The organism is Lacisediminimonas profundi, from assembly GCF_008831265.1.
GTDB lineage: Bacteria > Pseudomonadota > Gammaproteobacteria > Burkholderiales > Burkholderiaceae_D > Lacisediminimonas > Lacisediminimonas profundi.
On record NZ_VTTH01000002.1, the window covers coordinates 796,255 to 911,597 of the forward strand.

General features: G+C 62.3%; 103 protein-coding genes and 3 tRNA genes (2 of these 106 only partly in view). 52 read left to right on the top strand and 54 right to left on the bottom strand.

Features of this window, described 5'->3' with window-relative positions; all coding sequences use genetic code 11:
• A protein-coding gene (locus tag FVE66_RS09340; protein ID WP_421829430.1) for an IS3 family transposase occupies positions 1-884 on the top strand; the annotation gives its coding sequence in 2 pieces (ribosomal slippage) (positions 1-4 and positions 4-884; 1,149 coding nt in all); it begins 264 nt to the left of the window's first position.
• Here FVE66_RS09340 and FVE66_RS09345 read toward each other — a convergent pair.
• Positions 847-1,317, bottom strand: coding sequence for a hypothetical protein (locus tag FVE66_RS09345; protein ID WP_151447102.1), 471 nt, complete (start codon positions 1,315-1,317; stop codon positions 847-849). The two genes, FVE66_RS09340 and FVE66_RS09345, sit on opposite strands and share 38 nt — an antisense overlap.
• A gap of 381 nt (positions 1,318-1,698) precedes the next feature.
• On the opposite strand from FVE66_RS09345, the gene FVE66_RS09350 reads away from it, so the two are divergent.
• Positions 1,699-2,298: a hypothetical protein gene (locus FVE66_RS09350; protein WP_151447103.1), complete on the top strand. Its 600-nt coding sequence runs from the start codon at positions 1,699-1,701 to the stop codon at positions 2,296-2,298.
• Positions 2,299-2,350: 52 nt separating this feature from the next.
• Here the strand turns inward: FVE66_RS09350 and FVE66_RS09355 are convergent.
• Positions 2,351-2,441 (bottom strand) — tRNA-Ser (locus FVE66_RS09355).
• A 175-nt stretch (positions 2,442-2,616) separates the two neighbouring features.
• Positions 2,617-4,599, bottom strand: a complete 1,983-nt coding sequence (gene acs / locus FVE66_RS09360; protein ID WP_151447104.1) for an acetate--CoA ligase — start codon at positions 4,597-4,599, stop codon at positions 2,617-2,619.
• A 250-nt stretch (positions 4,600-4,849) separates the two neighbouring features.
• Between acs and FVE66_RS09365 the strand changes: the two genes are divergently transcribed.
• The 19 genes from FVE66_RS09365 (at position 4,850) to FVE66_RS09455 (ending at position 20,498) form a co-directional block, all read left to right on the top strand.
• Positions 4,850-5,470 carry a YqhA family protein gene (locus tag FVE66_RS09365; RefSeq protein ID WP_151447105.1) on the top strand — a complete coding sequence of 207 codons (621 nt, stop codon included), beginning with the start codon at positions 4,850-4,852 and terminating at the stop codon, positions 5,468-5,470.
• Positions 5,471-5,483: 13 nt separating this feature from the next.
• A complete protein-coding gene (locus FVE66_RS09370; RefSeq protein WP_151447106.1) occupies positions 5,484-7,025 on the top strand; it encodes a fumarate hydratase in 1,542 nt (513 codons plus the stop codon).
• Between the two features lie 40 nt (positions 7,026-7,065).
• Positions 7,066-7,935, top strand: coding sequence for a glutamate racemase (gene murI, locus FVE66_RS09375; RefSeq protein ID WP_151447107.1), 870 nt, complete (start codon positions 7,066-7,068; stop codon positions 7,933-7,935).
• Between the two features lie 42 nt (positions 7,936-7,977).
• Positions 7,978-8,053: transfer RNA gene (locus FVE66_RS09380), tRNA-His, on the top strand.
• A 164-nt stretch (positions 8,054-8,217) separates the two neighbouring features.
• Positions 8,218-8,292: transfer RNA gene (locus FVE66_RS09385), tRNA-Thr, on the top strand.
• Between the two features lie 321 nt (positions 8,293-8,613).
• Positions 8,614-9,342 carry a phosphonate metabolism transcriptional regulator PhnF gene (gene phnF, locus FVE66_RS09390; RefSeq protein WP_151447108.1) on the top strand — a complete coding sequence of 243 codons (729 nt, stop codon included), beginning with the start codon at positions 8,614-8,616 and terminating at the stop codon, positions 9,340-9,342.
• A gap of 61 nt (positions 9,343-9,403) precedes the next feature.
• A complete protein-coding gene (locus tag FVE66_RS09395) occupies positions 9,404-10,351 on the top strand; it encodes a phosphate/phosphite/phosphonate ABC transporter substrate-binding protein (RefSeq protein WP_151447109.1) in 948 nt (315 codons plus the stop codon).
• Between the two features lie 103 nt (positions 10,352-10,454).
• Positions 10,455-11,261 carry a phosphonate ABC transporter ATP-binding protein gene (phnC, locus tag FVE66_RS09400; RefSeq protein ID WP_151447110.1) on the top strand — a complete coding sequence of 269 codons (807 nt, stop codon included), beginning with the start codon at positions 10,455-10,457 and terminating at the stop codon, positions 11,259-11,261.
• 12 nt (positions 11,262-11,273) lie between these two features.
• Positions 11,274-12,299 carry a phosphonate ABC transporter, permease protein PhnE gene (gene phnE / locus FVE66_RS09405; protein WP_151447111.1) on the top strand — a complete coding sequence of 342 codons (1,026 nt, stop codon included), beginning with the start codon at positions 11,274-11,276 and terminating at the stop codon, positions 12,297-12,299.
• Between the two features lie 52 nt (positions 12,300-12,351).
• Positions 12,352-12,855 carry a phosphonate C-P lyase system protein PhnG gene (phnG, locus tag FVE66_RS09410; protein WP_151447112.1) on the top strand — a complete coding sequence of 168 codons (504 nt, stop codon included), beginning with the start codon at positions 12,352-12,354 and terminating at the stop codon, positions 12,853-12,855.
• The gene (gene phnH, locus FVE66_RS09415) at positions 12,845-13,447 is read left to right on the top strand and encodes a phosphonate C-P lyase system protein PhnH (protein WP_151447113.1); all 603 of its coding nucleotides are present in this window, start codon (positions 12,845-12,847) and stop codon (positions 13,445-13,447) included. The genes phnG and phnH overlap by 11 nt, the downstream gene beginning before the upstream one ends.
• Positions 13,447-14,601, top strand: coding sequence for a carbon-phosphorus lyase complex subunit PhnI (locus FVE66_RS09420; protein ID WP_151447114.1), 1,155 nt, complete (start codon positions 13,447-13,449; stop codon positions 14,599-14,601). The genes phnH and FVE66_RS09420 overlap by 1 nt, the downstream gene beginning before the upstream one ends.
• Positions 14,598-15,512: an alpha-D-ribose 1-methylphosphonate 5-phosphate C-P-lyase PhnJ gene (locus FVE66_RS09425; RefSeq protein WP_151447115.1), complete on the top strand. Its 915-nt coding sequence runs from the start codon at positions 14,598-14,600 to the stop codon at positions 15,510-15,512. The genes FVE66_RS09420 and FVE66_RS09425 overlap by 4 nt, the downstream gene beginning before the upstream one ends.
• Positions 15,509-16,339 carry an ATP-binding cassette domain-containing protein gene (locus FVE66_RS09430; protein ID WP_151447116.1) on the top strand — a complete coding sequence of 277 codons (831 nt, stop codon included), beginning with the start codon at positions 15,509-15,511 and terminating at the stop codon, positions 16,337-16,339. Before FVE66_RS09425 ends, FVE66_RS09430 begins: the two co-directional genes overlap by 4 nt.
• A 9-nt stretch (positions 16,340-16,348) precedes the next feature.
• Positions 16,349-17,071: a phosphonate C-P lyase system protein PhnL gene (phnL, locus tag FVE66_RS09435; protein WP_151447117.1), complete on the top strand. Its 723-nt coding sequence runs from the start codon at positions 16,349-16,351 to the stop codon at positions 17,069-17,071.
• Positions 17,068-18,222, top strand: coding sequence for an alpha-D-ribose 1-methylphosphonate 5-triphosphate diphosphatase (locus FVE66_RS09440; protein WP_151447118.1), 1,155 nt, complete (start codon positions 17,068-17,070; stop codon positions 18,220-18,222). The genes phnL and FVE66_RS09440 overlap by 4 nt, the downstream gene beginning before the upstream one ends.
• Positions 18,215-18,814, top strand: a complete 600-nt coding sequence (phnN, locus tag FVE66_RS09445) for a phosphonate metabolism protein/1,5-bisphosphokinase (PRPP-forming) PhnN (RefSeq protein ID WP_151447119.1) — start codon at positions 18,215-18,217, stop codon at positions 18,812-18,814. The genes FVE66_RS09440 and phnN overlap by 8 nt, the downstream gene beginning before the upstream one ends.
• Positions 18,805-19,638, top strand: coding sequence for a phosphonate metabolism protein PhnP (gene phnP, locus FVE66_RS09450; RefSeq protein WP_151447120.1), 834 nt, complete (start codon positions 18,805-18,807; stop codon positions 19,636-19,638). Before phnN ends, phnP begins: the two co-directional genes overlap by 10 nt.
• On the top strand, positions 19,635-20,498 hold the full coding sequence (locus tag FVE66_RS09455) for an EamA family transporter (protein ID WP_151447121.1): 864 nt from the start codon (positions 19,635-19,637) through the stop codon (positions 20,496-20,498). Before phnP ends, FVE66_RS09455 begins: the two co-directional genes overlap by 4 nt.
• A gap of 93 nt (positions 20,499-20,591) precedes the next feature.
• Here the strand turns inward: FVE66_RS09455 and FVE66_RS09460 are convergent, their stop codons facing one another.
• From FVE66_RS09460 to FVE66_RS09485, 6 genes are all read right to left on the bottom strand, one after another.
• Entirely contained in the window at positions 20,592-20,975 is a 384-nt protein-coding gene (locus tag FVE66_RS09460; RefSeq protein ID WP_151447122.1) for a response regulator, read from the bottom strand.
• 247 nt (positions 20,976-21,222) lie between these two features.
• Complete coding sequence (locus FVE66_RS09465; protein ID WP_241673111.1) at positions 21,223-23,937, bottom strand: stalk domain-containing protein; 2,715 nt, start codon at positions 23,935-23,937, stop codon at positions 21,223-21,225.
• 31 nt (positions 23,938-23,968) lie between these two features.
• A complete protein-coding gene (locus tag FVE66_RS09470; RefSeq protein ID WP_161993235.1) occupies positions 23,969-24,823 on the bottom strand; it encodes a fimbrial biogenesis chaperone in 855 nt (284 codons plus the stop codon).
• 126 nt (positions 24,824-24,949) lie between these two features.
• Entirely contained in the window at positions 24,950-25,438 is a 489-nt protein-coding gene (locus FVE66_RS09475; RefSeq protein WP_151447124.1) for a DUF4402 domain-containing protein, read from the bottom strand.
• 34 nt (positions 25,439-25,472) lie between these two features.
• Positions 25,473-26,003, bottom strand: coding sequence for a hypothetical protein (locus FVE66_RS09480; RefSeq protein ID WP_151447125.1), 531 nt, complete (start codon positions 26,001-26,003; stop codon positions 25,473-25,475).
• A gap of 27 nt (positions 26,004-26,030) precedes the next feature.
• Positions 26,031-26,525, bottom strand: coding sequence for a DUF4402 domain-containing protein (locus FVE66_RS09485; protein WP_151447126.1), 495 nt, complete (start codon positions 26,523-26,525; stop codon positions 26,031-26,033).
• A gap of 580 nt (positions 26,526-27,105) precedes the next feature.
• Here FVE66_RS09485 and FVE66_RS09490 point away from each other — a divergent pair.
• Entirely contained in the window at positions 27,106-27,504 is a 399-nt protein-coding gene (locus FVE66_RS09490; RefSeq protein ID WP_151447127.1) for a VOC family protein, read from the top strand.
• 98 nt (positions 27,505-27,602) lie between these two features.
• On the opposite strand, the gene FVE66_RS09495 is transcribed toward FVE66_RS09490, so the two are convergent.
• The 3 genes from FVE66_RS09495 to FVE66_RS09505 all read right to left on the bottom strand — a co-directional run bounded on the left by FVE66_RS09495 (position 27,603) and on the right by FVE66_RS09505 (position 30,685).
• Complete coding sequence (locus FVE66_RS09495) at positions 27,603-29,879, bottom strand: putative bifunctional diguanylate cyclase/phosphodiesterase (RefSeq protein ID WP_151447128.1); 2,277 nt, start codon at positions 29,877-29,879, stop codon at positions 27,603-27,605.
• 27 nt (positions 29,880-29,906) lie between these two features.
• Positions 29,907-30,245, bottom strand: coding sequence for a cupredoxin domain-containing protein (locus FVE66_RS09500; RefSeq protein ID WP_161993236.1), 339 nt, complete (start codon positions 30,243-30,245; stop codon positions 29,907-29,909).
• Positions 30,246-30,439: 194 nt separating this feature from the next.
• Positions 30,440-30,685 carry a hypothetical protein gene (locus FVE66_RS09505; RefSeq protein WP_151447130.1) on the bottom strand — a complete coding sequence of 82 codons (246 nt, stop codon included), beginning with the start codon at positions 30,683-30,685 and terminating at the stop codon, positions 30,440-30,442.
• Positions 30,686-30,850: 165 nt separating this feature from the next.
• Here FVE66_RS09505 and FVE66_RS09510 point away from each other — a divergent pair, with 165 nt between their 5' ends.
• Together FVE66_RS09510 and FVE66_RS09515 are read left to right on the top strand one after the other, a co-directional pair.
• Positions 30,851-31,702: a MipA/OmpV family protein gene (locus FVE66_RS09510; protein WP_151447131.1), complete on the top strand. Its 852-nt coding sequence runs from the start codon at positions 30,851-30,853 to the stop codon at positions 31,700-31,702.
• Between the two features lie 66 nt (positions 31,703-31,768).
• Positions 31,769-32,404, top strand: a complete 636-nt coding sequence (locus FVE66_RS09515; RefSeq protein WP_151447132.1) for a class I SAM-dependent methyltransferase — start codon at positions 31,769-31,771, stop codon at positions 32,402-32,404.
• 51 nt (positions 32,405-32,455) lie between these two features.
• Here the strand turns inward: FVE66_RS09515 and FVE66_RS09520 are convergent, their stop codons facing one another.
• The 3 genes from FVE66_RS09520 to FVE66_RS09530 form a co-directional block, all read right to left on the bottom strand.
• Positions 32,456-33,670, bottom strand: coding sequence for a CaiB/BaiF CoA transferase family protein (locus FVE66_RS09520; protein ID WP_151447133.1), 1,215 nt, complete (start codon positions 33,668-33,670; stop codon positions 32,456-32,458).
• 215 nt (positions 33,671-33,885) lie between these two features.
• A complete protein-coding gene (locus tag FVE66_RS09525; RefSeq protein WP_151447134.1) occupies positions 33,886-34,812 on the bottom strand; it encodes a pirin family protein in 927 nt (308 codons plus the stop codon).
• Between the two features lie 100 nt (positions 34,813-34,912).
• Positions 34,913-36,316 (bottom strand): 3'-5' exonuclease family protein, encoded by a 1,404-nt coding sequence (locus FVE66_RS09530; protein WP_151447135.1) that lies wholly within the window; start codon positions 36,314-36,316, stop codon positions 34,913-34,915.
• A 293-nt stretch (positions 36,317-36,609) separates the two neighbouring features.
• Between FVE66_RS09530 and FVE66_RS09535 the strand changes: the two genes are divergently transcribed.
• The 9 genes from FVE66_RS09535 (at position 36,610) to FVE66_RS09575 (ending at position 44,196) form a co-directional block, all read left to right on the top strand.
• A complete protein-coding gene (locus tag FVE66_RS09535; RefSeq protein ID WP_151447136.1) occupies positions 36,610-38,046 on the top strand; it encodes an aldehyde dehydrogenase family protein in 1,437 nt (478 codons plus the stop codon).
• Positions 38,047-38,455: 409 nt separating this feature from the next.
• Positions 38,456-38,848, top strand: coding sequence for an ElaB/YgaM/YqjD family protein (locus tag FVE66_RS09540; RefSeq protein ID WP_151447137.1), 393 nt, complete (start codon positions 38,456-38,458; stop codon positions 38,846-38,848).
• A gap of 34 nt (positions 38,849-38,882) precedes the next feature.
• Positions 38,883-39,251, top strand: a complete 369-nt coding sequence (locus FVE66_RS09545) for a phage holin family protein (protein WP_151447138.1) — start codon at positions 38,883-38,885, stop codon at positions 39,249-39,251.
• Positions 39,248-39,832, top strand: coding sequence for a hypothetical protein (locus FVE66_RS09550; protein WP_151447139.1), 585 nt, complete (start codon positions 39,248-39,250; stop codon positions 39,830-39,832). The genes FVE66_RS09545 and FVE66_RS09550 overlap by 4 nt, the downstream gene beginning before the upstream one ends.
• A 180-nt stretch (positions 39,833-40,012) precedes the next feature.
• On the top strand, positions 40,013-40,156 hold the full coding sequence (locus FVE66_RS09555) for an entericidin A/B family lipoprotein (protein WP_151447140.1): 144 nt from the start codon (positions 40,013-40,015) through the stop codon (positions 40,154-40,156).
• An 89-nt stretch (positions 40,157-40,245) separates the two neighbouring features.
• Positions 40,246-41,025: a cysteine peptidase family C39 domain-containing protein gene (locus FVE66_RS09560; RefSeq protein WP_206668732.1), complete on the top strand. Its 780-nt coding sequence runs from the start codon at positions 40,246-40,248 to the stop codon at positions 41,023-41,025.
• A complete protein-coding gene (locus FVE66_RS09565; protein WP_151447141.1) occupies positions 41,022-42,227 on the top strand; it encodes a RimK-like ATPgrasp N-terminal domain-containing protein in 1,206 nt (401 codons plus the stop codon). Before FVE66_RS09560 ends, FVE66_RS09565 begins: the two co-directional genes overlap by 4 nt.
• Entirely contained in the window at positions 42,224-43,486 is a 1,263-nt protein-coding gene (locus tag FVE66_RS09570; protein WP_151447142.1) for a glutamate-cysteine ligase family protein, read from the top strand. The genes FVE66_RS09565 and FVE66_RS09570 overlap by 4 nt, the downstream gene beginning before the upstream one ends.
• Positions 43,483-44,196 carry an N-formylglutamate amidohydrolase gene (locus tag FVE66_RS09575; RefSeq protein WP_151447143.1) on the top strand — a complete coding sequence of 238 codons (714 nt, stop codon included), beginning with the start codon at positions 43,483-43,485 and terminating at the stop codon, positions 44,194-44,196. The genes FVE66_RS09570 and FVE66_RS09575 overlap by 4 nt, the downstream gene beginning before the upstream one ends.
• Positions 44,197-44,503: 307 nt before the next feature.
• Here the strand turns inward: FVE66_RS09575 and FVE66_RS09580 are convergent, their stop codons facing one another.
• The 3 genes from FVE66_RS09580 to FVE66_RS09590 form a co-directional block, all read right to left on the bottom strand.
• Complete coding sequence (locus FVE66_RS09580) at positions 44,504-45,706, bottom strand: Hsp20 family protein (protein WP_151447144.1); 1,203 nt, start codon at positions 45,704-45,706, stop codon at positions 44,504-44,506.
• A 217-nt stretch (positions 45,707-45,923) separates the two neighbouring features.
• On the bottom strand, positions 45,924-46,223 hold the full coding sequence (locus FVE66_RS09585) for a PRC-barrel domain-containing protein (RefSeq protein ID WP_151447145.1): 300 nt from the start codon (positions 46,221-46,223) through the stop codon (positions 45,924-45,926).
• Between the two features lie 75 nt (positions 46,224-46,298).
• Entirely contained in the window at positions 46,299-47,210 is a 912-nt protein-coding gene (locus FVE66_RS09590; protein ID WP_151447146.1) for a hypothetical protein, read from the bottom strand.
• 390 nt (positions 47,211-47,600) lie between these two features.
• On the opposite strand from FVE66_RS09590, the gene FVE66_RS09595 reads away from it, so the two are divergent.
• Both FVE66_RS09595 and FVE66_RS09600 read left to right on the top strand, forming a co-directional pair.
• Complete coding sequence (locus FVE66_RS09595; RefSeq protein WP_161993237.1) at positions 47,601-48,146, top strand: hemerythrin domain-containing protein; 546 nt, start codon at positions 47,601-47,603, stop codon at positions 48,144-48,146.
• Positions 48,147-48,309: 163 nt separating this feature from the next.
• Positions 48,310-48,687 carry a hypothetical protein gene (locus FVE66_RS09600; RefSeq protein WP_151447148.1) on the top strand — a complete coding sequence of 126 codons (378 nt, stop codon included), beginning with the start codon at positions 48,310-48,312 and terminating at the stop codon, positions 48,685-48,687.
• A gap of 325 nt (positions 48,688-49,012) precedes the next feature.
• Here FVE66_RS09600 and dusA read toward each other — a convergent pair whose 3' ends face one another.
• Positions 49,013-50,041, bottom strand: coding sequence for a tRNA dihydrouridine(20/20a) synthase DusA (dusA, locus tag FVE66_RS09605; protein ID WP_151447149.1), 1,029 nt, complete (start codon positions 50,039-50,041; stop codon positions 49,013-49,015).
• Positions 50,042-50,871: 830 nt separating this feature from the next.
• On the bottom strand, positions 50,872-51,384 hold the full coding sequence (locus FVE66_RS09610) for a hypothetical protein (protein WP_151447150.1): 513 nt from the start codon (positions 51,382-51,384) through the stop codon (positions 50,872-50,874).
• Between the two features lie 921 nt (positions 51,385-52,305).
• Here FVE66_RS09610 and FVE66_RS09620 point away from each other — a divergent pair.
• Positions 52,306-55,146 (top strand): beta-phosphoglucomutase family hydrolase, encoded by a 2,841-nt coding sequence (locus tag FVE66_RS09620; protein ID WP_151447152.1) that lies wholly within the window; start codon positions 52,306-52,308, stop codon positions 55,144-55,146.
• A complete protein-coding gene (locus FVE66_RS09625) occupies positions 55,143-56,051 on the top strand; it encodes a universal stress protein (RefSeq protein WP_161993238.1) in 909 nt (302 codons plus the stop codon). Before FVE66_RS09620 ends, FVE66_RS09625 begins: the two co-directional genes overlap by 4 nt.
• Positions 56,052-56,107: 56 nt before the next feature.
• Here FVE66_RS09625 and FVE66_RS09630 read toward each other — a convergent pair whose 3' ends face one another.
• Positions 56,108-57,007, bottom strand: a complete 900-nt coding sequence (locus FVE66_RS09630; RefSeq protein ID WP_151447154.1) for an IclR family transcriptional regulator — start codon at positions 57,005-57,007, stop codon at positions 56,108-56,110.
• Positions 57,008-57,165: 158 nt separating this feature from the next.
• Between FVE66_RS09630 and FVE66_RS09635 the strand changes: the two genes are divergently transcribed.
• Positions 57,166-59,223, top strand: a complete 2,058-nt coding sequence (locus tag FVE66_RS09635) for a metallophosphoesterase (RefSeq protein WP_161993239.1) — start codon at positions 57,166-57,168, stop codon at positions 59,221-59,223.
• A 115-nt stretch (positions 59,224-59,338) separates the two neighbouring features.
• On the top strand, positions 59,339-60,319 hold the full coding sequence (locus FVE66_RS09640; RefSeq protein ID WP_151447156.1) for a Bug family tripartite tricarboxylate transporter substrate binding protein: 981 nt from the start codon (positions 59,339-59,341) through the stop codon (positions 60,317-60,319).
• 25 nt (positions 60,320-60,344) lie between these two features.
• Here FVE66_RS09640 and FVE66_RS09645 read toward each other — a convergent pair whose 3' ends face one another.
• The 3 genes from FVE66_RS09645 to FVE66_RS09655 all read right to left on the bottom strand — a co-directional run bounded on the left by FVE66_RS09645 (position 60,345) and on the right by FVE66_RS09655 (position 62,789).
• Positions 60,345-60,698: a RidA family protein gene (locus FVE66_RS09645; protein WP_151447157.1), complete on the bottom strand. Its 354-nt coding sequence runs from the start codon at positions 60,696-60,698 to the stop codon at positions 60,345-60,347.
• 95 nt (positions 60,699-60,793) lie between these two features.
• A complete protein-coding gene (locus tag FVE66_RS09650; RefSeq protein WP_151447158.1) occupies positions 60,794-61,564 on the bottom strand; it encodes an enoyl-CoA hydratase/isomerase family protein in 771 nt (256 codons plus the stop codon).
• A gap of 337 nt (positions 61,565-61,901) precedes the next feature.
• A complete protein-coding gene (locus FVE66_RS09655) occupies positions 61,902-62,789 on the bottom strand; it encodes a LysR family transcriptional regulator (protein WP_151447159.1) in 888 nt (295 codons plus the stop codon).
• A gap of 144 nt (positions 62,790-62,933) precedes the next feature.
• Between FVE66_RS09655 and FVE66_RS09660 the strand changes: the two genes are divergently transcribed.
• From FVE66_RS09660 to FVE66_RS09680, 5 genes are all read left to right on the top strand, one after another.
• The gene (locus FVE66_RS09660; RefSeq protein ID WP_151447160.1) at positions 62,934-64,481 is read left to right on the top strand and encodes a UxaA family hydrolase; all 1,548 of its coding nucleotides are present in this window, start codon (positions 62,934-62,936) and stop codon (positions 64,479-64,481) included.
• 116 nt (positions 64,482-64,597) lie between these two features.
• A complete protein-coding gene (locus FVE66_RS09665; RefSeq protein WP_151447161.1) occupies positions 64,598-65,518 on the top strand; it encodes a dihydrodipicolinate synthase family protein in 921 nt (306 codons plus the stop codon).
• A gap of 10 nt (positions 65,519-65,528) precedes the next feature.
• Positions 65,529-66,467 carry a 3-hydroxyacyl-CoA dehydrogenase family protein gene (locus tag FVE66_RS09670; RefSeq protein WP_277753158.1) on the top strand — a complete coding sequence of 313 codons (939 nt, stop codon included), beginning with the start codon at positions 65,529-65,531 and terminating at the stop codon, positions 66,465-66,467.
• A gap of 288 nt (positions 66,468-66,755) precedes the next feature.
• Entirely contained in the window at positions 66,756-67,715 is a 960-nt protein-coding gene (locus FVE66_RS09675) for a TAXI family TRAP transporter solute-binding subunit (RefSeq protein ID WP_151447162.1), read from the top strand.
• A gap of 82 nt (positions 67,716-67,797) precedes the next feature.
• Entirely contained in the window at positions 67,798-69,843 is a 2,046-nt protein-coding gene (locus FVE66_RS09680; protein ID WP_151447163.1) for a TRAP transporter permease, read from the top strand.
• Positions 69,844-69,903: 60 nt separating this feature from the next.
• On the opposite strand, the gene FVE66_RS09685 is transcribed toward FVE66_RS09680, so the two are convergent.
• Positions 69,904-70,404 (bottom strand): VOC family protein, encoded by a 501-nt coding sequence (locus tag FVE66_RS09685; RefSeq protein WP_151447164.1) that lies wholly within the window; start codon positions 70,402-70,404, stop codon positions 69,904-69,906.
• 36 nt (positions 70,405-70,440) lie between these two features.
• On the bottom strand, positions 70,441-70,836 hold the full coding sequence (locus FVE66_RS09690; RefSeq protein ID WP_151447165.1) for a VOC family protein: 396 nt from the start codon (positions 70,834-70,836) through the stop codon (positions 70,441-70,443).
• 220 nt (positions 70,837-71,056) lie between these two features.
• Here FVE66_RS09690 and FVE66_RS09695 point away from each other — a divergent pair, with 220 nt between their 5' ends.
• Both FVE66_RS09695 and FVE66_RS09700 read left to right on the top strand, forming a co-directional pair.
• On the top strand, positions 71,057-71,395 hold the full coding sequence (locus tag FVE66_RS09695) for an ArsR/SmtB family transcription factor (RefSeq protein WP_151447166.1): 339 nt from the start codon (positions 71,057-71,059) through the stop codon (positions 71,393-71,395).
• A complete protein-coding gene (locus FVE66_RS09700; protein WP_151447167.1) occupies positions 71,392-71,889 on the top strand; it encodes an ArsI/CadI family heavy metal resistance metalloenzyme in 498 nt (165 codons plus the stop codon). The genes FVE66_RS09695 and FVE66_RS09700 overlap by 4 nt, the downstream gene beginning before the upstream one ends.
• Before the next feature lie 130 nt (positions 71,890-72,019).
• Here the strand turns inward: FVE66_RS09700 and FVE66_RS09705 are convergent, their stop codons facing one another.
• The 13 genes from FVE66_RS09705 to FVE66_RS09760 form a co-directional block, all read right to left on the bottom strand.
• Positions 72,020-72,610: an NnrU family protein gene (locus tag FVE66_RS09705; RefSeq protein WP_151447168.1), complete on the bottom strand. Its 591-nt coding sequence runs from the start codon at positions 72,608-72,610 to the stop codon at positions 72,020-72,022.
• 168 nt (positions 72,611-72,778) lie between these two features.
• Positions 72,779-75,097, bottom strand: a complete 2,319-nt coding sequence (locus FVE66_RS09710; protein WP_241673112.1) for an ATP-dependent DNA helicase — start codon at positions 75,095-75,097, stop codon at positions 72,779-72,781.
• Between the two features lie 372 nt (positions 75,098-75,469).
• Positions 75,470-75,907 carry a GNAT family N-acetyltransferase gene (locus tag FVE66_RS20340; protein WP_194164370.1) on the bottom strand — a complete coding sequence of 146 codons (438 nt, stop codon included), beginning with the start codon at positions 75,905-75,907 and terminating at the stop codon, positions 75,470-75,472.
• On the bottom strand, positions 75,886-76,323 hold the full coding sequence (locus FVE66_RS20345; RefSeq protein ID WP_194164371.1) for an acyl-CoA thioesterase: 438 nt from the start codon (positions 76,321-76,323) through the stop codon (positions 75,886-75,888). The genes FVE66_RS20340 and FVE66_RS20345 overlap by 22 nt, the downstream gene beginning before the upstream one ends.
• A gap of 67 nt (positions 76,324-76,390) precedes the next feature.
• Positions 76,391-77,704 carry a L,D-transpeptidase family protein gene (locus FVE66_RS09720; protein WP_241673114.1) on the bottom strand — a complete coding sequence of 438 codons (1,314 nt, stop codon included), beginning with the start codon at positions 77,702-77,704 and terminating at the stop codon, positions 76,391-76,393.
• Complete coding sequence (locus FVE66_RS09725) at positions 77,671-78,966, bottom strand: nuclear transport factor 2 family protein (RefSeq protein ID WP_151447169.1); 1,296 nt, start codon at positions 78,964-78,966, stop codon at positions 77,671-77,673. Before FVE66_RS09725 ends, FVE66_RS09720 begins: the two co-directional genes overlap by 34 nt.
• Before the next feature lie 154 nt (positions 78,967-79,120).
• Complete coding sequence (locus FVE66_RS09730; RefSeq protein ID WP_151447170.1) at positions 79,121-80,020, bottom strand: alpha/beta fold hydrolase; 900 nt, start codon at positions 80,018-80,020, stop codon at positions 79,121-79,123.
• A 20-nt stretch (positions 80,021-80,040) separates the two neighbouring features.
• Positions 80,041-80,946 (bottom strand): SDR family oxidoreductase, encoded by a 906-nt coding sequence (locus tag FVE66_RS09735; RefSeq protein ID WP_151447171.1) that lies wholly within the window; start codon positions 80,944-80,946, stop codon positions 80,041-80,043.
• Between the two features lie 156 nt (positions 80,947-81,102).
• Positions 81,103-82,101 carry an NADP-dependent oxidoreductase gene (locus FVE66_RS09740; protein ID WP_151447172.1) on the bottom strand — a complete coding sequence of 333 codons (999 nt, stop codon included), beginning with the start codon at positions 82,099-82,101 and terminating at the stop codon, positions 81,103-81,105.
• Between the two features lie 97 nt (positions 82,102-82,198).
• A complete protein-coding gene (locus FVE66_RS09745) occupies positions 82,199-82,666 on the bottom strand; it encodes a PaaI family thioesterase (RefSeq protein ID WP_241673115.1) in 468 nt (155 codons plus the stop codon).
• Positions 82,667-82,710: 44 nt separating this feature from the next.
• On the bottom strand, positions 82,711-83,496 hold the full coding sequence (locus FVE66_RS09750) for an SDR family oxidoreductase (protein WP_151447173.1): 786 nt from the start codon (positions 83,494-83,496) through the stop codon (positions 82,711-82,713).
• Between the two features lie 28 nt (positions 83,497-83,524).
• Positions 83,525-85,339: an acyl-CoA dehydrogenase gene (locus FVE66_RS09755; protein ID WP_151447174.1), complete on the bottom strand. Its 1,815-nt coding sequence runs from the start codon at positions 85,337-85,339 to the stop codon at positions 83,525-83,527.
• An 18-nt stretch (positions 85,340-85,357) separates the two neighbouring features.
• Positions 85,358-86,536, bottom strand: coding sequence for an acetyl-CoA C-acyltransferase (locus FVE66_RS09760; protein ID WP_151447175.1), 1,179 nt, complete (start codon positions 86,534-86,536; stop codon positions 85,358-85,360).
• 263 nt (positions 86,537-86,799) lie between these two features.
• On the opposite strand from FVE66_RS09760, the gene FVE66_RS09765 reads away from it, so the two are divergent.
• Positions 86,800-88,467 carry an MFS transporter gene (locus FVE66_RS09765; protein ID WP_151447176.1) on the top strand — a complete coding sequence of 556 codons (1,668 nt, stop codon included), beginning with the start codon at positions 86,800-86,802 and terminating at the stop codon, positions 88,465-88,467.
• Between the two features lie 348 nt (positions 88,468-88,815).
• Here the strand turns inward: FVE66_RS09765 and FVE66_RS09770 are convergent, their stop codons facing one another.
• A complete protein-coding gene (locus FVE66_RS09770) occupies positions 88,816-89,139 on the bottom strand; it encodes a hypothetical protein (protein ID WP_151447177.1) in 324 nt (107 codons plus the stop codon).
• Here FVE66_RS09770 and FVE66_RS09775 point away from each other — a divergent pair.
• A complete protein-coding gene (locus FVE66_RS09775) occupies positions 89,123-90,055 on the top strand; it encodes a hypothetical protein (protein WP_151447178.1) in 933 nt (310 codons plus the stop codon). The two genes, FVE66_RS09770 and FVE66_RS09775, sit on opposite strands and share 17 nt — an antisense overlap.
• A gap of 50 nt (positions 90,056-90,105) precedes the next feature.
• On the opposite strand, the gene FVE66_RS09780 is transcribed toward FVE66_RS09775, so the two are convergent.
• Positions 90,106-92,532 (bottom strand): penicillin acylase family protein, encoded by a 2,427-nt coding sequence (locus FVE66_RS09780; protein WP_151447179.1) that lies wholly within the window; start codon positions 92,530-92,532, stop codon positions 90,106-90,108.
• 96 nt (positions 92,533-92,628) lie between these two features.
• On the opposite strand from FVE66_RS09780, the gene nadB reads away from it, so the two are divergent.
• Positions 92,629-94,254 (top strand): L-aspartate oxidase, encoded by a 1,626-nt coding sequence (gene nadB, locus FVE66_RS09785; RefSeq protein ID WP_151447180.1) that lies wholly within the window; start codon positions 92,629-92,631, stop codon positions 94,252-94,254.
• A gap of 950 nt (positions 94,255-95,204) precedes the next feature.
• On the opposite strand, the gene FVE66_RS09790 is transcribed toward nadB, so the two are convergent.
• The 8 genes from FVE66_RS09790 to gcl all read right to left on the bottom strand — a co-directional run bounded on the left by FVE66_RS09790 (position 95,205) and on the right by gcl (position 106,656).
• The gene (locus FVE66_RS09790; RefSeq protein WP_161993240.1) at positions 95,205-96,530 is read right to left on the bottom strand and encodes a CHRD domain-containing protein; all 1,326 of its coding nucleotides are present in this window, start codon (positions 96,528-96,530) and stop codon (positions 95,205-95,207) included.
• 192 nt (positions 96,531-96,722) lie between these two features.
• Positions 96,723-97,034, bottom strand: coding sequence for a hypothetical protein (locus FVE66_RS09795; RefSeq protein ID WP_151447182.1), 312 nt, complete (start codon positions 97,032-97,034; stop codon positions 96,723-96,725).
• A 48-nt stretch (positions 97,035-97,082) separates the two neighbouring features.
• Positions 97,083-98,060: a tripartite tricarboxylate transporter substrate binding protein BugD gene (locus FVE66_RS09800; RefSeq protein WP_151447183.1), complete on the bottom strand. Its 978-nt coding sequence runs from the start codon at positions 98,058-98,060 to the stop codon at positions 97,083-97,085.
• Between the two features lie 175 nt (positions 98,061-98,235).
• A complete protein-coding gene (locus tag FVE66_RS09805; RefSeq protein ID WP_151447184.1) occupies positions 98,236-99,777 on the bottom strand; it encodes an acetolactate synthase large subunit in 1,542 nt (513 codons plus the stop codon).
• Between the two features lie 57 nt (positions 99,778-99,834).
• Positions 99,835-101,523 carry a SulP family inorganic anion transporter gene (locus tag FVE66_RS09810; RefSeq protein WP_151447185.1) on the bottom strand — a complete coding sequence of 563 codons (1,689 nt, stop codon included), beginning with the start codon at positions 101,521-101,523 and terminating at the stop codon, positions 99,835-99,837.
• A gap of 1,601 nt (positions 101,524-103,124) precedes the next feature.
• Positions 103,125-104,012, bottom strand: coding sequence for a 2-hydroxy-3-oxopropionate reductase (locus tag FVE66_RS09815; RefSeq protein WP_151447186.1), 888 nt, complete (start codon positions 104,010-104,012; stop codon positions 103,125-103,127).
• A gap of 36 nt (positions 104,013-104,048) precedes the next feature.
• Positions 104,049-104,828 carry a hydroxypyruvate isomerase gene (hyi, locus tag FVE66_RS09820; protein WP_151447187.1) on the bottom strand — a complete coding sequence of 260 codons (780 nt, stop codon included), beginning with the start codon at positions 104,826-104,828 and terminating at the stop codon, positions 104,049-104,051.
• A gap of 79 nt (positions 104,829-104,907) precedes the next feature.
• Entirely contained in the window at positions 104,908-106,656 is a 1,749-nt protein-coding gene (gcl, locus tag FVE66_RS09825; protein ID WP_151447188.1) for a glyoxylate carboligase, read from the bottom strand.
• 119 nt (positions 106,657-106,775) lie between these two features.
• On the opposite strand from gcl, the gene FVE66_RS09830 reads away from it, so the two are divergent.
• The gene (locus tag FVE66_RS09830; protein WP_151447189.1) at positions 106,776-107,696 is read left to right on the top strand and encodes a LysR family transcriptional regulator; all 921 of its coding nucleotides are present in this window, start codon (positions 106,776-106,778) and stop codon (positions 107,694-107,696) included.
• Between the two features lie 45 nt (positions 107,697-107,741).
• Here FVE66_RS09830 and FVE66_RS09835 read toward each other — a convergent pair whose 3' ends face one another.
• The 3 genes from FVE66_RS09835 to FVE66_RS09845 form a co-directional block, all read right to left on the bottom strand.
• Positions 107,742-108,755, bottom strand: a complete 1,014-nt coding sequence (locus FVE66_RS09835) for a 2-dehydropantoate 2-reductase (protein ID WP_151447190.1) — start codon at positions 108,753-108,755, stop codon at positions 107,742-107,744.
• Between the two features lie 62 nt (positions 108,756-108,817).
• Positions 108,818-109,585 (bottom strand): fumarylacetoacetate hydrolase family protein, encoded by a 768-nt coding sequence (locus tag FVE66_RS09840; RefSeq protein WP_151447191.1) that lies wholly within the window; start codon positions 109,583-109,585, stop codon positions 108,818-108,820.
• A 425-nt stretch (positions 109,586-110,010) separates the two neighbouring features.
• Complete coding sequence (locus FVE66_RS09845; protein WP_151447192.1) at positions 110,011-110,307, bottom strand: HAD family hydrolase; 297 nt, start codon at positions 110,305-110,307, stop codon at positions 110,011-110,013.
• A gap of 426 nt (positions 110,308-110,733) precedes the next feature.
• Between FVE66_RS09845 and FVE66_RS09855 the strand changes: the two genes are divergently transcribed.
• Positions 110,734-112,413, top strand: a complete 1,680-nt coding sequence (locus FVE66_RS09855) for a hypothetical protein (RefSeq protein ID WP_206668733.1) — start codon at positions 110,734-110,736, stop codon at positions 112,411-112,413.
• A 28-nt stretch (positions 112,414-112,441) separates the two neighbouring features.
• Here FVE66_RS09855 and FVE66_RS09860 read toward each other — a convergent pair whose 3' ends face one another.
• Complete coding sequence (locus FVE66_RS09860; RefSeq protein ID WP_151447195.1) at positions 112,442-113,326, bottom strand: GIY-YIG nuclease family protein; 885 nt, start codon at positions 113,324-113,326, stop codon at positions 112,442-112,444.
• Between the two features lie 185 nt (positions 113,327-113,511).
• On the opposite strand from FVE66_RS09860, the gene FVE66_RS09865 reads away from it, so the two are divergent.
• Entirely contained in the window at positions 113,512-114,858 is a 1,347-nt protein-coding gene (locus FVE66_RS09865) for an NAD(P)H-dependent oxidoreductase (RefSeq protein WP_151447196.1), read from the top strand.
• A gap of 94 nt (positions 114,859-114,952) precedes the next feature.
• Here the strand turns inward: FVE66_RS09865 and FVE66_RS09870 are convergent, their stop codons facing one another.
• Positions 114,953-115,343, bottom strand: partial view of a helix-turn-helix transcriptional regulator gene (locus tag FVE66_RS09870; protein ID WP_241673116.1) — the final stretch only. 800 nt of this gene lie beyond the right edge of the window; the window shows 391 of its 1,191 coding nt (coding positions 801-1,191); the start codon falls outside the window, past its right edge; the stop codon is at positions 114,953-114,955.

Here is a 115,343-nt window from a genome sequence, read left to right on the forward strand (position 1 = left end):
GCGGCCTACTTCGCCAGGGAGTCGATGTGAAGTTCGGCTTCATTGCGAAACACCGAGGAGCCTGGCCGTTGGCAATGATGTGCGAGGCGCTCGGTGTCTCGCGAAGCGGCTTCTATGCGTGGCTCAGCAGGCCTCGAAGCCAACGTAGTTTGGACGACGAGGTGCTTGGCAGCCAGGTGCGTCAGAGCTTTCTGGGTAGCGACCGCACCTATGGTGCCCGACGCGTGTGGCATGACGTGCTGGCACTGGGCCAACGATGCGGATTGCATCGCATTGAACGGCTCATGCGTGAACAGGCTCTGCGTGCGAGGCCAAGACGTCGGGGCTTGCCGCAGGACCGAGGCCAGCGTAGCGCTATTGCCGACAACGTATTGGACCGCCAATTCCAGGCAGATGCGCCCAACCAGGAGTGGGTGGCCGACTTCACCTATATTTGGACGGCCGAGGGATGGCTGTATGCGGCTGCGGTGCTCGACCTGTACTCGCGTCGCATCGTCGGCTGGTCGATGCAGGACAGCATGACCTCGCAACTCGTTGCCGACGCGTTGATGATGGCGGTGTGGCGCCGAGGCAGGCCGGTCGCATTGCTGCATCACTCCGACCAAGGCAGGCAATACACCAGCGAGCACTTCCAGGAGTTACTCAAGGAGCAAGGCATCATCTGCAGCATGAGCCGCGCGGGCGAAGTCTGGGACAACTCGGCCATGGAGAGCTTCTTCAGCTCACTGAAGACTGAGCGCACGGCCAGGAAGGTGTATCGGACCAGGGAGCAGGCTCGTGCCGATGTGTTCGACTACATCGAGCGGTTCTATAATCCAACCCGTCGTCATTCGACGCTCGGCTACGTCAGTCCGATACAGTTCGAGAAAGCTCAAAAAGCTTAGGTCGGTGTCCACGATATCGGCAGCAGCCCAATTTGAGGTGCTTAGCCGGCAAGGCCCGGTCAGGATCCTGTTCTAGCAACTCCCCGCCAGCGGCCATGGTGACATAGCCAGTACCTCCATCGAAAGCGATCGCGATCTTGATGACGCCGTACGGAACAGCGATAAGCTGCCGGAATACTGTGTCTTCGTAGTCACCCGACCCATAAATGACTCTTACTCGCAGGCGCCCGACTGGTTCGCAGATTACTTGGATTGGAATCTCGTTTACAAAGTGCTGCAGACACAACGCAGCATCTTTATGAGTGTCCGGAAAAGGCAAAGCCATTTCCGGCACGAAGGTCGCGCCGTCAGCCGGAAATCGGTTCTTGCTCATCTTTATTCGTGCACTCCACCGCAGAATTCCTGAGAGATTGATCTGTGCTTTGGCAAGCATCGCCAACTGTTTATCGACACTGCATTTAAAACCTGGAACCCGCTTCCGCTTCCAGCACTTGGCGCTGCAACCAAGTCGGCGAGCTGCCGATGCGACAGTCATTATTTAGAAATCAACGACGGGCGGACCTCCAATGTATAAGATTTCGTTCTCGCTGGCCAAAGCTGATGGAGGTGGCCAGCCCCTTACGCCGAACTCTCGTTGCAACGCTTACCTGCTTGTCGGCGAGATCGTTGTTTAGTACCATCGCTAAAGGGCCGGATCGAGGCCCGGCAGCCCACCTTGCGCACCCGGACGGGACGATCATTTCAATTTTTGAGATTCCTCTTCTTGCGGAGTCGGTAGTGGGCGCCGGTTTTATCCGCATCAATGGAGATTCTCATGAAGAAGGCCTTTGTATTTTCCTCAGCCACTTTCGGAAAGTGGAAGCAAAAAGCCCGCGCCTTGAAGCGCGCCGGCCCTCTGTCACATCATGAAGCCCTTGAACAGGTCGCGACGGCGAACGGCTTCGATAACTGGCATCAAGTCGTCAATCAAGCGAAACTCAACGAACTTAGCGAAGCGGCCTGTCGCTCAGGGTTGGTCGTTGCTTACGATATCAAAGACGCCCTTGACAACTGGAAGGAACACGAGAGTTTCGTGGCGGACGAGCGCGCATTTGCATTCTGTGATGCCGATCTATTCGCCTGGTACAAGCGAAACGAGGACGAGGAAGAGAACTTGGCGGCCGGGTATCGCCCAGCTGATGAAGCAGAGTATAGGAATGAGTACGAAGAATGGACGATGAATGTCTACTTTTTTCGTTACTGCGGCAGCATTCCGGCTACCCCTAGGGCGGTCCTACCTTTACTTGACGAACGGTGTTTTTTTGCCCCGATGTTCTTTTGGCATGCAGGCAAGTTCATCGAGCCCTTCCGCGATCTGGCTATTGATGGCACGTTAGATATGTCAGGGAACACCAAATTGAATAGCGCAGATTGAATCCATAGCGCAAAGTAAAAAGGCCTCCATTGATGGAGGCCTTATAAAATTTTGGCGGAGAGACGGGGATTCGAACCCCGGATAGGCTATGAACCTATACACGCTTTCCAGGCGTGCGACTTCAACCACTCATCCATCTCTCCGGATTTCCGTGCTGCGAAGTATTGCTGCAGAACGAAGCCGCGAATTATAGCAAAGAATCCTTTGCCTGCGTCCTGTTTTGCCATCCCGCATGATGCTGCGGACCATGAAGCGCAAAAAAAGCCGCCGCTAATACCACAGCGGCGGCTACGTCTCCTCCGTCTTCTGCGGAATTTGTTACTGGGCCTGCTTCAACTGGTCCAGGATGGCCGGATTTTCCAGCGTCGAGACGTCTTGCGTGATGTCTTCGCCCTTGGCCAGTACGCGCAGCAGGCGGCGCATGATCTTGCCGGAGCGGGTCTTGGGAAGGTTGTCGCCGAAGCGGATTTCCTTCGGCTTGGCGATCGGGCCGATCTCCTTGCCTACCCAGTCGCGCAAGTCCCTGGCGATCTGCTTCGCTTCTTCGCCAGTGGGGCGCGAGCGCTTGAGCACGACAAAGGCGCAGATGGCCTCGCCAGTCGTGTCGTCCGGACGTCCGACCACGGCGGCTTCCGCCACCAGCGGATTGGCCACCAGCGCCGATTCGATTTCCATCGTGCCCAAACGGTGTCCGGAGACGTTCAGCACATCGTCGATACGACCGGTGATGGTGAAGTAGCCGGTGTCCTTGTTGCGCACCGAGCCGTCGCCGGCCAGGTAGAGCGTGCCGCCGAGTTCTGGCGGGAAGTAGCTCTTCTTGAAGCGCTCGGGGTCGTTCCAGATGGTGCGGATCATCGAGGGCCACGGACGCTTGACGACCAGGATGCCGCCCTGCCCGTTCGGCAGGTCATGCCCGGTTTCGTCGACGATGGCGGCCATGATGCCGGGCAGCGGCAGCGTGCACGAACCAGGCACCAGCGGCGTGGCGCCGGGCAGCGGCGTGATCATGTGGCCGCCGGTCTCGGTCTGCCAGAAGGTGTCGACGATCGGACAGCGTTCGCCACCCACATTGCGGTAGTACCACATCCAGGCTTCCGGATTGATCGGCTCGCCAACCGAGCCCAGCAGGCGCAGGCTGGACAGGTCGTATTTCGACGGATGCGTGGCGGGGTCGGCGTCGGCTGCCTTGATGAGCGAGCGGATTGCCGTCGGCGCTGTGTAGAAAATGGTCGCCTTGTGCTTCTGGATCATGTCCCAGAAACGGCCGGCATTCGGATAAGTCGGGATGCCTTCGAACACGATCTGCGTGCCACCCACCGCCAGCGGGCCGTAGGCGACATAGCTGTGGCCGGTAACCCAGCCGATGTCGGCAGTGCACCAGAACACGTCGGTGGGCTTGATGTCGAAGGTCCACTTCATGGTCAGCGCGGCCCACAGCAGGTAGCCGCCGGATGCGTGCTGCACGCCTTTGGGCTTGCCGGTCGAACCCGATGTGTAGAGGATGAACAGCGGATGCTCGGCGTCCACCCATTCCGGTTCGCATGTGTCCGGCTGGCCGGCGACGACATCGCTCATGGTGCGGTCGCGGCCCGGCACCATCTTGACCTGTGCGTGGGTGCGCTGGTAGACGACGACGTTCTTCACGCCTTCGCAGCCGCCCATTTCCAGCGCCTCGTCGACGATGGCTTTCAGCGGCAGGTGCTTGCCGCCGCGGCTCTGTTCATCGGCGGTCACCACGGCCACCGCGCCAGCGTCGATGATGCGTTCCTGCAGCGACTTGGCGGAAAAGCCGCCGAACACCACCGAGTGGGTGGCGCCGATGCGGGCGCAGGCCTGCATCGCGACCACGCCTTCGACCGTCATCGGCATGTAGATGACGACCCGGTCGCCGCGCTTGATGCCCATGGATTTCAGGGCATTGGCGAACTGGCATACCTTCTGGTGCAGCTGGCGATAGGTAACGTTGGTGGAGCCGCCATCATCAGCTTCGAAAATTATCGCGACCTTGTCGGCATTGCCATTTTGCAGGTTGCGGTCGAGGCAGTTGTACGACACGTTGAGCTGGCCGTCTTCGAACCAGCGGTAGAACGGCGCGTCGCTCTCGTTGAGAGTCTTGGTGAAAGGCTTGTGCCATTCCAGCGTCTCGCGCGCCAGCTTGGCCCAGAAGCCTTCGTAGTCGCGCTCGGCTTCGGCGCACATCGCCTGGTAGGTTTCCATGCCGGAAATGTTGGCGTTGCGGACAAATTCAGCCGGCGGCTGGAATACCCTGCTTTCCTGTTTGAGTGCTTCGAAATCAGCCATGATGCGCGTCTCCCCTGCTGTATTGAGTTTGCCGGGACAATAAACAGGCCGGCTTACTCTGTCCTTACATTATCAATTCGACAAGCTGCATGAGTCCTGCTGCAGGCTTGCACTTTGTATATCGTTCGCCGCCGTTGGCCGGATTGATATTTCTCATCCGCCATGCAGAGCAGCAAACCCCGATGCCTGAAGCAAAGACAGTGCGCCGGCGTGTAAAATGTGCGCCAGTTCCACTTGGGTCTGCTCATACATGAAAAATCCGCTGTCGCCTCCCGATCCTACCCGTCCGATCCGTCCGCTGCCAAACTTCATCTTCATGTCGCGCTGGCTACAGTTGCCACTGTACCTCGGACTGATACTGGCGCAAGGCGTGTATGTCTTCCACTTCTGGGTCGAACTCGTGGACCTGATTGGCGCCGCGATGGGCAACCAGGCTGCGCTGCAGCATGTGCTGGATGCGGTCTCGATCGCGGGCACGGTCAGGCCCACCAAGCTGACCGAAAGCACGATCATGCTGGTGGTGCTGGGACTGATCGACGTGGTGATGATCTCCAACCTGCTGATCATGGTCATCGTCGGCGGCTACGAAACCTTCGTCTCGCGCATGAACCTGGAAAGCCACCCGGACCAGCCTGAATGGCTGTCGCATGTGAACGCCTCGGTGCTGAAGGTGAAGCTGGCAACCGCAATCATCGGCATCTCGTCGATCCATCTGCTGAAGACCTTCATCAACGCCTCGTCCTACGATGCCAAGACCTTGCTGGCGCAGACCGGCATCCACATCACTTTCCTGATCTCGGCGCTGGCCATCGCTGCCTGCGACCGCCTGATGGCACCCGCGAACCACACCAACACCAACGAATCCCACTGAAGCAAAATTCATCATGACAACCATCATCAAGCAGGAAGACCTGATCGAATCCGTCGCCGCCGCGTTGCAGTACATCAGCTACTACCACCCGGCCGATTACATCCAGCACCTGGCACGCGCCTATGAGAGCGAGCAAAGCCCGGCAGCAAAGGACGCGATCGCGCAGATCCTGACCAACTCCCGCATGTGCGCCGAGGGCCGCCGCCCGATCTGCCAGGACACCGGCATCGTCAACGTGTTCCTGAAGATCGGCATGGATGTGCGCTTCGAAGGCTTTTCCGGTTCGATCACGGATGCCGTGAACGAAGGCGTGCGCCGCGGCTACAACAATCCCGACAACGTGCTGCGCGCATCGGTGGTTGCCGACCCGCAGTTCGATCGCAAGAACACCAAGGACAATACCCCGGCCGTGGTGCATATGGAAGTCGTGCCCGGCAATACCGTCGACGTCCAAGTCGCGGCCAAGGGCGGCGGTTCCGAGAACAAGTCGAAATTCGTGATGCTCAATCCTTCCGATTCGCTGGTGGACTGGGTGCTGAAGACCGTGCCGACCATGGGCGCCGGCTGGTGCCCGCCCGGCATGCTGGGCATCGGCATCGGCGGCACCGCCGAGAAGGCCATGCTGATGGCCAAGCAATCGTTGATGGAAGACATCGACATGTATGAGCTGCTCAAGCGCGGTCCGCAGAACAAGACGGAAGAACTGCGCATCGAGCTGTACCAGAAGGTCAATGCGCTGGGCATCGGCGCGCAGGGCCTGGGCGGCCTGGCCACGGTGCTGGACGTCAAGATCAACATGTACCCGACGCATGCCGCATCCAAGCCGGTCGCGATGATCCCCAATTGCGCCGCCACCCGCCATGGCCACTTCGTGCTGGATGGTTCCGGCCCCGCCTACATGGAGCCGCCGTCGCTGTCCGACTGGCCGGACGTGCAGTGGATGCCGGACACCGAAAAGTCGCGTCGCGTCGACCTCGACCGCCTGACCAGGGAAGAAGTCGCATCGTGGACGCCCGGCCAGACGCTGCTGCTGAACGGCAAGATGCTGACCGGCCGCGATGCCGCCCACAAGCGCATCCAGGAAATGCTGTCGCGCGGCGAAAAATTGCCGGTCGATTTCACCAACCGCGTGATCTACTACGTGGGACCGGTCGACCCGGTGCGCGACGAAGCCGTCGGCCCGGCAGGCCCGACCACGGCGACCCGCATGGACAAGTTCACCGACATGATGCTGGAACAGACCGGCCTGATCTCGATGATCGGCAAGGCCGAGCGCGGCCCGGTGGCGATCGAATCGATCAGGAAGCACAAGTCGGCCTACCTGATGGCAGTCGGCGGCGCCGCTTACCTGGTGTCGAAGGCCATCAAGAATGCCAAGGTAGTGGGCTTTGCCGATCTCGGCATGGAAGCGATCTACGAGTTCGATGTGAAGGACATGCCGGTCACGGTCGCGGTCGACTCCAACGGCATTTCGGTGCACAACACCGGTCCGAAAGAGTGGCAGGAGCGCATCGCCACTGGCAGCATCGGCAAGATTCCGGTCACCGTTGCCTGACATTTCCCGACCTTGGCCGACCTTGTCCGAATCTTTGCACATGACTGAAACGACGCCGACCGGAGCCAACGCGCCGGTCGGCGTTTTCGATTCCGGCGTCGGCGGATTGTCGGTGCTGCGGCCGATCCGCGCGCTGCTGCCGCATGAGGACTTGCTGTATTTCGCCGATTCCGCCCATGCGCCCTACGGCGGCAAGTCGGAAGCCGAGGTCGCGGCGCGGGCGCAGGCAATCGCCGCCTTCCTGCTAGAGCAAGGCGTGAAGGCCATGGTGGTCGCCTGCAACACGGCAACGGCCGTGGCGATCGATGCGATACGAAAGCGCTACCCTTCGCTGCCGGTAGTCGGCGTCGAGCCCGGCCTCAAGCCTGGCGCGGCAGCAACGCGCTGCGGCAAGGTAGGCGTGCTGGCGACGGAGGGCACGCTGGCCAGCCAGCGCTTCCAGGCACTGCGCGACCAGATCGCCGCCGCCACCGGTGCGCAATTCCTGGCCATGCCCTGCCCCGGGCTGGCCGACCAGATAGAAAAAGGTGAATTGCGCTCGGCCGCCACTGCCGCTCTGGTGGCGCGTTTCGTCACGCCGCTGATCCGCGATGGCGCCGATACGCTGGTGCTGGGCTGCACGCACTACCCCTTCATCCTGCCGCTGATCGAAGAATCTGCGCTTGCGGCAGCGGATGGAAAGGACATTACGGTAATCGATACCGGCACGGCCGTGGCACGTCAGCTGCAGCGCCTGCTGGAACAGCGCGCCTTGCTCAATGCGCAGACTGCGCCGAGCGCGCTGGCCGCCTTCACGACAGGCAATTCGGCGTCGCTTTCACGTGCATGCGAGCGGTTGCTGCAACTTTCTCCGCCTGTTATGAAAGTAGACGCTCAAGAGAATTGCCAGCCCGAAGCGAAGTTTGTATAATAATCGTCTTTCCTGCTTCAAAAGAGCGGGCGAAGTTCAACGGTGGCCGTAGCTCAGTTGGTAGAGTCCAGGATTGTGATTCCTGTTGTCGTGGGTTCGAGCCCCATCGGCCACCCCACCGGATTCAAAGCAAAAAGCCCAGTCGTCAGGCTGGGCTTTTTGTTTTTCGCTGTTGTTAATTGACCCTGTTAATTGACCCTGTCATGTGAGCCTGTCGCTCGGCCGCATAAGTAATGTGCAAGCACTGTGCACCCCGTCCTGGGGCATGGTGAGTTTCAGATGGCCCATGTAGCTCAGTGGCAGAGCACTCCCTTGGTAAGGGAGAGGTCGGCAGTTCAATCCTGCCCATGGGCACCAACGCTTTCTCACCGTTGGTGCGTCCCTTCCTGGTGACGGCTGCTGCCGCCAACTCCTTCCCGATCCGATAGCACGAATCTTCATCCAGACTCGCCGTTCGCGCGCGCAGGCTTCGCCTTCCCGCAGTTTTCCCTTCCCGCAGTTTTCCCTTCCCGCAGTTTTCCCTTCCCGCAGTTTTCCCTTCCCGTAGTTTTCCCTTCCCGTAGTTTTCCCTCCCGCAGTTTTTCCCTCCCTGTAACGCTTCCGTAATTTGTCCGTCACGAAAGCGACAACACGGCCCCCTAGACTGCAAGCTCCTTAGATATCTAGACGTCCACATACATGAGCTTGTATGCAGTCTCACGCGAAAGCGGCGAATCTCTCTACGCCCAGATCGCCCGCCAGCTGGAGCAGGAAATTTCCGCACGCCATGCGCCAGGCGAAGGACTTCCGTCGGAAGCCGATCTCGCGATGCGCTTCGGCGTGAATCGCCACACATTGCGGCGGGCTGTCGATCAACTGGTCGATGCGGGGATCCTGGAGCGGCGGCACGGACGCGGCGTTTTCGTCACCGACACCCTCCTTGATTACCCGGTCGGCGCACGCACGCGCTTCACCGAGGCGCTTAGCGCCCAGGGATTTCCGGCCGACAGCCGGATCCTGCGCAACCAGATCGTGCCTGCCAACGAACGTGTGGCGCAACGACTCGCCCTTGACCCGGCCGCCCCGGTGCTCTGGCTGGAGACGCTGAGGACGGTCGACGAACGCCCCTTCTGCATCATTTCCCATTTCATTTCTGCCGTGCGCTTCCCCGAGGTGAGCGACCAGTATCGCGGCGGCTCGCTGCACCAGTTTCTCGCCTCGACCTACGGCTGCGTACTGCGGCGCACCGAAAGCCTGGTCACGGCCGTGATGCCCCAGGGCGACGACGCCTACCTGCTGGGCATGCCGCAGAACAAACCCGTGCTGCGCGTCAAGAGCCTGAACGTGGACGAGCGCGATGCCCGGCCCGTCGAGTACGCGGTCACCCGCTTCCGTGGCGACCGTATCCAGTTGTGCATCAATCCCTGACCAATTCAGGCAATCCGCCTATCCGCCTCTCGATTCCTCATCAACCACAGGAGCCCTCCCGATGAAACCCCTTTCCACTCTCCGCCGTAGCCTGTTGGCGCTTGGCCTGGCCGCGGCCGCACTCGCTCCGGCCGCCGTATTCGCCCAGGCTCAACACGACGGCAGCCGCAGCAAGCCGCTGCGGGTGGTGCTGATCCCGGCAGATGGCGGCACCGAAGATGGCACCCGCAAAGACTTCCAGCCGATCTTTTCTGCCATCAGCCAGGCCACCGGACTGGTGTTTGACCTGAAGGTTGGCCAGAGCTATTCCGCGGTGGTCGAGGCGATGTGCAGCGGCGCTGCCGACATCGCCTGGTATGGTCCGGCTTCCTATCTGCAGGCTCGCGCCCGTGGTTGCGCCGAGTTGCTGGCGCTGGCCGTGCGCAATGGTGAGTCGGTCTACTACTCCGGCATTTTCGCGCGCACCGAGGCGAATGTTTCCAAGCTGAGCGAACTCAAGGGCAAGAAAATTGCCCTGGGCGACGTCAATTCGACATCAAGCTTCAACATACCGGTGGCAATGATGCTGCAGGCCGGATTGAATCCGGCGCGCGACCCTGCGGTCGTCAACATGGCGGGAAGCCACTCCAACGTGCTCAAGGCGCTCGCCGAGGGCCTGGTAGATGCAGGCGGCGCTTCCTTTGACTCCTTCGAAAAGGCCGTGAACGCGAAAGCGATCGATCCGACCAAGGTCCGGGTGATCGCCAAGAGCTCGCCCATCCCTTATCCGCCGCTGGCCATGCATCCCCAATTGAGCGCGCCGATCAAAGCCAAGCTGCGGGATGCCTTCAACAACGTTCACAAGCTGCCCGGCATCAGCAAGGAACAGATTCGCGGATATGGCGGCGGCAAGGTCGACGGCTACACCGCCAAGGTGAGCGAACAGGACATGGCCAACGCCGGAAAGATGTTCGACCTGGTCACCCACCAGGTGCGGGCAGACATCATGAAGAAGGCCAGTGGCCAGTAAGCACGATTAACCCCCGCCCCCCGACGAACCCCGGACCAAGCCGGGCAGGTCAGCGATACGCGCCGGGCCAACAGGTCCGGCGCAGATTCCCCAGGAGATATTGATGATCCACTTCAGTTCATTGTGCAAGACCTGGCCGGATGGAACCAAGGCCCTTTCAGACATAAGCCTGACGATTCCGCGCGGCCAGTTCTGCGTCATCCTTGGCCCGTCCGGCGCCGGAAAGTCGACGCTGCTACGGTCCGTGAACGGGCTCATGCGGCCCAGTTCAGGGACGGTAGCGATAGACGGCATACCGCTTTCGCCCGCAACTGAACGCAGCTTGCGCAAACGCGTAGCCATGATTCATCAGCACTTCAACTTGACTGGACGCATGAGCGTCGCGGCCAATGTGCTGGCCGGGATGCTGCCGGTCGTGCCGACCTTGCCCGCCCTTCTTGGCTGGTACTCGGCCCAGCATCGCAGCAAGGCCTGCGCCCTGCTTGACCAGGTCGGGCTTGCTCCGCTGCACTTGCACCGGCGCGCCCAGGAACTGTCCGGCGGGCAGCAGCAAAGGGTGGGCATCGCCCGCGCATTCATGCTCGATCCAGAAGTCGTACTGGCCGACGAACCGGTGGCGAGCCTCGACCCCAAGATTGCCCGCGACATTCTTTCCCTGATCCGTAACGCCGCCGGCCAGCGCCGCGCCACCGTCCTGTGCAGCCTGCACCAGATTGACCTGGCACGCGAGTTCGCCGATCGCATCATCGGCATGCGCGACGGGAAGATCGTGTTCGACGGCACGCCGGCAGCATTTACCGATGCCCGTATCGATGCCCTGTATCACGGGGCGCAGTGGGAAGACCTGCCGGCAGCCGATGCATCGCCAGCAAAGCATCCCGCCTTCACCCTCCAGCCAGCGCTCGCCTGATACAGATACCCCATGAACGTGAAACCTATCCCCATGCCGGCCGCCGACGTCAAGCTTGAATGGAAACTGGACCCTCCCTACAAGGCACGGCACTTCGTGCTGGCCGCGCTGTTCCTGCTCATGATCATCATCACCGGGCATCGTACCGAGATGGACCGCATGCTGGCGATGAGCGCCCAGGCGGTCGGCAAGCTGGTCGGCCTTCAGGAAGAGTCGCAAGTGGTGCGCGGACTTTCTCGCGTGGCGGATTCGATGTGGCCGCCGGTGCTGGTGGACAGGGAGGAGGTGACCCGGATTCCCGACCTGGACCGCAATGACTTGCCCTGGTTCTCCCATCTGGAAACCGAGCAGCGCGTACAGCAGCACCTCAACACAACGACACTCCAGATGGAGAAAGTGACCGAAACGGTCGAGTATCTGGTCAAGCCGGTCGGCTACTTGTGGACCGTGCTGGTGAAGATGCTGCAGACCTTCGAGATCGCCATCTGGGGCACGCTCATTTCGGTCGTGCTTTCGATCCCGCTCGCCTACTTCGCAGCCCGCAATTACGCACCTAACCGATTGGCGTATTCGACAGCGCGGGGCGTGATCAGCATGCTGCGGTCCGCGCCCGAACTGATCGTGGCGCTGTTCCTGGTGCTTGCCTATGGTTTTGGTCCGATCGCCGGTGTGCTGGCGCTCGGCCTGCATGCCGCCGGATTCCTGGGAAAGTTCTATGCGGAAGATATCGAGAACGCGGACAAGAAACCGCAGGAGGCTCTCGAGGCAATCGGCGCCGGCAAGGTCAAGACGCTCTGGTACGGCGTGATCCCGCAGGTGCTGCCGCAATACATCGCCTACACGCTGTACATCCTCGACCGCAACCTCCGCATGGCGACCGTGATCGGCCTGGTCGGCGCAGGCGGTATCGGACAGGAGTTGAAAGGCCGTTTCGACATGTTCGAGTATGGCCATGTCGCCACCATCCTGATCGTGATCTTCCTTGCAGTGTGCCTGCTGGACCAGTTCTCGGCACGCCTGCGGGCACGACTGATCTGACTTCACCTTGCCTGACCATCTACATGACATTCAATTACCAAACGGGGGCGCCATGAGCTCTTCCGACATCGATATCGCGCACAGGAATCAGTGGCCGCGCCTGCTGATGGCCGTTCCCGCCAGTCAGGTGCATGCCGTGGTGAAGGGCCTCGCCCGGCGCCTCGCCGTTGAAGACATGCAGCTTGCACAGTCCGGCCTGGGCTTGCTTCAGTTACGCGACGGCGCACTCGGCGAAGCCTATTTCCCGGGAGAGATTCCACTGGCGCGTGCCCGCGTTCGCGTCACCGACCAGACTGGCGCCAGGTGCGAAGGGGCAGCCCTGCTGATGGACGACCGCGCCAGCCTGGCGCGCGCTATCGCCATCCTCGACGCAGTACTGGCGGGAGGCCTGGACGGGAACGACGAGGCGGCACCTCTGCTGGCCGAAGGTGCCCGCTTCATCCAGCGACAACAGTCGGAACGCAAGGCAATGATGGCCGCGACCAAAGTGAATTTTTCGCTCATGGGTGCCGAGGAAAATACCGACGAAGAAGCAGAGGAAGAACATGAAGACTGAAACGACGGCGGCGCATCCCGGCATCTTGCACGCCTGGGACGCGTTGGAACAGCAAAAGACCTTCCGCAAGCTGATGCGCGCCTTCAGCTATCCGGGCACGATCGAGGTAATCGCAGAGGGGCCCGAGATCGACCTGATCCAGGACGCGGCGCTGGTCCGCACGCTGGCCACAGTGCTCGACGCGGCGACCACGATCGCCGACCCCGACAGCCTGCTGACGCCCGAGAGGCGATCACTGCTCGAGTCGCCTGTCGTGGCCGTATCAGAGGCGCAGTTCGTGGTGGCAGCCGCTGACCGCGCGCCCCGGTTCGCGCCGGCTCTCGGCACCCTGGAATCCCCGGAAAAAGGGGCGACACTGGTATTGCGCGTGAGCCGGCTGGGCGAGGGGGACGTGCTGTCACTGACCGGTCCCGGCATCGATGGCGCGGCCGAACTGCGGATCAGCGGCCTGGACCCGGACTGGCTCCGGGCGCGGTCCGAATGGAATGCCGGATTTCCTCTTGGCGTCGACTGGATCCTGGTGGACGAAAGCCGCGCCCTTGCTTTGCCCCGCACCACCCGGATTGCGCTGGACGCGAAAGGGGTGCACTGATGGGCTACGTGGCAATCAAGGGCGGCGGGCAGGCGATTCAGAGCGCCAATGCAGCAGTCGAGGCGTTGCGCACGGCGGAAGCCGAGGCCGGCGTTCCGCTGTCGCTGTCGACCATCGAACATCAGCTTCGCCTGCTCACCTCGCGGGTGGTGTCGGAGGGTGGCCTGTACCATCCCCGGCTTGCGTCGCTGGCGATCAAACAGATGCAGGGCGACACGCTCGAAGCGGCTTTCGCCCTGCGCGCATACCGTTCCACCAAGCCGAGGCTGCTCGCAAGCCCCGTGCAGGATACCGGCAAGATGCGCCTCATCCGGCGCATCTCGTCGGCATTCAAGGACATTCCCGGCGGCCAGATGCTGGGTCCGACCAACGACTATGCACTGCGCCTGATGAGGCTGGATCTGGCCGACGAGTCGCCCGAGGCCTTCCGCACCGTGGCGCGCCGGTTCATGGACGATGCACCGGATGTCGAATTGCCGGACACCTTTCCGAAGGTGGTCGACGCTTTGCGCGCGGATGGCTTGCTGCCGCCGTTGGCCCGGACCATGCAGGAAGCCTTCGATGTCACGCGCGACCCACTGACGTTTCCGGTGCCGCGCTCTGCAGCATTGGCGACCATGGCGCGCGGCGAAACCGGTTCACTGCTCGCCATTGCCTATTCGAACATGCGCGGTTACGGCGACGTGCATCCCACCATCGCCGAGTTGCGGGTCGGCTACCTGCCGGTGTTGCTGCCCCACCCCGTTACCGGCGAACCGGTGGAAGCCGGCGAAGTCCTGATGACCGAATGTGAAGTGGTCGCCATGTACGAGAGTACGGACGGCGAGGGGCCGGTCACCTTCACCCTGGGCTATGGCGCCTGTTTCGGACACAACGAGGTCAAGGCGATCTCCATGGCGATCCTGGACCGCGCACTCCAGAAAGGCATGCGCGACGGCCCGGCCAATCCTTCCGAAGATCCCGAGTTCGTCCTGCTCCACGTCGACGGCGTGGATTCCATGGGCTTTGCCAGCCACTACAAGATGCCGCATTACGTGACCTTCCAGTCCGACATGGACCGCCTGCGATCCACCCAGGCGAAGAGCCCGGGCAAGGATGCCACCCAGGCATTGCCCGATGCGGCCGCCGGACAACGACAAGGAGCCTTGCGGTGAACACCCATTACGAACTGCCGCAGGACGAAGCGGCCTACAGCTTCGGATTCCTGGATGAGTTCGCCAAGCGCGAAATCCGGCGAACCATCCTGAAAGCCATCAGCATTCCCGGCTACCAGACTCCTTACGCTTCGCGCGAGATGCCCATGGGCCGGGGCTTTGGCACCGGCGGCTTGCAGCTGACGCTCTCCCTCGTGGGCCAGGACGATGTGCTGAAGGTCATCGACCAGGGCTCGGACGACTCCGTCAATGCGGTCAATCTGCGGCACTTCGTGCAGATGACCTGCCCCGGCGTGCAAACCACCGAGCACACCGCCGATGCCAGCCTGATCCAGTCCCGCCACCGTGTGCCCGAAAAGCGGCTGACAAGGCGGCAGGTGCTGGTGCTGCAGGTGCCCTACCCCGATCCACTGGTAATCGTCGAAGCATCGGAAGCTCGGCGCAAGATCATGCATGGCGAAGGCGACTACGCGCGGCTGTTGACCAAGCTCTACGAGGACATCGTGAAGTTCGACGAGATCACGATTTCGCACCGGTATCCGACCCGCATAGCCGGTCACTACGTGATCGATCCCAGTCCGATTCCCCGCTACGACCTGCCGGCGCTTCATCGATCCGAAGCGCTGGTGCTGCTGGCGGCCGGCCGGGAGAAGAAGATTTACGCCGTGCCGCCTTTCACCACAGCCGATCCGCTCGCCTTCGACGACGTGCCGTTCCGCGTGGAGGATTTCCGCGACGAGCATGGGCAGCGAAGATGTTGTGTGCGCTGCGATTCAACCGCGTCCTTCCTCGATGAAATCCTGGCCGAGGACGGCAGCAAGTCGTATCAATGCTCGGACTCCGATTATTGCAACGAGCAACTGCTGGAGTCAGCCGTGGCCGTGCCCATGGCCGGCAAGGACGCGGCATGAAAAAGATCCTGGAAGTGCGTGGGCTTTCGAAAATCTACGGGCGAGGATGCCCGCTTTGCCTGGATGCCACCGGGCCGGAGCAGGAAACCAATGTCTGTCCCCATTGCGGTTCCGTGGTGGCGGCTCACGGCGTCGGATTCGATCTGCATGCCGGCGAGATCCTTGGAATCATGGGCGAATCCGGCAGCGGCAAGTCGACCGTGGTAAAGACCCTGTATTTCGATGAAGCCCCGACCGGCGGCGAAGCGGTGTTCTTCGATGAAGATAGCCAGCGCGAGCTGTTTTCACTGAATGCGGCCCAGCGTGGCTGGCTGCGCAATCATCGCTTCGGCATGGTGTACCAGAACCCCCACCTGGGCCTGAATTTCAAGGTTTCCGCAGGCGGCAACATTGCCGAGCGCTTGCTCATGAGCGATCTCTCGCACTACGGCCAGATTCGCGAGCGTGCCAGGGAGCTGCTGATGCGCACCGAAGTCCTGCCCGGACGCATGGACGAGTCGCCGAAAAAGTTTTCGGGCGGGATGCAACAACGGGTACAGATCGCCAAGGCGCTCGCCACCCGCCCGCCCTTGCTGTTCCTGGACGAAGTCACCACCGGACTGGACCTGTCGGTGCAAGCACGCATCCTGGACCTGATCCTGGAAATCCAGCAGGAATCGTCGACGGCGATGATCGTGGTCACCCATGACCTCGGCGTAATCCGCCTTCTGGCCGGACGCACCATCGTCATGAAATACGGCCGTGTGATCGAGGCCGGATTGACCGACCAGGTACTGGAAGACCCCCAGCATGCCTATACGCAGCGCCTGGTGGCATCGGCATTATAAGGAGCCCACATGCAAGCCATTCTTCAAGTGCAAGGGCTGACCAAGCACTTTCAACTACACGAACAGAACAAGCTGATCCCTTCCTGCTCCGGCGTCGGATTTGAGGTTCATCCCGGGCAACTGACCGCCCTGACGGGGCCGACCGGAGCCGGCAAGTCCTCGGTCCTGAAGTGCATTTATCGCAGCTACCTGCCTTCCGCGGGGCGCATGCTCTATCGGGACCAGAGCGGCCATTCGCTCGATCTGGGCCTGGCCAGCGAATACCAGATCATGGAACTGCGCCACAGCGAGATCGGTTTCGTCACCCAGTTCATGCATTGCCTTCCGCGCAAAAGCGCGCTCGACGTGGTCAGCCAACCACTGCTGCGGAGGGGCATGCGCCGGGAGCAGGCGCATGCCCAGGCGGCAGAACTGCTGACCAGTCTGAACGTGCCCGCCCGATTGTGGGCCCTGCCGCCCGCGACCTTCTCCGGCGGCGAGAAGCAGCGCATCAACCTGGCGCGCGGCCTGATCGCCCTGCCCCGGCTGCTGTTGCTCGACGAACCCACCGCCAGCCTCGATCCGGAGACGACGGAACGGGTCGTCGCACTGCTCGAAACCATCAAGAACAAGGGCGTCGCCATGCTGGCGATTTTCCATCACCCCGACCTGGTCCGCCGTCTGGCCGACCAGGTGGTGGAGCTGGAACGTCCGACTGCCGCAACCGACCTTCTGGAGACCTGCGCATCATGAACAGCCTGCTGCTAACCAACGCCCGCGTGGTATTTGCCAATGAAACCCGTGAGGGCGTCGCGGTCCTGATCAAGGACGGAAAAATCGCGGCCCTCGATCCCCTGTCCGCCGGCCAGGCTCGTGTCATCGACCTCTCCGGCCGGCTGCTGATGCCCGGCATGATCGACCTTCATTGCGACGCGCTGGAGAAGGAAGTGGAGCCACGCCCGAACGTGCATTTTCCGCTGCCGTTTGCCTGCGCCCAGGCGGACAAGCGCAATGCGGCCGCCGGCATCACGACCATCTATCACGCGCTCTCGTTCGCCAATCACGAGCTCGGCGTGCGAAACAACCAGGTCGCCGCCGACGTCGTCCGCGCCGTCCGCCGCTGGCAGGATCACGCCCTGGTGGATAACCGCATCCATGCCCGCTATGAAATCTCCGACGAGACCGCGCCGCCCATCCTGATCGCGCTGCTCGAAGATCGCATGGCGCACATGATTTCCTTCATGGATCACACGCCCGGCCAGGGTCAATTCAAGGACGTCGCCGCCTACCGCAATTACCTGGCGAAAACCTACAGTAAATCCGAGTCCGAACTGGATGACATCCTGGCCCGGAAGAGCCGGGTTGGCATGGACGCGGCCAACCGGGTAAATGCGGTGGCGGCAGTGGCGCGCCGCATGGGCGTGGCAATCGCCAGTCACGACGACGACTCACCGGAAAAAGTCGATGCAGTGGTCGCCCTGGGTGCAGTGATATCCGAGTTCCCGATCAATCTGGAGACCGCCCGGGCGGCTAAAGAAAAGGGGTTGGCGACATTGTTCGGTGCGCCCAATGTGTTGCGCGGCAAATCGCAGTCCGGATCGATGCGGGCACTGGATGCGGTGATCGAGGGCGTGGCGGACTGCCTGTGCGGCGACTACTCGCCTGCAGCGCTGTTGCCATCGGTACTGCGACTGCCGGATCTGGCCGGCATCCAGTTGCACGAGGCGGTTGCACTCGTCACCCGCAATCCTGCCAGTGCGGCCGGGCTTGCCGATCGCGGAGAAATCGCAGTGGGCAAACGCGCCGACCTGATCGCGGTCAAAGAGCTGGGCGGCCTGCCGCAGGTGGAACGTGTCTGGGTGCACGGCGTGCCAGCGCTCACCGCGCACTTCGATCATGCGTGAGGCGATCGAGAAGCCGGCCTGCGGCCGGATCGTCTATGTGGTCGGTGCGTCGGGCAGCGGCAAGGACAGCCTGATGCGCTTTGCACGAACCCGGCTGCGGTCCAATCCGCGGGTACTGTTCGCACATCGCTACATCACGCGCGCACCGGATCCGGTTGGCGAGAACCACATCGCCCTGTCGGCTGAAGAATTCGCGGCGCGCCGCGCCGCTGGCCTGTTCGCGCTGGATTGGGAAAGTCACGGCCATGCGTACGGCATCGGCATCGAGATCCGCCAATGGCTGGAGATGGGAATTACCGTCGTTGTGAACGGCTCGCGTGAATATCTGACCGAAGCTCGACAACGCTTCCCCCAGTTGCTGGTGGCGCGGGTGGAGGTGTCCGACGAGGTACTGCGGGACCGCTTGCTGGTCCGTGGACGGGAAGACCTGCAGGCAATCGAGGCCCGGCTGGAGCGGCACCGCGCTCTCCAGGGGAATGCGCTTTCCGCTGCGCATGGCATCCCGATCCGCAATGACGGCGAGTTGGCCGAGGGCGGCGCGGCATTGGTGGACCTGATCTTGCAGGCCTGCGGAGATTCCTTATGCGTGTGAGCTTTCTGGGTACTGGCGATGCAGGCGGGGTGCCGCTTTATGGTTGCGATTGCGTCGCTTGTCTGCGGGCACGGGCCGATGCGACATACCGGCGCCGCAATTGCAGCGCGCTGATTGAAACCCGGACCACGCGCATCCTGCTGGATGCCGGGCTGACCGATCTCACCGACCGCTTTCCACCTGGCAGCCTGTCGGCGATCCTTGTCACCCATTTCCACCCTGATCATGTGCAGGGCTTGTTGCATTTGCGTTGGGGCCGGGGCGCGCCCATCCCTGTATTCGCGCCGCCGGATTCCGAGGGGTGCGCCGATCTGTACAAGAACCACGGCCTGCTGCAATTCCAGGCTCTGGCCAAGTTCGAGGCCGTCACTGTCGGCGACCTGTGCATCACGCCTTTGCCGCTAATACATTCCAGGCCGACCTTTGGCTACGCCATCGAGGATCCGCTGGGTGCGCGCTTTGCCTATCTGACCGACACCTCGGGCCTGCCGCCGCGCACGGAATCTTTCCTGCAAGCCTGGCAACCCGACGGCATGGCGATCGATTGCAGCCACCCGCCGCGCGAACAAGCTCCCAGGAACCACAATGATTTCGGTCGAGCCCTGGACTGCCTGAACACGGCCGGAATCGGAGCGAAGGGCGGAGCGAAGGGCGGAGCGAAAGGCGGAGCGGAAAGCGGAGCGGGATGGCTGACCCACCTCGGCCACGACTTCGATCAGTGGGAGATGGGGAACCCGGTCAAATTGCCTGCCGGGGTTTGCATTGCGAGAGACGGTGAGACGGTCGATCTGCGGGGACGCCTGAACAAGGGGGCCGCGCAATGATGGTGCTGGGCGCCGGAACGGCGCTTGCCCTGTCGGTGGCGATGCACGTCTCATGGAATCTGCTTGCGCGACACCAGCCCAAGGATTCCTATCCACTATGGTGGGTCTTGCTCGGGCATCTTCTCTTGCTCGGGCCGTGGGGCATGTACACATTGCTGCAAGAAGTGCAGTGGGACACGCCGTTCAGCTTGCTGCTCGGTATTTCCGTCTGCGCCAATGTCGTGTATTTCCTGAGCCTGGATCGTGCCTACCGACAGGCGCCGGTCGCCTTGGTCTATCCACTGGTGCGCAGTTCACCTCTGTTGATTGCGGTGTGGAGCACGCTCCTGCTCCAGGATTCCCTTCCGGTTGCGGCATGGCTGGGGATCGCAATCAGCGTCGCCGGCTTGCTGCTGCTGGCAGGAAGCAGTTGGCAAGGGCCGGAGAAGCGCGCCGTTCCATGGGCCCTGTTGGCCATGCTTGCAACCAGCGTGTATTCCCTGAGCGACAAGGCGGCCACCAGTCAGCTCTCGAGTTTCGGGTCAGTGCTTGGCTTCATCAGCTTTGGTTATCTGGCGTCCTGGCTGGCCATCAGCATCACATTGAAGGCGAACAGCGGGCGATGGATTCCACGCGGCCGCCTGAGCTTGCCGGTAATTGTCGTCGGCGGGCTATGCGTGGGGCTGGCTTATGCATTGGTAATTCATGCCATGCGCCAGTTGCCAGCGGCCGAAGTGGTGGCGTACACGAATGCCGGCATCGTGGTCGCAAGCGCGGTCTCGATTTTCATTTTCAAGGAAAAAGCACAGTGGCAACGCAGACTGCTCAGCGGACTGTTGATCTGCTCCGGACTGCTGGTCGTGGCCATCGGGCGGGCCTGAACTGCCGGAAAGCGTGAGGCCGCAGCAAGACAGCTTGAAATCATGGGCCATTTCCGCAGCGCTCTACATGGGCAGGCGCCGACATCGGCGTATTCAGCGGCTGGCCTCCACCTCATCAAGCAGCGCCTTCAAGGCTTCCATGCGGGCCGGCTTTTCCAGGAAGCGACTGAAGCGCACGCCGGTCGCCAGCTCCCTGTTTTCATCCCGGTGCATCCCCGACAGGGCGACGAACACGGTATCCGGAAGCGATTTGCGCAGGCAGGCGGCAAGGTCGTATCCATCCATTCCCGGCAAGCCAATATCCAGCAGGCACAGATCGGGGGGATCGGTAGCGGCAACATCCAGTGCCGCCATCGGCTCGTGGGCTATCCGGGCCCGCACCGGCGCAAGCGCTTCCAGCATGGCCTTGATGATGCAAGCACTGTCTTCGTTGTCGTCGACGATCAATACGCTCAAGGCCTTTGAATTCTTGTTCATCCGGATGCTCCGGTTTTCACGAGCAGGGCGACGATTGTTCCATATCGGCCGTCCATTTTTGCTGAACTGGCCCGCTGCCGGCTTGATGCAGAAAGGCCCGGCACACAAAAAAAGCCCGCTCTTGATGGCGGGCTCGAATGACTTCCGTTGGATCGCTCCCACTTGCGTGGGCGAGAAGAAGTTTGCACAAGTTACATGCACACAGGAATTGTGGGTATCACTTAGCAGGCTGGTCGCGCCCTTACCGTCATTTCCCGTCGACCCGCTGCAATTCGAAATCCTGCGGGGGCACCGGCTCGCCACTGGGCGATACGGTAACCGCCTTGGGCGATGTGACCTGAAGATTCAACTGCTGCACCTGTGCCGGCGAAATCCGCAACTGGTACTTGCCAGGCGGTACCTCTTCGAAATGGTAAAAGCCGTTGTTCTCGCTGCGTGCCGTGGCCACGATCTTTTGTTTGTCGTCGACCAGTTCGACCTGCACATTACCGGCGCCACGTCGCCGGCCATCAGCCTGCAGGAAGACCGTGCCATCCAGCTCGCCCGTGTACACGACAGGAAAATCCAGGCTTGCGGCATTTCCCGGGCGCGGCACCAGCCGGAAGCCCTTGCCCAGCGGTGACATCTGCGGATCTTCCAGGGTCCTGCGGTTGAGGGTGATGTCCGCATCGCGCCATGGCGGCAGCCGTTCGAGGAATGCCAGCCCATCGTCGCCGGTGCGCACTTGCGAGTTCGCGCCATTGACATTGAACCCGATGCCCTTCATGCGCTCATCGCCGGCGTCGAACATGCCATTGCCATTGCGGTCGAGGAACACCAGCGCGGAGGCGGCACCGCTATCCGCGAAAGGCATCGCGCTGCTCATCCATTTTCCGGTGCGCGGATCACGTCCCGCCCCCAGGAAAAACACCAGTCCGATACTGTATTCGCCATGCGAGCTGTAACCGCCGGTGACGGCCATGCCATAGCTGCCGAGACTTTTGTTGAGCGATACGGTCATCCGCAATTCAGGGCTGGTAAAGGACCGTGTGGCACCAACATTGACCAGGTAACCATTGCGCAGGGTACGGTCCGCAGTAATGGCAAGGGCGGAGACGCGGGTGTCCGGACGCAGCAGGTAGTTGACCTGGCCGCGCAAGCGGAATGCGCCAAAACTGCTGGCAGTGGAAAACGCGCCATCCAGGACGCGATAGCCGGGCGAGGTACCCAAGTGCAACTGGTTGCTCAGCGCAATCGAGTTGATGTTGGCGGACACCAGCGCCGTACTGTCCGTGATGTTGTTACCCGTCTCGGTCTTGTCGCGCTGCACCTGGAAGTTGACCGGAAGCACGCCGAGCGGCCCGCCTGGCAACACGCTGTCCAGGCGCAGGCGGTCACGGGTACGAACCGGGTCGCTGGTCATCGGAAAATAGTCGCTGCTGAAGCCGCGCGAAGCCAGCAGCCGGTTGTAGCCAATCGCCGTCTTGCCCAGGCGGGTCTTCAGGCCGATATCCGACAGCAATCCTCCCTCGGCCTGACGCGTCAGGTTGCCGGTGAACAGCGCCGGGCCAGTGAAGGCGCGCAAGCCCATGCTCTGGTAGCGCCCGATCGTGCCGTCCGTCTTCTGATCGTTGATTACGCTGCCGGCCAGCGTCACGGACTTGCTCAGTCCGTATTCCCCAAGCGCGACGGAGTGACGCAGGCCATTGGTATCACGGCTGCTGGCCAGGTTGTAAATGAAGCTGCCCGGCACGGACATCGACTCGTCCAGCAGGAAGCTCTGCTTTTCGATCCGGACCTGTCCCTGGGGACCGTGGAACACCAGGCGGAAATCGTTGGGGCCGAACACCAGCGCCAGGTCATCGAACCGGTATTTGCCATCCGCCCTGGACTGCTGGTAGGCGATCAGCGCCTCGTTGAAAAACAACTCCACGTCCCAGCCGGGCGGCAAGTCGCCCTGTAGCGAATGGGTATTGAAGCGTGCCGGTCGGTCGAGCGGCAGGTTATTGATCGTCACGCCGCGACCGGTGTCATTGGTACGGGTCAGGTTCAGGATGCCGGCGACAGGTACATTGCCCACCGCGAAATTGCGTGCCCGCAGGGGGCCCAGCAATTCGCCCTGAGGGTCGCTGCGGCCGAGCGTGAAGCGGGACTCTGTGGAGTCCGGCTGGTTCGAGCCCGCCAGGAACAGGGATCCCTGCATGCCCGCCAGGTCGGCTTTCATATAGGTCGTGTACGAGGCCGAATTTGTATTCGAGCCGTTGCCCCGGCGGGCGCCAAGCGAGATGGTCTGGTCGATGAACGGAACGTCGGCCAGCTTGTAGGCCATTTTCAGGCGCGGCAGATCCGGGCGTTCCTGTGGCTTCTGGCTGGCGATCGCTTCAAGCGTACGCTCGCGCTTGAGCCGCAACTGGATAGGCAGGGGCTCGACTGGCTTGGCCTCGACCTGCAGGCTGTTCATGTTGATCGAAAAATCGACCTTCAGCCATTGGGCCAGGGTTCGACTTTCGACATAGATATCGTCGTCCTGCAGCAGGATGGCCGCCGGGTCGAATTCCGTGCGCTGCCCCCCAAGCTCCAGCGTTGCTGTTTTCACGTTCAGCGAAAAACCGGAGTCTTCGCGCCGGACAAACCCCGTAGCGGTTCTATTCCCGGGATTGACCTGGATCGCCACGGTCAATGCCCGGGCGACCTCGCCCAGCGGCAGGAAAACTTTCTGGCCAGCCTGGTAAGCGGTGATCGAATCGGACAGCAGGTAGCCGTCGATGCGCAATTCGAGCAATACCAGATTGGTCGATGTCAGTGACGATGTACGGGCAACCGGAGCGGCTACCCCGGAAGCAGGCTGCGCGAATGCCGGTACCGCATGCATCAGGCCATGGAACCCGCAAACGACCATCAATGCCGAAGGGAGATATGGCTTGCGTCGCTGGTGCGCCCTCGATAGCGTCAGGGAAAAGGTACTTCGTGATTCAATTGGCATCCACCGGTCCAGCCATCCTCAATCCAACGCTTCAGGGAATGGCAATCGATGCCTCGGCCAACTGTTTTCCACCCGCATCAGCACGCTCCTGGAACAGGACGCTGAGCTTTCCATTCTGCAGCGACGTGCCTGGCGGCACCTGCAGGTTGATGGTGGCGCGGCGCAGCGGATTCGGCGTATAGACCGCCAGGCCGCTGACGCGTCCGACAACCGTGGCCGTGCCGCCGGCTGGGGTGAAGTTGACGACGATGTCACCATAGACCGAACTGTTGCCGCTGCGATTCAGCTGCAGCGCCAGCATTGGCGGCTGTCCGGCATTAGCCGGCTTGCGCAGCTCGACGCCCGATATCGCCACCTCCGCCCGGGTGTTGCCTTCACGAACGATGACAGGGATCGACACGCCGATCAGCGCGGTAATCTGGACACCGATTTCATTCGGCGGCAGCTTCTTGTTCACATTCTCGATGTTGGTCGCCTCGTCGGCGTCCGGCAGCCGGTCGAAACTCAGGTGCGAACGATATTCGCCCGCTGCCAGTCCTGCCGGCTTGCGCACCGCGATCCGCACCACTTGCGAGCCACCGGCCGGGATCGTGAACTGGCGCGGCGAGAACACGACCATGGAATCGGCGAACTGTTCGCCCGGAACGGCTTGCTCGACCCGGCTGAACTGGCCATCCTCGGACATGCGTCGATTAACCAGGTTGACACGGTAACTGGCTGGCTTGGTGCCGTCGTTGATCAGGTCTATCGATGCGGCGCGCTGGTTCTTCTCGAACACGACGCGGGTCGGGTTGATCATCAGGTCCGCCAGCGCCGGAACGCTGAACAGCGTGAGGCAGCAAGCGATGAGCAGCCCTAGTGGCCGGTAACGTCGAATCTGGTTCACCTGTTCACCCTGTGCGCCTGTAGCGCTTTGAAAGTCGGATCCTGCCTTCACGAACATGCGGACCACGGACTGTATTACGAATTGTTGCCGTATAGCATACGCGATATTGTTCGGAAGTAACAATCATCATGGGCTGGTCGTCACTGTATAAGTGCCGGAAGTGAATGTTCCAGCCGTCACGCCAACCGATGGAATGCGCAGCGTAGCCCCGACGTACAGGGTATTTGCCTTTTTCACCACTGTGGTCTGCGAGGTGGTAAAGGTTTGCACGGTCATTGTTCCGCCGGCAGTAACCATGTTGACCGTGGCCGGCGTGACCGTAGCAGTATAAGTAAAGGGGGCGCCGCCGGTCATGAGCACGTCGTACTGTCCCGAGGTTCCTGGATTTGTCGGGTTCAGGATCACGCCGGCCGACGCTGACCGCGTTCCAGTCGGGTCAGCGGCGATCGTTATGGTGCAGTTCATGCACGAACCGAGTACGGTGAATGTGCCGAAATCGATGTCCCGGACGAAGGTGAGTGCTGAAGTGGCCGCAGTGGACACGTTCGGGATCAAGCCGATGCCCAGCAGGATTCCCAGCAAAGCTGCGCGCAGTGGTTTGGTTCTTCCGGACATGGATCGGCGTTGAGTCACTGCTGCGGCTCGCGCTTCAGTTGTAGTTGACGGAAAGGCTGATCGCCCCCGGCACCAGGTCGGATGGCGCCTGGCTGAAGACAATTGCCAGCCGGCCGCTACCCATCAAGGGCTGCGCCGCCAGGATCAGGCTGGGGGAACCGGTGCCCAGCAACTCCAGGCTATCCCCCGGTGCAGAACCGGACTGCGGGCTCGCAAGCTGGACGACATAGGCGGAAGTCGTGTCCCCGGCAACGCTGAAGCTGAGCGCCGATCCGCCGTCGACACTGGATACAGCAACGCCGGCGATCCTGACAACGTTCGACAAGCCTTCGCCACCCGCGATCACCGACGCGATCGCCGGTCCCTGGCTGGTCGCGACACTCGGCTGCCCGCTGATGATGGACGGCCGCGCGACCGAGATATTGACCGGCGTGATGAAGTTGGCATTGACCACTGTCGCACTGGCACGGCCGACCGCAGATGCTGCGTCGACTTCCGCTGTCGATGCCACGAGCAGCATCAACAGCGGAGCGGTGTGCAGCAAATTCAATCGAGGTAGGCGCATGGCCAGCTGGACCAGTGATTTTGGTGATTAATTATATTCGACGGTCATCGAATAGGTGCCGGTGTACGAACCTGCAGCCTGGGCCGCCGCAACCGTCAGCGTACCGCCGACATTGACCGTGGCCGTTCCGCTGGCCAGTGTGCCGGTCGCCGCGCCAGCGACTTGCAATGCCATTGTCTCCGTGCCGTTGCTCAGGTTGACCGAACCCGGGTACGTGACGGCGAAGGTGGCATTGCCGGTACCGGTCACAGTGAACGTGCCGGCCCGGATCGTGCCGCCTGGAATCAACAGCACGCTGCCGGTCGCGCTACGAGCACCAGCAGCGGAGACTACCACCGTGCCGGCGCCATTGCCTGCGAACGAACCGAATTCCAGCGTGTTACCGGCGGCGATCGCGATCGGCGTCAGCACCGTTGCGTTTGCAGTGCCGCTTGCCGACGCTGCAAATGCCGAACCCGAAACGCCGAAGGCAGCAAGAACCAATGCAGCCGCGCCCAATTTTTTGAACGAAATCTTTGACATTTTCACTACCTCCAGGTTTTTGAAATTTTGCCCTGATCGCGGAGGTCTTGGACCCTTCGTTTCCGCTCATCAAGTTACAGGACAGAATGTAAATGCTTTTGCAACGCGGAAAAATGTCAGACAGATAATTTTTTCCTGCTATTTCCTTGTTTTTATTAGAGTAAAGGAACTAATTGCTACATTTCGTTACTGCATGGAAATTAAACTTTCTGTATGGCAATTAATCTCCGCTTTTTGACCATTTTTTTCAGTTCTGGCGCGCTCCTTGCACATGTGTTTACACGTTTTGTGATGAGCCCCGTTGTAATCATGCAACTTCAGTCATCCGATCGATCATGGCCTTGTATTTCCGCCAAGACCGGCCAAAGAGACCGACCATGCAATCTGTCCACAGGCGCAGTTGAAAACCATGTGGACAACTCGTCCGGGATGGGCTCAAGTCCTTGAAGCAAAAGGGATAAGCGGCATTGCTGTAAATCAAGGCACGCGCCCGTCAAGGGTCGAGAGTACGGCCATGTACTGGATGGCGCCGAGCCGAGCGCGATTATCTTCTGTCAACTTTTCCTGTGGAGTATCCGACATGCCAACACAGATCTACGTGAACCTGCCAGTCAGGAACCTGGAGCAGACCCGCGCCTTTTTCAGCAGCCTGGGCTTCGGCTTCAACCCGGAGTTCAGCAACGACCAGGCGCTGGCCATGGTGGTCAGCGACAACATCACGGTCATGCTGCTGGTCGAGGATTTTTTCAGGACATTCACTCGCAAGACGATAGTCGACGCACACAAGTCGACCGAAGTGCTGCTCGCCCTGGAATGCGAAAACCGCGAAGAAGTCGACAGCATGGTGGCGAAAGCCGTCGCGGCCGGCGGCATGATCGCGCGCCAACCGGAAGACCTCGGCTTCATGTACAGCCATTCGTTCGAAGATCTGGACGGCCATATCTGGGAGCCGTTTGTGATGAGCGGGCCGCCTCAATAGCCGGGCCAGGCACTGGCAGGGCAGCGGTCGCGTATGTGCCGTACGGCCCTTGCGGCAAGGTAGACGCCACTGACGCCCCCTGCCCGGGGCGGTCCGGATCAGGCCGTGGCTGACAATGCCCTTTCGCTAGCCCACGCGGCATCCCGCTCCCCGATCTCGCGCGCCGTCATCGGTAGCGCCAGGTAGTAACCCTGGAACTGCGTGCAAGCACACGACTCGAGGAAGCGCAACTGCGCTTCGTTCTCCACACCTTCGGCGACGACATTGCAGTTCAAGGCCTTGGCCATGGCGATGATGGCGACCACCAGCGAGCGACTTTCCGGCACCGTTTCAATGTCGTGCACGAAGGACTTGTCGATCTTGATGGTCCTGATCGGCAGGCGGCGCAGGTAGCTGAGCGAGGAATAGCCTGTACCGAAATCATCCAGTTCTATGGTCAGTCCGGCGGTTGCCAGTTTTTCCAGGCAGGCCAACACCTCATCCGGTTTGGATGAGAGCATGCTTTCGGTGACTTCCAACTGGATCAGCCGCGGGTCAACCCCGGACTCCGCCACGATCTGCAACGCCTGCGCGGCGAAATCCTGCTCTTCCAACTCTCTCACCGAGACATTGATCGACACGCTGAGCGGCCTGGACAGTGTCTGCTGCCAGGACAGTGCCTGCCGGCATGCACGTTCGAGCACCACGCGCCCGAGCTGAACGATCAGCCCGCATTCTTCCGCAAAGCGAATGAAGTGCTCGGGCGCCAGCAGTCCACGCTCGGGGTGGCGCCAGCGCAGCAGCGCTTCCACCCCCACCATTTCACGGGCCTGGTTGAAACGCGGCTGGTAGTACAGTTCGAACTGGTCGCCGGCCAGCGCCTGCTCCAGCTGCATTTTCAACTCGGACCTGGCGCGCGCCTCATCTGCCATCAGGCTGTTGAACAGGCGGCAGGCGTTGCGGCCGGCGCCCTTGGCTGCATACATCGCGATGTCGGCCCGTTTCAGCAGGTCTTCGGCGGTGACGCCATCGTCCGGATAATAACTGGCGCCAATCGACAAGGTCAGCCGGTGCCAGCGGTCGTCGACCAGGATCGGCTCGCCCACCGAGTCCAGCAAGCGCTGGCACACCGCCACCAGTTCGCTGCTGTTGCTGCAGTTCACCACCGCCAGGTATTCATCCCCGCCGAGCCGTGCCAGCAGATCCCCTGCCCTCAACCTCGATGACAGGCGCTGCGTCAGTAGCACCAGCAGCCGGTCGCCGCTCTGATGGCCGTAATTGTCGTTGATGCCCTTGAACTCATCGAGGTCGATGTAGACGACGCCAAGGTTTGCATGTTCGCGCCGGGCCCACGCGATCTTCTGCGCAAGGTGCCGCCCGGCGGCTGCCCGGTTTGGAATGCCAGTCAGTGCATCAGTGTCGGCCTGCTCCAGCAACTGCCGGCTGTGCAGCCGCTCGCGCCGCAGCAAGAGCACGGCCAGCGCCAGGTACACCAGCATGGAAACGGCAAAAGCAACGAACAGCACGAGATTGTTTTCCAGCCACCGATCCCACACTGCGCTGACTGGCAATGCAATCAGCAGGGTGGCGTGCTGCCTCTGCAGGCGCTGGACGGCCAGGATCATCCCTGAATCGCCGGTATCTATTGCGCCCTCGATCCCCTTCACCGCTGCGATGGCGCTGACCAGCCCGGGAAAATGTTCGTCGAAGCCGTCCGTGCTTGCTCCGCCTTCTGCAATCACATAGCCGTTCGAATGCAGCAGCAGCACCCTGGCGCCGGCCGGCAACAGTTCGGGCTGCCACCTGCGCGTCAGCTGGGTCAGCTTGACCTTTGCTTCAACGCGCCACAGCGCCAGCCCGTGCTGATCATGGCTGACATGGCTGATCCCCAATTCCGGATTGTCAAAGTTCTGGTCATAGCGCGGCACGCCCAGATAAAATCGGGCGCCGCCCCTGCTCTCCATCGTGAACAGGTCCTGCAGGAAGCGCGCACTTCGGTCCTCGCGAGTGCCGGCGCTGTTGAAGCTCACTTTCCCGTGGCTATCCGTCAACAGCAGCGAATCGATTTCAGGATGACTGGAACGCAGCGTGTCCCACATCGCTTCGGCATGCTCGATCGAACGGGTCTGGCCGACAGTCCGGGCAATTGCGTCGATGCCATAGGCGACCCCCGACAGGAAATCCTCGGACAGTCCCGACAGGTATCTGCTCTGCTGGACAATGGATTGAGTCAGGGCCCGCTTCTGGTCCTGCCAACTGAGGGCCGCGTAGAGCACAAGCGTAGCCAGCGCGATGCCGAAGAAGCCGGACAGCACCAAGCGAAGGGTCGACGCAAAGTCCTGTCGTCGACGAGGAGCCCGGCCAGCCCGCTCCGGACCCATTGGGAACAACATCATTAAGCCTGTCAGATAACTTGTTGCCAGCTACTGGACCACTATTTCCGCTTTCGCGGTGACCTTGTTCCTGTAGCCAAAAAAACTGTAAGCCCCGCTGCGCAGGGGTCCAATCGCAATTTCCGTGGTTTCTCCCGGCACCGCACCCCGTTCAACATTCAGGTCATCGCTGCCGATACGGTCATGCTGTCCGCTCTCGTTGCGCACAAGCAACCGAAAACCAGAATTGGCCGGGACGACCACCCGTGACGGCACGAACCGATAGTCCGGCCCGAGCACCAGCGTAACCGCCTGCTCCTGGGCGCAAGCAGCCTGGGTTGCCTGCAAGCCGATCAAGCACATTGCACCAATGCAATGCCATATTGTCATCATATCTCCCTACTGCTCTTCAACAGCCAACCAGAAGGAGCTCGAAGCCGAGTCGATCCTATCAGATTGGCGCATATGTTTCTCCATGGAAATCATATAAACATGCCGTACAGCAACAGTCCTTGATCTTGCGCAAATCCGGACGCCCGCAGAGCGGTCGGGTCAGGACTTCAGGGCTTCAGGGCTTCAGGGCTTCAGGGCTTGAACAGGAACCTGTTCCGCACCGTCATCATTCCATCCAGGAAGGCCTCGGGAAAATTGGTGTTGAGCACTTGCGTGACCGCTTGTTCATATTCCTGGTTGATCATGGCCGCTGCAGCCTCGCGATCCTGATGGGTGCGCAACAGACAGCCGAGCGCCAGGTTGGCAGCCAGCAATTGACCGAGCGCGTGTGCAACGGTCTTTTCCAGTTGTTCCAGCCGTTCCTGATCGGTCTTCATTCGCACTCCTGTGACGACAATGAATTTCATCATGCGCGGTGCGGCCGGGCATTGCAATCACGAGAACACGCATGGACTTGCAGCGGGCGCAAGGCGCGCCGGGCCCGCCAACGCAAGAATGTGGTATCCGATGAATCGACCGCCTGGCCGGTCCGCCCGCACTCCATGACCAAGCTTTTCGCTGTTCGCAGATTGCAGATCCTGCGCCGCGCCTTGTGGCTGTCGCTGCTGGCCATCCCTTGCGCCCATGCCGGCACATTTCCGCTGTGGGAAGCCGGGGTCGGAATCGGCGTGTTGTCGCTGCCCGACTATCGCGGCGCGGATCAGCGCGGCCAGACCGTGCTGCCCCTGCCCTACCTGGTCTATCGCGGCGAGTGGCTGAAAGCGGACCGGGACGGCATACGGACCATGCTGTTCCAGAGCGAGCGGATCGAACTGAACATCAGCGCGCTGGGCACGCTGCCGGTCACCAGCCGGAACAACAATGCGCGGCGTGGCATGGCCGACCTGCGGCCAACGGTGGAACTGGGCCCGACGCTCAACATCCACCTGCGCCCGCCAGATTCGCGCTCCACGCTGCAACTTCGCTTTCCGCTGCGGGCCGCCATAGCGCTGGACACGCCCTTGCGCCATGTCGGCTGGGTGTTCGCCCCCAGCCTGGGCTGGCAGGGCCGGGAATTACCCGGCATGGCGGGCTGGAACCTGTCGGTCAGCGGCGGCCCCCAATTCCAGGATCGGCGTTACAACGAGACCTTTTACAGCGTGGCCAGCAGCGAAGTGCTGCCCTCGCGGCCGGCGTATGCAGCGCGCGCGGGGTATGCCGGCTCGCAGGTGACAGTGACGCTGACCCGCCGCTTTCCGAATTTCTGGGTGGGCGCATTCGCGCGCTATGACTATCTTGGCGGCGCTGCGTTCGAAGACAGCCCGCTGATGCGCAGCCGCAACTCCCTGGCGGCGGGGTTCGGGGTGTCGTGGGTATTCGGGCAGTCGCGCACGATGGTGGAGGCGAACGAATAGCGCTGCTCGCACCGCGCATCCACAGGGATTAATATCGGATCATCCTAAATCAGGAGCACCGCAAACATGAGCACCCCGCCCGCCTTCCCCGATGCCGCCGAACACTGGAACAAGCGCTTCCAGTCCGACGAATATATTTTCGGAACCGAACCCAATCTCTGGCTGCGCGATCACGCCCCTATGCTGCTGCCCGGGCAACGCGCGCTATGCGTGGCCGACGGCGAGGGACGCAACAGCGTCTGGCTGGCGCGGCAAGGCCTGCTGGTCGATGCATTCGACATCGCCGGAAAAGGCGTGGACAAGGCGCGCAAGCTGGCACAAGAGGCTGGCGTCGAGGTGCACTACGATGTCGCCGATTGCGACAATTGGCCGTGGCCACGGCAGACCTACGATGTGGTCGCCGCAATCTTCGTCCAGTTCGCCGATCCGGCGATGCGGGAACGCATGTTCGACAACATCAAGCGTACGCTGAAACCGGGCGGACTGGTGTTACTCCAGGGCTATACGCCCAAACAGCTGGAGTACCGCACCGGCGGCCCCCCGGAACTCTCCCATCTCTACACCGCGCCGCTGCTTGAACAAATGTGGGCCGGCTTCGAGATGCTGGAATTGCGCGAATACGAAGCCGAACTCCAGGAAGGTGCGCGTCACGCCGGGCGCTCGGCGCTGATCGGCATGGTGGCGCGCAAGCCAGCCAGCTGAAGGGCGACACCAACTCCGCCATTGCCGGCACGCGCGCTACAGGATCCCGCGCTACAGAACCCCTTTCGAGCGCAAGGCTGCAATCCGTTCATCATTGACGCCGATTTCGCGCAGCACTTCCTCGGTGTGCTGCCCCAGGTCCGGACCGCCGGCATCGAATCCACCCGGCGTGGCCGACAGCTTGGGCACCACCCCGGGCACTTTCAGCGAACTGCCATCCTTGAGCTTGACGGTCCTGATCATGTCGCGGGCGACATACTGCTCGTCCTCGACGATGTCCTTGATGGTGTAGATCTTTCCGCCCGGGACGCCTGACTCCGCCAGTGCCGACAAGCACTGCTCCAGCGTATGCCGCGAAGTCCATGCGGCGATTGCCGCATCGATCTCTTCCATCCGTGCGACCCGGCCGGGATTGCGCGCCAGCGCGGGATCGCTGGCGAGGTCTTCGCGTCCGATCAACTGCATCAAGCGCCGGAAAATGCTGTCGCCATTGCCCGCGACCAGCACATAGCGGCCATCGGCGCAGGGATAGGCGTTGGTCGGGGCGATGCCCTGGATGGCGCTGCCGGCCGGCTCCCGAATCGTGCCATAGCGATCGTATTCGGCGACCGCTCCCTCCATCATGTTGAACACCGACTCGTACAGGGCGACGTCGATCATTTGCCCCTGTCCGCCATGCGCGACACGGTGATACAGCGCCATCAGGATGCCGATCACGCCATGCAATGCCGACAGCGAGTCGCCGATGCTGATACCGGGACGCACCGGCGGCTGGCCGGGGATGCCGGTGATGTAACGCAAGCCGCCCATGGCCTCGGCCACCACACCGAAGCCCGGCAAGTCGCGCTTCGGGCCATCCTGGCCGTAGCCGGAAATGCGCAGCATGATGATCTTCGGATTTCGCGCCGACAGGCTGTCGTAGTCCAGCCCCCACTGCTCCAGCGTTCCCGGCCGAAAATTCTCGATCACCACATCGGCCTGCAAGGCCAGCTCCCGCACCAGGTCCTGCCCTTCTTTCTGCCGCAGGTCGATTGCCACCGATCGCTTGTTGCGCGCCTGCACATGCCACCAGACCGAGGTCTCTCCTTCCGGCGCGCGCCATGAACGCAGGCCGTCGCCAGTCCCCGGCGGCTCGATCTTGATGACGTCGGCGCCAAAATCGGCAAGCGTCTTGGCAGCAAACGGGCCGGCGATCAGGCTACCCATTTCGAGCACCCGCAGGCCGGCCAGCGGGCCGGGAGTTGTTGTATTGGTGGTGGTGGTCATTGGCAGGCGTACGTGAATGAATTCATGTCGGCGGGTATTGTACGGGCGTATGGGCTGGGGGCGGTCGTTGGGTCGACTGCGAGGGCTGATCGTTACCCACATCGTCATTGACCGCGTAGACCGGCCCACGCCAAGAACGCCCCCTCCCTTTCAAGGGGAGGGAGCCATAAAGTCGCTCGGCCTTCGACACTCTTGCTGCTATTGAAATCGGCCGATCACGGATAAGCCACCGGCTTCCCCGGCAAGTCCGGCAAGGGAATGAATTCACTCTCCCCCGGCACCGGATCGAAGCGCTGCTGGCGCCAGTCTTCCTTGGCCTGCTCGATGCGTTCAGCTGAACTCGATACGAAATTCCAGGTCAGGTAGCGCCGTCCGTCCATGGGCTCGCCACCGAGCAGCATCACGCGCGCAGGTCCGCTGCCGGTGGCCGCCAGCGTGACCGGCGTGCCGGGCTTCAACACCAGCAGTTGCCCGGCAGCGAACTGGCCATCCCGGCCGAGATCGACCGTGCCCTCGAAAATGTAGATCGCCTGCTCGGCATATTCGGCGGGAATACCGATGCGGGCGCCGGGCTCCAGCCGCAGGTCCACATAGAACAGGTCGGACAAGGTCGGCACCGGCGAGCGCCGGCCGAAGAAACTGCCGGCGATGACGACGGCACTCGCGCCTTCGCCCTGTTCGACCGGCAACTGGTCCGCCTTGTAATGCGCAAACGCGGGATCGGCTTCCTCATGGGCACGCGGCAACGCCACCCAGCATTGCAGGCCCGCCAGCGCCGGACCCGACGGCCGCAGTTGCGGATCGGTGCGCTCGGAATGCACGATGCCGCGCCCGGCAGTCATCCAGTTCACTTCCCCCGGCCGGATCGTCTGCAGCGTACCCAGGCTGTCGCGGTGAACGATCTCGCCCTCGGTCAGGTAGGTGACGGTGGCCAGTCCGATATGCGGATGCGGCCGCACATCCAGGCCGTGTCCCGGGGCGAACACGGTGGGACCCATCTGGTCCAGGAACACGAAAGGCCCCACCATGCGCCGCTCGATCGACGGCAAGGCTCGGCGCACCTGGAAGTTGTCGCCGAGGTCACGGGTGCGTGGAACGACGATGGTTTGCAGCGCGCTGTCAGGGGGGAATGTGGCGGGCATGGTGCCTCCTGTGGTGAGCAGTATCGAGTCGGATCAAAAAATCAAACAAACAACCAAACAATCAATCAATCAAACCGGATTATCACGCCAGGCGCACTGTTCATGCTTGCAGCAACGAGATACGCGGTCCCAGCTTCGGCAGCCACTTCTGCAGGATCTGGTAGACATCCCGATCGAACGGCTGCTGTCCGCGCGCGACAAGGCGCGCAAGTTCATCCTGATTGCTGCCGGTGCCGACGTAAGCCCAGGCGTCGACCACATGCGTGGCCTCGCCTTCCCTGATGCCGATCGCCCCGGCATAGGGCCAGGGCTTCAGGCGCAGGCTTTCCAGCGCTGCCAGCACGCGTTCGTCGTGCGCTGCGGGGTCTTCGTGGCCTGCGCACGCGCCGCTGCACTTGCCAATCTGGCTGGCGAAGCACGGCCGGCCAGCCTGGCCCGCACGCAGCTTCTCCAGTCCGAGCAGCACCGGGCATAACTGATGCGCCTCGGCGATCGAGCGCAGCGCCTCGGTTGCCGCGCGCGAGCTGGTGAACAGCCCGTAGAGCTGGCTGTCGTGGGCGAAAAACAGGTCGCCATCCGGCCGCGCCAGCACCGGCTGCAGGCGTCCTGCCTTGCGCAAAAGCCGCCATGCGCACAGGTCTTCGCTATGCCGCAACTTCTTGTTCTGTGCCGGCATGCGCTCCTTGACCAGCAGCGCTTCCTGCAACAGCGCTCCCAGCTCGCCCGCTGTTTCGACCCATTCGACGCGCTCGGTCTGCTGGCACAAGGTCAGCTCGCGGTCGGACGCATGGTCGCCGCTGAAATGGGACAGCACGCGCCGGCGCAGGTTATTGGCCTTGCCGATGTAAAGCGGATATTCGTTGGCGCCGTAGAACAGGTAGACGCCATGGGTGGCCGGCAGCCGCTCCAGCACTGCCGGATCCAGGCGCGGAGGAAGCGAGGGCCGCTTGGTCAGCCTGGCGACCGCCTCGGCCAGCGCTTCCGGCTCATGCTCGTCCCGTATGCGTTGCCAGAACTGCCAGATCAGCTGCGCATCGCCCAGCGCCCGGTGGCGCTCGGCCACCTGCAAGCGGTGGCGCGCAACCAGCGCATCGAGATTATGCCGCTCATATTGCGGATATAGCTTGCGCGAGAGCCGCACGGTGCACAGTACCGAAGGCCGGAAAGTGTGGCCGGTAAGGCCGAAGGCCTGCTTCAGGAAACCATGATCGAAACGGGCGTTGTGCGCGATGAACACCCGGCCCTCGAGCCGCGCGTGGATTTCATCGGCAAGTTGCCCGAAAGTCGGCGCCTCGCGCACCATCTCGTTGGAGATCCCGGTCAGGTTCTGTATGAATGCCGGTATCGGCATCTCCGGATTGACCAGGCTGCTCCATTCCCGCACGCCGTCCTCGTCAACTTCGACGATCCCGACCTCGGTGATGCGATCGGTGGCGAGCGTGCCGCCGGTGGTTTCAAGGTCGACAAAGGCCAGGCGGGGAAAGGAAGGCAGGTGGGTGGACATGAAAGCGCAGTGAGCGGAAAATCAGGCAGCCCCGAAAATTGGAGACTGTATAAAAAACCAGTATGCTGGGAATTCCCGGCTCGCGCAATACCAATGAAACAAAGGACGGCAAGCAGCAGGTGCCGAAGGCAGGCCGCGCACTCCGCGATCGCTTTTCGATCCGTGCTTTCCTTCCCGCCAGCAACCGCGATCCACCCGCATTCACCGTCAGGTCAATGTCCCCACCAACGGGCGCCGGCCCCGGCAAACAAGCACAACAACACGAAGCACATAAACACACAGGAGACATGCTCATGCAAAACCGCGACAAGTTGTATATCAACGGCAAGTGGATCACGCCGTCCGGACGCAACACGATAGACGTCATCAATTCGGCAACCGAAGAAGTGATGGGCCGCATACCCGAAGGCGACGACCGCGACGCCAATGCCGCTGTTGCCGCCGCCCGTGCCGCATTCGACAGCTGGAGCACGACCGCGCCTGCCGAGCGTGGCGCCTACCTGCAAAAAATCAAGGATGGCCTGAAGGCGCGCAGCGATGAACTGGCGCAGACCATCGCCGGTGAAGTCGGCATGCCGATCAAGCTGGCCGGCCCGATCCAGGTCGGATCGCCGATTGCCAATTTCGGCTATTACGCCAAGCTTGCGACGACCTTCGAATGGGAACAGACCGCTGGCAATTCGCGCATCTTGCGCGAGCCAGTCGGCGTGGTCGTCTGCATTACGCCGTGGAACTATCCGCTGCATCAGATCGCGGCCAAGGTAGCGGCAGCAATGGCGGCTGGCTGCACCGTGGTGCTCAAGCCTTCGGAAGTCGCTCCGCTCAATGCCTTCATCCTCGCCGAAGTGATCGACGCCGCCGGCGTGCCGGCCGGCGTGTTCAACCTGGTCAGCGGCACCGGCCCGGTGGCCGGTGAAGCGCTGGTGCGCCATGCCGACGTCGACATGGTGTCCTTCACCGGCTCGACCCGTGCCGGCAAGCGGATTTCCGAAGTCGCGGCAGCAACCGTCAAGCGGGTGGCGCTGGAACTGGGCGGCAAGTCGGCCGCCATCATCCTCGACGACGCCGACCTGGCGGCCGCAGTCAAGGGCACGGTCAACGCCTGTTTCCTCAACAGCGGGCAAACTTGCTCGGCGCATACCCGCATGCTGGTGCCTGAGTCGCGCTATGAAGAAGCGGCGAAGATCGCCGCCGATATCGCACGCACCTTTACCGTTGGCGACCCGATATCCAGCGGCGCCAAGCTCGGCCCGCTGGCCTCGGGCGCGCAACGCGAGCGCGTGCGCAGCTACATCAGCCGCGGCATCGAAGAAGGTGCAGAACTGCTGTGCGGCGGACCGGACGCACCGGCCGACCTGCCGCGCGGCTATTACGTGCAGCCAACGGTGTTCGGCCGGGTAAAGCCCGACAGCACGATCGCACAGGAAGAAATTTTCGGGCCGGTGTTGTCCATCATCACGTACCGCGACGAGGACGAGGCAGTACGGATCGCCAACGGCACGCTGTACGGCCTGGCGGGGGCGGTGTGGGCCGGCAGCGACGAGCGGGCCCAGCAGATCGCGCGCCGCTTGCGCACCGGCCAGGTCGATATCAACGGCGGCGCGTTCAACCTGTTCGCGCCCTTCGGTGGTTACAAGCAATCAGGACGCGGGCGCGAGATGGGTCCGTGGGGCATGGAGGAATTCCTCGAGTACAAATCGCTGCAATTCAAGGTGCCGAAAAGCCAGTAAGGCGAAACCCGATGCATGCGGCGTCAGCGATGCCGCATTGAATCTTTTCCGCCCGGCAGCAGCCAGCAGCGGCGAACTTTTCCGGCCTGCGTTTTCCGCGAGGGAACGCAGGCCGTTTTGCATCCAGGTCTGCAGGACCAAAATACTGCACCTGCTGGACCGGACAAGAATCCAATCAAGTGCGCGCTGCAATTTTTACCGCGTAACTCCTGCAATTCCCTGCTCCCGGAAAACAGTGCATTCACTGCGACTGCTGCGCGCGCCGAGCCTCTTGTCATGCTGGCACGTCCCTTGCAATCGCCACACAGCACAGCGGCTTGCGCAAAAGAACCGGCACAGCTTTCGAGTGCACTTTCGCGACAAGCTCATCGGGACACCAGGATCAGTCAGCGAAACCAAGGAGATCTGCATGGAAACAAATTACCCATCGGGCAGCAGCCAGGGCAGTGCCGGCATTCCGGGTTCGCTCACGGGCTCGTCATCATCGGCGAGTGGCAGCGCAGGCACATCCAGCCGCATGCGTGAGGAGCTGTCCAGCCTGAAGCGCGACCTTGATGACCTGATGTCGCGTGCCGCCGATCTGAGCGAACGTGAACTTTCCGAAGCACGCGACAAGATGATGATGAAATTCAGCGACATGCGCACCGCTGCGCGCGGCATTGCCGAACAGGCGCGCACACAGATCAACCAGGGCGTGGACGTGACCAGCGACTATGTGAAGGAAAAGCCGCTGCAGTCGGTCGCGATTGCCGCTGGCGTCGGGCTGCTGATCGGCGCGTTGATGCGTGTCGGCCGCGATTAGATTGTTCGGATTTAACCCTTCCGGAGAAAACAAGGTGTTTGAAACCCTGCAGAAATCCAGGCAGATCTCGGTCATTGCGATGGACCGCATCGGCGACTACCTCGAACTGCTGCGCATCGAGCTCAAGCTGCAAGGCCGTGAACTTGCCATGCAAATGCTGGGATATGCGGCAGCCGGCCTGTTCGGCCTGCTTGCCATCGTTTTCATCGGCATCGCCATCATCCTGAGCTTCTGGGATAGCGAATACTTGCCGGTCGCGGCATGGGGCGTCGTCGCGCTTTACCTCGCTGCAGCGGGCGCCGGTATCTGGCTTGCCCGTCAGCACACCACCGCGGGATCGGCATTGAACACACTGCGCACCGAGCTCAAACGTGACGTCGAACTGGTCAAGGAAAGCCTATGAAGCATGCAAGCTCGCTGGAGCAGGAACGGCAGGCGCTGCTGGAACAGATTCACGCCAGCCGCGCCGCCTATCGAAGAATGCTGGGCCAGTACGACGAACCCGGGCACCCGGACGAAGGCGGCCATGCTGTCAGTCACATCCATCACGCGCAGCACCTGCGCGGCATGCCGGGCGAATTCCCGCGCAGCAGCACCATGCGCTGGATCGTATCGCATCCGTATGCGATAGCCGGAGCCGCAGCGGGCTTGGCGGCGCTGATCGCGATAGGGCCGCGCCGCGTATTGACAGTCGTGCGCTCGGCGCCGGCGGCGGTGCAGCGCAGGTTCCAGGCGCAATCAGAATCCGCCGCCGCGGTGTCGCCGGATACGCCTGTGCCGCCGCCCGAACGCGATGTGCACGCGGTGCAGCGCGCGTCGATCGGCGCCGCAGCACTGGCCAGTCTTGCTGGCACGGTGTCGATGATCATGCGCGACCCGGCCCGGATGCAGATGGCGGCACGTGCGGCGAACGCGGCGACCCAATGGTTGCGCAAGCGCCGCCAGCGGCCGGCACAGGCCGGGGGGCGGCGCGCCGGACGCTGATGGCCTGACAGGCCGGCACCAGGCAAGATTTGCAGCAGAGACCAACAGCAGACAAGTATTGCTCCAGAAGTATTGCGCCGGAAGCATTGCGCCGGATATGCATCGGGCCGGACCAGGGGAAGTGGCTGCACCAGGCTGCAAGAAGAACTTTTCTCACTCAACCATTCTTGGGGATCCATCATGAAAAAAATCATCGCACTGATTGGCTTGCTCGCTTTCACTGCAGGCTTGGCTGGCTGCAACACCATGAAGGGCTTGGGGCAGGATGTGGAGCGCGGCGGCGAGAAGGTGCAGGATGCCGCGACCGGCGCGCAGAAAAAGTAGCGAAGGACATTGCCTTCAACTGAAGCCATCGAGACGTCGGGTCAGGGCGCAGCCGTAACCCGACGTCGTCGCTGCCCGATGCGACCTGAATGAACCTGCCTGTGCTACGCCAGACGCCGACTCTGGTCGCAGAAATTCCTGACTCGCTGCGTTTGCCCATGAGCATGGAAGCGCAGCCGGACGGCACCACCTGCGGGCCGACCTGCCTGCATGCGGTATATCGCTACTGGAACGATGCCGATCCGCTGCAGGACATCATCACCCGCACCGGCAGGCTGGAACCGGGTGGAACCTTTGCCGTCTACCTGGCCTGTGACGCGCTGCGCAGGGGCTATCGGGCCACCATTTACACCTACAACCTGAACGTGTTCGACCCCTCGTGGTTCGCACGCACGAACGTCGACCTGGCACAGCGCCTGCTGCTGCAGAGCGAGGCCAAGGCAAGCGACCAGCGGCTGCAGTGGGCGACGCAGGGCTACCTGCAATTCCTGCAACTCGGTGGCCGCCTGCGCCACATGGACCTGTCCCGCGGGCTGATCCACAACATGCTGCGGCGCAAGCATCCGATCCTGACCGGGCTTTCCTCCACCTTCCTGTACCGCACCCCGCGCGAATACGGGCCAAACGACCTGCCCGACGATGTGCGTGGCACGCCGGCCGGCCACTTCGTCGTCATCGCCGGCTACGACATCGACCGCGGCAAGGTGCTGGTGCTCGATCCATACCAGCAAAACCCGTATGGACAGTCGCATGAATACTGGATCGGGATCGACCGGGTGATCGGCGCAATCCTGCTCGGCATCGTCACCCATGACGCCAACCTGCTGGTCATCCACCCGCGCCATCGTCCGCAACAGGCTCTCCCATGAAGACCCTGCTCGTCGTCAGCGATCAGCGCGACTGGCCTGTCACCATCAGGGGCCTGCAGGTGGTCACTGCCTGCCGCTATCTGACGGAGCCTGCATACACCTACTGCAGCGACACCCGGGTGTTCAACCTCAGCCATTGCATGCGCTACCAGAGCTTCGGCTACTACGTGTCGATGCTGGCCGAGGCGCGCGGGCACCGGCCAGTTCCCGACATCGGGGCAATCGAGGACATGCATGCCGGCGGCATGCCGGCGGCCATTCCTGGCAGCCTGGATACACGCTGCTGCCACCGCCGCGAACCGGTGGAAATGCCGACGCTGGCGATCCTGCGCACCCCAGGCGGCGCGGCCATGCCATCCAACAGTGCCGCGATCCGGAAGTTCATGCAGGCGGCCGACGACATGGGCATGCGCGCGGAAGTCCTCACCAGGGGCCAGTCCGGCCGGATCGCGGAGTTTGACGCCTTGTTCATTCGCGACACCACCAGGCTCAACCATTACACCTACCGGATCGCGCGCCACGCTGAGAACGCCGGACTGGTCGTGATGGATGATCCGGATTCCATCATCCGCTGCAGCAACAAGCTCTTCCTGCACGAACTGCTGACGCGCCACGCGATTCCGACGCCGAAGACGCTGCTGGTTCACCGCGGCAACCTGGACCAGGTCATGCCGGCGCTTGGCGTTCCCTGCATCCTGAAGCAGCCCGACAGCGCATTCTCGCTGGGCGTGGTCAAGGTCCGGACGCCACAAGAGTTGCGGGACCGGGCAACGACGCTGTTTGCGAATTCCGAACTGCTGCTGGCGCAGGAATACCTGCCCACCGATTTCGACTGGCGCATCGGCATCCTCGACCACAGGTTGCTGTTCGCCTGCCGCTACCACATGGCGCCCGGCCACTGGCAGGTGATCAAGCACGAAGGCGACAGCCGCTACAGCGAGGGACTGGCGGAGGCAGTGCCGCTGGACCAGGTGCCGCCGGACGTCGTCAGCCTGGCGCTGGCGGCCGCCAGCCTGATCGGCGACGGCTTCTATGGCGTCGACCTGAAGCAACGCGGCGGCCAGAGCTACGTCATCGAGGTCAACGACAATCCCAACGTGGATGCCGGCAATGAGGATGGCGTGCTGGGCGATGCGCTGTACCGCCAGGTAGTCGGCGTCATCCGCGCGCGGATCGAGGCTGGCACGGGCTGGCTCTCATGAGCCGTCCCCCGAATTTTCCGACCCTGACAGCCCTGCCGGCTTTTTCCGCCCAGGGAATCGAGCTGGAGCTGATGATCGTCGATCGCGAGACCCTGGCCCCCCTGCCGATCGCGGACCGGGTGCTGCATACCGAAGCCGGGGGACGCGTCAATGATGTGTTCCGCGGCATGCTGGGCTGGTCCAATGAACTGGTGCTGCATGTCATCGAGATCAAGAATATCGACCCGCGCATTCCGCTGGAGCAGCTCGCGCCAGCCTTCCAGCGCGAGGTGCGCTACCTGAACCGCATGCTGGCCCACTTCCATGCGCGCCTGATGCCGGGCGGAATGCATCCATGGATGGATCCGAAGACGGAGATGCAGATCTGGCCGCACGACAATGCCGGGCTGTATGCCACCTATGCCAGCATTTTCCAGTGCCGCTCGCATGGCTGGGCCAACCTGCAGAGCATGCAGATCAACCTGCCCTTTTCCGGGGACGAGGAATTCGCCCGCCTGCACGCTGCGGTGCGGCTGGTGCTGCCCTTGCTGCCGGCGCTTGCCGCCAGCTCCCCGGTGGCCGATGGCCGCCTGGCATCGGCGCTGGATTACCGGATGCAGGCCTATGCGCATAACGCCGACGAAATTCCATCGATAGCCGGGCAAATCATTCCTGAAAATGCGTCCAGCCGGGCTGAATACGAGGAGCGGATTCTCAAGCCCATATACCGCGACCTGGCGCCACATGACCCCTCCGGCATGCTGCAGCATGAATGGCTGAATTCGCGCGGCGCGATTGCCCGCTTCGATCGCAGCGCGATTGAAATCCGCGTTCTGGATACCCAGGAAAATGCGCTGGCCGACATCGCCATCGCCGCCGCCGTGATCGGCATGGTGCGTCGGCTCTACCGGCGCGGCCCGCCGCTGGCGGCCCAGCAAGCCATGCCGACCGGATCGCTTGCGGCCATCCTGCGTTGCTGCGTGCAGGATGCAGAGCAGGCGCTGATCGAAGACCAGCAATACCTGTCATTGCTGGGCCATGCCGGCGGCGCGTGCAGCGCACGCGAACTGCTGGCCTGGCTGATCGGCGAAGTCATCCAGGCCGAGTCATTGCCGGCAACCACGACCCGCAGCCTGAAGGCAATCAGCGAGCATGGCCCGCTGGCGCGCCGCATCCTGCAAGCGCTGGATGGCGACACCAGCCACAGCCGGCTGGTCGCAGTGTATCGCGAGCTGTGCGACTGCCTGGACAGCGGCCGCCTGTTCCTGCCCGCCGCATGAGCCGGTTCTGCATTGTCACCTGCGAACATGGCGGCAACCGCCTGCCCGGCCGTTTTCGTGCGCTGTTCCGCGAGCATTGGAAGCTGCTGCACAGTCATGCGGGATACGACAAGGGCACGCTGCGGCTGGCGCGGGTTCTGGCCGCAGCACTTGGCGGCGCTCACCACTATGCGGTGTTGAGCCGCCTGCTGGTTGACCTCAATCGTTCGATTGACCACCCGGGGATTTTCTCCCCCATCACTGAAGCGCTGGATCCCGAGTTGCAGCAGGAAATCCTCGCGCAGTATTACCACCCTTACCGTGAAGCTGTGGAGCGATCGGTAGCGGCCGCCATCTCACGCGGCGAATCGGTGCTGCACCTGTCCTGCCACAGCTTCGCCGAAGAACTGAACGGTGAAAAAAGGGATGCCCAGGTGGGCCTGCTGTTCGATCCGCTCCGGCGTCAGGAGGCCATGCTCTGCGAGCGATGGCAGCAAGCCCTGGAGGCACGCATGCCAGGACGTGCCGTGCGCCTGAATTACCCCTACCCCGGCGTCGCCGACGGACTGACGACCAGCCTGCGCGGCCACTATCCCGACCCTCTTTACGCCGGGATTGAGCTGGAGGTAAGGCAGGACGTGGTGTGCGACCCGGGGCTGCGCCTGGCCCTCATGGATACGCTGTATGGGCTCGATACCTGGATCCGGCGTGACGGTCAGGCGATTCGATAGCGGCAGCGGCAGCAGCTGCATTTGCCAACGTGTCGAGCCTGGGCGCAGGTGGCTTCTGCGGCGGCAGCGGATTGCCGGGGTGGGCAGGATCCTTGCTGTCGCAGGCAAGCAGCATCACGGCAGCAACGAGCAAGCCTGCCCACGATAATCTTTTGTTCGTCATCTTCGTTGCTCGCTCATGGCGGATACCGTCGCACGCAAAGAATGCTCCCTCCCCGGCAAGAGCGATAACGGCCGATCGACTTTGTAGCTCCCTCCCCTTGAAAGGGTGGGAGCGTTCTTTGCGTGCGCCGGTCTACGCCCCGCATCACCCGATATCTACCCGCCGTGGCGGCCGTGCCGCAAACGGCATCGGAACGCGCACTTCGAGCACGCCGTCATGCATGCTGGCGCTGGCCTGGTCCGGATCGACCCCGTGCGGCAGAGGAATCATCCGATAGAAGCGTCCGTAGCTCCGCTCCGACCGCCGGTAGCCCTCGCGCGCATGTGCCTCCGCCCGCTCATGCCGTTCACCCTCGATCGTGAGCCGGTCATGCTGGACATCGACATGCACCTCCTCGCGCTTGACCCCGGGCAGGTCGGCGCATACCAGCAGCGCATCCTCCAGTTGCAGTATCTCGACCTGTGGCATCCACTTGCCGGCCATCCCGCCCTGCCCCTGGCCAAAGCGCGAGGCCATCGGGCGGCCGATGAATCGTTCGAACAGTTGATCCATCTCGCCAGTCATGCGGCGCATCATGCCGATCGGCTCCTCCAGCGCCGGGAACTGGTTGCGCAACCACGCCTGGGCGCCACCCAGGGCGGATGATGCCCCAGCGTGCGATCCATGCTCGCCGGCCCCGGGAGAGGCGCCCTCGCCGCCCTGCGCGCTGGCAGGCGATGGCCGCGAACCACCCTCGGAGGCGCCACGTGCGCCACCGAATGCACTCTCGTCGGTCCACGATTCCCAGCGTCCGGATGGATGACTGGCCGATCCGCCGTGCTCCTCCATGCGAGCACCCTGGAAGACCGCCTTGTCCGCGGTGGCCGTGGCATCTTGCGTTGCGCCCAGCGGCAAAGCATGTCCGCCATGGATCTCGCCGCGCCACGCGCCAGACTCCCGGCCCTGCATTTCGATCATCCTCTTGAATCGTTCAAGGTCCTGGCCAATGCGCTCGGCGGCCTCCTGCACGGCAGCTTCCCCGGCATCGGCGGCCGGCTCGAATTCCATCAGCATCCGCATCCGGGTCTTGTCGCCGAGCAGCGGCTCGAAGCTGATGCTTCCGCTGTGATGCGGCCCGCTGGTGTCGCGCCACGCGATAAGCTGGTCCGGCACCTGCTCGGTGATCTCGGACTCCCACTCGGTTTCCAGACCGTGGCGATGCGCGCGCCACCGCAAATGAGCCGCATCGAGCTGGCGAACTTCGCGCACGCCGTCCATGAAGCGCGGAAAATCTTCAAACTGTGTCCACTGGTTATAGACCGTCCTCAGCGGAGCGCTGACATCGATCGATTGCTCTACTCTTGCCATGGCGAACTCCTCAGGTGCTGCAACAATCAACGGAGCAAATTGCGCCTCCTTCCAATTGAGCCTCCGGATGAAGCAAAGTTTCCTGGCATGCCAGCCCAGTTCTCTTTCGGACTGCCCGTCCCTGACCCGCCGCGCCAAGGCGTCGTGACCGGCGGCCGGCGGCTCCGGCAGTCACGCCCGCCCGCCCCCGTTGCGCACATCATCAGGCAAGTGTGCTTCAAGAAAAGGTGTAGAACACCAGACGCGCCAGCGCCGAATCGAAATACAGCGCATGCCAGGGTATCGCCACCGTCGCCGATCCGGACTGCCTGCTCATCACCACATACCGCAACTGTCTGCTGCGGGCATCGATCAGGATCGACTTTACCCGGCCCAGGTTCTCGCCGCCGGCGCTGACGACCTGGCATCCGTGCAGCAACTCGGTAGCCGTTGAATCGCGCGCAAAGATGCAGGCGAAGCGTTTTTCGCGAGCATTTAGCTGGCGCGCGCGGGAACTGCCATTGAACGTTGTTAACATGCTGTGTGCCGCCTCATCCAGAGTTTCTTTTTCATTGCGCCCTCCGGCATCGCCGTCGGGTCCGGAGCGATCTGTTCAGGGCACGCGCCCCTGCGGATTGCGATCCAGCGGATCGCGCACCGTGGCGTTGGGGCTCGCTGCCGGCCTTGCCGCGCTGGCCATGGCCAGCGGCTCCCCCTCTTCGCTCCACGTGGTGCGGCGCGAACCAAGCGAGCCGAACAGGCCGCCAATGATGCCCAGCACCAGGGACAGCGCGACCGACCCGAATACTGTCCATGCCGCCAGCCCGGCGCTATCCAGCGCCTGGCTGGCCTGAGCCTGGCCGCGCGCAGAAGCCTGCGCGGCCGATCCGCTGGCAATCAACGCCTGGTCGACAATGCTGCCCGCCCTGGCTTGATCGATGCCGATGGCACCGGCCATGTACTCCACTGCCCGGCCGCGCTCTCCCGCGGCGATGTATTGCTGCAGCGTGCGCAATCTGTCCTGTGTCAGGTTGACGCCGGTCTCGGCGCGAATGATGTCGGCCATCCTGCTGGCGACGTCGCTGGCATTGCCGCTGGCGGTACTGCTGATCACGCTTCCGGAGTTGACACTGCTGAACATGTTGCCCAGGAATGATCCGCTTGCCGAGCTGGCCAGGGTAGCGAACAGCAGCGTTGTGACCGACCAGGTGACGACGCCGTGCAGCACCCCATCGGCCTTGCGCTTCAGGCCCGTCATGCGGGCTGCCACATAGCCGCCGACGAAGGCCGCGACCAGCATGCTGAAACCGGCCCAGATCAATGCGCCACGAGCGAGCCCTGCGCGGCCCCCGCTAACGTCGGCGACGGAGAGTCCGGTGGCGATCCCCAGCAGCGAAAGCGCCAGCTGCACCGATATGCCGACCGCCACACCGGCGATCACTGCGCCCCAGCGTATGGCCGGAATCAGGGGCCGGCGGACCGAGGTGGCGTCCGCGTACGCTTGCTCCACTTGGACCAATGGCATGCTCTTCTCCTTTGACGAGAACCGCCCGGTATGACCACAAAGCGACCACAAAGCGCCCGCGAAGCGACCAGAAAATGAATGCCCCGGCGATCCCGCCTTGCTTCCTCTGCAGGCAACATCCGTGCCCAACGTCGCCGTGGCAACACCTGCGCGCAGCGAACGGCATCGACGTAAAGTTTGCGGGTAGTCGTGGTAAAGATTGCCTGAACGATGTCCAATGGCAGTCCGTCGATGCGGTGCCGCGCAAGCCGCTGCAGAGGACGATGAAGCAGCAACACCGCAGCAACACGGGCAGGCAAGGCCTGCAGGTCTCCATGCCGCCCCCCGCATTGCAGCTGGCATGAAGCTTGCGGTAATTTTTCGATGTCCAGTGCGCAGCAGGAGATATCAATGCCCCGACAGGGAAGCATTCCCGCCACGACCGAAATCATCCGGACGCTGGAAGATGACCATGACAAGATCCTGGAGTTGTTCGCCGAGTTCGAGCGGATCAGGCACGACGCCGACGACGAGACCTTGCAGACCCTGGTCGAAACTACCTGTACCGAATTGATCATCCACGCCCAAGTGGAAGAGGAATATCTATATCCCGCCCTGGCCGAGGCGCAGTGCGCCATCGACGCAGTGGAAGAAGCGCTGGTCGAGCACAGCACTGCCCGCCAGCTTGTCGGCGAATTGGAAGCAATGCAACCTGGCGACCACTGCTACAGCGCGCGCTTTCATGTGCTGGGTGAATACGTGCGACACCACATCGCGGAAGTGCGCAGCAGGATCTTCCCGCAGCTGCAAGGTGCCGACCTCGACGCCGGCGCGCTGTCCGCAGACATACGGCACCGGCGCGACGAACTGCGCAGCGAATTCGGACTACCCGACAGCGGTTACGAGGAAGAACTGGGGCACCGGGTCGGACTGGCGTCGCCGCATTTGCCGCATTGAGGCGGCGTCACCGGCGCGCCGCAGGCGAAGCGCCGGCTCCCGGCTCCCTATTGAAAAAACGCAAAAACGCGCAGCTGCCAAGGGCAGTTGCGCGTTTGGCTGCGCCGGGACAGATCAGCGGGTGGTCGACGGCGTTTCCGGCGGGGTGCCGCCAGGTGGCGTCATGCCGGTACTGCTGGTACCGGGAGAAGCACCGCTGGAGCTCGACGACGTATCGGACGATCCCGAAGATCCCGGCGGCGCGCCGGACGAGGAAGCAGCGCCGGTGCTGCTGCCCGAAGCAGGAGTCTCCGGGGCTGCGCCGGCCGGTGGCATGCTCGGTGTGCTCGGCATCGTGGCGCTGGGGCTGACCGGGGTAGGTGCCGTGGTGCCCGCCGATGACCCGGTGGTGCCACCTGGCGTGCCGGATGCGCCGGATTTCGCGCCCGTGCCCGCTTCCTTGTTGCAACCGGCAAGCAGGGCCGCCAGGATGCTCGCTGCCACCAGTACTCTGGATGGATGGGTTAATGATTTCATTGCTGGTTCCTTTCGAGGTAGGTGAATGACCAGGTTCCCGGGCATGTAACTGCTCTTGCCGGATTGGAGTGGCACGTGGACGTCGCTGGCAACGCAGTAGCCATGCCATCGCGCCGGCCCGTGATTGCGCCCTCGCTTGCGCCCGGTGCGGACGAAAGGCCGGGACAGAACGTAAAAATTTCCGGACGACCTTACACGGCGTGCAAGATTTTGCCGGCCGGAATACAGGCGCGGATTGCCATCCTGCCCATACTGCGACTATGGCAAGGCGGTAAAGTTCGGACAATCTTGATGGCGGCAGGGGGGAGGCGGCCCTGCCCAGGCACTGCCGGGAACCCGACAGTGATCCCTTACGGCGCCCTTGCGGTATCGGCCGGGCCGTGGGCTGCCGCAGGCTTGGCGATGCTGTCGTAGGCGCTCGCGATCAAGCCCGGATCCTGGCTACGCAGCAAATTCGAATCGGACAACATCTGCCGGAATCGACGTGCGCCGGGCAGGCCGTGGGCCAAGCCCAGCATGTGGCGGGTAATGCTGTTGAGTTTGAGCCCACGTTCGCCATGACGGGCGAGCTGGTCCCGGATATACGGCTGCATGGCGTCGAGCACCTGCTCGCGGGTCGGTGCGCTATGCGGGTCATCGTAATAACGGGCGTCGAACGCCGCCATCAGCCACGGGTTGTGATACGCCTCGCGACCGATCATCACGCCATCGACATGCTGCAGCTGTTCGTCGATTTCTTCCAGTGTGCGGATGCCGCCATTGACAATGATTTCCAGTTGCGGGAAATCCTTTTTGAGCTGGTGCACGATGGCATAGCGCAAGGGTGGTATCTCGCGATTTTCCTTCGGGCTCAATCCCTTCAGGATGGCGTTGCGGGCATGAACGATGAAGGTGCTGCAACCGGCATCGGCAATCGTGCCGACAAAATCGCGGACGAAATCATAGCCTTCCACCTGGTCGATGCCAATGCGGTGCTTGACCGTGACATCGATAGCGACCGCATCGCGCATTGCCTTGACGCAGTCGGCAACCAGCTTCGGTTCAGCCATCAGGCAGGCGCCGAACGCGCCACGCTGCACGCGTTCCGAAGGGCAACCGCAGTTGAGGTTGATTTCATCGTAACCCCACTCCTCCCCCAGCTTTGCGCACCGGGCAAGGTCGTCCGGCTCGCTGCCGCCGAGTTGCAGCGCGACCGGGTGTTCCGCCTCAGCAAAATCCAGATGGCGTGCGACATCGCCGTGCAGCAAGGCACCGGTCGTCACCATCTCGGTATAGAGCCAGGTGTGGCGGGTGATCTGGCGGTGGAACATCCGGCAATGGCGGTCAGTCCAGTCCATCATGGGGGCGACGGATACGGTACGGCGGGGCAAATTTTGCATGGTGCGTAATTTTACCGGGAACGACGGGGTGTCGGCATCTGCCAGTCCGAGCAGTGTTGCGCATCAGGAGCTGCGTCGCTCTGCTTCCCACCCAGGCAGATCTTCCCTCTTTCCCCTGCCAGAATAGGAGCGATGGGCAGTTGGACGATTAGCGCAACGCCGTCTTATCTGAAGATTGCGCTTGCCACTCCGCGGTACTCAGTCCGGACGAAGGCTTAGTGACCGCAGCCAGTGACCCGTTAGAAAAGCCCTGTAACGCCGCTCTTGGCGGAAAGCGGGCATGCGCGAAGGTCTGCAAACGACCCAGAGTGGACGTTCCGACATGGCCGTGTTTGAAGTACGGAGTAGCTCGAACTTGGCAATCGCGATGATTAGATTACTTGCTATGTTTGACCAGGATGGTCTGCAAACCCGGCACGTTTACGCCTGCTGAGTGGCGGTAGTCGATCTAAGGGACAATCCTTTCAAAGCCACGCGCAACCCCTCGGTTCCATCCGCTTCTTTGATTCTGCTAAGGAAGTAATCCGTCGCGTCAATCGTCATTGCTCGACGATAACGCTCACCTCTGATCATATGGCACAGTGAGCGAATCGTCATGGTGGCCGAGTTGGGATTGAATCCATGGGCGTCGCACCAGATCAGTCGCGCCTTTGGTTAATGTAATATCGCCTACTTCCACCTGTCGTGTAACTCGGAACACATCCTCAAGAACCTGTTTACTCAGTTCCATTTCGTCTCCCCCTTTTCCTTCTTTCTTTGCGCCAAGCTGAAAAACGATTCCTCACTTACAGTCTTCCGGTTACCTCTTGGGTACCCACTATCCAAAGCACTCAAACCTTCCCCGCCGTTGGTTGTCCCCTCGAGCGAAGCATTAGAGCGCTCTCTTCATTTGACAACGCTTCGAATAGAGGAGCCCAGCTCTTGAACTGCTGCAGGTCTTTCGGCCAGATGGCGCAGTGCGTGGAGTTAGGGTTCTTTGGTCTAATACCAGCTTTGTATGTCCCAACAAAGTAGTCTTGGAGATCGCGGAACCGCATGACAAAAAACTCATCGGTTCCTGCACCTCGAAGCAAGACGAAGACGCATATCAAGCCAGGATAAGGTACTTGCTTCGGACCGACAATGCGCTGCACGCCATTCGTGTTCTCGATGTCGATAAATGACGTCGCGTTGAACTGCCAAGATGGGCCGTTTATGGCCTTGACTTGAACGGGTATGGCAATTCCAAATTCGTTAGCAACCAGAAGATCGAAGTTGGGGACGTTCCCAGCGAAAGGAGTGGCGATAAGACCCATGCGCCCGAGCTCGGCCGCAACGAGGTGCTCGCCGATTTGGCGCGTCAACTGGATGCTTCTGCCTGTCGCCATGGTGAAGAAAGCTCTAACTGGTACTTATACGGACATCGCTGAGCACACTGGTTAAGTATAGGCGTTGTCGTTCGCGCGTGACAAATTTGGCGGCTCCTAACGAAATGTGACGAGTGAGTGCGGGCCAATAGTCAATAAAAACAATGACTCAATGCAACTGCTAAACGGCAAAGAATCGTTATATATGAGACAGTTACAGACTCACCGTGACGTAAATCCGTGCCGCTGTGTAAGAGGGCATGAACGTCTCTAAACGACCCGAAGCAGCCCTATCGGTTTCAGCGGCCCTTTCTTCCATCCGTCTTGGGAGAAGAAGAGCCCCTTGCCTTCGATCTACGTGTCATCCGCATTAAGACACCGCATGCAAATACTCCAAGCAGGCCGCCCAGTATGAATTGACCGAATGCCCCTGCAACGGCCGCACCTGACAGCAAACCGAATCCTATAACGCCGTCAAGAATGTGCAGCCCACCTTCAATAAATCTGCCTTTGCGATATTTCGCCCAAAACCAATCTTTCACCATGGCTCCTTCTTGCATCAAGTTCTCGCCAGATGGTGACAGGTCAGAGTGCACGGAGCAATCGTTCGTGCGGCCGCTATTGGCCGAAATCGGTCGTTCATGAAGTTTCAATGCGTGCCCAAATCTGACAGCTGCTATCGGGTCAAGTCTGATCTACTTCAACTCAGGTACAGGCTGAATTTTTAGAATATGTTCCTGCAATTTCTCACCTTTCCATAAGGTGAGCGTGTTCCCGTAAAACTCAGGGCTGCGCCCGATTCATACGAAGTCCCCCTGTCTGCGTGTTATTGTCAAACCCCCGTCGCCAAGGCGCCGAGCTTGCTTCAAGGCTTCGGACTCCAGCCCGGTACGCACCGGCAACAACAGGATTTCGCACGTGACATCGACCAGCAGCGGCCTGCAGGCTGCGATCTTCGACATGGACGGCGTGATTACCCGTACCGCCAGCTTGCATGCGGCGGCGTGGAAGCTGGCGTTCGACCAGTTGTTTGCGCGCTTGGCCGTCGGCCGCGCCTGCCAGCCATTCGATGAACAAGCAGAATACCGGGCGTATGTTGACGGCAAGCCACGCCGCGAGGGTGTGCGCAGCGTGCTGCGGGCGCGCGAGATCGAGCTTTCGCCGGCGGAAGAAGAAGAGATTGCCCGGCACAAGGACGAACTGTTCGAACGATTCCTGCAGGAACGCGGTGTAGAGACCTTTCCCTCCACCATTGCCCTGATCGAGGCGCTGCGCCAAGGCGGCGTGAAGACCGGCGTGGTGACCTCCAGCCGCCATGGACGCCAGGTCCTGGATAGCGCAGGCATCGCGGCACTGTTCGATGTGTGCCTGGACGGGATCGATCTCGATGCGCTGGGGCTCAAGGGCAAGCCGGACCCGGACATTTTCCTGCATGCAGCGCATGCGCTGGACGTCACCCCGGGCCATGCCGTCGTGGTCGAGGATGCGGTGGCCGGGGTGCAGGCCGGGCACCGCGGCGGATTTGCGCTGGTGGTCGGGGTCGATCGCGGCGGCAACGCAGCCGCCCTGCGCGCTGCCGGCGCGGACGTGGTGGTGCCCGACCTCGCGTCCTTGCCGCTCGCCCAACTGGAGGCGGCTCTCAGCGCCAGCAAGGAAAAGCTGGCCTGGCGCATCGAGGCGGAGGGCTTCGACCTGGCCCGCGAGCGCCAGATGGAAAGCCTGTTCGCGCTCGGCAATGGCTACATGGGAGTGCGCGGCGCGCTCGACAGCCCGCTGCCAGGATCGCAGTCAGACCTTTTCGTCGCTGGCGTCTACGACGCCAAGCAGCCCGGCCTGCCCTATTCCGAATTTGAATTTTTCGCGCCCGAGCGTGGCTCGGACCCGTATGCCGAGCTGGTGCCCCTGCCGTCGCCCTTGCGTCTGCAGATCACGGTGGCGGATACCCGTCTTGACTTCGATGGCGGCCATGGCCGCGAACTGCGCCGGGTGCTGGACATGCGTGGCGCAATCCTGCACATCGAGGCGGCCTACGAAACGCCGGGCGGGCGCCGCACCCTGGTGCGCACACGTCGCTGTGCCTCCCTGGACGACCCGCATCTGTTGCTTCAGGATGCCGTGGTCACCCCGGAGAACCACTGGGAGGCAACCGAGCTTCGCACCTCGCCCGATGTTCCGGACCTGGCAGAGCAGCATCCTCACCTGGAACGGATCGAGTACCTGATTGATGGCGACATCGAACTGGTGCGATACCGGACCCATGCGTCGCAAATCGAGGTTTGCATCGTCTCCCGCATCGTTTCCGGACCAAACTTCCTGCGCTGCGTGGTTTCCGTGTTCACCAGCCGCGACACGGCGGACCCGAAGGCAGCGGCCCTGGCGCACTCCCGCGCGCATGATCCGGACGGCATCGAAAAGCTGTTCCAGGCACATGCGGTCCCATGGGCGAATTTCTGGGGGCGGGCCGACATCCGGGTGCCTGGCCATCCGGATGTCGAGCAGGCGCTTCGCTTCAACAGCTACCACCTCAGGTCGGCCGCGGGCAACGATCCCCGCGTCTCGATCGGCGCCCGCACCCTGTCCGGCCGCGCCTATGAGGGGCATGTATTCTGGGACGCCGAAATCTTCATGTTGCCGTTTTTCCTGCATGTGGATCCGGCGCTGGCCCGCAATCTGCTGCTCTACCGGCACAGCACGCTGGAAGGTGCGCGCCGGCGGGCGCGCGAGCTCGGTTACGCGGGCGCCTGCTTTGCCTGGGAGTCGACGGTCACTGGTAACGACCTGACCCCGGCCAAGATCGTACTGAAAAGCAGCGGCCGCGAAATACCGATCTTCACCGGCACCCAGCAGATCCACATCACGGCCGATATTGCCTACGCCGCCTGGCGCTATTGGGAAGCCACCGGCGATGAGGAATTCCTGGCGGGCCCGGGAGCGGACCTGTTGTTCGAGACCGCACGCTTCTGGGCCAGCCGTGTGACGCCCGGTGAACAGCACCATCACATCCGCGGCGTGGTAGGGCCGGACGAATACCATCACTCGGTCAACGACAACGCTTACACCAACTGGATGGCGCGCTTCAACCTCGAGCGGGCGGCCTGGGTGGCGCAGCACCACGGCACCAACCTGGCCGAAGCCGGACAGTGGGGCGAACTGGCCCGCACGCTGTTTGTTCCGGAACCGGACGAGCGCGGCGTGATCGAACAGTTCGAGGGTTTCTTTGATCTGGCGGCTTATCCGCTGCGCCAGGAGGAGCAATTCCACGCGCCGGTCAGCCGGCTGTTCGACTGGGAACGGATCAACGGCCTGAAGCTGATCAAGCAGGCCGACGTGCTGATGTTGCCGGTGCTGTTTCCACAGGCTTTTACTGACGACGTGGTCGCTGCCAACTACCGCTATTACGAGCCACTGACCGACCATGGGAGCAGCCTTTCGCCGTCGGTGCACGCCGCCATTGCCGCGCGGATCGGGCTGCACGAGGACGCGCTGCGCTACTGGAAGCAAAGCCTGTGGCTGGATCTCTCCAACAAAATGGACAACAGCGCGCTGGGCGTGCATGCCGCGGCTATGGCCGGGACATGGCAGGCGCTGGTGTTTGGCTTTCTCGGCGTGGTGTTCGATGAAACTGGTCCGCACCCCGACGCCGGCGCCGTCGCCAGGCTGCCGGGCGCCTGGGACTCGCTGCAAATGACGCTGGCCTGGCGGGGATGTGGACACCCGGTAGGCGTGACCCGGTCCAACGACCGGAGGACCGGCCCATGAGCCGCTTCAAATCATTACTGTTGCCGCTTGATGGTTCTGCTGAATCCGCCAAGGGCATAGGCTGTGCGCTGTGGCTGGCGCAGATGCTGGACGCCACCCTTCACGTGCTGCATGCGGGAGAGCATGCGTTGCCGCGCGAACAGGCATTGCAGCGGCTGTGCGTGCCCGACGCCCAGCATCATCGGCTCGTATTGCATCAAATGCCGACAGACGCCCAAGCGGCAATACTGGAAGCAATCGCGCTGCTCAAGGTCGACATGGTGATCATGAGTGCCCTTGGCGAATCGATCTCGCAGCAGCAGGCACAGGGACAGGCACAGGAGCAGAAGCAGGAGCAGCCGCGCAGCCTGGGGCGGGTGGCGCTGGGCGTCGCCGAGCACAGCCCGGTTCCGGTCTTGCTGTTTCCGTCCCGCTATCGGGAAGTGCTGCCGTGGAGATCGATCCTGGTTGCGGCCAGCGGCGAGGCCGCGGCCGACCACGCACTGGAAGCCGCCGCGCAACTGGCGGCGCCGCTGCAATTGAAGGTGACGGTACTGCACGCCGGCGACGGTCCGGACGGATCGGCAGCGGCCCCACTGGGAACATATGCGGATGCCGTCCACCACGAATATCCACACCGTCTCCGTCAGATGCTGGACCGCGGACTGGGCAGTTGCACCGATGAAGAAGCGCGGCATGTCGAAAGCGCGCTGCTGCATTGCGGCGACCCGGCGATGGTGCTGCTGCAGCAGGTGGAACTGGCTGGCAGCAGCATGCTGGCGCTCGGCTGGCACGGGGCATTCGGCGCCGGCCGCGCGCTGGTGCTCAAGCGCCTGCTGGAGCAGGCCTCATGCCCCTTGCTGCTGATTCGCCAGGCTGAGCAATCATCAGTCCACCTGAAAGTTGGCGTCGAACTGGAAAGCTGAGGACAGGACGCTTCTCCGACTGGCCGGCGCCGCTTGCGCCGGCAAACCCGGACCAGCTAAGGCATGCCGAGCCGATAGTCCACATTCCTGACCAGTTCGCACAAACGCGGACCAAGGACTTCGGCCAGGTATTTCTCGTCCGTGGCGTAGGCTGGCACGGTCAGGTTGAACGCCATCGGCGCGCCATTGACCCTGTACTTCATCGGCACGCCGACTGCACACAACGCCGGATTCCAGTCGCCGGCAACGATGCAAAAGCCGCGGCGCCTGATCTGCTCGAAAGCATCGCGCACACCGCCCTCGTACCTGGCCCAATCGTCGGGAAATTCTTCTGCCAGGCGGGCAAAGATCAGCTCGCGTTCCAGCTTGTCATGGGCGTATAGCAAGGCCCGGCCGATCGCCGTGCGCAGCAGCGGGCGCGAGGACCCGATGTCGGGGCGGGTCAGGTTGGTCTCCTGGTCATAGATGGTCTCGACGTACACCACGGACAGGCGGTCGCGCAGGCCGAGCGAGATCGGCCCGCGGGCAAAGCGCGCGAGTTCGACCATGTCGTGCGCCGCCAACTGGCGCACGGTCAAGGAGGCCAGCAGCGGATAGCCGAGAGACAGTACGGCCGGCCCCAGTGAATACTTTTGCGTCTTGGCGTCGCGCTGCAGGTAGCCCAGCCCCACCAGCGTGAAGGTGAGACGCGAAACCGTGGGACGCGTGAAGCCCAGCAGCTCGGCCAGTTCCTTGTTGCCCAGGCTGCTCCGGCTTACCGTGAAGCATCGCAACACGTCGAGACCGTTGGCCAGCGTGGACGCGAACTGCGGGTGGCTCTGCAGCACCGGGCGAGCGGAGAGCTCGTAGCGCGTATCGTCCCTGGTCCTGCCCGCTGTCTTCACTGCGGTCTTGCCCCCTGTCTTGACCGCTGTCCTGTCGCCTGCGATGCCATCTGCTTCCCGATTTGTCCCCATCCCCGCCTCCCATTTCATTTTGGCCGTCGCGCCGCTGCGGTGCAGCCTGCTTGCATCGCACTTTCCGGATTGACAAACCGCAATCTTCCAGCCAAACTTTTCAGAACTTAATTCCACTATTTGGAATTGTATTCCATTTAGAACCGCCATTACCAGTCTTGTGCCAGGAGAAAACTCTGAATACCGATAAGAAGCCGCAGGGCGAACACCTGTTTTCCTTCGTGATCGTTGCCGACACCCACGTCAACGAAGCCGAGGGCGTCTCCCCTTCCCCGTTTGCCACGAACGCAATGGCCAATGAGCGCGCGCGCCACGTCTTCAGCGAGATCGCCACGATAGAGCCGCGGCCCGAGTTCGTGATCCACCTGGGCGACATGGTGCATCCGGTGCCGAGCCTGCCAACCTTCGAGGACGCGACCGCCTGCTTCAAGGAAATCATCAGCCTGGCGAAATTGCCGGTGCATGTGGTGCCGGGCAACCACGACATCGGCGACAAGAGCATCGACTGGATGCCGGCCGACATCGTGTGCCAGGATTATGTGGAGAAGTACCGCGAGATATTCGGCCCCGACTATTTTTCGTTCGAGCGCGGCGACATCAAGTTCCTCTGCATTAATGCCCTGCTGCTCAACTCCGGCCTGGAGTCGGAAGATACGCAGAAGCAGTGGATCGACGCCGAAATCACCGGCACCGACAAGCGGATATTCATTTTCACCCACTACCCGCCGTACGTGTTCGAGTCCAGGGAGCGCAGCACCTACGACAACATCGACGAACCCGGCCGCAGCTGGTTGCTGGAACGCATGCGCTGCGCCAATGTGGAAGCGGTGTTTGCCGGCCACGTGCACAACTTCTGGTACGACGTCGTCGGCCGCGCCGAGATGTACCTCCTGCCGTCAACCGCATTCCTGCGGCATGATTTCGCCGAGTTCTACCGGGCGGCGCCAGGCTTCGAGTACGGACGGGGCGACACCGATAAATTCGGCTACTTCGTGGTCGACGTCTACGAAAGGGGACATGTCGCGCAATTGATCAGGACCCATGGCGACAAACTCAAGGGTAGCGAAACCTTCCGCCCGAAACAGCTGACGGCGCCGGTTCACACCAAGACGTCGGGACTGGCCGGGGTGGGCGTCGAAATGCGCCACGCGTGGACTGAAGTGGTGCAGATCCCGTGCACCGGCGGCGTCCAGGAATTCGGGCGAAAGCCGGTGCGCAATGACTACCAGCTGATGGTGCTGTGGGAAATCGGCATGCGCACCCTGAAGGTGCCGGAACAGGATCTGCGCGATCCCGCCACGCTGGCCCGGGCGCGCCTGATGTCGGACGTCGGCCACGACTTCATCGTCACTGCGCTGGGCGTGCCACAGGAAAGCTTCCTCGACGATGTGCTCGCCTCGGGGGTGGCCTTGAGCGCGATCGAGCTGAACCTGTCGATGGAGAAGATGAGCAAGCGCACCGCGCAGATCGCACGTCTGAAGCGCAAGAGCGGCGCCAGGATAATTTTCTCCAAGCTGCGCACCACCGAAGACTCGCACTTCGACGGCCAGCATTTCAGCCACTTCGTCAACGCCGGCATCCGGCCGGAGGAGCTACCCGGCCTGCAGGATCGCATCGCCGCGCTGATCGCCGATCGGGTGATCGACGGCATCACGGTGCGCCTGGACCGCGGAGCCGACCTGCTTGCGGTAGCCGCCGAGTTGAATGCGTTTGCCGCGCAGTTCGATTGCGACATCATCGCGTCGGTCAAGCTGGCCGGCCCTAGCCTTGCGCGCGCCTGTGACGACAATGTCGACACAGCCCGCCTGGCAGCCGAGGCCATCATTGCCTCGCGCACATCGCAGCGGGTGCGCTATGTGTTCGACACCTTCATGGACATCGACCGCGGCTATTTCCCGCGCAATGGCTTCATCGATCGCAGTTTCAACCCGCGGGAAGCGGCCAACACCGTGGCCAGCATGGGAGCAATGCTGCCAGCCGCCGGCGGCGCTACCCTGGCCACCGCAACGCAGGAGGGTGGCTGCCGCATCAGCGATTTTTCGGTCGGCGAGCAGGGACTTTCACTGCTCTGCGGGCCGGCAAGCGAGGTGGCTCGCCAGCTGGGCACCCGCCGGACGGCTAATGCCGTCAACCTGCTCACGCGGGAAGTCATCGCGGCCGATGGAAGCTTTGCCAGCGTCGATGGCATGGCACTGGTCCTGCTAACCCGGGATTGAGCCGGTACCGGCAGGAAACCACGCCAACAGGTCCTGCCAGCGTGGCTGGCAGGAGCCGGATACGACCAGGCGCATCACGACAGGAATATTCGACCGTCATTTCATGGAGAGCACGATGAGCATCTGCAGAAAATCGTTGTTGGCGCTATTGGCAACCCTGGCGACAGCGGCGCTGCCGCTTTCCGCCTTGGCTGCCGACCCGTTTCCCGTCAAGCCGGTCAAGTTCATCGTCGGCTATCCGCCGGGAGGCGGAACCGATGTCCTGGCCCGCGTGCTCGCCAATGAATTGGCAACAAAATGGAGCCAGCAGGTAGTGGTTGAAAACAAGGCCGGCGCTGGCGGCATGATCGCGGCGCAGCAAATCGTCAACGCGGGGCCGGACGGGCATTCCCTGCTGGTCGCCTATACGCCGGAGGTATCGCTCAACAAACTGGTCTACAAGCAGATGCCGTACGACCCGCAAGCCGACCTGCAGCCGATCGCGCTCGCGACCAGTGCGCCGCTCTACCTTGTTGCCGGCCCCAAGTCGAAGGTGACTTCCTGGGCGCAGTTGCTGGACCTGAAGAAAACGCAGGCCCAGCTTTCCTTCGGCTCGCCAGGCATAGGCGGACAGCAGCATCTGGCTGGAGAACTGCTGAAGATCCAGACCGCCATGAACCTGACGCATGTGCCCTACCGCGGGACCTCGCAGGCAGTGGCTGACCTGCTCGGTGGACAGATTGACCTGCTGTTCGCCACCGCGCCCTCCATCATCGGCCATATCCGCGCCGGCACGCTCAAGCCGCTGCTGGTGACTGCAAATGTCCGCGATGGGATGTTGCCCGACGTACCGTCAGCCAAGGAGCTGGGATTGAAAGATTTCGAGATCTCGAACTGGTTCGGCGTGTTCGGCCCGAAGGCAATGAATCCGCAACTGGTCGAGAAGATTTCTGCAGACGTTGCCACCGCGCTGGCAGACAAGGCGGTGGCCAAGAAGCTGGGCGACCAGGGACTGGCCGTGACCTACCTGACGCCCGACAAATTGCGCGCCTTCGTCGTCGCCGAGATGAAAAAATACGGTGACATCATCGACAAGGTCGGCATTCCAAAACAGTAGTGATGAAAACCTGCCGCGGGCCCGATCAGGACTTGAGCGCCGCCGTCATCACCACTTCGACCCGGTAATGCGGGCGAGCCAGCGTCGCCTGCACGGTGGCGCGTGGCGGCGCGTGGCCGGGCGCCACCCAGGCGTCCCACACTTCGTTCATCACCGCGATATCGCGGATGTCGGCGATGAAAATCTGGCAGCTGAGAATCCTGGTCTTGTCGCTGCCGACGCCGGCCAGCAGGCCGTCGATCTGGTCCAGCACGTCGATCATCTGGCTACGGATGTCGACCCCGGCTTCCGGCCGCGGCACCTGCCCGGCCAGGTAGGCGACATTCTGGTACACGGCGATGTCGGAAAACCGTTTCTCTACGTTGATGCGTTCAATCATTTTTAAATTGCCTGGATTGGTGTGAAGCTGAAGCCTGTGAAGCTGAAGCGTATGAAGCTACAGCGGCGGCAAGCGCGTTTGTGCCGGCAGCGCACTCACTCATCGAGAACGGCAGGCTTGCGTTTTTCGACGAAGGCCTTCATTCCCTCCTGTGCACCGGCGCTCTCCATGGCGACGCTGAGCAGGTCGGCCTCGATTTTCAAGCCGTCGTCGAGCGTGCCCTGCAGGCCGCGCTGCACCGCTTCCCGCGCCAGCGCCGAAGCGTACAGGCTATGCACGGTGTACCTGGCGAGGAACTTTCGGGCGGCTTCCATCGGGTCGCCGTCCTCCACCAAATGGTTCACCAGCCCTATCCGCAATGCCTCATCCGCTTCCACGAAACGGCCGCTCAGTATGATGTCGAGTGCGGCCGACTCGCCGACCAGGCGCGGCAGCCGCTGGGTGCCGCCATAGCCGGGAATCAAGCCGAGCTTCACCTCCGGCAGTCCCATCCGCGAAGCGCGGGTGGCCAGCCTGAACGTGCAGCCCAGCGCAAGCTCCAGCCCGCCACCGAGGGCGAATCCGGTGATCAATGCGACCGATGGCACGCGCAGCCGCGACAGGCGGGTGACCACCTGCTGGGCGAAAGCCGTGTCACGCCGCTGCTGGCCGACGCTGCGCCCCATCAATTCAGGAATGTCGGCGCCGGCACAGAAGGCCTTGCCGCCGGCACCGGTGACGATCAGGCCGCGCGCGGCCGAGCCGCTCACCTCGTCCAGCGCCTGGTTCAGTTCGCGCAGCAGCGGCAAGCTCAGCGCATTCAGCGACTCCGGACGATTCAGGGTGATGACGGCATGATCGCCGTGAAATTCAAGAACTACATTCATGGAATCCTCGCTAGCTTGGGAATACGAATTGGGGTTTGTTGACATTGATCCGGAATGATTGCACTGCCGGGTATCACCGCCCGCCGCCCGCCGCAGCCATGTCCGGCGCGATGCGACGGCAGGCAGTTCTGGCAGCGGGCCATGGAGCGGCATTTTACTTGCAGAGCGCCCTGTCGATGAATTTCTGACCGCCCGCATCCTGGGCGCGGCGGCATCCGAACCCGCTATGGTCGCGGTCGGCAACAGCGCCCCGAACATGCTGTCCTTCATCATCGGCCGCAACAAGCGCCCCGCCCTTTCCGCTCCGGCGAGCCGAAATCCTGCAGGGCTGCACCAATCACACCTTCCAGTACTCCTTCAGCAGCCCAACAAACGCCGCCGCCGCCAGCGAGTCCTGCCGGCCTTTCTGCCGCACGACCGAAATCTGCCGCGACAGCAATTGCGTCGGCAAGGGTATGCACACCAGCCCGGGCCGTTCAAAATTGAAGCGCGCCACCGCTGGAATGATGGCCAGTCCGACCCCCGCTGCCACCAGCCCGGCCGCGGTCGCCATGTTGGTGACCTCCATCACCGTCTTGAGCTGATGCGGATAGGTGACCGCGTCCACTTGCTGGCGCACGCTGCTGTAACGATCCTGCTGCACGAACTCCCAGGCAAGCAGGTCGGCGATGCCCAGCTTGCGGCTGCGCGAGTTCGCCAATGGATGCCGGGCCGGGCAAGCAAGGAAGAAATTGTCCGACAGCACCGGTTCGATTTCGAGGTCAGTCGCCGACACGATGGAAGTCAGCGCAAAGTCGCAACGGTCGCGCCGCAACAGGTCAAGGCAATTATCCGAGGTCACGTCGTGCAGGGTGATCTCCACCCCGGGATGCAGGCTGCGAAAGGCGGCGATCACCTCCGGCAAGCGCTGTGCGCACAGGGAAGGTAATGCGGCGATCGTCACCCTGCCCTTGCGCAGCGCAACCAGGTCGTTGAGCTCGCCGACCGCATTGTCAAATTCGGCCAGCAGGCGCGCGGCCGAGGTTTCGAACAGCCGCCCTTCGACGCTCAGCTCCACCTTGCGCGTGCCACGGTCGAACAGGCGCACCCCAACGCTTTCCTCCAGACTCTGGATCAACATGGAAAAGGCCGGCTGCGACAGGTGCGACAGCGCGGCGGCCCGGGTAAAGTTGCGCTCCTGCGCCAGGGTGAGGAAGGCCTTCAGGTGCCGGGTAGATATGTTCATCGGCCTATCTCGGGTTATTGATTTGCTTAGTGATCCGAGCATTGATTTGAAAAGCGGATCAATCAATTCGGATTATAAATTTTTATTTGAACTGCTGTTGCCCGATAATCCTGCCATCCTCCAAACTGCACCTGGAATCCCACCATGATCGAAACCTCCCAGAAGCGCTTCATCGGCCCGGTAATTCGCCTGCATCCTGCGGACAACGTCGTGGTGGCCCGCGTCGACGTGCCGATCGGCGTGTCAGTGCCGTCCGAGAATATCGTCACCCGCAGCCAGGTACAGGCCGGCTACAAGATCGCCACGCGGGCCATCCGCAAGGACGAGCCGATCCGCAAGTACAACGTGGTGATCGGTTTTGCATCGAGCGACATTCCGGCCGGCAGCATGGTGCACAGCCACAACACCGAGTTCCGTGAATTCCAGCGCGATTACGCCCATTCCAGCGAGTACGTGCCGGTCGACCTGCTTCCTGAATCAGAGCGCGCCACCTTCCAGGGCATCGTGCGCAAGGACGGCCGGGTGGCCACCCGCAACTACATCGGCATCCTGTCGACCGTGAATTGCTCGGCTACCGCGGTCAAGAAGATCGCCGAATGGTTTACCGAGGAAAGGCTGGCCGAATACCCGAATGTGGACGGCGTGGTCGCCTTCGCCCATGGCCTTGGCTGCGGCATGGAAATGACCGGCGAACCGATGGCGCTGTTGCGCCGGACCATTGCCGGCTATGCCCGCCATGCCAACCTGGCGGCAGTGCTGATCGTCGGCCTCGGCTGCGAGCGCAACCAGCTGGCTGGCGTCATGACCGACGAGAAGCTACAAGCCGGCCCCCTGCTGCGCACCTTCGTGATGCAGGACACCGGCGGCACCCGCAAGACCATTGAAGCCGGCGTGGCCGCCATCAAGGAATTGCTGCCGATCGCCAACGACGTCAAGCGCGAGACGGTGTCGGCCAGCCACCTGTGTGTCGGCCTGCAATGCGGCGGATCAGACGGTTTTTCGTCGATCACCGCCAACCCGGCACTGGGCGCGGCGATGGATATCCTGGTGCGTCATGGCGGCACTGCGATCCTGTCAGAGACACCGGAGATCTACGGCGTCGAGCACACCCTGACCCGGCGCGCGGTATCGCGCGAAGTCGGCGAAAAGCTGGTGGAACGCATCCGCTGGTGGAAAGAGGAGTACTCGCCCGGCCGCGACGTGCAGATCAACGGCCGCGTCAGCCCCGGCAACCACGAAGGGGGGCTGGCCAACATCCTCGAAAAATCCCTCGGCTCCTCCATGAAGGGCGGCACTACTGCGCTGATGGAAGTCTATCGCTACGCCGAGCCGGTGACGGCGAAAGGCTTTGTGTTCATGGACACGCCGGGCTACGATCCGGTTTCGGCCACCGGCCAGATCGCCGGCGGCGCCAACCTGATTGGTTTCACCACCGGACGCGGCTCGATGTTCGGCGCCAAGCCGGTGCCATCGGTCAAGCTGGCGACCAATACCCCGATGTTCCTGCGGCTGGAAGAAGACATGGACATCAACTGCGGCGAAATACTGGACGGCACCTGCTCGATCGGAGAAATGGGACAGCGCATTTTTGAGCTGCTGCTGGAAACGGCATCCGGACGCGAGTCGAAAAGCGAACTGCTGGGACTGGGCGATCATGAATTCGTGCCCTGGCAGATCGGCATCATGAGCTGATCTGGCGTCCGGGGAAGCTGCACCCACGCGAGCTACGTGCCGGCGTTTGCGCAACATGACTACGAGCACGACCAAGAACACGACGAAAAAAGCGAATCAAGGAAAAAAGGAAAGACATGAATACATCGACCCGCATGACCGGCGTTTTGTCCCCGGTCGTCACACCGTTCAAGGCCGACCTTTCGCCCGATGCTGCGAAACTGGTCAGCATCTGCAAGTGGCTGCTTAGCCAGGACGTTGGCCTGGCTGTGTTCGGCACCAATTCGGAAGCAAATTCGCTGTCGGTCGGCGAAAAAATCGAACTGATGAATGCGCTGGCTGATGCCGGCATTCCCGGCCAGCGCATGATGCCCGGCACCGGTTGCTGCTCGATCACCGACACCGTCGAACTGACCCGCCACGCGATGAAGATCGGAGCCGGCGGCGTGCTGATGCTGCCCCCCTTCTACTACAAGGGCGTGTCGGACGACGGCCTGTTCGCCAGCTATTCGGAAGTGATCCAGCGCGTCGGCGACAGCCGCCTGCGGATTTACGTGTATCACATCCCCCCGGTGTCCAACGTGCCGATCACGCTGCCGCTGATCGAGCGCCTGCTGAAGGCCTATCCGGGCACGATCGCCGGCGTCAAGGACAGCTCCGGTGACTGGAGCAACACCAGCGCCATGCTGGAACGCTTCCAGCCGCAGGGTTTCGACGTGTTTGCCGGCAGCGAAAGCTTCCTGTTGGCCACGCTGCGCGCGGGCGGCGCCGGTTGCATCACGGCGATGGGCAATGCCAATCCGGGCCCGATCGCGAAACTCGCGCGTGAATGGCAGAACAGCGACGCCGATGCGCAGCAGGAAAAAATCAACCTGGTACGCCAGACCTATTCCAAATTCCCGATGATCCCGGCACTGAAGGCCGCCATTGCCCATTTTTCCGGCGACGCCGGCTGGGCAACCGTACGGCCGCCGCTGGTGAAGCTGACCGAGGAACAAAGCAGTGGCCTGGTACAGGCGCTGGACGGCATCGGTTTCACGATGCCCGGCCTGAAGTAAGGAGAGCAGTTTGGCACAACAGCAGGATTGCGCCGTCATCATTGGCGGCGGCACCATGGGCCGTGACGTGGCCGGAATTTTTTACGCGGCTGGATGGGCGACCCAGGTGGTCGAACCGGGCGCGCCGGTGCGCGCGCAATTGAAGGAAAGCGTGCCTGCCGCGGCCGCGGCGACCGGGATTTTCCGCGCGGGCGGCGGCGTCACGGCACTGGCCTCCATCGCGGATATCGACTGGAGCGCGGTGCGCATTGTCATCGAGTGCGCGCCGGAGAAGCTGCCGGTCAAGCAGGCGGTGTTCGAGGAGCTGGAGAAATTCGCTCCCGCCGGCGTGCCCCTCACCAGCAATTCTTCCGGCATTCCGATCAGCCTGATCGCAGCCAACTGCAAGACCCGCAATCGCATGCTGGGGCTGCACTTCTTCATGCCGGCGCATCTGGTGCCGGCGGTGGAAGTGATCCGCAGCGAACAGTCGGACGAGGCAGTCGCGCAGGCAGTCAGCGACATCATGCGCGCGGTGCGCAAGAAGCCGGTGCAGGTAAAAAAGGACGTGCCGGGCTTCCTGGCCAACCGCATCCAGCATGCGCTGATGCGGGAAGCGATTGCCTTGGTCGACGAAGGCTTCGCCAGTCCGGAGGACGTCGACACCGCAGTGCGCTACGGCTTCGGATTCCGCTACATTGCAGCGGGCCCGCTGCTGCAGAAGGACCTGGCCGGGATCGACATCCATTGTGCGGCGGCAGCGTCGATCTACCCCGCCCTGGCCAACAATACCGAACCCAGTCCGGTGATGAAAAACCTGGTCGCCAACGGCGATTACGGCGTCAAGTCGCCCAGCAAGAAGGGCTTTTATCAGTGGGACGACGCATCGATTGCCCGTGAGCAGGCGCGCTACGAGGTCGCACTTGCCAAGGCGATGCAGATCCTTCGCGATGAAGAACCGGACCAATGAGATAGAGGGAACAGAGGGGAAAGAGGGGAAAGAGGGGAAAGAGGGGACCAATAAGAAAAAACGGACCGATGAACGCCCACGATCGAATGGGCGCGGTCCAATAAACGAACTAGCGGACGAATGTACCAGCTAGGTACAATCCCCTAGTAGAAACACAGTAGTTGGCATGCATTCCAGTGATCTATAATCGCTGGACAAAAAACAAAGGGTGGCGCAGTCCACCCGGCTGTAGCCGTTTCCAAGCTGAAAAAACTGATTCAAATTGAATCCATCCAAAGGAGAGACACAATGATTGGTCGCATTACGCGCGCAGTTGCGCTGCTGGTAGGACTCGGCGTTGGCGCCACAGCCTTCGCCCAGAACATTTCGGTTGCTACCGGTGGTACCGGCGGCGTCTATTACCCGATGGGCGGCGGCATGGCGGCCGTGCTGTCGAAACACGTGCCAGGCATGCAGGCCACGGCGGAAGTCACCGGCGGTTCGGTCGACAACCTGAAGCTGGTCGGTTCCGGCAAACCCTATATCGGCTTCACCATGGCCGATGCAGCGCAGGACGCGTTCAAGGGCGAAGACAAGTTCAAGGGCCGCAAGGTCGCGTTGCGCACGCTGATGGTGCTCTACCCCAACCGCATGCACCTGGTGACCACTGAAGGCCGCGGCATCGCCAAGCTGGCCGACCTGAAAGGCAAACGCATCTCGACCGGCTCGCCAGGCAGCGCCACCGAAGTGATGGCCTTCCGCATCCTCGAAGCTGCCCACCTCGACAAGGACAAGGACGTCAAGCGCGAGCGCCTGGGCGCAGCCGAATCCGTGAACGCGATCAAGGACAACAAGATCGACGCCTTCTTCTGGGTCGGCGGCCTGCCGACAGCAGCGGTGACCGACCTGGCCAATACGCCAGGCACCAAGATCAAGATGATCGACCATACCGAAGTCGTCGCGGCCATGAACAAGAAGTACGGCAACCTGTACGTCGAAGATGCGATCCCGAAAACCATGTACAAAGGCATGGATGCCGACAACAAGCAGGCTACCGTGATGAACATCCTGGTCGCGCATGAAAGCATGGACGACAAGACCGCCTACAACATCGTGAAAGCCGTGTTCGACAAGAAAGCCGACATCGTCGCGGTTCACAAGGAAGCAGAGAACTTCAAGCTGGAGAACCAGAAGGCCAGCGCCTCGCCCATCCCTTACCATCCGGGCGCAGTGAAGTACTTCGCAGAAAAGGGTATCAAGGTCAACTGACCTCACCCCGCAGACAACCCCGCCTCCCCGGCGGGGTTTTGATTTGAGGGGCACCACGCCCCCGGCATCAGGAAGAGACAATATGAGTGAACTGGCCCAGGTTAACGACAGGGACGGCCTGATCAGCGATGAAGCGCTGAAGAAGGCAGAAGAATTTATTGAAGCGGAAGAAGGCGCAGCCAACAAGCTGGGCGGCTGGCTGGGAGCGTTCCTGGTATTCGGCGCCGTGGTGATGTCGCTGTTCCACCTGTATGCGGCCTACGACATCGTGCCGACGCAGACACTGCGTCCGGTGCACGTTGCGTTCGTACTGTTCCTGACTTTCCTGATGTTCCCGATTTCCAAGCGCTACCGTCATCGCATCATGTGGTGGGACTGGATTGCGGCCCTGGTCTCGGTCGCGGCCGTCGTCTACCTGATCATGGGCGGCGACGACATCTTCGACCGCAACACCTCGCCCGACATGCTGGACATCGTGTTCGGCGTGGCGCTGATCATCCTGATCATGGAAGCGATGCGGCGCACCAACGGCTGGATCATGCCGCTGGTGACCACCTGTTTCCTGCTGTACGCATTGCTCGGCGCCTACCTGCCGCAGCCATGGACCCACAAGGGCTACGAAGTCGGTCGCCTGGTCGGCCAGATGTACATGACGCTTGAAGGCATTTTCGGCACCGCAGTGGACGTCTCCTCGTCGCTGATCATCCTGTTCACGATATTCGGCGCCTTCCTGCAATACTCCAATGCGGGCAAGTTCTACATCGACTTCTCGTTCTCCGCCATGGGCGGCAAGCCGACCGGTGCCGGCCGCACCGTGGTGCTGGCCTCGTTCCTGCTCGGCGGTCCGTCCGGTTCGGGCGTTGCCACCACGGTGACGCTGGGTTCGGTCGCGTGGCCGATGCTGGCCAAGGTCGGCTACGAACGCAATGCCGCTGGCGGCCTGCTTTCTGCCGGCGGCCTGGGTGCCATCATCTCGCCGCCGGTGCTCGGCGCAGCTGCGTTCCTGATCGCGGAATTCCTGAAAATTTCCTATCTGGATGTGCTGCTGATGGCTGTCATCCCGACCTGCCTGTTCTACCTCGCGCTGTTCCTGATGGTCGAAATCGACGCCCGCAAGTACGGCATGCACGAAGTGGCATTCGACAAGGTCGAATCGGTCTGGGGGCTGGCGCGGAAATACTGGTTCCACTTCCTTTCGCTGATCTCGATCGTCGTCTTCATGATGTGGGGCTTCTCGCCGGTGCTGTCGGTGTTCTGGGCGACGCTGGTGTCGCTGCTGACCAGTTTCCTGCGCGCTGACACCACCCTGATCTCGCCGTCCGAACTGCGCGAAAAAGGCATCCTGAAAGGCCTGGCGCAATCCAAGCTGGTCAAGGCACTGGAAGGCGGCTCGGTCGGCGTGCTGAACGTCGCCGCCACCTGCGCCGGCGCCGGCCTGATCGTGGGCGTGGTCACGCTCACCGGCCTGGGCCTGAAGTTCTCCGGCATCGTGATCGACTACGCCGGCGGCAACCTGCTGCTGACTGCCATCTTCACATCGCTGGTGGTCTGGATCGTCGGCCTGGCGGTGCCGGTGACGGCGTCCTACATCATCTGCGCAGTCATCGCCGCCCCGGCGCTGATCAAGCTCGGCGTGCCCGACTTTGCCGCGCACATGTTCATCTTCTACTACGCCGTGCTGTCCGAGGTGTCGCCACCGACGGCCCTGTCGCCGTTCGCCGCCGCCGCAATTACCGGAGGCGACCCGTACAAGACGACCCTGCAATGCTGGAAGTACACCATCCCGGCCTTCCTGGTTCCATTCATGTTCGTGCTCGATCCAAGCGGACTGGGCCTGCTGCTGATGGGATCGACCAAGGCGCTGGCCACCGCCAACTGGTGGTCGATTGGCGAGGTTGCCTTCACTGCCGCCGTCGGCGTCGCGGCGCTGGCCGCCGGCTTCCAGGGATGGATGCTGGTCAAGACCACGCTCGTCGAACGCCTGATGCTGATCGTGGCCGGATTTGCGCTGGTCTACCCGTCCCCGATTGCCGACGTGATTGGCTTCGGACTCGTGGTCGTGGCGGTATCGATCCAGGTGGTCCGCAACAAGCGGATCAACAGCAGCGCGCGCCAGGCGAAAACCTAGCGCCCTGGCCGTCAGAAAGCCTTCGAAACGCCGGCCCAAGCCGGCGTTTTTTTGCCTGCCTCAGGCGCCAGCGTACGCTTTTGCCAGCGGGTCTATCTCCAGCTTCTTCATCTTCAGCATGGCCTGCATGGTCCGTCCCGACTTGGCCGGATCCGGATCGGCCATCATGTCCATTAGCACCCGCGGAACCACCTGCCACGACACGCCGTACCTGTCCTTGAGCCAGCCGCACTGCTGCGCATTGTCATCGCCGCCCTCTGACAGCCGGTCCCAATAGTGGTCCACTTCCTGCTGCGACTCGCACATTATCTGGAAGGAAATCGCTTCGTTGAATCGGAACACCGGACCGCCGTTCAACGCCGTGAACGGCTGGCCCCCTAATTCAAATGCCGCCACCATCACCTTCCCCGCCGGCTGGCCGTGCACCTCATGGCCGGCCTCGGTGTAATGAGACACCTGCGTGATTCGCGAATCGGGAAAAATTGCGGTATAGAACTTCGCCGCCTCCTCGGCCTGGTCGTCGAACCAGAGGCAAGGGGTGATTTTGGGATGGAGTTGCATGATCGGCTCCTGATGGATGCCAGCGGATGGCGAATCTCAGCTGCGCGTGATTGGCTGCAGCATGCTGACCCGATTCATTTCGCTGTCTTGAAAGGACACATACTGCCCGACTCCGGGTATTTCCATCGGCTGGCCCAACACTTCGCCACCAGCCGCCCTTACCTTCTCCATGGCGGCATGGATGTCTTCCACCGCGATCACCACGGAAGGATGCTGAGCCGGCCAGTCGGGGTTGCGGGCATAGAATCCGCCATTGATCGAACCAGGCTTGATTGGCGGCCCAGCCGGGGTTGACTCGGCCGTCATCGCGATCACGTAGTTACCCATCTCCGGGCCCAGCATCTGTATCTGCCAGCCGAACGCATCCTGGTAGAACTTCGCGATGCGATCGCGCGCGTCGTAGGGCATTTCAAAGTGAACCACTGGATCCATTTATCACCTCCGTTGTCGACAGGCTTGCCTGAATACCAGGCGTGAATCGCGTAAGACCTCCTATTACACGGCGCGGTTCGAGGACGGGGCCAATTGACGCACGAGATTTCAGCTCGGCGTCGAGGCTTTGAGCCAGATCAAGCGTCGATTGCGCACCCGGATTCATTTTTATAATTCAAAAATCATTGAATTAAATGACGGATTCATCTAGACTGTGTTTATGGATACCTCAAACGCAATTACGGCCCTTGCCGCCCTCGCCCAGGAATCCCGCCTGCGGGTATTCCGCCGGCTGGTGCAGGCTGGTCCCGGTGGCGCCGTGCCGTCGCAACTCAGCGAATGGCTGGACATCAGTCCGTCATCGCTGTCCTTCCATCTGAAAGAGCTGTCGCACGCCGGACTGGTCTCCGCCACGCGCAGCGGCCGTTCCATCGTCTACGTTGCCAGTTTTTCCGCCATGAACGAGCTGATCGGCTTCCTGACCGAAAACTGCTGCGGCGGCAATCCCTGCACACCGGTTTGTAGCCCGATCTGTTCCACTGAAGGAGCCTCATCATGAAACGCCTGCACGTACACGTCTCGGTCGACGACCTCGCCGCCAGCATCAAGTTCTACAGCGGCATGTTCGCTGCCGAACCCACCGTGGTGAAGTCCGACTACGCAAAATGGATGCTTGAAGACCCGCGCGTGAATTTCGCCATTTCCCGGCGCGGCGCCGAAGTTGGCCTGAACCATCTCGGCATCCAGGTCGAATCGGCGGAAGAGCTGGCGCAAATGGAGTCGCGCCTGCAGTCGCTGCAGCCGGATGTGCAACTGGAAGCCGACACCGCCTGCTGCTATGCGAAGTCCGACAAATACTGGGTCAACGACCCCTCCGGCATTGCTTGGGAAACCTACCACACGCTGGATACCATCCCGGTGTTCGGGGAGCCGGAAAAAGCCACGGCCACAGCCTGCTGCGTCCCCGCTGCAAAGCCGCGCATCAGGCTGTCGGCCGACTCCAGTTGCTGCGCACCCGCGGCTGACAAGTCCAAGGCGGGGAACTGCTGCTGAGTAATTCGAACTGGGTGCGGACATGGCGTTGCCCGACGCGCCCCATGAACGCTCCCTCCCTCCCTTTCAAGGGGAGGGAGTATTCTTTGGGTGCGTCGGTCTACGCAACAAGTCACGATCAAGCCAACGATCACCCGGCGACGGCCCCGAACGGCGCAACCCCAATCAGGACCCGGTGCAGCCACATCGCAAACCCCGCCCAGGCAACAAGCCCGACCACAACCGTGACAGCCGTTCCGGCCAGCGTCCCCGCAGGATAGACAGTCCCCGCCTTCCGGTCCCGCTGCCGCGCTGCCCGATACAGCAACATCGCCCACACCAGGAATGCACCGAACAAGACCACACTCGCAAGCCGGCCATTGGCCAGTAGATGCGCAAGCGCCCATACCTTCACCGCGAGCGTCATCGGATGGTGCAGGCGCGCCCTGATGCCGTTGCGCGGCACGTAGGCTGCGGCAAGCAGGATGAACGAGACCAGGGTCAACAGCGACGCCAGATGGCGCATGAATACCGGCGGCACCCATAGCACCACAGGATCCGCGCGCGCGATGCCGAAACCCCAGATGACGAGGCCAAAGCCTAGCAATGACAACAGCGAGTAGGCGCCCTTCCAGGCCAAGGCGCCGATACGCTGACGCTGCGCTGTCCGCCAGTCGTCGGCAAAAATGCGGACCGAGTGCACGCCCAGGAAAATTACCAGGCCGAGAATCAGGATGGACATTGCTTCCCCTTCAGGTGGTCATGATGTGATCGGCCAGCCCACCGATGCCGCATGGGCCGGACTGCAGCAGCATACACGCGCGCTGCAGCGATAGCGAGCGGCTGCGGCTTGCACTATCCGCGCCGTGCTTGCGCTGCATTTCCTGGACGGCCAGGGCGCGACGCCGCCCTAGGTTTCCCGTTCTGTCGAGCGGATGATGCGCGGCTGCCACCATGGCGGGTACAGCGCCCGCGCATCAGGCCTGGCATAGCGGTCGTCGATCAGGTACAGCACGCCGCTGTCGGTTTCGGAGCGGATCACCCGCCCGGCCGCCTGCACCACTTTCTGCAGGCCGGGAAAGAAGTAGGTGTAATCGTATCCGGCACCGAACTTCTGGTGCATGCGCGCAGCGATCTGCTCGTTCACCGGATTCACTTGTGGCAGCCCGAGCGTGGCGATGAAGGCGCCCACCAGCCGCTTGCCGGGCAGGTCGACCCCCTCTGCAAATACGCCGCCAAGTACCGCGAAGCCGACCCCGCTTCCCTCGGGTTCGAAGCGCGCAAGGAATCTGGCGCGTGCCGTCTCATCCATCTTGCGCGACTGCTCCCACACAGGGATATCCGGATACTGCTCACGAAATGCGGCGAGCGCATTCTGCAGGTAGTCGAAGCTGCTGAAAAACGCCAGGTAGTTCCCCGGCACGCGCGCAAACTGCTGGCCGATCAGCCTCGCAATCGGCGCCAGCGATGCATCGCGATCTGCGTAACGGGTCGACACGTCCGACACGATGCGCACCTGCAGCTGCTCCGGCCTGAACGCGGGCGGTATGTCCACCCATGCCGCGCAATCAGGCAGGCCCAGCATGTCGGCGTAGAAATGCCACGGCGACAGCGTGGCAGAAAACAATACCGATGCGTGGGCCGCTTCCAGCCGGGCGCGCAGGAACGGCGCAGGAACGAGATTGCGTATGCAGAGCACGGACCGCTCTTGCCGCGCGGCCGGCTGCCTGCTCACGTCGAACAGCGAATGATCGTCAAAAAAATCGGCAACGCGGGTGAAATGCATCGCATCGAAATAAAAACGCTGCAGCTCCGCGCCCAATGCCGCCGGCTGCTCACCGAGCAAATCGGTGATGACCGAGACCGCCTGCTGCAATGCCAGCAGCAACTTGTCGGGAAGGTTGCGCACCGCATAATCCTCCACTGACTCGCGGCTGAGTTGCGACCATTGCCGCGCGACCCGGTCCAGTGTCTTTTTCACCGCCGGCGGCGCCTCGCGCCTGGCCATCCGGAATCCGACGGGATCGAGTTCGGCGCTGTACATCTTCCGTCCCCGCTCCACCAGGTTGTGGGCTTCGTCGACCAGCACGCCGACCCGCCAGTCGGCGTTCAGGGTCATGGCGTGCAGCATGGCGTGGAGATCGAAAAAATAGTTGTAGTCGCCAACCACCGCATCGCTCCAGAGCGCCATTTCCTGGCCCAGGTAATACGGACATATTTCATGCGTACGGGCGATCTCGCGCAGTGACGCCTGCGTCATGTCGCCGGCGGCTGCGGCATCCCGGCGCGCCGCTGGCAGGCGGTCATAGAAGCCACGCGCCAGCGGGCAGGACTCGCCATGGCAGGCCTTGTCCGGATGCTCGCAAGCCTTGTCGCGGGCGACCAGCTCCAGCACACGCAGCGGCAATCCGGCCGCATGCAGCTTGACCCGCTGCAATGAGTCCAGCGCGAGCGCGCGTCCCGAGGTCTTGGCCGACAGGCAGAACAGCTTGTCGATCTGCTGGCCCGGCATCGCCTTGAGCATGGGGAAGATGGTGCCGATGGTCTTGCCGATTCCGGTCGGCGCCTGGGCCAGCAGCGGGCGGCGGCTGACTGCTGCCTTGTAGACCGCTTCCGCCAGCAGGCGCTGCCCGGGGCGGAACCCGTCATGCGGAAAGTCTAGCGCGGCCAGCGCCCGGTCCCGCGCAGCGCGATGCGCCGACTCCTGACCGGCCCAATAGAGATAACGCTGGCACTGGTCTTCGAATGCGGCCCGCAGGCTGTGCGCCGAATGCAGTTCCAGCAGCACGGTTTCCTTCTGGCTGACGATGTTGAAATAGACCAGCGCGATGCGGATTTCAGTCAATCCCAGCTTCTCGCACAGCAGCCAGCCATACACCCGCGCCTGCGCCCAGTGCAGCTGGCGCTGGTTATCCGGCAGGCGATCGAGGTCGCTGCGATGGGTCTTGATTTCTTCCAGCTGATTGCGCTGCGGATCGTAGCCATCCGCGCGTCCGCGCACGGTCAGCGAGCGGTACTGCCCGGACAACGAGATTTCGCTCTGGTACAGCGCGCCGCGGCGGGCACGCACGGCGGCGTGCCCGAGCATGCCCTCGAGCGCGGACGGTGCCGGAGTGAAGCGCAGGTCGAGGTCGCCCTGGCGGGCAGTGAAATCGCACAAGGTGCGCACCGCAACGGAACAGGCGGCAGCACTATCGGAAACAGACGGCACAGGCATCGAAGGAAACATGGGACGCCAGACCGGCGCAGTGCGGGAAGAATGAAAGCAAAGGGAACGGCATCACTATACAGGTGCGGCGACAGGCAATGGCATCGGGAGCGCGGATCCACGGTTTTCGGGAAGCAGGTGGAAGATGGAAGATGAACGATGAACAGCAGGCGAAATACAGGAAATACGCGAAACACGCGAACGCATGGATTGATAACCGGACAAAAAGATCCCGAACCCCGATGCCGTATTAACCCTTCTTCCTTCCTGCTGCAGCCGCACTATGCTGTGCGCAGCCATTCGTGCTTTCTGGTCGGCTCGAATGGTCAGCGGGTCGCTTCCTTCCCCAAGTCCCAGCGGCCCGCGCCTATTTTCTTGCCTGCCTTGCCGCTTTCAGCAATCCAGGTCGAGGGACATCCCGACGTGGTCTATCCCCGCATCGTCGAACACGTCCCCCTCCTCCACGAATCCGTAACGGGCATAAAAGCCCCGCGCATGCAGCTGCGCATGCAGGCGCAGCACACGATCGCCGCGCCGGCGCGCCCGCTCGATCAGCGCCTGCAACAGCGCCGCGCCGACACCACGCCCGCGAAACGCCGCATCCACCGCCATCCGTCCGAGCTGGCCGTCAGGCAACAGCCGTGCAGTACCCACTGCGCGCGTTCCGATCCAGGCCACCGCATGCTCGGCAACAGCATCCATCTCGTCGAGCTCCAGTTCAAGCGGCACCTTCTGTTCGTCCACGAACACGGCATGCCGCAGCGGCACCGCCGCGTCGCGCTGCCGTTCCCAGGTGCCGATATCGATAGTTACAGGGCTGATGGCGGGCATTTTTCGAAAGCGCTGATTACCGCGCGCCAGTGCTCCGGAACCGGCACGCCCTTCCTCGCCTTGACATCGGCATACACATAGAACAACTCGCCGGAAATCAGATGCTGCTCGCCACGGTAGATTTCCAGGACCAGGCGCATCGAGGAACGGCCAAAGCCGGCGCAGCGCACGCCGATGTCGAGCATGTCATCGAAACGGGCCGAGTCGTGATACTCGATGGTCGCCTTGCGGGCAAACAGTTCCTGCCCCGATCCAGCCTGCTCCACCACGGTCGGCAAGCCGGTCGCTCGCCAGTATTCGGTGAAACCGACATCGAAGTAAGTCAGGTAATGGCCGTTGAAAACAATCGCTTGCATGTCGACTTCGGCCCAGCGCACGCGCAGCGTATGGAAGAAAGCGAAATCGGCCTTGGCCATCGGTGTCTCCTGTCGTTTTTTTTCAGTGATCGCGGACGCTGCCGGCGGGCTGCCAGCGAGCCGCCAGCTATTGCCACGCAGTCTCGGCCACGATGCGCCACACGGCACCTTCACGCGCCCAGTACTGGCGCATGCGCTGCGACTGCAGGTTCTTGCCGTTCTGCCCGGCATCATGGGTAAAAGTGGCAACCAGCAGGTCGCCCGCGCCCGGATAGAGGAAGTAGCTGACATCACGCATCGACAGCTTGGCGCTGCGTACCGTGGACATCCATTTCCCCTGTCGATCCAGCCAGCTGTCCAGGTTGCCCTGCTCGGCCCGGAAGCTACGCGAGTAATGCGCCCGCAGTCGTTGCGGGCTGCGGCTTTCGAAGTCGCGGCGCCAGCTTTCAGTCAGCGAATTGGCCAGTGCGCGGTCGTGGTCGAGCCTGGCGCGGGACACGAAGCGAATCTCGTCGGCGATCACGACCGGCGTCTTGCCGACCTCGGCCGTCTGCGACAGCCGGATCAGGTCCGGATTGGTCAGCACCACGCAACCGTCGGAGGACAAGGGCGCCCGGCTGAAGCTGTCCGATGGCGTGCCGTGCAACCAGATGCCGGACCCGCTACGCCCGTGCAGGCGGTCCCACTCATTCGGATAACTGATGGGCAGCGCGCCAGACCCATAGAAATCAGGCAGCCGCTGCCGCTCCAGCCGGCTGGTGACGTAATACACGCCGAGGGGAGTCTTCTGGTCGCCTTCGCGCACCTTGTTGACGCCCAGCTTGCCCTGGCTGATGTAGTAATCGGTCACGAACTGCGGATAGCCATCGCGGTTTTCGTAGACATAGAGCCGCGAACGGCGGGCGTCCACGACAAAGGCGAAGCGCTGGTCCGGGCGCATCTGCAACAGCACACCGGGAACCAGCTTCGGATCCGGCCGTTCGCGCAGCGCGCGCATCCTGCTCATTGCCTCGTGCCGCAGGTTCTGGAGGCGCTCGGCGGACGCGCCCTGCACGGCGCCGAAGGCCTTGACCGGTTGCGTGTGCATCAGCAGCAGGTCGCCGCGTATCAGGTGAGCGAGCTGAAAATTCGGATAAGCGGCCAGCAGCGCATCGACCTTCTGCTGTGCGCCGCGCAGATTGTTGGCACCAAGATCCTTGTAGACCCCGATCAGCAAGGAGTCCGGGTCCGGCTGCGCGGACTGTGCGGACTGGGCCGCCTGCGCCGGCGGCGGCAGGCCTGCCGCCTTGGGCGATGACGAGGGTGACGGCGCCGCCATTGCCCCGCCGTGCGGGAACAGCGCCAGCATGCCGCACAGGAAGGCGGAACGCGCAAGAGGGAAGATCCGGTGGAACATTACTGCAGGCATCAGCTTCCCGTAGTTTCCTTCTGGATCACCCATTTACCGCGCTGCTTGACCAGCACCAGCGTCTTGCGGCTGTTTGCGCTAAGGCGATCGGATGTGTACACCTGGCGGAATTTGACCGTGGCGCGATCGTTCTGGACGGTGACCTGCGGCGACTCGACCCGCACGCTGATGCGGCCCTTGCCGACGATCCGCGCCTGGCGATCATCCGCCCACGCCTTGCGCGACTGGTTGCCCGGTGTATCGAAATCGGCTGCGTAATGATTCAGGTAGCCCTTGACGTCCCGCGCGCTCCAGGCCTTGGCCCAGCCGCCGACCGCTGCCAGCACGGCGTCGCGCTCGACAACTTCGGCCCGTGACGTTTTCTGCTGCTTCGCCTTGGGTTCGGGTGCAGGATCGGCCTTGGCCAGCGGCGGCATGGCCACTGGTGCCGGTACTGCGGCCTTGGCCGGAGCCGCAGCAGCAGCCACAGCAGCAGCAGCAGCAGCAGCAGCGACTTTCACTTCCGGCGCCTTTTGCCGGACGGCCGGCGGCAAGGCCGTTTGAGGCGGTGCGGCAGGAGCAACTGGAGCCGCTGCCACGACAGCGGGACGGGACGGTGCAGGAGCTGCCACGACCGGAGGACGAACCGGTGCTTGCGCTGGCATCGCTGGCGGCGCTGGCGTGGCCGGCCTGGCCGCGACGGCAGCCGCCGGCGGCGCCGGCAGTGCCTTCTGTACCGGCGTGTTGTCGGCAAGCCGGACCGGAGGCTGGACTCCGGCCGTCATGCTGCGCACCAGGGTCAGCTTGGATTTCGTGCCGGCGTTGCCGGAGTCGATCTGCAGCGCCTTGTCATACGCCTGGCTGGCAAGCCTGGCATGCACGTCGCCCAGGTTCTCGTAGGCGGTGGCATAGGACGGGTTGGTACGGATTGCCTTGTCCAGCGCAGCCCGGGCCTTTTCAAACTGACCCTGGCCGGCATACAGCACGGCCAGGTTGTTGTACGGCTCAGGCAGGTTCGGATAATCCTCGCTCAGGCGGGTGAACACGGCGATGGCATCCTGCGTCCGGTTCATCTCGGTCAGGATCACGCCCTTGGTGAAGCGCATCTGCGGGTCGCGCGGCTTCTGGGCCAGCCAGGCATCTGCCTTGGCCAGGGCTGGCGCATATTGAGCGCCCTGCATCAGCCTGGAAATGTCGGCGAATTCATCGGCGTGCACTGGTGCCGCCAGGATCATGGCGACCAGGCCTGCGGCTGCAACAGTGGCATGGAAGCGCCGCCCCAGGCTACGCACGGCGGGACGATGGCGAATAGACATGTCGTATTGAAGCGCGGAAAAACCGTATGGTACACCGGCCGCCGGCGGGTTCAGTGGGACCGGGAGACAAAATGCAGGAAATTCCGGGGTGGATGATGGTCGGAACACCAACGCCTTCAGCCGCCTTCAGCCACTCCCCCTGCCACCCCTGCCGCTACGAGCTCGCAGTAAAGCCCCGGATCAGCCGATTGATCCGCTCGGGCTGCTCATGCACCACCCAATGCGATCCCTCGGGGATGCGCGCGACCTCAAGATCGTCCACCAGCGTATCGAGTCCGTCCAGCAAGTTGCTGGGCAAAGCAACATCACTCTCGCCCCATATCACCAGCGTCGGCACCCGCACCCGGAAATCCTCCGGGTTCAACTGCAGTCGCGCCGGCCCCGGATCGGCCTCGGTCGGCGGATACATGGGCGAAGCGCGGTAATAGTTCAGGGCGCCGGTGAGCCCCTTCGACCAGCTTTCGAGATAACGGGCCCGGGCCTCGCCCGCGAACCAGGGCGCGGACCGCTGCCCCATGCCGACGAACAGGCTCTCCATGCGCTGGTAAGCATCCTTTGCGAGCGCCTCCTCGGCGCCCGGCTGGCGCAGCCAGTTCATGTAGGCGCTGGCCTGCTGCTGCAGCGGATCGTGGACCAGCGCTTGCGCAAACAGCCAGGGATTCGGGGCATTGATGATGACCAGGCGCTTCAGCATCTGCGGCAAGGCGATCGCCATGTTCCAGGCAATCGCCCCGCCCCAGTCGTGCGCGACCAGCACGCACTGCTGATATCCCAGATGCCCGATCAGCAATCGCAAGTCCTCGACGATGTGGCGGGCACGATAGGCCGAGACATCCGCGGGCTGGTCCGACAGGTTGAAGCCGCGCAGGTCGGGCGCGACAGCATGCCAGTCCTGGCCGAATTCGGCCAGTTGCGCCTGCCACTCGTACCAGAATTCAGGGAAGCCATGCAGGAACAGGATCAGCGGCCGGCCCGGCTGTCCGGCGCTGGCGTAGTGCAAGCGCGTGCCGTTGGAAAGTGAAGCGAACTGGTTTTCGACGATCTCTGCGGGCATGACCTGATCTCCCTGCCGGCTCAGTCCGCTTTCAGCTTCTGCTTCAGCGCCGCGCCCACATGCGGCACCGCTTCGTAAGGGTCGCCGGGATTGCGCTGCGCAACGATATCCTCCATCCGCCTTTGCACCTCGCCCAGCGCTTTCGGATGCGAATAGATGTAGAACTGGCCGTTGCGGATGGCATCGAATGTCTTCTGCGCGACTTCGGCGGCGCTCACCTTGCCCGATACGACGGCCTTGTCCAGCATCGCCTGCGACGCGCGCTGGCTGGCGGTGGGTACACCTGCGTTTTTCAATTCATCCGGACGGTTGCGCTCCCCCTGGCTGATCCCGGTCGGAACGAAATACGGGCACAGCACCGATGCCCCGATCGGTGCATCGACCAGTTTCAGGTCGTGGTACAGCGATTCGGACAGCGAGACCACGGCATGCTTGGAGACGTTGTAGACGCCCATGGTCGGCGGATTGAGCAGGCCGGCCATCGATGCGGTATTGACGATGTGGCCTTCGTAGCTGGAGTCGCGGGTCGCGCAATCCAGCATCAGCCGGGTAAAAATCCGCACGCCGTGGATCACGCCCCACAGGTTTACGCCAAGCACCCATTCCCAGTCGGCCTGGGTGTTTTCCCACACCAGCCCGGCGGAACCGACACCGGCATTATTGAACACCAGATGGACCGCGCCGAAGCGCTGCATGCAGGCATCGGCCAGCGCCTGCACCTGATCGGCATGCCGCACGTCGCAGTGCATGGCGAGCACTTGCGCGCCCTGCCCTTCCAGCTCGGCACGGGTCTGTTCCAGTGCGTCCTGCTGCACATCGGCCAGCACCAGCTTCATTTCCAGCTGGGCGCCGATGCGGGCGAACTCGCGGCCGAAGCCGCTGGCCGCGCCGGTGATGACCGCTACCCGTCCCTTGAATCGTTCCATCCCGTCTCCTTGTCCCCATATGTGCACTCGCCGCTGGCGGCCATGACTGCCGCGTCTTGCCGGTGGTGCCGGTGGTGCCGGTGGTGCCGGTGGTGCCAGTCGTGCTACGGTGCTGCAGTGCCTGCGATGCCTGTAGTGCCGCTGGTACCAGTCCTGTCAGTCGATCAGGCGAACCAGCTGCTTGCCGAAATTCTTGCCATGCAACAGTCCGATCAGGGCTTCCGGCGCCGAGCGCAATCCCTGGGAAATCGACTCGCGGTACTTCAGCTTGCCGTCCGCCAGCAAGCCGGTCAGCTCCGCCAGACCCTGCGGCCAGAACTCCATGTGTTCGGAAATGATGAAGCCGCGCAGGGTCAGCCGCATCGTCAGCAGCATGCGCACGTTCTTCAGCACCGTCGGTTCGTCTTCATAAGCTGCGATCAGCCCACAAAGCGCAATCCGTCCGAACGGATTCATGCGCGCCAGGCATGCGTCGAATCCTTCGCCGCCGACGTTTTCGTACAGGCCGTCGATGCCATCCGGCGTGGCCGCCTTCAGGTCATCGGCCAGGTTCCCGGCCTTGTAATCGACGCAGGCATCGAAGCCAAGTTCATTGACGACGTAATTGCATTTCTCCGGTCCGCCGGCAATGCCCACCGCCCGGCATCCGTGCAGTTTGGCCAATTGGCCGACCACGCTGCCGACGGCGCCACTTGCGGCCGACACCACGATCGTCTCGCCCGCCTTGGGCGCGATCACCTGGTTCAATCCGTACCATGCAGTCATGCCCGGCATGCCAGCCGCCCCGAGGTAGGCGGACAATGGAATACGGCTGGTGTCCAGACGGCGCAAGCCGACGCCGTCGGACACGCCCATTTCGCTCCAGCCAAAGCCGCCGCCCACGAAATCGCCGGGCTTGTAGCGCGGGTTCTTCGATTCGACCACTTCGCCCACGGTGCCGCCGATCATCACCGCATTCAGTTCCTGGGGCGCGGCGTAGCTCTTGGTGTCCTCCATCCGCATGCGCATGTAGGGGTCGAGCGAGAGGTAGTGATTGCGCACCAGAATCTGCCCGTTCTGCAGGACGGGAACCGGCACCCGCTCCAGGCGGAAATTGCCGGGTGAGACATGGCCTTGCGGGCGCGAGGCCAGCACGATCTGCTGGTAGGTCGACATTGACAAACTCCTGGTTCAATCCTGCCGCGGCAGCAGGGAGGAAAAAAATAACACTCAGCCGGCACCGGCCCCTGCTACGGCCGGGCGCCCTGCTGCTTCAGTCACGGTGCTCCAGCTTCTTTGCAGCCGCCAGGCGCCGGATCAGCTTGAAGGTTCCCGTAGCGCGGGCCGAGAGCTTGTCGCCATCCCAGACCTCACCTTCGCAGAACGACATGCTCCTGGCGCGATACGTCACCTTGCCACGGGCCATGATGCGCTTGCCGGGGCTGCCGGCCGGCTGCATGAAGCTGGTATTCATGTCGATGGTGATGGCGCCGGTCGATTCCGGATCGAGCGAACGCGCCGCCATCGACATCACGACATCGAGCAAGGTCATCACGACCCCGCCATGCGCGACCTGCCAGCTGTTGGTGTGGCGTTCACCGAGCAACAGCGTGATCTCGGATTCGCCGTTTTCCATGCGGGAGAATTCTGCCCCGATGTCACGCAGGAAGGGAATCTGGACCGGAAAGTCCGTCAATACGGGTGTTGTCAGTACTGGCGCATTCATTACAGGATCATTCATTCCAGAATCATTCGTTACAGGGGTAATCATTACAGAAGCACCAATCAGTGCACCGCCGATACGCCGCCATCCACGGCCAGGATCTGGCCGGTTATGTGCTTGCATGCATCCGACGCGAACAGCACGGCCGTGCCTTTCAGGTCCTCATCATCGCCTATGCGCAGCAAGGGAGCCTTGTTGCGGATGTTCGCGGTGCCGAGCTCGTCCAGTATGCCGGTGGTCATCTTCGACGGAAAAAAGCCGGGGGCGATCGCATTGACCGTGATGCCGTACTTGCCCCACTCGCCGGCCAGCGTGCGGGTGAAGTTGACCACCGCGCCCTTGGACGTGTTGTAGCCGATCGTCTGCATCGAGAACGGGCCGTTGCCGGACAGGCCGGCGATCGAGGCGATGTTGATGATGCGCCCGTACTTGCGCGGGATCATTGATGCCCTGCCCACCGCCTGCGACATCAGGAAGATGCTGCGCACGTTGAGGTTCATCACCTTGTCCCATGCCGCCAGCGGCATGTCTTCCGCCGGCGCGCCCCAACTGGCGCCGGCGTTGTTGACCAGGATGTCGATATGACCGAGGCGCTTCATCGCCTCGTCCACCAATGGCGCGACGCTGGCCGGTTGCTGCAGGTCGGCAGCGATGGCGCTGGCCTCGATGCCGCGCGCCTTCAGGTGCGCCACCGCCTCATCCAGTTCGCCCTGCTTGCGCGCAACCAGCACGAGTTTCGCGCCCTGCTCGCCGAGCGCCTCGGCAATCTGCAAGCCGAGGCCGCGCGAACCGCCGGTGACCAGCGCGGTCTTGCCGGCCAGGTCGAACAATTCACTTACCTTACGCATCTTGTCTCCTTGATTTTCCAGTCGCCCGTCAGAACCAGGCGTCCTGCATGTCCAGCGCAGTGGTGTCGATGCTCTCCAGCAGATCCAGCTGCTGGTGCACCTTCGGCAATTCCCACCGGTAAAAATACGCGTTTGCCTGCATCTTGCCACGATAGAAATCGGCATCGGGCAGGCTGCCCTTGTGCGCGGCCAGCGCCTGCTCCAGCCAGATCCACGCCAGCACGACGTGACCGAAAGCTTCGAGGTAGAGCGAGGCGTTGGCCAGCGTCTTGTTCGTGTCGCCCGCCGCATGCAGCGCGCCGGTCGCCTTCGCCACGCGCTGCAGCGCTGTCCGCAGCGCCTGTCCGTAGCCGGCCAACTCCGGCGCCGCCTGCGAACACTGGATGGTGGCTTGAATCTGCTCGCCGAGCGCCTTCAATGCGGCGCCGTCCTGCATCACCACCTTGCGTCCGAGCAGGTCCAGCCCGTGTATGCCGTGCGTGCCTTCGTGGATCGGGTTGAGCCGGTTGTCGCGATAGAACTGCTCGACATTGTATTCACGGGTGTAGCCGTAGCCGCCATGCACCTGTATCGCCAGGTTGTTGGCCTCCAGGCACCACTGGCTGGGCCAGGATTTGGCGATCGGCGTAAGGATGTCGAGCAGCAAGCCGGCGCGCTGGCGCGCCGCGTCATCGGCTGCCGTGCGCTGCTCGTCCACCAGCCGCGCGCAATACAGGCACAGCGCCATGCCGCCTTCGACATAGGTCTTCTGTGCCAGCAGCATGCGCTTGACGTCGGTGTGTTCGATGATCTTCAATTGCGGCTGCGACGGATCCTTGTTCAGCGGGTGCCGGCCTTGCGGCCGGTTGCGCGCATAGTCGAGCGCATGCAGGTATCCGGTGTAGCCGAGCGCCACCGCACCCAGGCCGACGCCAATGCGCGCCTCGTTCATCATATGGAACATGTTGGCCAGTCCGCGGTGCACCTCGCCCACCAGATAACCGACTGCGCCGGCACTGCCCCCCGGACGGAACTTTCCTTCGCCGAAATTCAGCAGGCAGTTGGTGGTGCCGCGGTAGCCCATCTTGTGGTTCAGTCCGGCCAGCACCACGTCGTTGCGTTCGCCCAGGCTACCGTCAGGCTGCACCAGGAATTTCGGCACGATGAACAGCGAAATCCCCTTCACACCCGGGATCGGCTTGCCGTCCGGCCCCGGCACTTTGGCCAGCACCAGATGAATGATATTTTCCGACAGCTCGTGCTCGCCGGCAGAGATCCACATCTTGTTGCCGGTCAGCCGGTAGCTGCCGTCCGCTTGCGGCTCGGCCCGGGTCGTGATGTCCGACAGGCTGGAGCCGGCCTGCGGTTCGGACAGGCACATGGTGCCAAAGTAGCGCCCTTCCAGCATCGGCTTGACGAACATGCCGATCTGTTCCGGCGTGCCGCATTTGAGCAGCGTGTTGGCATTGCCGATGGTCAGGAACGGATAGGCTGCGGTGCCGACATTGGCCGCCTTGAAGTAGGCAAATGCCGCCTTCTCGACCAGGCAGGGCAATTGCATGCCGCCCTGGTCGAAATCATGCCCGGCCGCCAGCAAACCGGCCGCCGAGAACGCATCCAGCGCCGCCTTCACTTCCGGGATGATGTGTACGCGCTCGCCGTCGAAATGCGGCTCGTTCTGGTCGCTCTTCTTGTTATGCGGCGCGAACAGCTCGGTCGCGATCTGCTCGCAGGTGTCGATTGCCGCATCGAAGGTTTCGCGGCTGTGCTCGGCAAAGCGCTGGCGCCGGGTCAGCGCTTGCGCATCCAGCCATTCATACAACAGGAATTCAAGGTCGCGCCTTGACAGGATTTTTGATTGCACAGGTGCCGGCTCCGTCGCTCAAAGTACCTCGAACAATCCGGCAGCGCCCTGGCCGCCGCCTATGCACATGGTCACGACCACATACTTCGCGCCGCGGCGCTTGCCTTCGATCAGCGCATGGCCGGTCAGGCGCGCGCCCGACACGCCATAAGGATGGCCGACCGCAATCGCGCCGCCGTTGACGTTCAGGCGGTCCATCGGGATACCGAGCTTGTCGGCGCAATACAGGACCTGCACCGCGAAGGCTTCGTTCAGTTCCCACAGGCCGATGTCCTCGACCTTCAGGCCGGCACGCTTGAGCAACTTCGGAATGGCGAACACGGGGCCGATGCCCATTTCGTCCGGCTCGCAGCCGGCGACCGCAAAGCCGCGGAACACGCCCAGCGGTTGCAGGCCTTTTTGTGCAGCCATCTTGTCGCTCATGACGATGGCCATCGAAGCGCCGTCGGAAAACTGGCTGGCGTTGCCGGCAGCGATAACGCCGCCTGGCACTGCCGGGCGAATCTTGGACACGGCTTCATAAGTGGTGTCGGCGCGGATGCCTTCATCGGCGCGGATCGTGACTTCGCGCGTCACGATCATGCCGGTGTCGCGGTCGGCGACGCCCATCACGGTCGTCATCGGCACGATCTCCTGGTCGAACTTGCCGGCCGCCTGTGCCGCGGCGGCGCGCTGCTGGCTCTGCACGCCATATTCATCCTGGCGCTCGCGGCCGATCTTGTAGCGGCTGGCGACCGTCTCGGCGGTCTGCAACATTGGCCAGTACACCGCCGGCTTGTGCTCTTTCAGCCAGGTCTCGACGATCATGTGGCGATTGGCTTCGTTCTGCACGCAGGAAATCGATTCGACGCCGCCGGCTGCGTAAATCTCGCCCTCGCCGGCGATGATGCGCTGGGCAGCCGTCGCGATGGTCTGCAGCCCCGACGAGCAGAAACGGTTGATGGTAATGCCAGCCGTCGTCACCGGGCAGCCGCCACGCAGGGCGATCTGGCGGCCAATGTTGCTGCCGGTGGCGCCTTCGGGGGTGGCGCAGCCGACCAGCACGTCTTCCACTTCGCCCGGCTCGATCCTGGCGCGCTCGATCGCGGCCTGCAGTACATGACCGCCCAGCGTGGCGCCGTGCGTCATGTTGAAAGCGCCTTTCCAGGACTTTGCCAGTCCGGTGCGGGCAGTGGATACGATGACGGCGTCAGTCATGAGGGTCTCCTGTGTGGTGTGGCCTTCGAGGCGCTTGGTATGGAATCAGTCAGGGAAAGAATAGCATATTAGTACGGTCGTTCGGAAACCGCGCCGCACGTCCCCCGTACCTTCGCCGCTCCTGCACCGCCCTTCAGCCCCACTGTAAGGTTCTGTAAGTTTGAAGCAAGTTATCCGTAAGTTTGTATACCTACACTGCGTGCAAGCTCCGGTGTTTGACTCCGGGCTTCCAAGTCCATCAAATATATTAATCAGGAGACAGCATGGCCAAAGTCCAGACCGCATCACGCGGTATCACGGCGGAAGAGCGGAAGGTTATCTTCGCGTCTTCCCTGGGTACCGTGTTCGAATGGTACGACTTCTATCTATACGGCTCGCTGGCGGCAATTATCGCCAAGCAATTCTTTGCCGGTACCGACCCCAACACCGCGTTCATCTTCGCACTGCTCGCCTTTGCTGCCGGCTTCATCGTGCGTCCGTTTGGCGCACTTGTGTTCGGCCGCCTTGGCGACATGATCGGCCGCAAGTACACATTCCTGGTGACCATCGTCATCATGGGTTCCTCGACCTTCCTGGTCGGCTTGTTGCCGACTTACGCCTCGATCGGCATTGCCGCGCCGGTGATCCTGATCTCGCTGCGTATCCTGCAGGGCCTGGCGCTCGGCGGCGAATACGGCGGCGCGGCAACCTACGTTGCCGAGCATGCACCCGACGACAAGCGCGGCGCATTCACCGCATGGATCCAGACCACGGCAACGCTCGGCCTGTTCCTGTCGTTGATGGTGATCCTGGCAACCCGTACCGCGCTCGGCGAAGCTGCATTCGCTGACTGGGGATGGCGCGTGCCTTTCCTGCTCTCCATCTTCCTGCTCGGCGTCTCGGTCTGGATTCGCTTGTCGATGAATGAATCGCCTGCCTTCGCGAAAATGAAAGCAGAGGGCAAGACGTCCAAGGCACCGCTGTCGGAAGCCTTCGCAAAGTGGGGCAACCTGAAGATCGTCATCCTGGCGCTGGTCGGCCTGACCGCTGGCCAAGCCGTGGTCTGGTACACCGGGCAGTTCTATGCACTGTTCTTCCTGACCCAGACGCTGAAGGTCGACGGCTCCACCGCCAACCTGCTGATCGCTGCATCGCTGGTGATCGGTACACCGTTCTTCATCCTGTTCGGTTCGCTGTCCGACAAGATCGGCCGCAAGCCGATCATCCTCGGCGGCTGCCTGATCGCAGCCCTGACCTACTTCCCGATCTTCAACGCGCTGACCCACTACGCGAATCCGAAGCTGGAAGCAGCCATCAAGAGCGCACCGGTGACCGTCATCGCCGATCCCGCCAAGTGCCAGTTCCTGTTCAACCCGACCGGCACCAAGAAGTTCACGTCCTCGTGCGACATCTCCCGTACGATCCTGGCCAACGCATCGGTGGCTTACACCAACGAAGCAGCTCCAGCCGGCTCGATCGCCAAGGTCAAGATCGGCGACAAGGTAATCGAAGGCTATGACGCATCAAGCCTGCCGAAAGCCGAAGCCGACGCCAAGGACAAGGCCTTCAAGAAAGAAATGGCTGATGCCATCAAGGCTGCCGGCTATCCTGCCAAGGCTGATCCGGCCGAGATCAACAAAGGCATGGTGCTGGTGCTGCTGACGATCCTGGTGATCTACGTGACCATGGTCTACGGCCCGATTGCGGCGATGCTGGTCGAACTGTTCCCGACCCGTATCCGCTACACGTCGATGTCCCTGCCCTACCACATCGGCAATGGCTGGTTCGGCGGCCTGCTGCCGACCACGGCCTTTGCGCTGGTGGCCTACAAGGGCGACATCTACTACGGCCTCTGGTATCCGATCATCATTGCGCTGATGACCTTCGTGATCGGCCTGATCTTTGTCCCCGAAACCAAGGACATGGACATCTACGCGACCGAGCGCAACTAAAGCAAGGCAAGCAAGCCGGGCACGAAGTACCGTGCCCGGCGCATCATCTGCACCCCGCATGCCCCTGGCTGCGGGGTGTTTTTCTTTGTTCGACCGAATGTTCGGTGAACATGCTTCGCCATCGCCTTTTCGGTCGCCTACCGCGCTCCATTTCAGTTAATCGCACACACACGACGATCGCGATTAACAGATCAAACTCTTTTGCCCTGCCCTGTTACCGATGCGCCAGCGCCAGCCGTGACTGCGCCACGCTTGCCCGTCCGGGTGCCTGCGCCCGCAAGGACACTGATCCGTTGACCATCATTACAGGGAACACAGATTGAATCCGAAAGCCTCCCCCAGGTCTCCCTACAAGAGTCCGTACGCCCACACCACCAGCAGTACCAGCACCACCACCAGCACCAGCACCACCAGCTCTACCACCACGCAACCGGCCCCCGTGAACCAGAGGACGAACAGCTCCGCAACGGCATCGCCCGGCCATGCAGACAGGCAAAAGCACCTTGCACGCAGCCCATCGTCCCCTCCCCGCGTGCACACCAGTGACAGAAATGCGGTGCGCACGATGCGCGCCGCCTGGTCATCGCTGAAAAACGAGTTGTACCAGTCTGGCCTGGTGCAGCAAAGTCCACTGATCCAGGCTCGCCTGAGGGAAATGGAAACGAAACTCATCACCATGCCGGGCCACCGCGATGTCCGGATGGCGGTGACCCTGATAGGGATCATTGCCACTGCCCACACCAGTCGAGACCAGGCCAGCAGCGCCCGCATCGGCAAGGCCATCGAAAAGCTGGTGGAGAAACTGGAGGATGTATCGGCACTCCCGAGACTGGGCGGCATTCCATTGCGCGATGATTTGCGCCAGCTGCGACAGAACTCCGTGCGACAGGAACCCGAATCCCCCTCCATGGATCCTGCACTGTTCGCATACCGGAGAGCAGAGGGCGGCGGCAGCCAGGACGAACCGGGCACGATCGCGGTGATCTGGAACCACCTGACCACGATCATTCGCACGACCAGGGAGCTGGATTCCGATGACATCAGGGAACAAGTGCGCGATATCGCGCTCCACCTGGGCTGCGAAACGCCGGATGTTCCGACCTTGCGATACATGGCGCGCAAGCTGTACCTGATGTTGCGCAGCAAGATCGACCTCGGGGAGCACATCGTCGTCAGCTTCCTGTTGTCGCAACTGCTCGGGGCGATCGAATATCTTCCGGACTTGATTCCCTCGCCTTTCCGCGTGCCGCTTGCGCAACCCCAGGCAGCGCAACGCGACCGGCCCCGCAGCGCGTCGACACCAGCGCGGGCAAAAGGCGCTGCACTGCCGCGCACGATGCAAGCCTGGCGCCAGCTCAGGAAGGTACTGAAACTCGACACCGGCATCGCGAGTGCTGCTGCCAGCAATCTCAGCCGGATGTTTGCGCTGGCTTCGCAACGGCCGGTCGACCAGCGCCGGGCTGCCCTGGCCGCCGCCAAGTTGGCCTTGCGTGCGGCATTGCCCGATGGCGCAAGCCTCGGCGATCCGCAATACTGCAATCTGCGGAATGCGCTCGACGCTTATTGTTCGATGCTTCAAGCAGAGTAGATGAAAGAGACAATCGCGCCGGCCACCCCGGCGCGATTGCCAGACTGTCATCAGGGCAGCATCTTCAGCGTGCCCATGCTGCCCTGGTCGACCTCGCTGCGCTGCATCCGCATCGGCACATACTGGACCTGGGCCCAGCGTTGCATGAAACTGCGGTACAGCGGCGACAGCGCATTGCCCGACTGGCCGGTCGAGTGGATGAAGCGCGAATTCTCCGGATCTGACAAATCATAGAGTGCCCGCAGGCTGGCAGCGTGACGGTTGTGAAAGGGATGCTCCTCGTCACGCATGTTGTAGCGGCCGACATTGACCGTGTAGGTGTCGCCCGGCGACGGCACCCGCAACTCGAACATCTTCGCCAGCATCGGCACCCGGCTGAACGGCCTGTGCTCCGCACGGGCGACATGGGCGTCGCCCCAGCGCCAGCTTTGCATGTCGCTGCCATGACGCTGTTCGAGGCCGGCCAGGGCCGAATCGAGTGAACTGGCCAGCAGTTGCGCGCAATCGGTCGCGACAGCACCTGGCCGCGTGTCACGGCACCACGACGACTGGCCGTTCCGGTCCTGCAGCACATTGACCATTGCCGCATGCACGTTGCGCTGTTCGAAGTAATCCTTCATCAGCGGCTCGCCCAGTTCATCGGTGAATATCCGGCGCGCCAGTTCACGGGTCCAGGCGTTAAAGATCAATGGCTGCGGCCGGTCCACCGACATTTCTCCCTGCCATCCGGCCAGCAGCGCCAGCGCGTCACGGCTGCGCTGGTTCATTGCTTGCGTCTTGCGCACCAGCGGCAGCAGCTCGCTTGCCGCCAGCGACAACTCATCCTTCTGGATCCGCGCAATGCTGTCCATGTCGTGCCGTTCGCGCGCGTCCAGCAGGCTCCTGATGCGCTGCGCCCGGTAAGGCAGGCTCCATTCGCTGGTCAGGAAATGCGGATAGTCGGCGCCGACGATTTTTTCATTGGCGGTCGCGATCTTGCCGGACGGCGGATTGAAATTGCGCGGCAGCTGCTCGAACGGAATGAAGCCATTCCAGTCATAGCGCGCATCCCAGCCAGGCGCCGGCGCCAGCCCGCGCAAGTCATTTTCCGGTTTGCGCAGCGGCACCCGGCCTGGCGCAATGAAGCCGATATTGCCATCCACGTCCGCATACACCACGCTCTGCTGCGGCGAATGGAATTCGCGGGTCGCCGCCAGGAACTCGTCCCAGTTCGATGCGGTGCTGACGCGCAGGCCGCCCTGTATCGTCATGTCATCCGGCCGCAACGCAGTCCAGGCAAACGCCACCACCAGCCGTTGCGCATCGACACCGGTTTTTTCCAGCACCGGCAGCGCGCCCGTGATCACCGGGCCGTGGCGGGTCTCGCGCACCGCCATCGTCACGTCGGCCTGCCCCTTCACCCGGATTACTTCCTGCCGGGTTTCGAACCGGGCCCAGCCATCCGGCGTCCGGTACTGCGCCGCATCCGCGGGATTGACTTGCTCCAGATACAGATCCTGCACATCCGGCGCGGTATTGGTGAATCCCCATGCAATCCGCTTGTTGCGGCCAAGGACGACACCCGGCAGTCCGGGCAGCGTGGCGCCAATCACGTCAAGCCCGGGCGCCGACAGATGCGCGAAATACCAGAGAGCCGGCGCGCCTAGCGCAAGGTGCGGATCGTTGGCCAGCAGCGGCTTTCCCGACACCGTATGCCGCCCGCTGAGCACCCAGTTGTTCGACCCCATGCCTTCAATGCCCGATGGCGGCGCCAGTGCCGCCACCTGCTCCAGTTGCCGGGTGCTGGCCTGCAGGCTACGGTACAGGCCGGTGTAATCGCGCGTGGGCACAGGCTCATCGCCGGGATAGGGCGGCAGGAAGGCGTTGATCTGCTCCAGCGTCAGGCGCTGGGAAAGCCGCATGCGCAATATCTCCTGGGTCCAGTTCGCACCCAGATCCCAGGCCATCATGGTCTGCCATGCGACCGAATCCACCGGCTGCCACGGCTCGGGCCGGGGCGCGCCGGTCAGCAAGAACTCCGGCGGCAGCACCGCGCTGTCATGCGCAAGCCAGGCATTGATGCCATCGGCATAGGCGCGCAGCACCGCCTGCGTGTCGGGAGCCAACCGCTGCCAGATCTGTTCGGCGTTGCGCCGTATGCCCAGCGTGCGCAAGAAGCGGTCAGTGCCGAGCGCATTGGGCCCGAGAATCTCCGCCATCCGGCCGGCGGCGATCCGTCGGTTCATTTCCAGTTGCCACATGCGGTCCTGCGCATGCACATAGCCCAGTGCGAACCAGGCGTCGCGCGCAGAGCCGGCATAGATGTGCGGTATGCCCTCCGCATCGCGCACCACATCGACCGCCTGGCGCAGGCCGGGCACCTGCAGCTTGCCATCCGTTTGCGGCAGGCTGGCATTGCGATACCACAGCAGCGCGGCCGCCAGCGCCGTGATCGCAAGCAACGACAACCACAGCACGGCTTTCCATCGTCTCTTCATTGTTGACCAAACCTTATAATTGCATGTTACGGCTTGCAAGTTACGATTTCCAAGTTACAACTTGCGCCCTCATCAATCAGCACTCACAGGACTCTCATGGCGACCGGACATCATAATGACTTTCTTCAATTCGATGTCGCCATCGTCGGCAGCGGACTGGGCGGGATGACCGTCGCACTGCATCTGGCCAGGACGAAAAAGGTCCTGTTGATCGCCAAGCGGGAATTGCTGGGTGGCGCAAGCGACTGGGCACAGGGCGGCATCGCCGCCGTGCTGGACTCCGGCGACAGCGTCGAATCGCACCTGCAGGACACCCTGGTTGCAGGGGCCGGACTGTGCGATGAAGGGGCGACCCGCTTCATCATCGAGAACAGCACGGACGCGATTCAGTGGCTGATCGACATGGGCGTGCCGTTTTCGCCCGACCCGTCGGCGCAACGCGGTTTTCACCTGACCCGGGAAGGCGGACACAGCCATCGCCGCATCATCCATGCAGCCGATGCAACCGGGCATGCGGTACAGGTGACGCTGGAACAGGCAGTGCGTGCGCATCCGAACATCGAGTTGATGGAACACCACATCGCGATCGACCTGATCACCTCGGACCGGATCGGGATTGATGGCCCGGCGCGATGCGTGGGACTGTATGCACAGGATATCAACAGCGGCCGGGTGCTGACCATCGCCGCGGCGCACACCGTGCTGGCGACCGGCGGCGCGGGCAAGGTGTACCTGTACACCACCAATCCCGACACAGCGACCGGCGACGGGATTGCGATGGCATGGCGCGCCGGATGCCGGGTGGCGAACATGGAATTCATCCAGTTCCATCCGACCTGCCTCTATCACCCATATGCGAAATCCTTCCTGATCAGCGAAGCGGTGCGCGGCGAAGGCGGCCTGCTGAAACTGCCGGCCCAGGCCGGCGCCGATGCCGGCCAGCGCTTCATGCCGGCGCAGCACGAGCGCGCCGAACTGGCGCCGCGCGACATCGTCGCCCGCGCGATCGATTTCGAGATGAAAACGCGCGGGCTGGACCATGTCGACCTCGACATCAGCCACCAGTCCCCGGAATTCCTGCAAACACATTTTCCGAACATCCTGGCGCGCTGCCTGGAGTTTGGCATCGACATCCGGACCCAGCCGATTCCCGTGGTGCCCGCGGCGCACTACACATGCGGCGGCGTGGTCACGGACATGCATGGCCGCACCGACTTGCCCGGGCTTTATGCGGTTGGCGAAACCGCGTACACCGGACTGCACGGCGCCAACCGGCTGGCCAGCAATTCGCTGCTCGAATGCCTGGTCCTAGGCCGCGCGGCGGCGGAACATGTCGCAAGCCAGCCCGCCTTCGTGCCGCCGGCGCTGCCCTTGTGGGACGAGAGCCGGGTGACCAATGCTGACGAGGAAGTGGTGATTGCGCACAACTGGGATGAACTGCGGCGCTCGATGTGGAATTACGTAGGCATCGTCAGGACCACGCGGCGCTTGCTGCGCGCGCGCAGCCGCATCCAGTTGCTGCAAGCGGAAATCGACGAGTATTACCGCCGCTTCCGGATCACCCGCGATCTGGTTGAATTGCGGAACCTGGTACAGGTGGCGGCGCTGATCGTGGAATGCGCGCTGGCGCGGCATGAGAGCCGCGGACTGCATGACACGCGGGATTATCCGGCGACACTGCCGGCGGCGTTGCCGACGGTGTTGACGCCTGCGGGACGGTGAAGTGAGGAGGCGCCAGGGGTAGCTCCCTACCAGGGTAGCCCTCCCCTTCAACGCTGGTCATTACCCATATCGGTGGGTGAGTGGTTTTGGAGTTTTGTGGCTTTGCGGCTCTCTGGCTTGCGGGTCGTGAGGCTGGGTTTGATGGCTGTGGTTGTGAAGCCGGGAGACACCCCGGCGGGTGTGTTCCTTTCTTTTAAAAAAAGAAAGGAACCAAAGAAAAAACGTCAAAACCCACTTGGCCAACGCCCGCTTCGATAGCCAACCAGACTCGGACGCCTGGGCCGAACCATTGCGGCGTTCGCGAGGGAGGTACTGCCACACGTTCGCCGCTGACCGGGATCAGCCAACCCGCTTCAATGCCGCCGACCGCACACCACCGCTCGTTGATCCCCAATTATTTTCGAAGCTGCTAATTTGCTCTTGAGGTCGGATCGCCAGGGAGTCAAGGCGCCTTGGAAATTTACTGCCGTTCTTCGCTGTTCCTTGTCTTTCTTCGAACAGTCCATCGCTTGTTTGAAGCTTCGAAAAAATTTAGGAGTCAACGGTGCGTCGGGCATCGGTATAAGACACTTCATGGGGTTGGCTGATTAGGTAAGCGGCACACAGCCGAGGGATCATCTCTCGCGAACGTTGCACTGAGTTAGCCCAGACATCCGAGTCTGGTTGGCTATCGAAGCGGGCGTTGGCCAAGTGGGTTTTGACTTTGGTTTCTTTGGTGACTTTCTTTTCCAAAAGAAAGTTACACACCCGCCGGGGTGTCTCCCGGCTTCACAACCACAGCCATCAAACCCAGCCTCACGAACCGCAAGCCAAAAAGCCGCAAAACCGCAAAACCACTCACCCACCGATATGGGTAATGACAAGCCTTGAAAGGGATGGAGCCTTCGTGAGGGGGGCAAAAAAGCCGGAGACCGCAGTCCCCGGCTTTCTGATCATGTAGATCAGGCGTTTCAGGTGGTGCTAGTACCAGTCGTGGTTCCAGTTGTGGTACCAGTAGTTCCCGTAGCAGTGGTCGCCGTGGTACCGCCATAAGCCGTGACCTCCGTTGGCTGGATCAGCCCACGAGCCGCACCGCCGGTGAATGCTGTCGCCAGCAAGTCATAGTAGAAATTACCACCCTGCATGGCAACCATGCCGGCGTTGAGCAGGAAGGAGTCCAGGGTCCAGATGCCCTCGGTCGCGGACGCTACCAACGAAAAGACCACGACGTCAGTCAAGGAAGCGCTTGCCACCGGACCCTGGCGGATATTCGCTGCCGTTGCGTTCACGCCGATACTGGTAATGGTGGAGCGGATCTCCAGAGTCGTGGTGTCCACCACCGAAACAGCAAGTGCGGTTACCACACTGGCAGTTGTGCCCGTCGGAGTTACCGTACCAGTCGTACCGGTACCAGTCGTACCAGTGCCAGTCGTACCAGTGCCAGTCGTACCGGTGCCGGTTGTACTAGTCCCGGTTGTGCCCGTGCTTGCTGCCGGCGTTGCCCCCGTCGTGTCCAGCACGGTGATGAAAAATGCCTTGCCAGCCAGCGCAGTCGCTGTGCCAGTTCCGGTCGTCGTCCCGGTCCCCGTTCCGGTCGTCGTCCCGGTCGTCGTCCCGGTCCCCGTTCCAGTCGTCGTCCCAGTGCCGGTTCCTGTCGTGGTACCCGTGCCGGTTGTGCTCGTCCCAGTACCGGTTGTCGCCGAGGTACTCGTGGTAACAGTCGCACGGGTCAGTATCTGGCCGCGGATCTCGCCATCGGGGAAGGCTGCCGAGTGGACGTTGAAGTACAGGCTGCCGGCCTGCAACGAAGCCAGTTGCGCCTCCGTCAGCGTTGCCTCGGCGCTCCATATGCCGCTGCCGGCTGCGGATTCAGTCAGTGTGATGATCACCGGTCCCGCCACGCCCGGTGCGCCGGTATGGATATGGGCGGCGGTACCCGTGATGCCGGAGGTGGTGATGCTGGCGCGCATCAACCGCGAAGCCGGGTCAATCACGACCACGCCAGTCCCCGATGCCGTGCTTGCGTTGACCGACGCTTCCTGCCCCCCGCTCAGGACCGCCGCGTAGGCATTGGTCGGCAGCGCTACATTAGGAAACGGCAAGGACGCGAACGCCGGGTTTGCAGTCAATGGCGTGGCACCGGGGCCGGCACTTGGAGCAGGAGTGGCGGTGGCGACGACATCGTCATCGCCACCACAGGCGGCGAGCAAGAATGCGGTCGTGGCGGCAAGGGCCAGACGGCCCCAGTATCGTGTCAATCGTGCGTGGGTAGACCGCATATTATGAATAGACTGCATCTGGGTATCTCCTGAACAGAACACTGGAAGAGGATGGCGCCCCACTGGCGCGAGACAGGCCGTGGTCCGTGCTCCCGGGAATATTGCTTCCCTTCGGCTCGGGACCGTTTCCATCCATGAAGGGCGACGCCTGGCATGCCGGGATCGCGTCCAGGCTCTATCGCAGCGATCGTGCCCGGTGAGGACGAGCGATCAGGAGAAAAATGGTTCGGGGATTGGCAACGCAAGGTGTTGATGCAGGTTCAGGCCGGATATCAAAATCCGGCTTCCCGGCCCAGGGCGCGCCGCGCAGGCAATGGCTGCTGCGCAAGCTTGCAGCGGCACGGTAATGCTTACCGCAGCCGATGTAAATTCAGACCGTTTCCAGGCAAGACTTCCCGCATCTGAAGCGCCAGGAAGGACAAAAATGCGTTTCCACAAGAATGCGATCGATGCCGGGCAAGCGCCAGTGGATTGGCCGGACGAAAAAAAAACGCCAGTGGCAAGGCCACTGGCGTTTTTCATTGGTGCGATGAGGGACGCTGACGCATCCTCATCGCCCCGGACCGGATATCAGTCGGCGTAGATGCCGGCCTTCTTGATGATCGGCGCCCACTTGTCGATCTCGGCTTTCAGATGCCCGCGCAGCGCTTCAGGGGTGGCCCGGTTCTGTGCAACCGGCTCAGTGCCAAGGCCGGCAAAACGTTCGACCACCATCGGATCTTTCAGCGCTACCTGCAAGGCCTGTGACAGCTTGTCGACGACCGACTTTGGCGTGCCCTTGGGCGCGTACAGGCCGTGCCAGACCGCAACCTCGAACTTCGGCAGGCCGGCTTCGCTCAAGGTCGGCACCCCTGGCAGCGAGGCCAGGCGCTTGGAAGTCGTCAGGCCGTAGACCTTGACCTTGCCACCCTTGATCTGGGACGTCGTGTTGGTGGTCTGGTCGCACATCAGGTCGACCTGGCCACCCATCAGGTCATTCATGGCCGGGGCGGTTCCCTTGTAGGGAATGGTATTCAGGTCGGTTCCGATCGCCGACATGAACAACATGCCGCACAAATGGGATGCCGCACCGAGGCCGGCGTTCGCCAGCGAGACCTTCTTGGGATCCTTCTTGATGACGGCGATCAGTTCCTTCAGGTCCTGGGCCGGGAAATCCTTGCGTGCAATCAGCGTCATCGGCACGTCGGCGACCAGGCCGACCGGCTCGAAACTGTCGATCGAGTTGTACGGCAAGGTGCGGTACAGGCTCGGTGCGGTGGAATGCCCGATGTGATGCAGGAACAACATGTAGCCGTCGGGTGCAGCGCGCGCCACACGGGCGGCCGCAATGGTGCCGCCGGCACCGGGCGTATTCTCGACGACAACGGTCTTTTTCAGCGTGGTGGTCATCGATTGGGCGATGATCCGTCCGACCACGTCGGTTGGTCCGCCGGCGGCGAACGGGATCACCATGGTGATCGGCTTGCTGGGGTAGTCGTCGGCCGCCACGGCAGACACGGATGCGGCGCACAGTGCGGCAACGCCGATAGAACGGAGGATGGTTTTCATCTTTTTCCTTTGGATAGTTAAAACGCAAGCCGTCTGTGAATAAATCGGTGCAGCTTTTGCGGTGTCAAGTTTAGCATCCGGGCCGCTAGCTCAGGAGCATGCGGCCCGGACGAACCTGAAATTTTTATGGATATACCCAGTGCCGGTTTTGCAACTTCGCGCATCGAATCCGGGCTCAGATGCGCGCCTCGATCAGGAACGGTCCGCGCCGCCCCATTGCCGCCTGCAGCAGGTCGTTGAAACCGGCCGCATCGTCGCTGCGAGCCGCTTCCACGCCCATGCTTTGCGCCAGTGCCACCCAGTCCAGTTCAGGATCATCCAGGTTCAGCATGCGCATGGCGTTGCGCCCCAGATCGCCCCCTCCGACCATCTTCAGTTCGTTCTGCAGGATTGCGTATTTGCGGTTGGAAAAGATAATGGTCAGGACGTCCAGCCTTTCACGCGCATGGGTCCAGAGCGCCTGCGGCGTGTACATCGCACTGCCGTCCGCCTGCAGCGCCACCACCTTGCGGTCCGGGCACGCCAGTGCGGCGCCAGCCGCCATCGGCAGTCCGACACCGATCGCGCCACCGGTATTCTGCAGAAAGTCATGCGGTGCGGCGCCGAAAGTCGGCCCGAAAAAATCGCGGCCGGCGCTGATGGTCTCATCGCACAGGATGGCATTCGCCGGCAGGTAGCGCGCGACAGCGCGGATTATCGCGTCCGGCGTCAGCGCGCCGGACGCCAGCGGCAGCAGCGGTGAAGCCGGCAACTCCAGGGCACGCGGCGCGCCTGTCATTTCGGCCAACTGTTCAAGCGCCTCGGCAATGTCGTCGCCCGGGCCGGCCAGTTCTATCACTTCACAGTCTTCCGGCAGCACGCTGCCCGGCTTGCCGGGATACGCGAAAAATGCGACCGGCGCACGGGCACCAGCCAGGATCACCCTTTGCACGCCAGCGAAAGTGGCAAGCGCACGGTCCAGGTTATAGGGCACGCGGTCGACCGGAACCCGGCCTGCGCCACGCTCCATCCGGCCGTTGGATTGCTGGGCAATCAAACCGGTGCCGGTGGCGCCGGCGATGCGGCTGGCAGACCGCAATGCGCCCTCGCGCAGGCCGCCAGCAGATAGCATCAGCATGCTGCGGCCACCCTGCTTCAATGCATCGGCAGCGGCACGCACGCGGACATGGTCGACCCGGGACGGTGTCGATATGCGCGCCTGCGCAATCGGCCCGCCAGCTTCGTTCCATGCAGCGTCCGCTGGCAGGATCAAGGTCGCGACCTGACCCGGGGAACTGCGTGCCGCACTGATCGCGGCGGCCGCCGCCGGGCTGACGTCATTCACGTCCTGGACCCGTCCGACCCAGCCCGACATCGGCCGCGCCAGGCCTTCGATGTCCGAGGTCAGCGGCGCATCATGCACCAGGTGGTAGCTGGGGTGGTCGCCAACGATGTTGACCACAGGTGAATATGCCCGGCGTGCGTTGTGCAGGTTGGCCAAGCCGTTCACCAGTCCCGGCCCCAGGTGCATCAGGGTTGCGGCTGGCTTGCCGGCCATGCGCGCATAGCCGTCGGCGGCGCCGGTCACCACGCCCTCGAACAGGCCCAGCACGCAACGCATCGCGGGCTTGCGGTCGAGCGCTGCGACAAAATGCATTTCGGACGTGCCTGGATTGGCGAAGCAGACGTCAATTTCGTTGGCAAGCAGGGTATCGCAGAGTATGTCAGCGCCGTTCATCAGTGCCTCCTGGTAATTTTTGTTGGAATTTTGCTGGAAGAGTGTAGCGCGGCGCGCTCAGGGCTGCAGTTGCCTGCCCTGCTGCAATGCGGCTACTGCCTCGCGGTCGGTCTGGAACACATGATTCTCGCGTACCGAAGCGATCAGCCCTGCCGCTTCCATCACATCCCATACCTGCTTCTTGATGTTGGACACGTAAAGCTCGACCCCGGCATTGGCGAGAGTGGTCTGCAACGACTGGAAAGTGTCGACCCCGCTGGCATCCATGCTGTTGATGGCGCCGGCGCACAGCAGCAAGCGCCGCACCTCCGGATGCTGCTGCAAGCGGGTTCCGATGAAACGCTCCAGCGCCGGACCGGACAGGAAGTTCAGCGCCGAATCCATGCGCACGGCCAGCACATCGGGCGCCAGCGGCGGCAGGTCAAAGCGCGCGCTGTCGCGCAGGGTGCCGTCGGGATGCAGCGACACCGCGATGATGCGGGGACGCGTGTAGTGATACAGGAAAGTGACCATCGTCAGCCCGATCCCAGCGAACACGCCCCAGTGCAGGCGCGGCGTGGAAAACAGCGTGGTGGAAAAAGTCACCAGCGCAATGACGCCGTCACCGCGCGATATCGTGAACAAGCGCCGCATGGCGCCGAAATCGATCAACCCGAACACCGGGACAATGATCATCGCCGCCAGTACCGGCCGCGGCAGGAAGGCGACCCAGCCCGTCAGCAGCAGCAATCCGACCGCCACGCACAGCGCGGAGAACAGTGTCGACCACCCGCTGACGGCGCCCGCATACAAGTTCAATGCCGAGCGCGAAAATGAGCCGCTGACCGGGAACGCGCCGAACATGCCGCTGCCGATCTTGGCCAGGCCCTGGCCGACCAGTTCCTGGTCTTCGTCCCATTGTTCCTGGCGCCGGCGCGCCAGCACCCGGCAACTGGTCATCGCCTCGGTGAAGCTGATCAGCGCCAGGATCAGCGCCGCCGGCCACAGCTGCTGGTGGCTTTCAAACGATATTGCAGCGGGCCAGCCCGGCAGTGGCAGTCCGGCCGGAATCGCGCCGACCACCTGGCCGCCCGCTGCCTCGTATCCCAAGCCGCGGCTGAGCAGTATGGCGACGATGGTGACGATCAGGATGCCCGGCCAGTTGGGAAGGTAGCGCTTGAACAGTACCAGCAGCAAGACCGCCGACAGGCCCATCAGCACCGCCAGCAGCGTGCCCGGTGCGTGCATTGCGCGTTGCAAAGCCAGTTGCCAGTCGCCGGACAGGTCGACCCCGAACAGGGCTGGCAATTGCGAAACGACGATCAGCACTGCGGCCGCATTGATGAATCCGGTCAGCACCGGTTGCGACACCAGGTTGGCGATGCGGCCCAGTGAGAATGCGCCCAGTGCGAGCTGTATCACCCCTGCGTAGAGAGCGAGCCAGACCGCCAGTGCAATCCAGTCCGGCGATCCCGGGGTGGCCAGCGCCGACAGCGAGCCGAATACCAGCATGCTGGTGAGCGCAACCGGGCCGACCGACAACAGCTGCGATGACCCGAACAGGATGCCGATGATGCTCGGCACCAGCGCCGCATACAGCCCGGTCTCCGGCGGCATGCCGGCCAGGCTGGCATAGGCAATTGCTTGCGGAATCAGGATCAGGCCGACGCTGATGCCGGCCCAGGCATCCTTGCGCAGGGTTTGCATGGTGGGACGCGGCCAGCGGAGGAATGGCAGGAAGCGGGAAAGGCGTGGTGCGATTGGCATTCGGGAATGATGCCATAGAGCTAGCGATCGGGGATCAGCGGTGGATGAAAACCTTGCGGTCGGCGGCTCTGTTTCGAGGGGCGGCCATTGCACATAGCCGATTATTGCGGTTTTGCGGTTTTGCGGTTTTGCGGCTTACTGGCTTGCGGTTCGTGTGGCTGGGTTTGATGGTTGTCGTTGTGAAGCCGGGAGACACCCCGGCGGGTGTGTAACTTTCTTTTGGAAAAGAAAGTCACCAAAGAAACCAAAGTCAAAACCCACTTGGCCAACGCCCGCCTCGATAGGCAACCAGACTCGGATGTCTGGGCTAACTCAGTGCAACGTTCGCGAGTGATGATCCCTCGGCTGTACGCCGCTTACCTAATCAGCCAACCCCATGAAGTGTCTTATACCGATGCCCAGCGCACCGTTGACTCTTAATGTTTTTCGAAGCTTCAAATTGGCGATTGGGGTGCAGTGGTTCGGGTCGATCGAACGATGGCGCAATGATCAAACGCATTTGGATTAGCTCGCCAGATCACCAGATCACCAGATCACCAGATCAACAGATCACCAGATCACCAGATCACCAGATCACCAGGTCACCAGATCACCAGGTCATCAGGTCATCAGGTCATCAGGTCATCAGGTCATCAGGTCAATCGTCGATCGTCGATCGTCGATCAGCTCCACTGTGTTTCAAGCGTTGTCCGTAGCGATACGTTTTTGACGTACCCCCCGTATACGACGCCCCGAAATCTGATGGGATGGCGGATAAAGAAGCGTGCTTGTCTGAGCGAAGCGAGTTTGCACGCTTCTCCGCCAGGCCGTCGGATTTTGGGGGGACCCCGAAGGGGCGGCGTATCAGGGTCGCCTTTCTTTGGTTCCTTTCTTTGGCGAAGCAAAGAAAGGAACACGCCCGCCGGTGCGGAAACCGGCTACGTCGCAATCAACGCCAGTTTGAAAGAAGCACAAACGTTAGCAAAGAAAGCGACACGCCCGCCGGCGCGGAAACCGGCTACGTCGCAATCAACGCCAGTTTGAAAGAAGCACAAACGTTAGCAAAGAAAGCGACACGCCCGCCGGTGCGGAAACCGGCTACGTCGCAATCAACGCCAGTTTGAAAGAAGCACAAACGTTAGCAAAGAAAGCGACACGCCCGCCGGCGCGGAAACCGGCTACGTCGCAATCAACGCCAGTTTGAAAGAAGCACAAACGTTAGCAAAGAAAGCGACACGCCCGCCGGTGCGGAAACCGGCTACGTCGCAATCAACGCCAGTTTGAAAGAAGCACAAACGTTAGCAAAGAAAGCGACACGCCCGCCGGCGCGGAAACCGGCTACGTCGCAATCAACGCCAGTTTGAAAGAAGCACAAACGTTAGCAAAGAAAGCGACACGCCCGCCGGCGCGGAAACCGGCTATGTCGCAATCAACGCCAGTTTGAAAGAAGCACAAACGTTAGCAAAGAAAGCGACACGCCCTCCGGCGCGGGAACCGGCTACGTCGCAATCAACGCCAGTTTGAAAAGAGCACAACCGCTAGCAAAAAAAGGAAAATGCCAGCCGGTGCGAAAACCGGCTAGCTCGCAATCAACCTTAAGTCGAGAACACGATCGCGATCGATCAGCCCTTCGCTATCGGATGATTCGCCATCCTCTCCACCGCCTGGCACAAGGCCGAATGATCCAGCCCGCCGCCATCATGCGCCACCATCGAATTCATCAATTCCTGCACCGCCGCGGTATTCGGCAAGGACACCCCCAGCGCCCTCGCCCCCTGCAGCGCCAGGTTCAGGTCTTTCTGATGCAGCGCGATCCGGAAGCCCGGGTTGAAGGTGCGCTTGATCATGCGTTCGCCATGAACTTCCAGAATGCGCGAGGAGGCGAAGCCGCCCATCAGCGCCTGCCGTACCTTGGCCGGATCGGCGCCGGCCTTGGATGCGAACAGCAGCGCCTCGGCAACTGCCTGGATGTTCAACGCGACGATGATCTGGTTCGCCACCTTGGTGGTCTGCCCGTCGCCGTTGCCGCCGACCAGCGTGATGTTCTTGCCCATCAGGTCGAACAAGGGCTTGACCCTGGCGAACGCTGCTTCCGGGCCGCCAACCATGATGGTGAGCGATGCCGCTTTCGCGCCCACTTCACCGCCGGATACCGGGGCGTCCAGGTAATCGCAGCCAAGCTCATTGATGCGCCGCGCGAATTCCTTGGTCGCGATCGGCGAGATCGAACTCATGTCGACCACGATCTTGCCGGACGAAAGTCCGATGGCCACCCCCTTGTCGCCAAACAGGACCGACTCGACGTCCGGCGTGTCCGGCACCATCAGGATGATGACTTCGGCGCTGGCGGCGACCTCAGCGGCAGATGCGCACATGGTCGCGCCAGCCTCGATCAGCTGCGCCGGCTTCGAACGCGCGTTGTGGATGAAAAGCTGGTGTCCGCCTGCCTGCAGGTGAGCCGCCATCGGCAAGCCCATGATGCCGGTGCCGATGAATCCAATGTTTGCCATGCTGTCTCCTCTTGTTTTTCAAATTCCGTAAATCGTTCAGACGCCGTGCGCGGCGCGCCAGCCCAGGCCCTCGACCGTGCCCGCCTTCGGCTTGTATTCGCAGCCGATCCAGCCGTCATAGCCGATCTCGTCCAAAAGGCGGAACAGGTAGGTGTAATTGATCTCGCCGGTGCCGGGTTCGAAACGGCCGGGATTGTCGGCCAGCTGGATATGCGCAATTTTCGGCAGGTTGGCCTTGATGGTGTTGGCCAGTTCGCCTTCCATCCGCTGCATGTGATAAATGTCGTACTGGACGAACAGGTTGTCGCTGCCGGTTTCGGCAATGATGTCGACTGCCTGCCGGGTGCGCGACAGGAAGAAACCCGGAATGTCGAAGGTGTTGATCGGCTCGATCAGCAGGCGGATGCCGGCCCCCTTCAGTTGTGCAGCCGCGTACTGCAGGTTAGCCACGAAGGTCGCGTGCGCCTGCTCGCGCGTCACGCCCTGCGGCACGATGCCGGCCAGGCAGTTCAGCTGCTTCGCGCCCAACGCTGCGGCGTAACCCAAGGCCAGGCTCACGCCCTCCCTGAATTCGGCCACGCGGGCCGGATGGCAGGCGATGCCGCGCTCGCCGCCGTCCCAATTGCCGGCCGGCAGGTTGTGCAGCACCATCTCCAGCCCGTTTGCCTTGAGCCGGGTGGCAATCTGGTCCGGCGCATAGGCATAGGGGAACAGGAACTCGACACCGCGAAATCCGTGTTTCGCGGCGGCGTCGAAGCGGTCCAGGAAGTCCACTTCATTGAACAGCATCGTCAGGTTGGCTGCCAGCTTGGTCATGATCTGATTCTTTTCCGGTCTTGTTGCTAGGTTGTTGTTCGTTTGTTGTTCGTTTGTTGTTCGTTTGTAGTTCGGTTGTCTATCGGATTGCCGACACGTCTGCGAATTCGTTGACGTTGTCGATCTCGGTGCCCATCGCGATGTTGGTGACCCGCTCCAGGATCACTTCCACCACCACCGGCACGCGGTGCTGCCGCGCCAGTGCGCGCGCCTGCTCGAATGCGCCGATCAGTTGATCGGGATCGGTGACGCGGATCGCCTTGCAGCCCAGCCCTTCGACCACGGCAACGTGATCGACACCATAACCCGCGATTCCGTCCGAATCAACGTTGATGTTCTCGAAGCCGAGCTGCACGCAGAAGTCCATGTCGAAGTTGCGCTGCGCCTGGCGGATCAGCCCGAGATAGGAGTTGTTCACCAGCACGTGGATGTAGGGCAGCTTGAACTGCGCGCCGACCGCCAGCTCTTCGATCAGGAACTGGAAATCATAGTCGCCGGAAATGGCAACGATCTCGGCGCTCTCGTCGGCTGCGCGCACGCCCAGCGACGCCGGTATGGTCCAGCCGAGCGGGCCGGCCTGGCCGCAATTGACCCAGTGGCGCGGATGGTGGACATGCAGGAATTGCGCCGCCGCGATCTGCGAATTGCCGATCGATGACACGTAGCGCACGTTGCGCCCGAAGAAGCGGTTCATCTCGTGATAGACGCGGAATGGCTTGATCGGGATGTCGTCGTAATCGGACTTGCGCAGCATGCTTTGCTTGCGCGCCTGGCATTGCTCCACCCACTGCGAGCGGTTCTTCAGCTTGCCGGCGGCCTTCCATTCCTGCGCAACTTCGAGGAACAGTTCGAGCGCTGCCTTCGCGTCCGAAACGATGCCATAGTCCGGACCGAACACGCGGCCGATCTGGGTCGGTTCGATGTCCACATGCACGAACTTGCGCCCCTTCGTGAACACATCCACCGAGCCGGTATGACGGTTGGCCCAGCGGTTGCCGATGCCGAGCACGAAGTCCGATTCCAGCATGGTGGCGTTGCCGTACTTGTGGCTGGTCTGCAGGCCGACCATGCCCGCCATCAGCGGATGGTCGTCGGCAATCGAACCCCATCCCATCAGGGTCGGGATGACCGGCACGCCGACCGTCTCGGCAAACTTGACCAGCAAGGCCGATGCATCGGCATTGATGATGCCGCCACCGGCGGTGATCAGGGGCCGTTCTGCTTCGTTGAACATCGCCATTGCCTTCTCGACCTGCTTGCGGCTGGCAGCCGGCTTGTAGACCGGCAGCGGCTCGTAGGTGTCGGGATCGAATTCGATTTCAGCCACCTGCACGTCGAACGGCAGGTCGATCAGCACCGGGCCCGGACGGCCGGAGCGCATCACGTGGAAAGCCTGCTGGAAAACGCGCGGCACCAGTGCCGGCTCGCGCACGGTCACAGCCCATTTCGTCACCGGCTTGGCGATGGACTCGATGTCGACCGCCTGGAAGTCTTCCTTGAACATGCGCGCGCGCGGCGCCTGGCCGGTAATGCACAGGATGGGGATCGAATCAGCCTGGGCCGAGTACAACCCGGTGATCATGTCGGTACCGGCCGGTCCGGAGGTGCCGATGCAGATGCCGATATTGCCAGCCTTGGCGCGGGTGTAACCCTCGGCCATGTGGGATGCGCCTTCGACATGGCGTGCAAGAATGTGGCGCATGCCGCCATCTTTTTTCATCGCCGCATAGAAAGGATTGATTGCCGCGCCCGGTACGCCGAACGCGACGTTCGCGCCTTCCTTTTGCAGGACGAACACCGCCGCCTGCGCTGCTGTCATTTTTGCCATCTTGCATCTCCTTGCTTGATTACTGTTTGTATGGACCCATGCTATCTGCGAAGAATAAGTTTGATAAGAGGACAAACTATCGCTTTATTCGATACTTTTAGTATGGAATAATCCATCGCATGGACAAGCTCACGCAAATCGAAGCATTCGTCGACGTCTCGGAGAAAGGCAGCCTGGCGAAAGCCGCGTTGTCGCAGAAGATCACGCCCGTCATGCTGGGCCGGCGCATCGATGCGCTGGAAAAACGGCTAGGTGTGAAACTGATGCATCGCAGCACGCGTCATCTGGCCCTGACCGAGCAGGGCGTCGTGTACCTGGACCACTGCCGCAAGCTGCTTAACGAGCTCGACAGCGCGGAAAAGGCCTTGACCGAAGGCCAGCACACAGCGACCGGGCACCTGATCGTCTCGGCCCCCGCATCCTTCGGACGGCACCATGTCGCAGCCCACGCTCCGGCCTTCGTGCAGGCCAACCCGGATGTGCGGATCTCCTTCAACCTGACCGACCAGGTGGTCGACCTGGTCCGCGAAGGCTATGACATGGGCATACGCATAGGCGGCAACATCGATCCCAACTTCGTCGCCATCAAACTTTGGCCGAATCGCCGGGTGGTCTGCGCGTCGCCCACCTACCTGGCAAAGCACGGCGTGCCGCGCAAGCTGGACGACCTGCAGCAACACAATTGCCTGTCATTCAACCTGCAGGGAGGTCAGCAGCGGGGATGGTATTTCCAGAAAGGCGGCAAGACGCTCGCCGTACGCGTGGACGGCAATCTCGACTGCAACGATGGCGAGTTGCTGCATCGCTGGTCGGTGGAGGGCCTGGGACTGGCATGGCGCTCGACGTGGGAAATCCAGCACGAACTGGCGACCGGCGCGCTGGAAACGGTGCTGGACGAGTTTGCGTTGCCAGACTACACGATCATGGCGGTGTATCCGCAGCAGCGGCATGTGCCGGCCAAGATCAGGTTCTATGTCGAGTTCCTGAAGCAGACCTATGCGCAGGCGGGATACTGGAGCCGGTCGCACGGAGGCTGGTAGTTAGTGGTGGCGGCCCCTTCCCGGGGCCACCACCGGCCTTGACGATCAGGCCGCCGTCGCCAGCATCTTCACCTGCCCTGCCTGTACTTGCATGGTCTGCGCCAGCAGTTTCACCAGCGCATACACGGTATCGATGTGCGGCGTCGGCGTGCCGGTCAGGCGGCCAAGCTCGATCACCGATCCCACCAGCGCATCGATCTCCGGTCCGCGTCCTGCTTCCACATCCTGCAGCATCGAGGTCTTGTGCTTGCCGACTTTCTCGGCGCCTTCGATGCGCTTTTCCATCGGCACGCGGAATTTGATGCCCAGGGTTTGCGCAACGGCGGCCGCTTCCGTCATCATGCCGGCGGCCAGCTCGCGGGTCAGCTGGAACTGGCAGATGTCGACCAGCGTGGCGTGAGCCAGTGCGCTGATCGGGTTGAAGGTCAGGTTGCCCCACAACTTCAGCCAGATCTCGGAGCGGATGTCGGTCAGCACCGGCGCCTTGAAGCCGGCGTTCACGAACACATCGGCGATGCGGTTCACCCGCTCGCTGTCCGAGCCGTCGAGTTCGCCCAGCGGAAAGCGCTCGCCTTCGATATGGCGCACCACGCCCGGCGCAATCAGCTCCGAGGCCGGATAGACCACGCAACCAAGCACTTGCGCGGGCGGGATCTTCGCCAGGATCTTTCCGGTCGGGTCCACGCTCTCCACCCGCCGGCCTGCCAGTTCGCCGCCGTGCTTGTGGAAATACCAGTACGGTATGCCGTTCTGCATCGTCACCACGGTCGTGTCCGGGCCGATCAGCTTGGGCACGTCGTCCGCCACTGCTTCGAGCTGGTTGGCCTTCAGCGCCAGGATGACCAGGTCCTGCGGCCCCACCTCGTCATAGTTGTTGCTTGCCTTGACGTTGGCGGCAACGTGTTCGACGCCATCGTGCATGATCAGCTTGAATCCGTTGCGCCGGATTGCATCCAGATTGGCGCCACGCACGATGAAGGTCACATCCTCGCCGGCCAGGGCCAGCTTTGCGCCAACATAACCGCCTATACCGCCTGCTCCTACTATTGCTATTTTCATGTCTCTCTCCCGGGGATTCCTTGCACGGCGGGCGTCGTGGCCCGCGCCGTGCAATCGCCCCTTTATTCGAACCGGTTGATCAGTTTGCCGATGCCTGCAATGTCAATTTCGATCGTGCTGCCGGGCTTCATCGAGCCGACCCCGACCGAGGTGCCGCACATGATCATGTCGCCGGGATTGAGCGTCATGTCATGCGAGATGCGCGACACCAGCTGCGCTACCGAAAACACCATGTCGGCAATCGGATAATCCTGGCGCACATCGCCGTTGAGGACGGTGCGGATGCTCAGCGTGGCCGGATCGAGTCCGGTGGCAATCACCGGCCCGATCGGGCAGAAGGTGTCGAAGCCCTTGGAGCGCGTCCATTGCACAAACGAAGGATCGCGGTTGAGGATGTCGGCGTGGGTCACGTCGTTGATGCAGGTGTAGCCGAACACATGCGACAGTGCATCCTCTTCGGCGACGCGGGTGGCCTGCTTGCCGATCACCACGCCGAGCTCGCCTTCGAACACCACCTTGCCCTCCTGCTGCGGCTTCCTGATGGTTTCTTCCGGATCAAGATAAGAGTTGGAAGGCTTGATGAAATAAAGGGGTTCGGCCGGGGTGGACAGGCCGAGTTTCTTGCCCAGCGCATGGAAGTTGTTCCATAGCGCGACCGCCTTGCCAGGCAGGCAGGGCGCGAGCAGTCTTGCTTCGCGCGCGTCGACGTAGTTAGAAGTCGGCGCCGGATTGTCGAACATGTTGCCGGTGTAAACACGGATGCGGTCGCCGTCTAGCGTGCCGAAACCGGTTTCGCCGGATTGATTGAAGCGGACCCAGTGCTGGACCATGATATTTCTCCGAAGGATGAATGAAAGCTGGTGCACCACGCGCAGGCGAACGCAAACACGCCGCCCTGCCCATGGCAGGCAAATCTGGCAATGGCCTGCCGCCGCAGCGCTATTTTGCTGCAGTGCAAAACCACAAGACTACCGTATCTCTACCGTAGATTCGCCAGCCGCTCCCTCATTCCCGAAAAAATATCCAGGGTCACGCTGTTACGTCCGCCCTCCGGCCTCCCCCTTCTGCCCTGTCCTGCCCGGGGCATTCGCGCTCCGGGCCTGATGGCGCCGGCACACACCGTCGGTGTGTCCGGGTACTGATGATGAATCATGGCTTGCCTATGGTGATGTTGAATTCGGGTCAACTGCGCGCGCGGCCAGTAGCCAGCAGGCGCGCAGCAAGAAAATGGGGGCTGGAAGCCCGGGGCGCAGGATCAGACGCCGACTTCGGCGCTCTGGAACGCCTTCCAGTCGATCGCATGAGCGGCGCTGCCGCGCATCGCTTCATGGCAGCGCGTCTTGGCCTGCTTGATCAGCGAAACCAGGAAGTCCGCGTCATAGGCCGTCAGCAGGTGCGGCTGGTGCTTCTGCAGGTAAGTCTTGATGCGGCTGTCTTCGCAGCCGATGTTCACCAGGTCGCGCCAGGTTTCTTCATCCCAGCACCAGCGCAGACCGAGTTCGTAGAACGCGGCGTTGTAGGCGTTGCGGTCGGTTTCTGGTGCGTTGTTCATGGCGGCGATCCTTTAGATGAGCGGGTATCCGGGCGATGCGCCGGGACTTTTTCATCAGGTCCGGCAAACCATCGGACCTGAGGCATGGATCGGATGTTACGGAGCGCAAACGATTAATGACAGTTAAAGTTTTTACTGGAAACGATAAGCTTTCCTTATGCTCAGAACATCCTGATGGGCGATTCGTCGGCCCCGCCCACCAGATGCCTGTCACCAAGCTTTTGTGCGCTAAACGCACTCCGAAAGCGGCCAATTCCGAAGAAAAAAACAATCCCGTTTCCTGGCGAACCAATCCAGCCTGCAAGCGCACATACCAGCGCTTTTCTTTCTGACGACCGCAAGCATGCGGCCCTTGAAAGCAGGTTGTCGCGACCGGATCCGCCGGTCGCGACGTGTCTCAATAAAATATTTCCAGGAGTGCGTACCTTGTCTGATAAAAACGCCGCGTCATCAATCAGGTTGAAGCTTTTCAAATCGCCCACGAACGAGAAAGTACAGGAAAAAGGACAGGAGAAAGGACAGGACAAGCACGACCAGCAACCCCCTTCTCCGCGGGTGGTCAGAAGTCCGCGCCAATCCACGCAATTCCCTGTTTCACCGGTTCCGGGCGATGCCGTGCCGAGCACCGCAACATCGCCACGGAAAGCGGATGAATCGGAGCAGAAAGAGTCGCCACGAAGTCCCTTCGGCCGATCCTTCACCCTTGCGAGGCGGGCCTCGAAGATGGACCCCGACGATCCGGCGCGTTCGCCGGTCAGCAGGGTCAAAAGTGGAAATGGCGGCATCTCGCAACGCATCAGGCCCAAGAGTGTTGCGTTCGACGCGCCGCCGTGCGCAAACAATATCGGGATTGATGCGGTGTCGCCGACCTGGAATGCGCCAACAACAACCGCATCGACATCGACCGCCTCGACAACATCAACCACTTCCACGACTTCCACGACCACTCCGCTAGCCTCGCCCTCGAAGGTCACGATCACTGCAGGACGCCGACCAAAGTCGGCACCTCCGGCATTGAGCCCGAACTCAAAACGCAACGCCGCCGCAACCGCGCTTGGAGAAGCGATCGGCAGTCCTTCCTCGCTCACCTCGCTCACCTCGCTCACCTCGCCCACATCCCCAACGACCATCCAGAACGCCGATGATCTACGCGAAAGGCATGGATCTGAGGCGGAACTGTCATCACCCCCCGGCTCGCCTCGATCCGGTGCGCACAAGCTGGAGCAGCGCCAGCGCCGGCGCTCGGTCTCGCTTGAGCGAGATCACAAGATACAACGACTGCCCAAGCCCATCCTCTATCCGGCCGGTGCTGAAGCGTGGATCAGTCCGGCCGATTTCGACAGGCTGGATCATCCGGCCAAGCGGATGGTGTCGGCATTCGCCGCAGCGAAGCAGGCATTTGCGCTTGGCAAGGCTGCATACGGCGACCGCTGGGCCTGGGACACGGGCAATGCACCGCTGCGCAACTGGGGGCAGCGCGGCACGATGGGAGCGCCAGGATCGCGGTCGGACGACGAATTCTTCGGCTCGCAGGCAAGCATGGAGAAGGCCTTCAAAAACGGCACAATGACGCAATACTTCGACGATGCATTTGCCCAAATAAAGCAAAACGGGGCGGATGACAAAGCCATACTGAAACTCGCAAAGCAGGCTGACCACGTGCTGAACCTGGCCTGCGATACGCTGCGTGCCGTCATGCGCAGGACCGACGTCAAGCCGGCCCAGCTGATCCTGGCATGGAAAGCGGTCACGGAGCAGAATCCGAGCGATTTCGAAAAAGGCATCCTGCGAGCCTATTACCCGCACGAGAAGCGCCTCGCCGTTTCCGTGTTCGTGGCCGCGTCGGTCGACCTGATGAATTTTGTGGTCGAGGGTGTCTCATCGACGGAAACTGTCAGGATCACGCTGCAGGACATGCAGGGCACCTTCTATTACGTCGGCTGCCACCTGTTCGGATATACGCTGGAGGATCTATCCAAAGCCATACAAGCTCTCAACAACGAGGAAATCCGCCAAGTATTCAATACCATGGTGCTGCGCTCGGGTACCCTGTTCAACCTCCTCGTGAACGGGGATCTTCGCTTTAGCAACCAGAAGAAAAGCTAGCTTATATTGGGGTCAGACTCGATATGATTCATATCGAGTCTGACCCCAAAGGCGGAAGGCCTTCCACCCTGAGCTCGCCGCGCATCAGCGGGGCGGCGACGATCCGGTAGACATCCGGATCGAAACCGCCCTTGCGCAGCGGCGGCGTGCCTTGCAGCGATGCGAGCATGCCGCGATAGGACCAGCCATCGATCACGTGCACGCGCTCCAGGCCGGCACGTTCCTCGACTATCCCGATTGCACCGGCGAACGGCCAGACGCTGGCCTGCAGGGCCGCCAGCGCCCTGCTGCGCCGGCGCCGGTACGCCGCTATCGGTTCATGACCAACGCAGGCGCCACCGCACTGCCCTAACTGGCGCGCGAAACACCCCCTGCCGGAATGCTTCGCCTCCAGTCCGGTCAAGGCCGGACAAAGGCGTGAGCGCCTGACCAGTTGCTGCAGGGCCGCCTCGGCAGCCGAGCGGGAAGCGTAAGCCCCGTACGTGCGCAGCCCATCCAGCGCGGCATCGGAAGAACGCATCGCCGCCAGCGCCAGTGCGCCTCTCGCACCGGCCAGCACCCACGGCTGTTCCGGCCACACCAGCATGCGGTTGTAGCGCGGCTGCCAACGCTTGATCAGCTGCGACTCCTGCAGCAGCGCCCCGATCTCCCCCGCGGTCTCGATAAAATCGATGGATGCGCTTTCAAGCAGCATCTGCGCCTCGTCCCCATTGCGCAGATGCGCCGCCACCCGGCTGCGGATGTTCACGCTCTTGCCGATGTAAATCGGCCGCCGCCGGCTGTCGCGAAAGATGTAGACGCCCGGAGCAGCCGGCAACGCGGCCAGGTCTTCGGTCGAAAAAGCGTGTTCCGGGCGGGTCTTGTTACGGCCGGGCAGCACGAACAATCCTGCGGAGGTAATCTTGACGGGCATGTGAGGAATTGACAATGAAAGCCAGGCGCAACGGCCCGGCCGGCCATCAGAATAAACTCCATTGTCCGCACTTGAAATGTCCGACAGTCAACAAGGATAATGGGGTCATATTGAATTGAATGAATTGGAATGAATTGGCCCAATTCATTTGACCCCAATTCATTCACATAAAAATCAGGAGCGACATGAATCTTTACGCAAAACTCAAGGCCCGCGCGGCCCAGGGCAGACCAGTCCGGGTGGGCCTGATCGGCGCTGGCAAATTCGGCTCGATGTACCTGTCGCAGGTGCCACGCACGCCCGGCACCCATCTGGTCGGGATTGCCGATCTGTCAGTCGAACGTGCCCGCGCCGCGCTGAAAAACGTGCATTGGCAGGAACAGCGCTATGCGGCAGCATCGCTGGAGCAAGCCGCGAAGGACGGCACCACCGCCATTATCGAAGACAGCATGGCGCTGATCGCATCCCCCTTCATCGACGTCGTGATCGATGCGACTGGCAGCCCGTCCGCCGGCATTGCCCATGTGCTGGCCTGCTGCGAGCACAAGAAGCACATCGTGATGGTGAATGTCGAAGCCGATGCGCTGGCCGGGCCGCTGCTCAAGCGCCGCGCCGATGAAGCGGGCATCGTCTACTCGCTGGCCTACGGCGACCAGCCGGCGCTGATCTGCGAGATGGTCGACTGGGCGCGCGCGGCCGGCTTCGAAGTCATCGCTGCCGGCAAGGGCACCAAATACCTGCCGACCTACCACGCCTCGACACCGGCCACCGTGTGGGACCACTACGGCCTGACTGCCGAACAGGCCCAACAGGGCGGCATGAACGCGCAAATGTTCAACAGTTTCCTTGACGGCACCAAGAGTGCGATCGAAATGGCGGCGGTGTCCAATGCCACCGGATTGCGCGCCCCTGACGGACTGCGCTTCCCGCCGGTGGGCGTGGACGACCTGGCCCGTGTGCTGCGCCCACGCGAGGACGGCGGCATCCTTGAGCATCGCGGACAGGTGGAAGTGATCTCCAGCCTGGAGCGCGACGCGCGCCCGGTGTTCCGCGACCTGCGCTGGGGCGTGTATGTGACCTTTGCTGCCGGCAGCGAATATGTAGAGCGCTGCTTCAAGGAATATGGCCTGGTGACCGACCCCAGCGGCAAGTACTCGTCGATGTACAAGCCGTTCCACCTGATCGGTCTGGAACTGGGCATCAGCGTGGCCTCGGTCGCATTGCGCGGCGAGGCGACCGGCGCTCCCGTTGGCTGGGGCGGCGATGTCGTGGCCACCGCCAAACGCGACCTGGCTGCCGGCGAGGCGCTGGATGGCGAAGGCGGCTTCACGGTATACGGCAAGCTGATGCCGGCGCAGGACTCGATGCGATTGAAGGGCCTGCCGCTCGGGCTGGCGCATGGCGTCAAATTGAAGCGGGTGGTACGGGCCGGGGAAGCGGTCAGCTGGGATGATGTTGGCTATGACGCGAACTCACAAGCGGTGCGGTTCAGGCGGGAGATGGAGGCGGTGTTCGCCAGGGAGATCGGGTAAAAATAGTGGGGTCAGACTCGATATGGATTAGAGATATTGGTAAATGACGGGATCAGAATCAACATAATTTATATCGAGTCTGACCCCGTTATTTTTAATGGCGAATCGGCGGCGTCGAGTTTTGTAACAGGCGCAGCAGGTCGGCCTGCCTGGTCGTGCCGGTCTTGGAGAACATGTGCTGCAGGTGGGTGCGAATGGTCGGCTCGGTGACGCCGAGCATGTCGGCGGCCTCTGTGCCGCCCAACCCCTGGGAAAGCGCCAGCAGCACGCGCAGTTCACCGCCGGTGAGTTTATGCAGCCTGGCGAATGCCTCACCCGGCATGAGTGGCGCCTGGGCGGGATCCTGCATGAACACGGCGACTGATGCAGCAAACGGTGCAAGAATGCCGCTGCGCTCACCACCCTGGATCGGAAGGAGGGTCGCAACGTAGCCGCCGCCGACGCCATCCGGAATCGCCACGGAATGTTGGCTTATATCCGTGTCG

Coding starts and splice junctions, on each gene's coding strand:
- FVE66_RS09495 (WP_151447128.1), bottom strand. CDS start 29,879: ATGATGTTGTTCCCAATGGGTCCGGAGCGGGCTGGCCGGGCTCCTCGT.
- FVE66_RS09695 (WP_151447166.1), top strand. CDS start 71,057: ATGGATACCTCAAACGCAATTACGGCCCTTGCCGCCCTCGCCCAGGAA.
- phnE (WP_151447111.1), top strand. CDS start 11,274: ATGAACGTGAAACCTATCCCCATGCCGGCCGCCGACGTCAAGCTTGAA.
- FVE66_RS09840 (WP_151447191.1), bottom strand. CDS start 109,585: ATGGTCCAGCACTGGGTCCGCTTCAATCAATCCGGCGAAACCGGTTTC.
- FVE66_RS09345 (WP_151447102.1), bottom strand. CDS start 1,317: ATGCTTGCCAAAGCACAGATCAATCTCTCAGGAATTCTGCGGTGGAGT.
- FVE66_RS09520 (WP_151447133.1), bottom strand. CDS start 33,670: ATGACCACCACCACCAATACAACAACTCCCGGCCCGCTGGCCGGCCTG.
- FVE66_RS09600 (WP_151447148.1), top strand. CDS start 48,310: ATGCCGGTACTGCTGGTACCGGGAGAAGCACCGCTGGAGCTCGACGAC.
- FVE66_RS09485 (WP_151447126.1), bottom strand. CDS start 26,525: ATGTCAAAGATTTCGTTCAAAAAATTGGGCGCGGCTGCATTGGTTCTT.
- FVE66_RS09365 (WP_151447105.1), top strand. CDS start 4,850: ATGAAAAATCCGCTGTCGCCTCCCGATCCTACCCGTCCGATCCGTCCG.
- FVE66_RS09525 (WP_151447134.1), bottom strand. CDS start 34,812: ATGCCCGCCACATTCCCCCCTGACAGCGCGCTGCAAACCATCGTCGTT.
- phnH (WP_151447113.1), top strand. CDS start 12,845: ATGAAGACTGAAACGACGGCGGCGCATCCCGGCATCTTGCACGCCTGG.
- FVE66_RS09830 (WP_151447189.1), top strand. CDS start 106,776: ATGGACAAGCTCACGCAAATCGAAGCATTCGTCGACGTCTCGGAGAAA.
- FVE66_RS09760 (WP_151447175.1), bottom strand. CDS start 86,536: ATGACTGACGCCGTCATCGTATCCACTGCCCGCACCGGACTGGCAAAG.
- FVE66_RS09555 (WP_151447140.1), top strand. CDS start 40,013: ATGAAAAAAATCATCGCACTGATTGGCTTGCTCGCTTTCACTGCAGGC.
- FVE66_RS09645 (WP_151447157.1), bottom strand. CDS start 60,698: ATGATTGAACGCATCAACGTAGAGAAACGGTTTTCCGACATCGCCGTG.
- FVE66_RS09395 (WP_151447109.1), top strand. CDS start 9,404: ATGAAACCCCTTTCCACTCTCCGCCGTAGCCTGTTGGCGCTTGGCCTG.
- FVE66_RS09350 (WP_151447103.1), top strand. CDS start 1,699: ATGAAGAAGGCCTTTGTATTTTCCTCAGCCACTTTCGGAAAGTGGAAG.
- phnC (WP_151447110.1), top strand. CDS start 10,455: ATGATCCACTTCAGTTCATTGTGCAAGACCTGGCCGGATGGAACCAAG.
- FVE66_RS09720 (WP_241673114.1), bottom strand. CDS start 77,704: ATGGGTGATCCAGAAGGAAACTACGGGAAGCTGATGCCTGCAGTAATG.
- FVE66_RS09440 (WP_151447118.1), top strand. CDS start 17,068: ATGAACAGCCTGCTGCTAACCAACGCCCGCGTGGTATTTGCCAATGAA.
- FVE66_RS09585 (WP_151447145.1), bottom strand. CDS start 46,223: ATGTTAACAACGTTCAATGGCAGTTCCCGCGCGCGCCAGCTAAATGCT.
- FVE66_RS09530 (WP_151447135.1), bottom strand. CDS start 36,316: ATGTCCACCCACCTGCCTTCCTTTCCCCGCCTGGCCTTTGTCGACCTT.
- FVE66_RS09775 (WP_151447178.1), top strand. CDS start 89,123: ATGGAAACGAAACTCATCACCATGCCGGGCCACCGCGATGTCCGGATG.
- phnG (WP_151447112.1), top strand. CDS start 12,352: ATGAGCTCTTCCGACATCGATATCGCGCACAGGAATCAGTGGCCGCGC.
- FVE66_RS09770 (WP_151447177.1), bottom strand. CDS start 89,139: ATGAGTTTCGTTTCCATTTCCCTCAGGCGAGCCTGGATCAGTGGACTT.
- FVE66_RS09750 (WP_151447173.1), bottom strand. CDS start 83,496: ATGCGTAAGGTAAGTGAATTGTTCGACCTGGCCGGCAAGACCGCGCTG.
- gcl (WP_151447188.1), bottom strand. CDS start 106,656: ATGGCAAAAATGACAGCAGCGCAGGCGGCGGTGTTCGTCCTGCAAAAG.
- FVE66_RS09570 (WP_151447142.1), top strand. CDS start 42,224: ATGAGCCGTCCCCCGAATTTTCCGACCCTGACAGCCCTGCCGGCTTTT.
- FVE66_RS09640 (WP_151447156.1), top strand. CDS start 59,339: ATGAGCATCTGCAGAAAATCGTTGTTGGCGCTATTGGCAACCCTGGCG.
- FVE66_RS09805 (WP_151447184.1), bottom strand. CDS start 99,777: ATGAACGGCGCTGACATACTCTGCGATACCCTGCTTGCCAACGAAATT.
- FVE66_RS09660 (WP_151447160.1), top strand. CDS start 62,934: ATGATCGAAACCTCCCAGAAGCGCTTCATCGGCCCGGTAATTCGCCTG.
- FVE66_RS09500 (WP_161993236.1), bottom strand. CDS start 30,245: ATGACAATATGGCATTGCATTGGTGCAATGTGCTTGATCGGCTTGCAG.
- FVE66_RS09370 (WP_151447106.1), top strand. CDS start 5,484: ATGACAACCATCATCAAGCAGGAAGACCTGATCGAATCCGTCGCCGCC.
- FVE66_RS09420 (WP_151447114.1), top strand. CDS start 13,447: ATGGGCTACGTGGCAATCAAGGGCGGCGGGCAGGCGATTCAGAGCGCC.
- FVE66_RS09675 (WP_151447162.1), top strand. CDS start 66,756: ATGATTGGTCGCATTACGCGCGCAGTTGCGCTGCTGGTAGGACTCGGC.
- FVE66_RS09690 (WP_151447165.1), bottom strand. CDS start 70,836: ATGGATCCAGTGGTTCACTTTGAAATGCCCTACGACGCGCGCGATCGC.
- FVE66_RS09560 (WP_206668732.1), top strand. CDS start 40,246: ATGAACCTGCCTGTGCTACGCCAGACGCCGACTCTGGTCGCAGAAATT.
- FVE66_RS09535 (WP_151447136.1), top strand. CDS start 36,610: ATGCAAAACCGCGACAAGTTGTATATCAACGGCAAGTGGATCACGCCG.
- FVE66_RS09540 (WP_151447137.1), top strand. CDS start 38,456: ATGGAAACAAATTACCCATCGGGCAGCAGCCAGGGCAGTGCCGGCATT.
- FVE66_RS09550 (WP_151447139.1), top strand. CDS start 39,248: ATGAAGCATGCAAGCTCGCTGGAGCAGGAACGGCAGGCGCTGCTGGAA.
- FVE66_RS09745 (WP_241673115.1), bottom strand. CDS start 82,666: ATGAATGATCCTGTAATGAATGCGCCAGTACTGACAACACCCGTATTG.
- phnF (WP_151447108.1), top strand. CDS start 8,614: ATGAGCTTGTATGCAGTCTCACGCGAAAGCGGCGAATCTCTCTACGCC.
- FVE66_RS09780 (WP_151447179.1), bottom strand. CDS start 92,532: ATGAAGAGACGATGGAAAGCCGTGCTGTGGTTGTCGTTGCTTGCGATC.
- FVE66_RS09625 (WP_161993238.1), top strand. CDS start 55,143: ATGAGCCGCTTCAAATCATTACTGTTGCCGCTTGATGGTTCTGCTGAA.
- FVE66_RS09480 (WP_151447125.1), bottom strand. CDS start 26,003: ATGCGCCTACCTCGATTGAATTTGCTGCACACCGCTCCGCTGTTGATG.
- FVE66_RS09865 (WP_151447196.1), top strand. CDS start 113,512: ATGAATCTTTACGCAAAACTCAAGGCCCGCGCGGCCCAGGGCAGACCA.
- FVE66_RS09685 (WP_151447164.1), bottom strand. CDS start 70,404: ATGCAACTCCATCCCAAAATCACCCCTTGCCTCTGGTTCGACGACCAG.
- FVE66_RS09800 (WP_151447183.1), bottom strand. CDS start 98,060: ATGAAAACCATCCTCCGTTCTATCGGCGTTGCCGCACTGTGCGCCGCA.
- FVE66_RS09430 (WP_151447116.1), top strand. CDS start 15,509: ATGAAAAAGATCCTGGAAGTGCGTGGGCTTTCGAAAATCTACGGGCGA.
- FVE66_RS09630 (WP_151447154.1), bottom strand. CDS start 57,007: ATGGGGACAAATCGGGAAGCAGATGGCATCGCAGGCGACAGGACAGCG.
- FVE66_RS09765 (WP_151447176.1), top strand. CDS start 86,800: ATGGCCAAAGTCCAGACCGCATCACGCGGTATCACGGCGGAAGAGCGG.
- phnL (WP_151447117.1), top strand. CDS start 16,349: ATGCAAGCCATTCTTCAAGTGCAAGGGCTGACCAAGCACTTTCAACTA.
- FVE66_RS09700 (WP_151447167.1), top strand. CDS start 71,392: ATGAAACGCCTGCACGTACACGTCTCGGTCGACGACCTCGCCGCCAGC.
- FVE66_RS09725 (WP_151447169.1), bottom strand. CDS start 78,966: ATGTCTATTCGCCATCGTCCCGCCGTGCGTAGCCTGGGGCGGCGCTTC.
- hyi (WP_151447187.1), bottom strand. CDS start 104,828: ATGACCAAGCTGGCAGCCAACCTGACGATGCTGTTCAATGAAGTGGAC.
- dusA (WP_151447149.1), bottom strand. CDS start 50,041: ATGCAAAATTTGCCCCGCCGTACCGTATCCGTCGCCCCCATGATGGAC.
- FVE66_RS09650 (WP_151447158.1), bottom strand. CDS start 61,564: ATGAATGTAGTTCTTGAATTTCACGGCGATCATGCCGTCATCACCCTG.
- FVE66_RS09730 (WP_151447170.1), bottom strand. CDS start 80,020: ATGCCCGCAGAGATCGTCGAAAACCAGTTCGCTTCACTTTCCAACGGC.
- FVE66_RS09705 (WP_151447168.1), bottom strand. CDS start 72,610: ATGTCCATCCTGATTCTCGGCCTGGTAATTTTCCTGGGCGTGCACTCG.
- FVE66_RS09740 (WP_151447172.1), bottom strand. CDS start 82,101: ATGTCGACCTACCAGCAGATCGTGCTGGCCTCGCGCCCGCAAGGCCAT.
- FVE66_RS09735 (WP_151447171.1), bottom strand. CDS start 80,946: ATGGAACGATTCAAGGGACGGGTAGCGGTCATCACCGGCGCGGCCAGC.
- phnN (WP_151447119.1), top strand. CDS start 18,215: ATGCGTGAGGCGATCGAGAAGCCGGCCTGCGGCCGGATCGTCTATGTG.
- FVE66_RS09590 (WP_151447146.1), bottom strand. CDS start 47,210: ATGCCATTGGTCCAAGTGGAGCAAGCGTACGCGGACGCCACCTCGGTC.
- FVE66_RS09460 (WP_151447122.1), bottom strand. CDS start 20,975: ATGAACAAGAATTCAAAGGCCTTGAGCGTATTGATCGTCGACGACAAC.
- FVE66_RS09595 (WP_161993237.1), top strand. CDS start 47,601: ATGCCCCGACAGGGAAGCATTCCCGCCACGACCGAAATCATCCGGACG.
- FVE66_RS09845 (WP_151447192.1), bottom strand. CDS start 110,307: ATGAACAACGCACCAGAAACCGACCGCAACGCCTACAACGCCGCGTTC.
- FVE66_RS09860 (WP_151447195.1), bottom strand. CDS start 113,326: ATGCCCGTCAAGATTACCTCCGCAGGATTGTTCGTGCTGCCCGGCCGT.
- FVE66_RS20345 (WP_194164371.1), bottom strand. CDS start 76,323: ATGGCCAAGGCCGATTTCGCTTTCTTCCATACGCTGCGCGTGCGCTGG.
- FVE66_RS09505 (WP_151447130.1), bottom strand. CDS start 30,685: ATGAAGACCGATCAGGAACGGCTGGAACAACTGGAAAAGACCGTTGCA.
- FVE66_RS09655 (WP_151447159.1), bottom strand. CDS start 62,789: ATGAACATATCTACCCGGCACCTGAAGGCCTTCCTCACCCTGGCGCAG.
- acs (WP_151447104.1), bottom strand. CDS start 4,599: ATGGCTGATTTCGAAGCACTCAAACAGGAAAGCAGGGTATTCCAGCCG.
- FVE66_RS20340 (WP_194164370.1), bottom strand. CDS start 75,907: ATGCCCGCCATCAGCCCTGTAACTATCGATATCGGCACCTGGGAACGG.
- FVE66_RS09580 (WP_151447144.1), bottom strand. CDS start 45,706: ATGGCAAGAGTAGAGCAATCGATCGATGTCAGCGCTCCGCTGAGGACG.
- phnP (WP_151447120.1), top strand. CDS start 18,805: ATGCGTGTGAGCTTTCTGGGTACTGGCGATGCAGGCGGGGTGCCGCTT.
- FVE66_RS09795 (WP_151447182.1), bottom strand. CDS start 97,034: ATGAAAAACGCCAGTGGCCTTGCCACTGGCGTTTTTTTTTCGTCCGGC.
- FVE66_RS09815 (WP_151447186.1), bottom strand. CDS start 104,012: ATGGCAAACATTGGATTCATCGGCACCGGCATCATGGGCTTGCCGATG.
- FVE66_RS09680 (WP_151447163.1), top strand. CDS start 67,798: ATGAGTGAACTGGCCCAGGTTAACGACAGGGACGGCCTGATCAGCGAT.
- FVE66_RS09465 (WP_241673111.1), bottom strand. CDS start 23,937: ATGCCAATTGAATCACGAAGTACCTTTTCCCTGACGCTATCGAGGGCG.
- nadB (WP_151447180.1), top strand. CDS start 92,629: ATGGCGACCGGACATCATAATGACTTTCTTCAATTCGATGTCGCCATC.
- FVE66_RS09490 (WP_151447127.1), top strand. CDS start 27,106: ATGCCAACACAGATCTACGTGAACCTGCCAGTCAGGAACCTGGAGCAG.
- FVE66_RS09565 (WP_151447141.1), top strand. CDS start 41,022: ATGAAGACCCTGCTCGTCGTCAGCGATCAGCGCGACTGGCCTGTCACC.
- FVE66_RS09835 (WP_151447190.1), bottom strand. CDS start 108,755: ATGAAAATAGCAATAGTAGGAGCAGGCGGTATAGGCGGTTATGTTGGC.
- FVE66_RS09455 (WP_151447121.1), top strand. CDS start 19,635: ATGATGGTGCTGGGCGCCGGAACGGCGCTTGCCCTGTCGGTGGCGATG.
- FVE66_RS09510 (WP_151447131.1), top strand. CDS start 30,851: ATGACCAAGCTTTTCGCTGTTCGCAGATTGCAGATCCTGCGCCGCGCC.
- murI (WP_151447107.1), top strand. CDS start 7,066: ATGACTGAAACGACGCCGACCGGAGCCAACGCGCCGGTCGGCGTTTTC.
- FVE66_RS09710 (WP_241673112.1), bottom strand. CDS start 75,097: ATGTTTCCTTCGATGCCTGTGCCGTCTGTTTCCGATAGTGCTGCCGCC.
- FVE66_RS09665 (WP_151447161.1), top strand. CDS start 64,598: ATGAATACATCGACCCGCATGACCGGCGTTTTGTCCCCGGTCGTCACA.
- FVE66_RS09575 (WP_151447143.1), top strand. CDS start 43,483: ATGAGCCGGTTCTGCATTGTCACCTGCGAACATGGCGGCAACCGCCTG.
- FVE66_RS09790 (WP_161993240.1), bottom strand. CDS start 96,530: ATGCAGTCTATTCATAATATGCGGTCTACCCACGCACGATTGACACGA.
- FVE66_RS09810 (WP_151447185.1), bottom strand. CDS start 101,523: ATGCCAATCGCACCACGCCTTTCCCGCTTCCTGCCATTCCTCCGCTGG.
- FVE66_RS09475 (WP_151447124.1), bottom strand. CDS start 25,438: ATGTCCGGAAGAACCAAACCACTGCGCGCAGCTTTGCTGGGAATCCTG.
- FVE66_RS09515 (WP_151447132.1), top strand. CDS start 31,769: ATGAGCACCCCGCCCGCCTTCCCCGATGCCGCCGAACACTGGAACAAG.